Origin of the sequence: Variovorax sp. LG9.2 (assembly GCF_035018885.1) — a bacterium.
Taxonomy (GTDB): domain Bacteria; phylum Pseudomonadota; class Gammaproteobacteria; order Burkholderiales; family Burkholderiaceae_C; genus Variovorax.
Genome location: NZ_JASJXB010000001.1, coordinates 55884 through 171226 on the forward strand (window position 1 = coordinate 55884; position 115343 = coordinate 171226).

General features: G+C 63.5%; 97 protein-coding genes and 1 pseudogene (1 of these 98 only partly in view). 37 read left to right on the forward strand and 61 right to left on the reverse strand.

Annotation, left to right across the window (positions count from 1 at the left end; translation table 11 throughout):
• Window positions 1–10: 10 nt before the first annotated feature.
• Genes QN413_RS00310 through QN413_RS00335 form a run of 6 tightly spaced genes read right to left on the reverse strand, consistent with a single transcriptional unit; the run spans window position 11 to window position 5645 of the window.
• A complete protein-coding gene (locus tag QN413_RS00310; protein WP_323494694.1) occupies window positions 11–562 on the reverse strand; it encodes a shikimate kinase in 552 nt (183 codons plus the stop codon).
• Window positions 563–587: 25 nt separating this feature from the next.
• Window positions 588–2732 carry a type IV pilus secretin PilQ gene (gene pilQ, locus QN413_RS00315; protein ID WP_323494695.1) on the reverse strand — a complete coding sequence of 715 codons (2145 nt, stop codon included), beginning with the start codon at window positions 2730–2732 and terminating at the stop codon, window positions 588–590.
• Window positions 2729–3268, reverse strand: coding sequence for a pilus assembly protein PilP (locus tag QN413_RS00320; protein ID WP_323494696.1), 540 nt, complete (start codon window positions 3266–3268; stop codon window positions 2729–2731). Before QN413_RS00320 ends, pilQ begins: the two co-directional genes overlap by 4 nt.
• The gene (locus QN413_RS00325; RefSeq protein ID WP_323494697.1) at window positions 3265–3945 is read right to left on the reverse strand and encodes a type 4a pilus biogenesis protein PilO; all 681 of its coding nucleotides are present in this window, start codon (window positions 3943–3945) and stop codon (window positions 3265–3267) included. The genes QN413_RS00320 and QN413_RS00325 overlap by 4 nt, the downstream gene beginning before the upstream one ends.
• A 6-nt stretch (window positions 3946–3951) precedes the next feature.
• Entirely contained in the window at window positions 3952–4569 is a 618-nt protein-coding gene (locus QN413_RS00330) for a PilN domain-containing protein (RefSeq protein WP_323494698.1), read from the reverse strand.
• Window positions 4566–5645: a pilus assembly protein PilM gene (locus QN413_RS00335; protein ID WP_187054894.1), complete on the reverse strand. Its 1080-nt coding sequence runs from the start codon at window positions 5643–5645 to the stop codon at window positions 4566–4568. The genes QN413_RS00330 and QN413_RS00335 overlap by 4 nt, the downstream gene beginning before the upstream one ends.
• 231 nt (window positions 5646–5876) lie before the next feature.
• On the opposite strand from QN413_RS00335, the gene QN413_RS00340 reads away from it, so the two are divergent.
• Window positions 5877–8282, forward strand: a complete 2406-nt coding sequence (locus tag QN413_RS00340) for a penicillin-binding protein 1A (RefSeq protein ID WP_323494699.1) — start codon at window positions 5877–5879, stop codon at window positions 8280–8282.
• Between the two features lie 22 nt (window positions 8283–8304).
• On the opposite strand, the gene cyaY is transcribed toward QN413_RS00340, so the two are convergent.
• A complete protein-coding gene (gene cyaY / locus QN413_RS00345) occupies window positions 8305–8637 on the reverse strand; it encodes an iron donor protein CyaY (RefSeq protein ID WP_323494700.1) in 333 nt (110 codons plus the stop codon).
• A gap of 99 nt (window positions 8638–8736) precedes the next feature.
• Here cyaY and lptM point away from each other — a divergent pair, with 99 nt between their 5' ends.
• Both lptM and lysA read left to right on the forward strand, forming a co-directional pair.
• The gene (gene lptM, locus QN413_RS00350) at window positions 8737–9009 is read left to right on the forward strand and encodes an LPS translocon maturation chaperone LptM (RefSeq protein ID WP_323494701.1); all 273 of its coding nucleotides are present in this window, start codon (window positions 8737–8739) and stop codon (window positions 9007–9009) included.
• Window positions 9010–9089: 80 nt separating this feature from the next.
• Window positions 9090–10310: a diaminopimelate decarboxylase gene (lysA, locus tag QN413_RS00355; protein WP_323494702.1), complete on the forward strand. Its 1221-nt coding sequence runs from the start codon at window positions 9090–9092 to the stop codon at window positions 10308–10310.
• On the opposite strand, the gene QN413_RS00360 is transcribed toward lysA, so the two are convergent.
• The 5 genes from QN413_RS00360 to QN413_RS00380 all read right to left on the reverse strand — a co-directional run bounded on the left by QN413_RS00360 (window position 10277) and on the right by QN413_RS00380 (window position 16503).
• The gene (locus QN413_RS00360; RefSeq protein WP_323494703.1) at window positions 10277–10966 is read right to left on the reverse strand and encodes a protein-methionine-sulfoxide reductase heme-binding subunit MsrQ; all 690 of its coding nucleotides are present in this window, start codon (window positions 10964–10966) and stop codon (window positions 10277–10279) included. The genes lysA and QN413_RS00360 overlap by 34 nt on opposite strands.
• Window positions 10967–10968: 2 nt before the next feature.
• Window positions 10969–11967 (reverse strand): protein-methionine-sulfoxide reductase catalytic subunit MsrP, encoded by a 999-nt coding sequence (msrP, locus tag QN413_RS00365; protein ID WP_323494704.1) that lies wholly within the window; start codon window positions 11965–11967, stop codon window positions 10969–10971.
• Window positions 11968–12070: 103 nt separating this feature from the next.
• On the reverse strand, window positions 12071–13387 hold the full coding sequence (gene ccsB / locus QN413_RS00370; RefSeq protein WP_323494705.1) for a c-type cytochrome biogenesis protein CcsB: 1317 nt from the start codon (window positions 13385–13387) through the stop codon (window positions 12071–12073).
• Window positions 13388–13413: 26 nt separating this feature from the next.
• Window positions 13414–15660, reverse strand: a complete 2247-nt coding sequence (locus QN413_RS00375; RefSeq protein ID WP_323494706.1) for a cytochrome c biogenesis protein ResB — start codon at window positions 15658–15660, stop codon at window positions 13414–13416.
• A 198-nt stretch (window positions 15661–15858) separates the two neighbouring features.
• On the reverse strand, window positions 15859–16503 hold the full coding sequence (locus QN413_RS00380; protein WP_323494707.1) for a c-type cytochrome: 645 nt from the start codon (window positions 16501–16503) through the stop codon (window positions 15859–15861).
• A gap of 70 nt (window positions 16504–16573) precedes the next feature.
• Here QN413_RS00380 and yihA point away from each other — a divergent pair, with 70 nt between their 5' ends.
• On the forward strand, window positions 16574–17299 hold the full coding sequence (gene yihA, locus QN413_RS00385) for a ribosome biogenesis GTP-binding protein YihA/YsxC (protein ID WP_323494708.1): 726 nt from the start codon (window positions 16574–16576) through the stop codon (window positions 17297–17299).
• Between the two features lie 24 nt (window positions 17300–17323).
• Complete coding sequence (locus QN413_RS00390) at window positions 17324–18241, forward strand: alpha/beta hydrolase (RefSeq protein ID WP_323494709.1); 918 nt, start codon at window positions 17324–17326, stop codon at window positions 18239–18241.
• A gap of 15 nt (window positions 18242–18256) precedes the next feature.
• On the opposite strand, the gene QN413_RS00395 is transcribed toward QN413_RS00390, so the two are convergent.
• Entirely contained in the window at window positions 18257–19132 is an 876-nt protein-coding gene (locus QN413_RS00395; protein WP_323494710.1) for a lipid A biosynthesis acyltransferase, read from the reverse strand.
• A complete protein-coding gene (locus QN413_RS00400; protein ID WP_323494711.1) occupies window positions 19129–19983 on the reverse strand; it encodes a lysophospholipid acyltransferase family protein in 855 nt (284 codons plus the stop codon). Before QN413_RS00400 ends, QN413_RS00395 begins: the two co-directional genes overlap by 4 nt.
• On the opposite strand from QN413_RS00400, the gene QN413_RS00405 reads away from it, so the two are divergent.
• Both QN413_RS00405 and metK read left to right on the forward strand, forming a co-directional pair.
• Entirely contained in the window at window positions 19976–20215 is a 240-nt protein-coding gene (locus tag QN413_RS00405; protein WP_323494712.1) for a hypothetical protein, read from the forward strand. The genes QN413_RS00400 and QN413_RS00405 overlap by 8 nt on opposite strands.
• A 14-nt stretch (window positions 20216–20229) precedes the next feature.
• Window positions 20230–21411, forward strand: a complete 1182-nt coding sequence (gene metK, locus QN413_RS00410) for a methionine adenosyltransferase (RefSeq protein WP_323494713.1) — start codon at window positions 20230–20232, stop codon at window positions 21409–21411.
• Window positions 21412–21426: 15 nt separating this feature from the next.
• Here metK and QN413_RS00415 read toward each other — a convergent pair whose 3' ends face one another.
• The 3 genes from QN413_RS00415 to QN413_RS00425 form a co-directional block, all read right to left on the reverse strand.
• Entirely contained in the window at window positions 21427–21675 is a 249-nt protein-coding gene (locus QN413_RS00415) for a TIGR03643 family protein (protein WP_323494714.1), read from the reverse strand.
• 94 nt (window positions 21676–21769) lie between these two features.
• A complete protein-coding gene (locus QN413_RS00420) occupies window positions 21770–22222 on the reverse strand; it encodes a DUF3429 domain-containing protein (RefSeq protein WP_323494715.1) in 453 nt (150 codons plus the stop codon).
• 353 nt (window positions 22223–22575) lie between these two features.
• Window positions 22576–24729 carry a TonB-dependent receptor gene (locus QN413_RS00425; RefSeq protein ID WP_323494716.1) on the reverse strand — a complete coding sequence of 718 codons (2154 nt, stop codon included), beginning with the start codon at window positions 24727–24729 and terminating at the stop codon, window positions 22576–22578.
• A 107-nt stretch (window positions 24730–24836) separates the two neighbouring features.
• On the opposite strand from QN413_RS00425, the gene QN413_RS00430 reads away from it, so the two are divergent.
• Window positions 24837–26453, forward strand: coding sequence for a phospholipase D family protein (locus QN413_RS00430; RefSeq protein ID WP_323494717.1), 1617 nt, complete (start codon window positions 24837–24839; stop codon window positions 26451–26453).
• Between the two features lie 29 nt (window positions 26454–26482).
• Here the strand turns inward: QN413_RS00430 and QN413_RS00435 are convergent, their stop codons facing one another.
• The 7 genes from QN413_RS00435 to QN413_RS00465 form a co-directional block, all read right to left on the reverse strand.
• Entirely contained in the window at window positions 26483–31717 is a 5235-nt protein-coding gene (locus QN413_RS00435) for a malto-oligosyltrehalose synthase (RefSeq protein ID WP_323494718.1), read from the reverse strand.
• A complete protein-coding gene (gene treZ, locus QN413_RS00440; protein ID WP_323494719.1) occupies window positions 31710–33578 on the reverse strand; it encodes a malto-oligosyltrehalose trehalohydrolase in 1869 nt (622 codons plus the stop codon). Before treZ ends, QN413_RS00435 begins: the two co-directional genes overlap by 8 nt.
• A 22-nt stretch (window positions 33579–33600) precedes the next feature.
• Window positions 33601–34305 carry a mechanosensitive ion channel family protein gene (locus QN413_RS00445; RefSeq protein ID WP_323494720.1) on the reverse strand — a complete coding sequence of 235 codons (705 nt, stop codon included), beginning with the start codon at window positions 34303–34305 and terminating at the stop codon, window positions 33601–33603.
• A 31-nt stretch (window positions 34306–34336) separates the two neighbouring features.
• The gene (gene treS / locus QN413_RS00450; protein ID WP_323494721.1) at window positions 34337–37678 is read right to left on the reverse strand and encodes a maltose alpha-D-glucosyltransferase; all 3342 of its coding nucleotides are present in this window, start codon (window positions 37676–37678) and stop codon (window positions 34337–34339) included.
• A 21-nt stretch (window positions 37679–37699) separates the two neighbouring features.
• On the reverse strand, window positions 37700–39811 hold the full coding sequence (locus QN413_RS00455) for an alpha-1,4-glucan--maltose-1-phosphate maltosyltransferase (protein WP_323494722.1): 2112 nt from the start codon (window positions 39809–39811) through the stop codon (window positions 37700–37702).
• Window positions 39783–41732: a 1,4-alpha-glucan branching protein GlgB gene (gene glgB, locus QN413_RS00460; protein WP_323495007.1), complete on the reverse strand. Its 1950-nt coding sequence runs from the start codon at window positions 41730–41732 to the stop codon at window positions 39783–39785. The genes QN413_RS00455 and glgB overlap by 29 nt, the downstream gene beginning before the upstream one ends.
• Before the next feature lie 173 nt (window positions 41733–41905).
• Window positions 41906–42235 (reverse strand): hypothetical protein, encoded by a 330-nt coding sequence (locus tag QN413_RS00465; RefSeq protein WP_323494723.1) that lies wholly within the window; start codon window positions 42233–42235, stop codon window positions 41906–41908.
• 257 nt (window positions 42236–42492) lie between these two features.
• Here QN413_RS00465 and groES point away from each other — a divergent pair, with 257 nt between their 5' ends.
• Together groES and groL are read left to right on the forward strand one after the other, a co-directional pair.
• Complete coding sequence (gene groES, locus QN413_RS00470; protein ID WP_187054493.1) at window positions 42493–42783, forward strand: co-chaperone GroES; 291 nt, start codon at window positions 42493–42495, stop codon at window positions 42781–42783.
• A gap of 29 nt (window positions 42784–42812) precedes the next feature.
• Window positions 42813–44462: a chaperonin GroEL gene (groL, locus tag QN413_RS00475; RefSeq protein WP_187054492.1), complete on the forward strand. Its 1650-nt coding sequence runs from the start codon at window positions 42813–42815 to the stop codon at window positions 44460–44462.
• 90 nt (window positions 44463–44552) lie between these two features.
• Here groL and QN413_RS00480 read toward each other — a convergent pair whose 3' ends face one another.
• Together QN413_RS00480 and QN413_RS00485 are read right to left on the reverse strand one after the other, a co-directional pair.
• Entirely contained in the window at window positions 44553–46106 is a 1554-nt protein-coding gene (locus QN413_RS00480; RefSeq protein ID WP_323494724.1) for a sensor histidine kinase, read from the reverse strand.
• The gene (locus QN413_RS00485; protein WP_323494726.1) at window positions 46103–46825 is read right to left on the reverse strand and encodes a response regulator transcription factor; all 723 of its coding nucleotides are present in this window, start codon (window positions 46823–46825) and stop codon (window positions 46103–46105) included. The genes QN413_RS00480 and QN413_RS00485 overlap by 4 nt, the downstream gene beginning before the upstream one ends.
• Before the next feature lie 98 nt (window positions 46826–46923).
• On the opposite strand from QN413_RS00485, the gene QN413_RS00490 reads away from it, so the two are divergent.
• The 5 genes and pseudogenes from QN413_RS00490 (at window position 46924) to msrA (ending at window position 50980) form a co-directional block, all read left to right on the forward strand.
• Entirely contained in the window at window positions 46924–47610 is a 687-nt protein-coding gene (locus tag QN413_RS00490; RefSeq protein WP_416352111.1) for a cytochrome b/b6 domain-containing protein, read from the forward strand.
• Window positions 47607–48398: a molybdopterin-binding protein gene (locus QN413_RS00495; RefSeq protein WP_323494728.1), complete on the forward strand. Its 792-nt coding sequence runs from the start codon at window positions 47607–47609 to the stop codon at window positions 48396–48398. The genes QN413_RS00490 and QN413_RS00495 overlap by 4 nt, the downstream gene beginning before the upstream one ends.
• Before the next feature lie 108 nt (window positions 48399–48506).
• Window positions 48507–48791: a pentapeptide MXKDX repeat protein gene (locus QN413_RS00500; RefSeq protein WP_323494729.1), complete on the forward strand. Its 285-nt coding sequence runs from the start codon at window positions 48507–48509 to the stop codon at window positions 48789–48791.
• Between the two features lie 45 nt (window positions 48792–48836).
• Window positions 48837–50165: pseudogene (locus tag QN413_RS00505) on the forward strand (cytochrome c biogenesis protein DipZ); the annotation flags it as partial.
• The gene (msrA, locus tag QN413_RS00510; RefSeq protein WP_323494731.1) at window positions 50165–50980 is read left to right on the forward strand and encodes a peptide-methionine (S)-S-oxide reductase MsrA; all 816 of its coding nucleotides are present in this window, start codon (window positions 50165–50167) and stop codon (window positions 50978–50980) included. The pseudogene QN413_RS00505 and the gene msrA, both read left to right, overlap by 1 nt.
• Here msrA and QN413_RS00515 read toward each other — a convergent pair.
• From QN413_RS00515 to tal, 10 genes are all read right to left on the reverse strand, one after another.
• On the reverse strand, window positions 50941–51948 hold the full coding sequence (locus QN413_RS00515) for an AraC family transcriptional regulator (RefSeq protein WP_323494732.1): 1008 nt from the start codon (window positions 51946–51948) through the stop codon (window positions 50941–50943). The genes msrA and QN413_RS00515 overlap by 40 nt on opposite strands.
• Window positions 51949–52014: 66 nt before the next feature.
• A complete protein-coding gene (locus tag QN413_RS00520) occupies window positions 52015–52863 on the reverse strand; it encodes an L-iditol 2-dehydrogenase (RefSeq protein ID WP_323494733.1) in 849 nt (282 codons plus the stop codon).
• Entirely contained in the window at window positions 52860–54248 is a 1389-nt protein-coding gene (gene dalD / locus QN413_RS00525) for a D-arabinitol 4-dehydrogenase (RefSeq protein WP_323495008.1), read from the reverse strand. The genes QN413_RS00520 and dalD overlap by 4 nt, the downstream gene beginning before the upstream one ends.
• Window positions 54249–54297: 49 nt before the next feature.
• On the reverse strand, window positions 54298–55338 hold the full coding sequence (locus QN413_RS00530; RefSeq protein ID WP_323494734.1) for a sn-glycerol-3-phosphate ABC transporter ATP-binding protein UgpC: 1041 nt from the start codon (window positions 55336–55338) through the stop codon (window positions 54298–54300).
• Between the two features lie 16 nt (window positions 55339–55354).
• A complete protein-coding gene (locus QN413_RS00535) occupies window positions 55355–56191 on the reverse strand; it encodes a carbohydrate ABC transporter permease (RefSeq protein WP_323494735.1) in 837 nt (278 codons plus the stop codon).
• 9 nt (window positions 56192–56200) lie between these two features.
• Window positions 56201–57058 carry a sugar ABC transporter permease gene (locus QN413_RS00540; RefSeq protein ID WP_323494736.1) on the reverse strand — a complete coding sequence of 286 codons (858 nt, stop codon included), beginning with the start codon at window positions 57056–57058 and terminating at the stop codon, window positions 56201–56203.
• Window positions 57059–57206: 148 nt separating this feature from the next.
• The gene (locus QN413_RS00545; RefSeq protein WP_187054479.1) at window positions 57207–58514 is read right to left on the reverse strand and encodes an ABC transporter substrate-binding protein; all 1308 of its coding nucleotides are present in this window, start codon (window positions 58512–58514) and stop codon (window positions 57207–57209) included.
• A 219-nt stretch (window positions 58515–58733) separates the two neighbouring features.
• Window positions 58734–59078: a DUF805 domain-containing protein gene (locus QN413_RS00550; protein ID WP_323494737.1), complete on the reverse strand. Its 345-nt coding sequence runs from the start codon at window positions 59076–59078 to the stop codon at window positions 58734–58736.
• Between the two features lie 75 nt (window positions 59079–59153).
• Window positions 59154–60725: a glucose-6-phosphate isomerase gene (gene pgi / locus QN413_RS00555; RefSeq protein ID WP_323494738.1), complete on the reverse strand. Its 1572-nt coding sequence runs from the start codon at window positions 60723–60725 to the stop codon at window positions 59154–59156.
• Entirely contained in the window at window positions 60722–61672 is a 951-nt protein-coding gene (tal, locus tag QN413_RS00560; protein ID WP_323494739.1) for a transaldolase, read from the reverse strand. Before tal ends, pgi begins: the two co-directional genes overlap by 4 nt.
• 273 nt (window positions 61673–61945) lie before the next feature.
• Between tal and QN413_RS00565 the strand changes: the two genes are divergently transcribed.
• Complete coding sequence (locus tag QN413_RS00565; protein ID WP_323494740.1) at window positions 61946–62638, forward strand: lipocalin family protein; 693 nt, start codon at window positions 61946–61948, stop codon at window positions 62636–62638.
• A gap of 8 nt (window positions 62639–62646) precedes the next feature.
• Here the strand turns inward: QN413_RS00565 and QN413_RS00570 are convergent, their stop codons facing one another.
• Genes QN413_RS00570 through QN413_RS00585 form a run of 4 tightly spaced genes read right to left on the reverse strand, consistent with a single transcriptional unit; the run spans window position 62647 to window position 67700 of the window.
• Window positions 62647–63318: an HAD family phosphatase gene (locus QN413_RS00570; RefSeq protein ID WP_323494741.1), complete on the reverse strand. Its 672-nt coding sequence runs from the start codon at window positions 63316–63318 to the stop codon at window positions 62647–62649.
• A gap of 34 nt (window positions 63319–63352) precedes the next feature.
• Complete coding sequence (locus QN413_RS00575) at window positions 63353–64405, reverse strand: ABC transporter ATP-binding protein (protein WP_323494742.1); 1053 nt, start codon at window positions 64403–64405, stop codon at window positions 63353–63355.
• 25 nt (window positions 64406–64430) lie between these two features.
• A complete protein-coding gene (locus tag QN413_RS00580) occupies window positions 64431–66656 on the reverse strand; it encodes an iron ABC transporter permease (protein ID WP_323494743.1) in 2226 nt (741 codons plus the stop codon).
• 33 nt (window positions 66657–66689) lie between these two features.
• A complete protein-coding gene (locus tag QN413_RS00585; RefSeq protein ID WP_323494744.1) occupies window positions 66690–67700 on the reverse strand; it encodes an ABC transporter substrate-binding protein in 1011 nt (336 codons plus the stop codon).
• A gap of 166 nt (window positions 67701–67866) precedes the next feature.
• Here QN413_RS00585 and zwf point away from each other — a divergent pair, with 166 nt between their 5' ends.
• Entirely contained in the window at window positions 67867–69342 is a 1476-nt protein-coding gene (gene zwf, locus QN413_RS00590; protein ID WP_323494745.1) for a glucose-6-phosphate dehydrogenase, read from the forward strand.
• 20 nt (window positions 69343–69362) lie between these two features.
• Here the strand turns inward: zwf and QN413_RS00595 are convergent, their stop codons facing one another.
• The 4 genes from QN413_RS00595 to QN413_RS00610 are packed head-to-tail and all read right to left on the reverse strand — an operon-like array spanning window position 69363 to window position 72656.
• Entirely contained in the window at window positions 69363–70163 is an 801-nt protein-coding gene (locus QN413_RS00595; RefSeq protein WP_323494746.1) for an SDR family oxidoreductase, read from the reverse strand.
• Window positions 70160–70765: an isochorismatase family cysteine hydrolase gene (locus tag QN413_RS00600; protein WP_323494747.1), complete on the reverse strand. Its 606-nt coding sequence runs from the start codon at window positions 70763–70765 to the stop codon at window positions 70160–70162. Before QN413_RS00600 ends, QN413_RS00595 begins: the two co-directional genes overlap by 4 nt.
• Window positions 70762–71247: an aromatic-ring-hydroxylating dioxygenase subunit beta gene (locus QN413_RS00605; RefSeq protein ID WP_323494748.1), complete on the reverse strand. Its 486-nt coding sequence runs from the start codon at window positions 71245–71247 to the stop codon at window positions 70762–70764. Before QN413_RS00605 ends, QN413_RS00600 begins: the two co-directional genes overlap by 4 nt.
• Window positions 71244–72656 carry an aromatic ring-hydroxylating dioxygenase subunit alpha gene (locus QN413_RS00610; RefSeq protein ID WP_323494749.1) on the reverse strand — a complete coding sequence of 471 codons (1413 nt, stop codon included), beginning with the start codon at window positions 72654–72656 and terminating at the stop codon, window positions 71244–71246. Before QN413_RS00610 ends, QN413_RS00605 begins: the two co-directional genes overlap by 4 nt.
• A 160-nt stretch (window positions 72657–72816) precedes the next feature.
• On the opposite strand from QN413_RS00610, the gene QN413_RS00615 reads away from it, so the two are divergent.
• Together QN413_RS00615 and QN413_RS00620 are read left to right on the forward strand one after the other, a co-directional pair.
• Complete coding sequence (locus tag QN413_RS00615; RefSeq protein WP_323494750.1) at window positions 72817–74010, forward strand: ABC transporter substrate-binding protein; 1194 nt, start codon at window positions 72817–72819, stop codon at window positions 74008–74010.
• A 74-nt stretch (window positions 74011–74084) separates the two neighbouring features.
• Window positions 74085–75116, forward strand: a complete 1032-nt coding sequence (locus QN413_RS00620; RefSeq protein WP_323494751.1) for a helix-turn-helix domain-containing protein — start codon at window positions 74085–74087, stop codon at window positions 75114–75116.
• An 18-nt stretch (window positions 75117–75134) separates the two neighbouring features.
• On the opposite strand, the gene mctP is transcribed toward QN413_RS00620, so the two are convergent.
• The 9 genes from mctP to QN413_RS00665 all read right to left on the reverse strand — a co-directional run bounded on the left by mctP (window position 75135) and on the right by QN413_RS00665 (window position 85331).
• Entirely contained in the window at window positions 75135–76625 is a 1491-nt protein-coding gene (mctP, locus tag QN413_RS00625; RefSeq protein ID WP_323494752.1) for a monocarboxylate uptake permease MctP, read from the reverse strand.
• Window positions 76625–76804 carry a DUF3311 domain-containing protein gene (locus QN413_RS00630; protein WP_323494753.1) on the reverse strand — a complete coding sequence of 60 codons (180 nt, stop codon included), beginning with the start codon at window positions 76802–76804 and terminating at the stop codon, window positions 76625–76627. Before QN413_RS00630 ends, mctP begins: the two co-directional genes overlap by 1 nt.
• A gap of 79 nt (window positions 76805–76883) precedes the next feature.
• Entirely contained in the window at window positions 76884–77918 is a 1035-nt protein-coding gene (locus tag QN413_RS00635; protein WP_323494754.1) for an oligopeptide/dipeptide ABC transporter ATP-binding protein, read from the reverse strand.
• A complete protein-coding gene (locus tag QN413_RS00640) occupies window positions 77915–78913 on the reverse strand; it encodes an ABC transporter ATP-binding protein (protein WP_323494755.1) in 999 nt (332 codons plus the stop codon). The genes QN413_RS00635 and QN413_RS00640 overlap by 4 nt, the downstream gene beginning before the upstream one ends.
• Window positions 78910–79821: an ABC transporter permease gene (locus QN413_RS00645; RefSeq protein WP_323494756.1), complete on the reverse strand. Its 912-nt coding sequence runs from the start codon at window positions 79819–79821 to the stop codon at window positions 78910–78912. The genes QN413_RS00640 and QN413_RS00645 overlap by 4 nt, the downstream gene beginning before the upstream one ends.
• Window positions 79822–79950: 129 nt before the next feature.
• Window positions 79951–81537, reverse strand: coding sequence for an ABC transporter substrate-binding protein (locus QN413_RS00650; protein ID WP_323494757.1), 1587 nt, complete (start codon window positions 81535–81537; stop codon window positions 79951–79953).
• A gap of 55 nt (window positions 81538–81592) precedes the next feature.
• Complete coding sequence (locus QN413_RS00655) at window positions 81593–82876, reverse strand: M20 aminoacylase family protein (RefSeq protein ID WP_323494758.1); 1284 nt, start codon at window positions 82874–82876, stop codon at window positions 81593–81595.
• Window positions 82876–83856 carry an ABC transporter permease gene (locus tag QN413_RS00660; RefSeq protein ID WP_187054460.1) on the reverse strand — a complete coding sequence of 327 codons (981 nt, stop codon included), beginning with the start codon at window positions 83854–83856 and terminating at the stop codon, window positions 82876–82878. Before QN413_RS00660 ends, QN413_RS00655 begins: the two co-directional genes overlap by 1 nt.
• A gap of 164 nt (window positions 83857–84020) precedes the next feature.
• Window positions 84021–85331 (reverse strand): porin, encoded by a 1311-nt coding sequence (locus QN413_RS00665; protein ID WP_323494759.1) that lies wholly within the window; start codon window positions 85329–85331, stop codon window positions 84021–84023.
• Window positions 85332–85614: 283 nt separating this feature from the next.
• Between QN413_RS00665 and coq7 the strand changes: the two genes are divergently transcribed.
• The gene (coq7, locus tag QN413_RS00670; protein ID WP_323494760.1) at window positions 85615–86259 is read left to right on the forward strand and encodes a 2-polyprenyl-3-methyl-6-methoxy-1,4-benzoquinone monooxygenase; all 645 of its coding nucleotides are present in this window, start codon (window positions 85615–85617) and stop codon (window positions 86257–86259) included.
• A gap of 15 nt (window positions 86260–86274) precedes the next feature.
• Here coq7 and QN413_RS00675 read toward each other — a convergent pair whose 3' ends face one another.
• Window positions 86275–86724 (reverse strand): OsmC family protein, encoded by a 450-nt coding sequence (locus tag QN413_RS00675; protein WP_323494761.1) that lies wholly within the window; start codon window positions 86722–86724, stop codon window positions 86275–86277.
• Between the two features lie 233 nt (window positions 86725–86957).
• Here QN413_RS00675 and ilvA point away from each other — a divergent pair, with 233 nt between their 5' ends.
• Complete coding sequence (gene ilvA, locus QN413_RS00680) at window positions 86958–88502, forward strand: threonine ammonia-lyase, biosynthetic (protein WP_323494762.1); 1545 nt, start codon at window positions 86958–86960, stop codon at window positions 88500–88502.
• A gap of 18 nt (window positions 88503–88520) precedes the next feature.
• Here ilvA and QN413_RS00685 read toward each other — a convergent pair whose 3' ends face one another.
• Entirely contained in the window at window positions 88521–89030 is a 510-nt protein-coding gene (locus tag QN413_RS00685; RefSeq protein ID WP_323494763.1) for a hypothetical protein, read from the reverse strand.
• Between the two features lie 21 nt (window positions 89031–89051).
• Here QN413_RS00685 and gspG point away from each other — a divergent pair, with 21 nt between their 5' ends.
• From gspG to QN413_RS00755, 14 genes are all read left to right on the forward strand, one after another.
• Window positions 89052–89525 carry a type II secretion system major pseudopilin GspG gene (gene gspG / locus QN413_RS00690; RefSeq protein ID WP_323494764.1) on the forward strand — a complete coding sequence of 158 codons (474 nt, stop codon included), beginning with the start codon at window positions 89052–89054 and terminating at the stop codon, window positions 89523–89525.
• Window positions 89500–90051 (forward strand): pilus assembly FimT family protein, encoded by a 552-nt coding sequence (locus QN413_RS00695; RefSeq protein WP_323494765.1) that lies wholly within the window; start codon window positions 89500–89502, stop codon window positions 90049–90051. The genes gspG and QN413_RS00695 overlap by 26 nt, the downstream gene beginning before the upstream one ends.
• Window positions 90048–90425 carry a type II secretion system minor pseudopilin GspI gene (gene gspI, locus QN413_RS00700; RefSeq protein WP_187054453.1) on the forward strand — a complete coding sequence of 126 codons (378 nt, stop codon included), beginning with the start codon at window positions 90048–90050 and terminating at the stop codon, window positions 90423–90425. The genes QN413_RS00695 and gspI overlap by 4 nt, the downstream gene beginning before the upstream one ends.
• Window positions 90425–91078 carry a PulJ/GspJ family protein gene (locus tag QN413_RS00705; protein ID WP_323494767.1) on the forward strand — a complete coding sequence of 218 codons (654 nt, stop codon included), beginning with the start codon at window positions 90425–90427 and terminating at the stop codon, window positions 91076–91078. The genes gspI and QN413_RS00705 overlap by 1 nt, the downstream gene beginning before the upstream one ends.
• On the forward strand, window positions 91075–92220 hold the full coding sequence (gene gspK / locus QN413_RS00710) for a type II secretion system minor pseudopilin GspK (RefSeq protein ID WP_323494768.1): 1146 nt from the start codon (window positions 91075–91077) through the stop codon (window positions 92218–92220). Before QN413_RS00705 ends, gspK begins: the two co-directional genes overlap by 4 nt.
• 136 nt (window positions 92221–92356) lie before the next feature.
• A complete protein-coding gene (gene gspL / locus QN413_RS00715) occupies window positions 92357–93565 on the forward strand; it encodes a type II secretion system protein GspL (RefSeq protein ID WP_323494769.1) in 1209 nt (402 codons plus the stop codon).
• Window positions 93562–94161: a type II secretion system protein GspM gene (gene gspM, locus QN413_RS00720; RefSeq protein ID WP_323494770.1), complete on the forward strand. Its 600-nt coding sequence runs from the start codon at window positions 93562–93564 to the stop codon at window positions 94159–94161. The genes gspL and gspM overlap by 4 nt, the downstream gene beginning before the upstream one ends.
• A 29-nt stretch (window positions 94162–94190) precedes the next feature.
• A complete protein-coding gene (gene gspN, locus QN413_RS00725) occupies window positions 94191–94997 on the forward strand; it encodes a type II secretion system protein N (protein ID WP_323494771.1) in 807 nt (268 codons plus the stop codon).
• A gap of 2 nt (window positions 94998–94999) precedes the next feature.
• Complete coding sequence (gspD, locus tag QN413_RS00730) at window positions 95000–97246, forward strand: type II secretion system secretin GspD (RefSeq protein ID WP_323494772.1); 2247 nt, start codon at window positions 95000–95002, stop codon at window positions 97244–97246.
• A gap of 17 nt (window positions 97247–97263) precedes the next feature.
• Complete coding sequence (locus QN413_RS00735; protein WP_323494773.1) at window positions 97264–98655, forward strand: GspE/PulE family protein; 1392 nt, start codon at window positions 97264–97266, stop codon at window positions 98653–98655.
• Between the two features lie 80 nt (window positions 98656–98735).
• The gene (gene gspF / locus QN413_RS00740) at window positions 98736–99968 is read left to right on the forward strand and encodes a type II secretion system inner membrane protein GspF (protein WP_323494774.1); all 1233 of its coding nucleotides are present in this window, start codon (window positions 98736–98738) and stop codon (window positions 99966–99968) included.
• A gap of 13 nt (window positions 99969–99981) precedes the next feature.
• Complete coding sequence (locus tag QN413_RS00745) at window positions 99982–100881, forward strand: 5'-nucleotidase (RefSeq protein WP_323494775.1); 900 nt, start codon at window positions 99982–99984, stop codon at window positions 100879–100881.
• Window positions 100882–100947: 66 nt separating this feature from the next.
• On the forward strand, window positions 100948–102288 hold the full coding sequence (gene argG / locus QN413_RS00750; protein WP_323494776.1) for an argininosuccinate synthase: 1341 nt from the start codon (window positions 100948–100950) through the stop codon (window positions 102286–102288).
• A gap of 97 nt (window positions 102289–102385) precedes the next feature.
• Window positions 102386–104230 carry an ABC transporter ATP-binding protein/permease gene (locus tag QN413_RS00755; RefSeq protein WP_323494777.1) on the forward strand — a complete coding sequence of 615 codons (1845 nt, stop codon included), beginning with the start codon at window positions 102386–102388 and terminating at the stop codon, window positions 104228–104230.
• A 13-nt stretch (window positions 104231–104243) separates the two neighbouring features.
• Here QN413_RS00755 and queC read toward each other — a convergent pair whose 3' ends face one another.
• The 6 genes from queC to QN413_RS00785 all read right to left on the reverse strand — a co-directional run bounded on the left by queC (window position 104244) and on the right by QN413_RS00785 (window position 111575).
• Window positions 104244–104948 (reverse strand): 7-cyano-7-deazaguanine synthase QueC, encoded by a 705-nt coding sequence (queC, locus tag QN413_RS00760; RefSeq protein WP_323494778.1) that lies wholly within the window; start codon window positions 104946–104948, stop codon window positions 104244–104246.
• 150 nt (window positions 104949–105098) lie between these two features.
• Window positions 105099–106661, reverse strand: coding sequence for a hypothetical protein (locus tag QN413_RS00765; protein WP_323494779.1), 1563 nt, complete (start codon window positions 106659–106661; stop codon window positions 105099–105101).
• A 41-nt stretch (window positions 106662–106702) separates the two neighbouring features.
• Window positions 106703–108151: a UbiA family prenyltransferase gene (locus QN413_RS00770; RefSeq protein WP_187054439.1), complete on the reverse strand. Its 1449-nt coding sequence runs from the start codon at window positions 108149–108151 to the stop codon at window positions 106703–106705.
• A 1-nt stretch (window position 108152) separates the two neighbouring features.
• The gene (locus QN413_RS00775; RefSeq protein WP_187054438.1) at window positions 108153–108527 is read right to left on the reverse strand and encodes an EamA family transporter; all 375 of its coding nucleotides are present in this window, start codon (window positions 108525–108527) and stop codon (window positions 108153–108155) included.
• A gap of 268 nt (window positions 108528–108795) precedes the next feature.
• Window positions 108796–109278 carry a DUF1854 domain-containing protein gene (locus QN413_RS00780; protein ID WP_323494780.1) on the reverse strand — a complete coding sequence of 161 codons (483 nt, stop codon included), beginning with the start codon at window positions 109276–109278 and terminating at the stop codon, window positions 108796–108798.
• Entirely contained in the window at window positions 109275–111575 is a 2301-nt protein-coding gene (locus QN413_RS00785) for an ABC transporter ATP-binding protein (RefSeq protein WP_323494781.1), read from the reverse strand. The genes QN413_RS00780 and QN413_RS00785 overlap by 4 nt, the downstream gene beginning before the upstream one ends.
• A gap of 156 nt (window positions 111576–111731) precedes the next feature.
• On the opposite strand from QN413_RS00785, the gene cphA (QN413_RS00790) reads away from it, so the two are divergent.
• Together cphA (QN413_RS00790) and cphA (QN413_RS00795) are read left to right on the forward strand one after the other, a co-directional pair.
• On the forward strand, window positions 111732–113996 hold the full coding sequence (cphA, locus tag QN413_RS00790) for a cyanophycin synthetase (protein ID WP_323494782.1): 2265 nt from the start codon (window positions 111732–111734) through the stop codon (window positions 113994–113996).
• A 9-nt stretch (window positions 113997–114005) separates the two neighbouring features.
• On the forward strand, window positions 114006–115343 hold the 5' portion of the coding sequence (cphA, locus tag QN413_RS00795) for a cyanophycin synthetase (protein ID WP_323494783.1). Its footprint extends 1230 nt past the window's final position; 1338 of the gene's 2568 nt are visible here — the first part of the coding sequence; it begins with the start codon at window positions 114006–114008; its stop codon lies off the right edge, out of view.

The following is a 115343-nucleotide window of genomic DNA, read 5'->3' on the forward strand; positions in this document are numbered from 1 at the left end:
CTGCAACGCGTCAAAGCGGCGGCGCGATCTGAGGCTGGGGCTCCGGAATGACGATGCCGGCAAGTTCCAGCTGCATCACGATGATGTTGACCAGCATTGCAACCGATGGTCTGCCCGTGTCCACGACATCGTGCGCGGTGTCTCGATACAGGGGGTCGCGCGCGTCATGCAATTCACGGAGCCGTCCCAGCGGATCGGCAACCTGCAGCAAAGGCCGTTTGACGTCGTGTCTCAGTCTGCGAAACAAATCCTCGGGCGAAGAACGCAAATAGATGACGTGAAAATGATCGCGCAGCTGCGTTCGATTGGCTTCGCGGAGCACAGCACCACCGCCCGTGGCCAGCACGCCGTGTGCGTTCGAAGCCAGATCGGCAATCGCCTGTTGTTCGATGTCCCGAAAAGCGACTTCGCCTTCACGATCGAAAAATTCGCGAATCGAGCAGCCGATGCGGTGCTCGATAACCTGGTCTGTGTCGACGAAAGGGAGCTGCAAGCGCTGACCCAGGCGCCGTCCTACTGCGGATTTTCCGGCGCCGGGCAGACCGACGAATGCGACCGCCACGCGGGTCGGCTGACGCTGCGCGCGATCAGCGCGCGGCGTTGCGGTCGGTAATCATCTTCGGGGTGATAAAGACGAGCATTTCGGTCTTGTTTGCAACGCGATTGCGCGTACGGAACAGTGCGCCAAGGTAGGGCACTTCACCGAGCACCGGTACGCGCGATTCATCGTTGGATTCGGTGAGTTCGAAGATACCACCGATCACCACAGTGCCGCCGTTCTCAACCAGCACCGACGTCTGCACGTGCTTGGTGTTGATCGCGAAACCGGCGGTCGTCGCCTGTCCGACCGTGTCCTTGTTGACGTCGAGCGTCAGGATGATGTTGCCTTCCGGCGTGATCTGCGGCGTCACTTCGAGCTTCAAGTTCGCCTTTCGGAAAGCGATCGAGGTCGCACCGCTGGACGTCGCCACTTGGTATGGCAGTTCTGTGCCTTGCTCGATCAGCGCCTTGGTCTGATCGGCGGTCACGACGCGGGGAGCGGACACCACTTTGCCCTTGCCGTCGGCTTCGAGCGCGGAGATTTCCAGGTTCAGCATCCGGGAGAAGCTGGAGTTGAAGAGGGAGATGGCGAAGGTGCCGGGTGCATTGCCAGTACCGCTGGGGCTGGTCGCGGGCAAATTGATGAAGTTCGAATTGGTGAACGTAGTGAGCGCGCTGCCAGCAGTGGTCGCGGTCGCAGGCGTCACGGTCGGCCCCACGCCGAGGTTGCCGAAAACGCGATTGCCGTTGTTTGATCCGACAACGCCGCCACCGATGCCACCACCGAGCCGCACTCCAAGCGATTTGCCGAAGGTGTCGGATGCTTCGACGATCCGTGCTTCGATCAGAACTTGGCGAACCGGAATGTCCAGCTTGGTGATCATTTCAGCGACCTGAGCCAACCGCGCCGGAATATCGGTCACGAACAGCTGATTGGTACGCGGCTCGGCAATCACGCTGCCGCGCGCTGTCAACAGGCGCGCGCTGCTAGAACCAGAACCGCCGCTTGCCGACCCCGAACCGGTGATCTGTCCTTGCAAGTCCACCGCTTTGGTGTAGTTCAGCTGGAACGATTGCGTGCGCAACGGTTCGAGATTTTCGATCGCCGCCTTGGCTTCGAACTCCACCTTCTCCTTGGCGTTGATTTCGTCTTTCGGCGCGATCCAGAGCACGGTGCCGTTCTTGCGCATGCCCAGGTTCTTGGCCTGCATGATGATTTCGAGGGCTTGGTCCCAAGGCACGTCTTTCAGACGCAGCGTCAGGGCGCCGGTCACCGAATCCGACGTCACGATATTGAAGTTCGTGAAGTCCGCGATAACCTGGAGTAGCGAGCGAATTTCGATGTTCTGGAAGTTCAGCGACAGTTTTTCGCCGTTGTAGCCCACACCTTGCGTCAGCTTCGTCGGGTCGACCTTGCGGGGACGCACTTCGACGACAAATTGGTTCTCGCTCTGGTAGGCGCTGTGCTCCCACTCGCCGCGCGGCTCGATGACCATGCGAACACGATCGCCGGCTTGTTGGGTGGTGATGAGTTGTACCGGCGTACCGAAGTCGGACACGTCGAGGCGACGGCGAAGGCCTTCAGGCAACGTCGACTTGGTGAATTCGACCACCAGGTTCTTGCCTTGCTGCTTGATGTCGACGCCGACCTGGTTGTTCGCCAGATCGACGATCACACGCCCTGTGTTGTCGGCGCCGAGCCGGAAATCGACATCACGCAGCGGCACCATGTCGCGGTTGCGGTTCTCAGCGAAGGACGACTGGGTCGAAGCAACCAATGCGGTACCTGCCACCGGCTCGAGCGACACGATCAGGGACTTGCCCTGGATCTCGGTCTTGTATGCGGTCGCCTGCTTGAGGTTCATAACCAGACGCGTCCGATCGCCTGCCTGGACAACGTTCACAGAACGCAAGTTACCCTGGTTGACATCGACAGTGGAACGACCGATGGCATTGGTGATGCCCGGGAAATCAAGCGCAATGCGCGCAGGCGCCTGGATGACGAAGCCGGTTGGCACCGCCGACAACGGCTGGGTCAAATCGATGCGGATGACTTCCGTGCCCGACTGGACCGAACTTGTGATCGATTCAATGGCGTTTTGCGCTTGCGCGATGGCAGCCACTCCAAGCGCCACGAGGGTCACGCTGGTGGCGCGCAGCCACCGAGCAAGCACTGTTTTTTGTCGGTTCATTTTGCCTTCTCTTGCAACTGCAACTTCGCCACGCGTTCGATCCACTCACCGGCGGCGTCCTGCACGATTTCACGCAGGCCGAGTTCGGTTTCACTGATATTGGTAATGCGGCCGTAGTTAAGGCCAAGGTGATTGCCCACACGCACCTGGTAAAGCAGCTTGTCAACGCTCACGAGCGCAACCGGCTGCCCATTGCGGGTCAGGCTACCGACCATCGCCATCGAATCCAGCGGAAACGCTTCAAGCGATTCTTTCCGACGGGAGAGCTCCGGTGCGATCAAGCCCGAGCTGCTCGGCTGGCTCGAATCGCGACGCAAAGCCTGCGTCAGCTTCTGTATGTTGAAGGGCTCGAACGAAGCCGCCTCTGTGTAGGCCTGCGGGGTGAATTTCTTGGGCTCGGAAATCGGCGGCACGGTCGGCTTGACCTGCGCGCGCTGCTCCGCCATCCAGCGCTGGAGATCGTCCCGGTCGGAGTTGCCGCATGCCGTAAGCGCAAACGCCGCGGCACCTATGCATAGCAAGGCACGCGCGCTCATTTCTTGACCTTTGCTGCAGCTGCGGCGGCAGCGCGTTGGGAAGCCTGCTCGTCAGGATCCAGGTAGCGGAACGTACGCGCAGTGGCGTCCATGGTGAGCCCGCCATCTTTCTGCGGCGTTATCGCCAGATTGTTCAGCGTCACGATGCGAGACAGGTTGGCGACGTCGGCGGCAAAGGCGCCCATATCGTGATAGCGCCCGGTCACCTTCAGCGCGATAGGCAGTTCAGCGTAATAGTCCTTCACTACGATTTGCCCAGGGCGGAACAGCTCGAACTGAAGACTTCGACCTAATCCGGCTTGGTTGATGTCCGACAACAAAGCGTCCATTTCAGCTTTGCTGGGCAGCTGCTTCTCAAGCAACGTCACGTATTGCTGGACCTGCTCGCGCTGCTTTTTAAGAAGGTCGAGGTTTGCTGCCAGTGCGACCTTCTTTTGAAAGTCGACGCGCAGAGCCACTTCCTTCGCGCGCTCTGCCTCCAACTCGTCATTTGAGTTTGTCAGCCAGACGAACCAGAGCGCCGCAAGCACGGCGATGACCACCGCAATGAACAGCGCGAAGCGTGGCGCTAATGGCCACATCGAAGGATCGTTAGGGTTCAGTCCGCGAAACTGATCACCGAACCGCCGCATGGAAGCGGCGAAATCGATATTGCGTGTGGGGCGTCGTGTTGCCATGGCTTCCTACCCCTTTGCAGCGGCCGATGCCACTGGTGCGCCAGGTGCGCCCTTTTCCACATCGGTCGGTCGCTTGACGCCGATGCGCATGGTGAAGTTAGCCACCCGACGCTGGTCGCGCGGTGTGAGGTTCACGCTGGCGGACGTGATTTCGACCAGTTCCGGCTTGACAAGCCAGGGGCTGTTGTTGCCCAGGTTGCGCAGCAGTTCAGAGACGCGTTCGTTCGACTGCGCCATGCCTTGCAACGTCACCGTCTGGTTGTCCTGCTTCATGCTGGTGAGGTAAACCCCATCCGGTAACTGGCGGACCAATTCGTTGAGCAGATGCACCGGCAGATTGCGATCGCCCTGCAAATCTTCTACGGCGGTCTGCCGCGCGCGCAGTGCTGCGATTTCAGATTGGAGCGTCGAGATTTCCTTGATCTCGCTTTCGAGCTTGGTGATCTCGGAATGAAGATACGTGTTCTTGGACTGCTGACCCGAAATTTGCGTTTGGTACCAAACGTAGGCGCCGCCGGCAAGCAGCACGCCGAGCAAAGCAGCCGCGCCCAGCGAGGCGTAGAAGGTCTCTTTCCGGCGTTTGCGAGCCGCTTCGCGGTGCGGAAGCAGGTTGATCAAAATCACTGCAAGAACCTCCGCATCGCCAAACCGCAAGAAGTCAGGTAGGAGGGCGCTTCACGACGCACCTTCTTCTCCCTGATATTTGCGCCGATTTCCATGCCGTCGAAGGGATTGACCAACGAACATGCAAACGAAGTTTGACGGGTGACGGCACTGGTCAAGCCGGGCAAAGCAGCCGAACCGCCGGCCAAAAGTACGTAGTCGACACGGTTGTGCGGCGTACTGGTGAAAAAGAATTGAAGCGCCCGCGCAATTTCCTGCGCAATGCTGGCCACGAAAGGCCGGAGCACGCCGGAACCGTAGTCGTCAGGCAGATCGCCGCTGCGCTTTTTGGTTTCAGCCTCTTCTGCCGAAAAACCGTATTGCCGCACGATCAATTGAGTGAGTTGAGCGCCGCCGAAAGCCTGATCCCGGTCATACAGCACTTCCTGATTCCGAAGCACCTGCATGCTGGTAGTGAACGCGCCGACTTCGAACAGCGCGACGACGGCGTCGCGGCCTTGACCGGGCAACTGCTCGATCAACCTTGCAGTTGCAAGGCGAGAAGCATAAGACTCGACATCCAGGATCATTGCTTTCAGGCCGGCAGCTTCTGCCAGACCCTGACGATCCTGTACTTTCTCCTTGCGGGATGCCGCGATGAGCACCTCGACGTCTCCCGTGGAGTTGGCGCTCTGCCCCATCACGCAGAAGTCAAGACTAACTTCGTCTAGGGAAAAGGGAATGTATTGGTTGGCTTCGGACTCGACCTGCAGTTCGAGTTCCTGCTCGCTCATACCGCCCGGAAGTACGATCTTCTTGGTGATCACGGCAGAAGGCGGCAAAGCCAGTGCGACGTTTTTAGTGCGGGTGCCGCTTTTACGGACCACGCGGCGCACGGCTTCAGCAACTTCGTCGAACTTCTCGACGTTGCCGTCGGTGATCCATCCGCGTTCCAGCGGTTCGATGGCGCAACGTTCCAGCACCAGTTTCCCGGTGGCATCGCGACCGAGTTCTACCAGCTTGACGCTGGACGAACTGACGTCCAAGCCAAGCAGTGGCGCAGGCTGCCGGCGAAAAAGCGATCCCAAGTCGGTCAAGTTACGGTCCTGTCGGTTGTAACGATTGGAAATATTTGCGAGTGGTTGCATGCTATCAGCAACAATCACCGGCAACAAAGCTGAAGAAGGTGTAGAGCGCGCATCCGTTGTCAAAAGGTCACGAGACCTGCAACAAAGGTCACGAATTTTCGCGGCCGACTTTATGCGCCGCGGCGCTTTCAATACGGCGCATTTCACTTTTTATAATGCGCGGTGACTCCATCCCGCTCAATGCCCGACTCAACACGCCCCGACGGGCCCCGCAAGCCTGCTCCAACTCCTAAAAGGTCGGTATGGCTGACCTGGCTTTTGCGGATCATTTTCTGGACATTGGGGCTTGCTGTTGCCGCAGTGGTGTTGATTCTGTGTGTGATCGCCGTCGCGTTGGCGGTGGCATATCCCAACCTTCCAGACATTTCCGAGCTCTCTGACTATCGACCCAAGTTGCCGCTGAGAGTCTTCTCTTCGGAAGGCACGCTGATCGGCGAATTCGGCGAAGAACGCCGGAACCTTACCCCGATCGCCACCATCCCGAAGGTGATGAAAGACGCAGTCCTCGCGGCCGAAGATGCCCGCTTCTATGAACATGGCGGCGTCGACTACAAGGGCGTGGTTCGCGCCGGACTGGCCAACGTCAACCGCGTGAAAAGCCAGGGCGCCTCCACGATCACGATGCAGGTGGCGCGCAACGTGTACTTGAGCTCGGAAAAGACGCTCACCCGCAAGATCTATGAGATCTTGCTGACCTTCAAGCTCGAGCACATGCTGAGCAAGGACCAGATCTTCGAGATCTATCTGAACCAGATCTATCTGGGCAACCGCGCCTACGGCTTCGCGGCCGCCTCGGAGGCTTACTTCGGCAAGCCGCTGCAAGATATTTCTATCGCGCAGGCCGCCATGCTGGCAGGGTTACCCAAGGCGCCGGGCGCCAACAACCCCGTCAACAATCCGTCTCGCGCGCGCGGCCGACAGCTGTACGTGATCGACCGCATGCAGGAAGCAGGATTCATCACAGCCGACCAGGCGGCAGTGGCAAAGAAAGAAGACCTTCAGCTTCGCGACGGGCAGGACACGACCCGGCTGCACGCCGAATATGTGGCCGAGACCGTGCGTCAGCTGATGTACGCGCAATACGGAGACAGCACCTACACACGCGGCCTCAAGGTCTACACCTCGCTCGTGGCCGCTGACCAGGCAGCCGCTTACAAAGCGCTGCGCAAAGGCATCATGGATTTCGAGCGCCGCCAGATCTACCGCGGCCCCGAGAAATTCGTCGACTTGCCGGGCGACCCGAAGGAATTCGACGAAGCTATCGACGACGCGCTCAGCGACCATCCGGACAACGGCGACTTGCTTTCGGTGGTCGTGCTCAAAGCTTCGCCGAAAGAAGTCAATGCGGTGCGCGCCGATGGCGAGGCGGTTCAGATCACCGGCGAAGGCCTGAAGCTGCCGCAATCCGGACTGTCCGACAAGGCACCCCCCAACATCAAGATTCGCCGTGGTGCAGTGATCCGTGTTGCCAAGACCCCCAAGAACACTTGGGAAATCACCCAGCTGCCAGAGGTCGAAGGCGCGTTCGTCGCGCTCGATCCGCGCGATGGCGCGATCAAGGCGATGGTCGGGGGCTTCGACTTCAACAAGAACAAGTTCAACCACGTCACCCAGGCATGGCGACAGCCGGGCTCCAGCTTCAAGCCCTTCATCTACTCGGCGGCGCTCGAAAAAGGCTTCTCGCCGGCGACCGTCATCAACGACGCCCCGCTCTTCTTCGATGCCGGCACCACAGGCGGTCAGCCGTGGGAGCCCAAGAACTACGACGGCGGCTTCGAAGGGCCGATGTCGATGCGCCGGGCGCTGATGAAGTCGAAGAATCTGGTCTCGATCCGCATCCTGCAGTCGATTGGCACTCACTATGCGCAAGACTGGATCACCAACTTCGGCTTCGACCGCGAAAAGCATCCGGCTTATTTGCCGATGGCGCTCGGCGCCGGTTCGGTCACACCGATGCAGATGGCGACGGCGTATTCGGTGTTCGCCAATGGCGGCTATCGTGTCAACCCGTATCTCGTGACCCGAGTCACCGATCACAAGGACAAGGTGCTCGTCGAAAAGCAGCCGCCGCTGTTGAACGAAACCATCCGCGCAATTCCTCAGCGCAATGCCTGGATGATCGACAGCCTGCTGCAGTCAGTGGCCAGCGGCGGGACCGCGGCCAAGGCACAGGCGACGCTCAAGCGCACCGACATTTATGGCAAGACCGGTACCACCAACGATTCGCTCGATGCCTGGTTTGCCGGCTTCCAACCGACCATGGCAGCCATCGCCTGGATGGGTTACGACACGCCTCGCAAGCTCGGCGACCGCGAGACGGGCGGCGGGCTGAGTCTGCCGATCTGGATCTCGTATATGGAGACTGCCCTCAAGGGCGTCCCGGTGGCCGAGCTTCCCCCGCCATCGGGCGTGGTCAACGTCGGTGGCGAGTGGTACTTCGACGACTACGCGCCAGGCCGTGGTGTGGCGAGCCTGGGTCTGGACACGGCGCCGGTGGTGCCAGCCGAGGCGCTCACCGGCGCGCCCGTTGCGCCGACGCCGCCACCCGAAGAGCGCAATCGAATCCTGGATCTGTTCCGGAACTAGGCTGGGTTCGTTCGATCGGCAGTTAGTCGGCGGTGAACTCGAGCGGCAGCCCCGCTTGCGTGCTGGCTTCTTCTGAAAATTGCGAGAACAACTCTCTGCCGGTCTTGGTGTCGACCCAAGCCGCGCCATCGTGACGATAGTGATAGCCGCCCGACCGCGCCGCGAGCCAGATCTCTTTCAACGGCGCTTGCAGGTTCACGATCAACTGGCTTGCGTTGGGAAAAGTGATCGTGATCATTCCCCCGACACGCTGGTTGTCGATGTCCGCATCGGTCGCGTCGTTGATACGATCGCAAGCTTGCTCGATGGCGGCGAGCGCGGATTCAGCGCGGTCCAGATATTCGAGGTCGGTCATTACAATTTCGCCATGTTGAATGTTCTCCAAATTCTAGTGAGCGACCACGGCCGCGACCTGCACAGGGTGTGCAGAAGCCGCCATACGGCTCGCGCGTCGATGTTCGCTGCTGTATTGTGCGCGGCGTCACTGGTCGTACTGAGCGGCTGCGGTCAGCGCGGACCGCTCTATCTTTCCAAGGATGCGGCAGCCAAGAATCGCGCAACCCTGCCCGACCTTTTGACGCCACGCTTGCCTGGCTCGACGGATGCCCCGATTGCAACGCCGGCAACGCCAGAACCGCGCGGCACTGAGGCAACTCCGGGCGCAACCGGAACACGAGCCACGACGACCACGCCCGGATCGCCTGAAACAAGCGAGACCACCAAGTGACGTCAGAGCTCCAGGAAACCACGACGCTTCCAGGCCATCCCCACATCGCGCGACGAGACGACATACTGCAAATTGAGGCCATGTCGCTCGCTGCGCTGGCGCGCGAACACGGCACGCCTCTTTTCGTCTATTCGAAGCAGTGGATGCTCGATGCGCTCGGCGCTTATCAACGCGGCTTCGACGGCAGAGACGCGCTGATCTGTTATGCGATGAAGGCCAATTCGTCGCTCGGCGTGCTGCGCGTCTTTGCCGAAGCCGGTTGTGGCTTCGACATCGTGTCGGGCGGCGAGCTCTCGCGTGCACTGGCGGTCGGTGCCGATCCGGCCCGCATCATTTTTTCGGGTGTCGGCAAGACGCGCGCAGAGATGAAGCAGGCGCTCGACGCCGGCATCGGTTGCTTCAACGTTGAAAGCGAAGCCGAACTCGACGTGTTGAACGAGGTGGCATCGACCAGCAACCAACGAGCCCGCATCAGCATTCGCATCAACCCGAACGTCGACCCTAAGACGCATCCGTATATCTCTACGGGTCTCAAGGGGAACAAGTTCGGCATCGCGCACGACCGTGCACTGCACGCATACCGCCATGCGGCGAAGCTGCCAGGACTGGACGTCGTAGGAATCGATTGCCACATCGGGTCGCAGATCACCGAGATGTCTCCTTACCTGGATGCGTGCGAACGCATCCTTGATCTGGTCGAAGCCATCGAGGCCGCGGGCGTACCAATCCGTCATCTGGACTTTGGTGGTGGCTTGGGCATCGACTACAACGGCGAAGTGCCACCGGCTGCCGATGCGCTGTGGAAGCAGTTGCTGGCCCGGCTCGATGCGCGCGGTTTCGGCAATCGCAAGCTGATCATCGAACCCGGTCGTTCACTGGTGGGCAACGCCGGGGTGTGCGTGACAGAAGTGCTCTACGTCAAGCCGGGTGAAGACAAGAACTTCTGCATCATCGATGCGGCGATGAACGACCTGCCGCGTCCTGCGATGTACCAGGCGTTTCAGAATATCGTGCCGCTGCAGATGCGATCTGGTGGATCGGATGAGAGGACGATTTACGACGTGGTCGGTCCGATCTGCGAAAGCGGCGACTGGATCGGCCGGGACCGCTCGCTCAATGTGGAAGCCGGCGATCTGCTCGCAGTGCTCTCTTCAGGCGCGTATTGCATGAGTATGTCGAGCAACTACAACACGCGAGGCCGCGCCGCCGAAGTGATGGTCAGCGGCGCCCGCGCCACGTTGATCCGCCGTCGCGAAACGCTCGAAGATCAGCTCCGCAGCGAGCTTCCCCGCGAAGGCTGAGGACGCACCACCGGTGACGATTGCATCTTCTTTTTCTTGTTGAAAAAGTACCAGACGCGCCAGCCGAGGAGTGCTGCAACGATCGCGACGTAGACGAATACTTCGTTGAAGTTGTTCTTGCCCGCACGCATCCAGAAGAAGTGCAGCAGCCCGAGCCCGGCGATTACATAAACCAGCTTGTGCAGCATCTGCCAGCGCTTGGCGCCCATCGCCTTGATAGCCCGATTGAACGATGTTGCCGCGAGTGGCGTGAGCAGCACGAAGGCCGCAAAGCCCACCAGAATGAACGGCCGCTTGGCAATGTCTTTCGCGATGTCTGCGATGTCGAAACCCATGTCGAACCAGCTGTAACTCAGCAGGTGGAACACGACGTAGAAGTAGGCAAAGAGCCCGAGCATGCGGCGGAATCGTGCCAAGCCGCTTAGCTTGGTCATCACACGCAGTGGTGTGACCGCCAGCACGATGCAGACAAAGCGCAGCGTCCAGTCGCCCGCCGCACGGATCAGGAATTCCGCCGGATTGGCGCCAAGTCCGTCGGTGAAAGCACCGTAGCCCAGCCGAATGAATGGCAGCAGGCAGATCAAGAAGATGATCGGCTTCGCCGCCTTGTGCAGCAACAGCTTGTTGAACACCAGCACAGGCCCGGACGTTGCCATGGCTAGAAAAACTTCTTCAAGTCCATGCCGGCGTAGAGCTGGCCGACCTGGGCTTCGTAGCCATTGAACATTTCTGTCTTGCGGCGCTTGGCGAACAGGCCGCCGCCGTCACCGATGCGGCGTTCGGTCGCCTGGCTCCAGCGTGGATGGTCGACGTTCGGATTCACGTTCGAGTAGAAGCCATATTCATTCGCCGCCGACTTGTTCCAGGCAGTGCTCGGCTCCTTTTCGACGAAGCGGATCTTGACGATCGACTTGGCCGACTTGAAGCCGTACTTCCATGGCACCACGATGCGCACCGGCGCGCCGTTCTGGTTCGGTAGGACTTCGCCGTACATGCCAAAGGCGAGCAACGTCAGCGGGTGCATCGCTTCGTCCATGCGCAGGCCTTCGGCATACGGCCAATCGAGAATGCGCGAGCCGACGAAGGGCATGGTCTTCGGATCGTCGAGCGTCACGAACTCGACGTACTTCGCGTTGCTCTGCGGCTCGACCCTCTTGATGAGTTCAGCCAGCGAATAGCCGACCCAGGGGATGACCATCGACCAGCCCTCGACGCAACGCAGGCGATATATCCGCTCTTCCTGCGCGCTCATCTTGATGAGGTCTTCGATGCCGTACTTGCCCGGCTTTTTGACCAGGCCTTCGACCTCCACCGTCCACGGATGGGTCTTGAGCGTGACGGCGTTCTTTGCAGGATCGGCCTTGTCGGTACCGAACTCGTAGTAATTGTTGTACGTGGTGGCGTCTTTGTAGTCGCTCACCTTTTCGGTCGACATCGCCCCCGCCACGGCAGATTTTCCTCCGGGCAATTTGGCAAGCTTGCCGGGACCGGATGTTTCCGCCATCGCTTCGCGCGAAGCCCAACCGGCCAGTGCCGCACCAGCGGCGCCGCCAGCCATCAGCTTCAAGAGGTCGCGCCGGCCCTCGTAGATGCTGCGTGGGGTGATCTCGCTGGAAGACGAGTGAATGAAGCCATCTTGACGTGAACCGATCGACATGGAAACCTTTCGCGGAATCGTTGTTGCAAAGTTAGTTCGTGCGCGACCCTGCTTTGGTTACGCGCAAGTCGCTTGCCCGGATTCGATGGACGCTGAATCGACCCTACAAGGTCCCGTAGCTGTGCAACCCGCTCAGGAACATGTTGACGCCCAGGAACGCGAAGGTGGTCACCGCCAGGCCACCCAGCGCCCACCAGGCCGCCACCGTGCCGCGCAAACCCTTGACGAGCCGCATGTGCAGCCAGGCCGCGTAGTTGAGCCAGACGATCAGCGCCCAGGTTTCCTTCGGGTCCCAACTCCAGTAGCCGCCCCAGGCGTCCGCCGCCCACAGCGCGCCGAGCACCGTCGCGATCGTGAAAAAGGCGAAGCCCACGGTGATGGACTTGTACATGACATCGTCCAGCACCTCGTTCGACGGCAACCGTGCGGCGATGCGCTTGCGACCCAGCAAAATGCCGGCGGCGATCAGCGCCGAGATGCCCGCATACACCACCCAGTAACTGCCGCCGGCTTCCTGCACACGCTGGCGAAACGCCACCGGCACGAAGCAGAGCGCCACACCCAGCAGCCAGATGGGCGTGAGCTTGTACCAGCGTTTTTCTTGCGCCTGTTCCTTGATGAGGTAGGCAAAAGCGACCATCGCGGCCAGCGAGAAAGTGCCGTAGCCGATGAAGTTGGCGGGCACGTGCAACTTCATCCACCAGCTTTGCAGCGCCGGCACCAGCGGCTGGATCTCATGTGCGCCTTTGACCAGCGTGTACCAGAGTAAAAAGCCGACCGCCGCACTGACCACCAGCATCACGAAGGCGCCCATCGAGCGGGTCTTGTAGGTCGATTCGAAGTAGAGATAGAAGCTGGTCGTCAGCCAGCTGAACAGCACGAAGACTTCGTACAGGTTGCTGACAGGGATGTGGCCGATGTCGGGGCCGAGCAGGTGGCTCTCGTACCAGCGAACCATGGTGCCGATCAGCGCCATGGTGACGCCGGCCCAGGCAATGCGAGAACCGATGAGTTCGAGTGCGTTGCCTTGACGGCCACCGAACAAGCCGAGCCAGTAAAAGGTCGTGCTCATGAAGAACAGCACACTCATCCACAGGATGGCCGACTGGCTCGACAGGAAGTACTTGAGCCAGAACACCGAATCGGCACGCCCGAGGTCACCCTGGTACGAGCTGATCGCCAACAGCGACGCGAAGGCGACGACCAGGGCCAACACCCGCAGCGGCCGCCAGAACCAGCCGAGCGACACGCCGGCGACCATGGCGGCCAGCAGGATAGGCTTTTCGTAATAGTCCATCGAGGCGCCGTAGCGCGTGAACGCGAAGAGCCCGCCGGCCAGCACCAGCGCGGCAAACACCCAATCGAAGGTATCGCGGCGCGACCGCCAGCTGTCGTTGAGAGTGAGGGTCGTCGTGTTCATGCGCTTTGTCCTGGATACCCGCGTTGTCAGGGAGTCTGGGGGGAGTCTGGGGAAACTGGAGAAACTGGGGAAACTGGGGAAACTGGGGAAACTGGAGAAACCGGATTCTGCTTCGAGAAGGCCAGCAACTTGTGCTTCAGATGCTCGAACTCACGGTCGCTGTCGAGCGTTTTGCGGTTCACCGAAAAGGCCATCGATGCGTCGGTGCCCGACACCACGTCACCCTCGGCGCGTTTCGGCGAAAGCCAGATCCAGAGCCGACGCTCGCGCACGTACAGCATCGCAAAAATGCCGGTGATGAGCAACAGGCAGCCGAGATAGACCACGTTCTTGCCCGGCGCGCGCGCCACCTGGAACACGCTCGCCTGCACCTGCTTGAAGTCCGTCATCATCATCGCGACCGGCGCCGGATAGAAGTGCGCGTCGCTTATCGCCAGCACCGATTGCGTCAGGAAAGCCTGCGACTTGTCATCGGGCGGCAAGGCAGCGAGGCCCGCCGTTTCGCGGCTCAGGTTGAGCACCTCGAACAGCACGTCGTTCAGGATGCGTACCAGCACCGCGCCGGCCCGCTCGCGCTCGGCCTTCGGCACATTGACCTCCATGAACTCGGCGATGGCCTGCCAGCCGCCGGCGCTCACCGCGTCGGAGCGTGCTCGTTCAGCGCCGGAGAACAAGGCCAGCGCGCGCGTCGCCGAGGTACGCAGCTGCTCGCCGAGTTCTGGCCGCTTCGGATCGGCGGCGCGCGCGATGTAGCGATCGATGGCGCGGGCCCGCAGGGCCGGGTCGGCCAGCGCGCTTCGCATGCGCACGAAGCCATCCATCGAGCCTTGATCGTCGGCCGGCACGCGCAGGTAACGGAACTGATCTTCGGGCCGTTCGCGCATGCCGAGCAAGAACACCGGCTGGCCGTCGCCCGTGTCGACCGGGATCATGTAGTTCTGGTACTCGCGTGCCTGCCCCGCTGCGTCGCGCAGCTTGTAGCCGATGCTCGGGCCGATGTTGCGCAGCGTCTTGGGCTTGTCGGTTTTGTTCGCGGCACCCAGGCGCGACTCGAAATCGTGCCGAAGGTCGACCTTGCGCACGTCGACCGCGCCGTTGGCCTGCGGGTCGGCAAAGTTCTCGACGTTGATAACCCGCAGCGCGGCAAACTCGAGCGTGAGCTTGTCGGCCCCGTTGGTGATGTCGACGGACGGCCCGCCGATCACGCCTTCGACCTCGAAAGGCTTGGCGGCGGCCGCCATCGGCACCGCCTTGAGCTTCACGCTCGATCCGCCATCGTCGAAGCTCGACTGGTAGATCTCGACGCCCTTGTAGCTCGCCGGGTGGTTCACTTCGATGCGCGCCGGCGTCTCCTTGCCCGTTTCGCGGTCGTGCAGCACCACTTCGCTGGCAAAGAGCTTGGGCATGCCGGTCGAGTAGTAGTCGACGATGAACTTCTTGAGTTCGATCGAGAACGGCAGCTCCTGCAGCAATACACCGTCGGACTGGTTCAGGATCGCGACACTCGATCGGCCGCCCTCGGGCACCAGGATGTTGCCGCGAAAGGTCGGATTGCTGGCAGACAGGCGATGCTCTGGCGCGACGTCGGCGATCATGCCGCCGCCGGTGAACACGCTCTTGCCGTTGAACCAGGTCTGCGCACGCACCACGAGGTCGCCATCGAGCAGGCCGCCAAGGCATATCAAGACGATGGCGCTGTGGGCCGCGATGTAGCCGAGCTTGTGGGCGCCGCCGGCGCGCGCAGCGACCATCCAGCCTGAAGCATCCGGCGAGCCGTTGGCGGCGCTCGCCGACAAGTCCCGCCGCTGCAGCTTCACCTTCCAGCCGCCGCCCGCGAGCAACTGCCCTATGCGATTGGCCGCGGCCTCCGGCGTTTCAGCCAGCACCGTTTCGGCGCGCTGGCCGAAAGCCTTCAGGCTCTGCGCGCGGATGTCTTCCTTGAAAGTCTTGAGGTCGGCCGCGATACGCGGCGTGTTGCGCCCGATGCACAACGACGTGCTGATCACCAGAAAAAGCAGGATCAGTAAAAACCACCAAGCGCTGTAAATCGAATCGAGCTTGGCGGCATGAAAAAGCTCGGACCAAAACGGGCCGAACTGGTTGATGTAATTGCCGATCGGTTCGTGTTGCTTCAGCACCGTGCCGATGATCGATGCGATGCAGATGATGGTCAGCAAAGAGATCGCGAACCGCATCGACGAAAACAGTTCCACCGCCGCGCGAAGCGATTGCGGGCCGCGACGAACACGAAGACCGTGGGTGGAGATGGACATGAGAGCAAAAAAGCGGGCCATCCCCCTGGATAAGCCCGCCTGTTGGTCTGATTTATTGGCGGTTAGTTCAAAAACGACTACTGCGTGTCATGCGCTTCTGTTCGTGAAGCACCGCGGAACCGGCTTAGCCGGGCCGCTGGTGCTGCCCCCGGTCAGGGGGTGGGCGGCTACACGCAGTGAGCCAACCTATGGGCGAGTTCAGCGCAATCCGGCGATGTAATCGGACACAGCCTTGATCTCGCGGTCGTTGAGCTTGGCAGCGACACCCGTCATCTGGATACTGTTCGTGCGGACGTTATCGCGAAACATGGTGAGTTCGGTCGCGATGTAGTCGGCGTGCTGGCCTCCGAGCCGCGGGTACTGTGCGGGAATACCCGCGCCATCGGGACTGTGGCAACCGGCACAAGCTGGGATCTGGCGATCGGCGATGCCGCCGCGATAGATCTTTTCTCCAAGTGCGACCGTGGCCTTGTCTTTAGCGAAGCCTGGCTTCATTTTTATGGAGCCCATGAACCACGCGATGTCGCGCATTTCACCGTCGCTCAACGTGGCGGCCATTCCCTGCATGACCGCGTTCTTGCGCTTGCCGGCCTTGAACTCGACCAACTGCTTGTACAAATACTCCGGGTGTTGTTGCGCCAGCTTGGGGTTGGCCGGCACCGCCGAGTTACCGTCCGCGTTATGGCACGAAGCGCAGGCCTTGGCAGCGAACGCCGCCTCGCCTTTGACCAGATCCGGCTTGGCTGGCTTGGCCGGCGCGGCTGCGGGCTCATCTGCAGCGAAGCTCGGACTGACGGCGATGCCCATGAGGGCTGCAAGCAGAAAATGGGCAACAAACTTCATATCGGGGGCTCGAATTTATGGCGCAAAACCGCGCGATTCTACAATGGCGCCCCGTTCCGAAAGCCAACAGATGACCACCCCTTTGCCGAAGCCGGCCCACACCCGGCCCGGCCCGGACCCCGCTACAGCAGAACGCGAACGCATCGCGCTCGGCTGGCTGCACACCGCCCATTTCTTGACCAGTGCACCGCAACTGGAACACTTACCGCCGCTCGACCTCCCGGAATTCGCTTTCGTCGGGCGCTCCAACGCGGGCAAGTCCACTGCCATCAACACGCTGACGCAGCAAACGCGGCTGGCCTTCGCCTCGAAGACGCCGGGCCGCACCCAGCACATCAACCTCTTCGGCCTCGGCAAGCAAAAGGTCGACGATGCCGTGCTGGCCGACTTGCCCGGCTACGGCTACGCAGCCGTGCCCAAAGAAGCCAAGCTGCGATGGCAACGCGTGATGGGCAACTACCTCATGACGCGCGAAACGCTGCGCGGCGTCGTGCTGATGTGCGACCCGCGACATGGCCTGACCGAGCTCGACGAGATCCTGCTCGACGTGATCCGGCCCCGCGTGGCGGAAGGGCTGAAGTTTCTCGTGCTGCTCACCAAGTCCGACAAGCTGACCCGCTCCGAAGGCGCCAAGGCGCTGTCGATTGCGCGACTGCAGAGCGGCGGCGGCGAGGTCAAACTGTTCTCCGCCCTGAAAAAACAGGGCGTCGGCGAGGCGGCCGAGTTGATCTGGCGTTGGGCCCATCCTGAAGTGCCCGAGCCGGCGGCGAAAGAGGCGCCCGCCGATCCAGACTGAGTCAAAACAACAGGAGACGAACTGATGATCGAGACCTTTCAACGCACCTTGCCCAACGGCACCACGCTGAGCTGCCGGGCCGCCGGCAAGCCGGGACGGCCCTTGATGGTATTTCTGCACGGCTTCCCGGAGGCAGCGTTCATCTGGGACGAGTTGCTCGCGTATTTTTCGAGCGATGCGCACGGTGGTTATCGCTGTGTCGCGCCCAATCTGCGTGGCTTCGAAAAGTCCAGCGCACCGACCGACGTGGCCAGCTACAAGGCGCATCTGTTGATCCAGGACATCCAGCAACTTGTCGCCACCGAAAGCGCAGACGGCAGCATGGCCGCGCTGGTCGCTCACGACTGGGGCGGCGCGTTCGCATGGGGTTACGGCAACGCCTTTCCGGCGCAGGTCGGCAAGCTGGTCATCATCAATTCGCCGCATCCCGGAACCTTCATGCGGGAGTTGCGTGACAACCCGGCGCAGCAGAAGGCCAGTGCCTACATGCACTTCCTGTCGCGTCCCGATGCCGAGGTTTTGCTGGCAGCCGACGACTTCAAGCGCATGTGGCCGTTCTTCACTTTGATGAAGGCAGGCCCGGACGGCTTCGGCTGGCTCACAGAAGCGGTCAAGGACCAGTACCGCGAGGTGTGGAGCGCCGGACTGACCGGTGCTTGCAACCTGTACCGCGTGACACCGATGAAGCCGCCTTTGCCTGATGCGGCAGGGGGTTGGATCGACAGCATTCCCGTGCTCCCGCGCGAGCGCTTCACCGTGGATGTGCCGACCTTCGTCTTCTGGGCGCTCGACGATGCCGCGCTGCTGCCGGGCCTGCTCGATGGGCTTAAAGACTACGTGCCGAATCTGACGGTCAAGAAGGTGCCGAACGCGACCCACTGGATCGTCCACGAGCAGCCCGCGCTGGTGGCACGGGAGATCGAGACTTTCCTGAATCGATAGCCGGCCACCCAGCGGTCAATAGACCGCGGGCTCGCCGTCAGGCCGCGTCTTGAAACGTCGGTGTACCCAGTAATACTGCGACGGCATGGTGTCTATGTAGCCTTCGAGACGCTTGTTCATCAAGGCGGTATCGGCCTCCACATCGTCGGTCGGAAAGTTCTGCCACGATGGGAGCACTTCGATGTCGTAGCCGGTCTTCGTCATCCGCGAGAGCACCGGCACGATCTTCGCGCGACCCAGCCGGGCGAAGCGCGACAGCGACGGCACAGTGGCCGCCGGCACCCCGTAAAACGGCACGAAGATCGACTCCTGCGGCCCAAAATTCATGTCGGGCAGCAGGTACAACAAACCGCCCTTGCGCAAGCCGCTCACGATCGGCTTCACGCCCGAGGTGCGATCGAACACCCGCACCTCGCGATGAAAGCGCGTGCGGCCCACTTCCAGCCAGTCGTTGATAAGCGGATTGCGCTGCGGCGTGAAGATCGAGGTCCATGGGCGCGGAACGCCGATCGACAGCGCCGTGCCGCCCGCATCGAGCCCACAGAAGTGCGGCGCGAACACGATGGTCGGCGCCTCGCCTTCGAGCTCGCTCAAGGCGCCGTGCAGATTCAACCGCGCCTGGACCACTGCGAGCGGCGCATGCCACAGCCAGCTGCGATCGAGCCAGGCCTGTGCCACATGCACGAAGGTTTCGCGCGCCACGCGGCGGCGGCGTTGCGGCGTCCAGTCCGGAAAGCAGAGCTTCAGGTTGACGTCGACCACGTGCCGCCGCGGTCGCGCGACGGTGTGCAGCAAGACGCCCATGGCGGCACCGAAACCGCGAATCAATGGCAGCGGCAAGTGCGCCAGCATGCGCATGAAGCCGATGCCGAGCTTGGCACCCAGGCTCACGCTTCGTCCCTCGGTCGCTTGTAGCGGCCATAGCCCCAAAGGTACTGTCCGGGCAGTCGTTCGATCAGTCGCATCAAGGTCTCATTCATTGCAGTGGCGGCGGCCTCGGGTGTCGCGCCGGCGTCGTGCAGCGCGGGCGCATCGACTGCCTCGAAGTGGATCACAAAACGCGCATCGGGCAGCCGTTCGCACCAGGTCATGAGGACCTGCGCGCCGGTCTGCTGCGCAAGGCGGGCCAGCAAGGTCATGGTGTAGGCCGGCCGGCCAAAGAACGGCGCCCACACGCCCTGCCCTTGCGGTGGGACCTGGTCGGGCAACAAGCCGGTGTAGCCGCCGCTGCGCATCACGCGCATCAGGCCGCGCACGCCGGCCAGCGTGGTGGGCAGCGCCTTCAGGCCGGGCCGGTCGCGCGACCCTGCGGTGAGGTCCGCAAGCCAGGCCTTGCGCGCCGGGCGGTACAGCACGGTGAGCGGCCCGTGCTCCGGTGCGAAGCGCTCCGCGATGGCCTGACCGATCATCTCCCAGCTGCCGACATGGGGCGTCGCGAGAATGACGCCGCGCCCCGTGGCGAGTGCCTGCTCGAACACGTCTTCATTGAACCAGCGCACACGCGTCAGCACACTGACGCCGGGTGGTCGCAGCCAGAGCCACGGTAGCTCCGCGACCATCTTGCCGGCCGCGCCGATGGCCGGCCGGTATTGCGCACGCGTGAATCCCGCCGCCTCGGCGTTGGCCTTGATGCGACGGCGGTACGTCGGAGAGCACGCATACACCAGCCAGCCCAGCCCCGCGCCGATCCGATGCATCCATGGCAGCGGCACGCGGGCGAGCAGGCGGAACAGAGTGATCATCGAAAACGAGGGGGGTTTTGAAACACGAAGCATGCGCATCGGCACATGGAATTCACAGGCGATGCGCACCCGGCGCAGCTCGAATAGAATGCAAATTGTCGCTGAGTTAATGGAACTACTTGCAGGGCGACACGCACAAGCGCCGGGCGATTGTGCATTGCCATATCGGCATTCTGCTAAAGCGTTCGCCAGAGATCCCAAAGGAATCGGCAACGCGCCTTTTCAACTTTGATGGAGTTTCAAAAAATGGCGAATGACTTTCTCTTCACTTCCGAATCCGTCTCCGAAGGCCATCCCGACAAGGTTGCCGACCAGATTTCTGACGCGATCCTCGATGCGATTTTCGAGCAGGACCCGCGCAGCCGGGTCGCCGCTGAAACGCTGACCAACACCGGCCTGGTGGTGCTCGCCGGCGAGATCACCACCAACGCGCACGTCGACTACATCCAGGTGGCGCGCGACACCATCAAGCGCATCGGCTACGACAACACCGAGTACGGCATCGACTACAAGGGTTGCGCCGTGATGGTCTGCTACGACAAGCAGTCCAACGACATCGCGCAAGGCGTCGACCACGCATCGGACGACCACCTGAACACCGGCGCCGGCGACCAGGGCCTGATGTTCGGCTACGCCTGCGACGAGACGCCCGAGCTGATGCCCGCGCCCATCTACTACGCACACCGCCTCGTGGAACGCCAGGCGCAATTGCGCAAGGACGGCCGTCTGCCTTTCCTGCGCCCCGATGCCAAGAGCCAGGTGACCATGCGCTACCTCGATGGCAAGCCGCACAGTATCGACACCGTGGTGCTTTCCACCCAGCACCATCCTGACCAGAGCGAGACGCAAACCAAGATGAAGGCCTCGTTCACCGAAGCCATCATCGAAGAGATCATCAAGCCGGTGCTACCGAAGGAATGGCTGAAGAACACCCGCTACCTGATCAACCCGACCGGCCGCTTTGTCATCGGCGGTCCGCAAGGCGATTGCGGCCTTACAGGGCGAAAGATCATCGTCGACACCTACGGCGGCGCCTGCCCGCACGGCGGCGGCGCGTTCTCGGGCAAGGACCCGTCGAAGGTCGACCGCTCGGCCGCCTACGCCGCGCGTTACGTGGCCAAGAACATCGTGGCCGCCGGCATCGCGCGGCAGTGCCAGATCCAGGTGGCCTATGCGATCGGCGTGGCCGAGCCGATGAACATCACGGTCTACACCGAAGGCACTGGCCTGATCTCCGACGAGAAGATCGCCGCCCTGGTGCGCGAGCATTTCGACCTGCGTCCCAAGGGGATCATCCAGATGCTCGACCTGCTCCGCCCGGTTTACCAGAAGACTGCCGCCTACGGCCACTTCGGCCGTGAAGAGCCCGAGTTCACCTGGGAAAACACCAGCATCGCGCCCAAGCTGCGGGCAGCCGCTGGCCTGTAAGGCGGGCGACGCTCGCTACTGCCGCGTGTGGGTCGCGCGGTGGCGCTGCACTTCGGCGCTGCGCAGCGCCGCATGTTTGGTCACCCGGCCGGCCATTCGTTTGCGCCAGGTCCTGAACGAGCCGGGCTTCAACTGACGCCTCATGAGGGCGACGACCGCCGAGTCGTTCAGACCGAACTGCAGCGCGATCGCCTCGAATGCGGTGCGATCTTCCCAGGCCATTTCAACGATGCGCGAGATATCTGCATCGTTGAGGCCTGTCATGGCGGCATCAGGGCTCGGGATCACGTAGACCCTGTCGCGGAAGGTCGGCGCCAGGTCCTGGTGTTCGGTCGCAGCGCAATTTGTTGCAGCGCATTCATTGCATCACCCTTATCGCACCTGCAGCGCAGCAAAGACTCGCGACCACAGTCAGCACCAGACGCATCGGCAGCCAGCCGCGAACTCCGAAATCGGGGTACGTCACTCGGTCCACCGCAAAACATGCCCAAAGTCCGGCGACGACCACCCAGAGACCCGTTGCCGGGTCAATCAGCAACGCGATCCAGGCGACCAGAGCGGGTGTCACGCCCCACACGAGCGAACCGGTCGACCGACCACCCGACGCATCGCGCATGACAAGGCCCCAGTGGACGGCACCCAAAAAACCGAGGATGGAAGCGCCGTAGGCCACCAGAGCTGAAAGGCTGCGGGCACGGTCGGTCGGCTCCAGCAGCCAGACCGCAAACGCGAGCCCGGCGAACGGCATCAAGCCGCCGTAGCCAAGCACCTGGGCCCAACGGGTCGGGCCCCGAGGGACAGTTGCGGTCAAGGGGATTCTGCTTGGGTGCCCAGCTGCTTTTGCGGCGCTTCGGGCGTGCCAGAGGGTGCTCCGAGCTGGCTGGGACGGCACATTTTTTCTCCGTCCCATTGTTGGCCGCACCAGCAGTGGCCCCGCGCATCGATGATGCAGGTACCGGTTCCGCAACAGCGTTCGTCGTCTGGCATAGAAGGTCTTTAAAAAGTTGGAACGTCAGGCTCGGTAAGTCACGGCGGTCATTGACGGCTCTGGAATGCGAGCTCGCGTTGCAGCCTAGCCTGTGGCGCTGGTGTGCGGGACTCTCAGCCGCCTTGTCCCTGCAACTCGCAGCCCATTGCCGACTTTGCAAGCCGGCGCGCATCGCCTCAGAAGTGATAGGAAGCGCCCGCGCCCACCGTCCAGTTACGCCCGGGCGCCGGTTCGTAGTACCGCGCATTGCCTTCGTTCACGATGACCGAGCCGACATAGCGTCGGTTGAACAGGTTGTCGACGCGCGCGAAGGCGTTCAACTCCCAATGCTCGAGCCGCTTCGCATAGCCCGCTTCGAGTGCGGCCAGCATGTAGCCTGGCGCGCGCGCGTTGTTGACATCGTTGGCCTGGATGCGGCTCAGTGCCCGCAGCTCCGCACCGGCATGCCAGCCCTCCGGAGGCGCCCAGCCGAACGACGCGAAGACCGACTGCCTCGCGATGCCAGGTATTCGATTGCCGGCCGCCACGGTGTTGTTCGCGGCACAAGGTGACGGCGAGCAGAACTGATCCCGGTAACGCGCGTCGAGCAAGGTGTAGGCGAGCTGCGTGCGCCAATAGTTCGCGGTCTCGTGTTGCCACCCCAACTCGAACCCATCGCGGCGGGTACGCCCCGCATTCTGAAAGGTGGCCCGACCGCCGATGTTGGTGTTGGTGACGATTTCGTCGCGCGTGCCGGTGCGGAACAACGCGGCGGTCAGCAACCCACCGCCGACCTTGGCCTTGGCCCCTACTTCCAAGCTGTCGTTGACGGCCGGCTGCAACGCGAAGTTGAGTCCGCTGGCGCCGCCAGCGCGGTACGACAGCTCGTTGAGCGTCGGCGTCTCGAAACCGCGACCGGCCGAGGTGTACACCGCCACATCCGGTGTCACCTCGTAGCGCAGTGACACGACAGGCAAGGTCTTTTCGTACCGGGCGCTGCCGCTGTCATTGCCGTTGGCGCCGATGATGTAGCGGTCTTGCGAATCGAAGTGCACCGCACTGCGTCGCACGCCGGCTTCGAGCGTCCAGCGCTCGGCGAACTGCCACGTCGCCTGCGCGTAGGGGTCCAGGTTCCACACCGTGTTGCGCTCGTTTCGACGCAGCCGGCCCTGCACGCCGAGGATGGGCGCCGTGATGCGACCGATGTAGTTTTCATAGCCCGTACGCCATTCGCGCAGGCTGTCGTACGCCAGGCCCGCGACGATGTCGAAGGGACGGTCAGCCAGTTGCAGCTTGGCAGACCAGCGCAAGTCGATGCCGCCGTAGTCGCGTGCCAGATTGATCACGCCGCCCGACTGCAGCGGATTCAATTGAGCCGATGGCGGGATCGCCTGAAACTGCGTTGTCTTTCGCTCGCCCGTGTAGACCATCAGACGCAACGTTTGCGACGCGTCGATACGCCGCTCGTAGGTCAGGCCGGCCTGGGTCTGATCGACCGTCTTGCGCGTGTCGTATTGCACCGCGAGTGGCGCGCTGCGGGGAGCCATCGCGTACTGGTCCGCCGTGAGGCCGAGTGCGTCTTGCGCCTTCAAGTGGACGCTGTTGACCACCAGCGTGAGCTTGTCGCCGTTGTCCAGCGCGATGCCCAGCTTGCCGTTGACGATGTCGCGTTGCGCGGCGCTGTGCGCGCGGTAACCATCGATGCTGAAGTGGCTGCCGCTCAGCAAGTAATCGACGGCGCCGGACGAGCCGCTGACCATCGTGCTTTGGCGCAACGCACCGTAGGCGCCAGCGGCAAACGAATAGCTGAGCTTGGGTGGTCCCGCTCCGTTTTCGGTGAACACCTGCATCACGCCGCCCGACGAGTTGCCGTAGAGCGCCGAGAAAGGTCCGCGCAGCACCTCGACGCGATCGACCGAGCCGATGTCGATGTTCGACGTCTGGCCTTGCCCGTCCGGCAACGTGGCCGGAACGCCGTCGACGTAGATGCGCACCCCACGCACGCCGAAGGTCGATCGGGCACCGAAGCCGCGTATGGACAACTGCAGGTCTTGCGCATAGTTCTGGCGGTTCTGCACCAGCAGGCCGGGCACCGCGCCCAGACTTTCAGAGAGGTTGACCTGCAGCTTGTCGTTGCGCAGATCGCTGCCTTCGACCCGGTCGACGGAGCCGGCGACATCGAAAGGCGAGGCAGCGCCACGGGGCGTCGACACGGTGATTGCGGGCAACGTGGACAGCGTGGGCGCCGTATCCGTCGCGGTCTGGGCACCGGCAGGCACACTCACGAGCCCTTGCGCCAACAGCGCAGCGATCGACTGGAAAGCGGCGACCTTCAGGATGTGTCGTTTCATCGGATCGATTTTGCTGCAGGTGTCTACACCCGCATATGCTCCGGTTCCCGGGCCACTGCGATCCCGACCCCCTCATCGTCTTGATTGTCTTCAACCGCCGGAACTGCATGCGCATCGTCTTTCACTGCGGCTCGTCCCTCTGGCGCTGGTCATTCGCCCTGGCCGTGCTGCTGCTCAACGCCTGTGCCGGTTTGCCCGCACCTTCGACCGCGCCACCGGTGCATGCAATCGCGGCATCGACCACGACCGAACTGGGGCGCCTCACCGCGCCCTACCGTGCCGAGCCTCCCGACGGGAGCACCGCGCTGTCGGGCATTCGTGCCCTGCCGCAACCCGAGTTCGCCCTCGATGCGCGGCTGCAGCTCATCCGCCGCGCACAGTCGTCGCTCGACCTGCAGTACTACCTGCTCGGCAACGACAAGACCGGCAAATTGATCTTGCGAGAACTGCGCAACGCCGCCTTGCGCGGTGTGCGGGTGCGCTTGCTGCTGGACGATTTCTACACGGGCGGCCTCGATCCGATGCTCCTCGGCCTGGCGTCTTACCCGAATGTCGAAGTGCGCCTGTTCAACCCGTTCGCCTCCGGCCGCGAGAGCATGGCGACGCGCTGGATCAGCTTTGCCAGCGAGTTCCGACGACTCAACCACCGCATGCACAACAAGCTCTTCGTGGCCGACGGCGCGATGGCGATCGCGGGCGGTCGCAATCTCGCCGACGAATACTTCCTGCGCGGTGCCGGCGACAACTTCATCGACCTCGACCTGATGATGGCCGGGTCGGTCGTGACCGAACTGTCGGCGCTCTTCGACACCTACTGGAACAGCGAGGTGGTCTATTCGTTGGCGCGCATCGTCGTGCCACACGCCTCGCGAGAACAGCTGCGCGCCAACTTCGACGTGCTGACTGCGCCGACTTCGGCACCAGAACCGGCGCCCGTGCCCGACGCCGACATGTTCGGCGATGCGCCCATCGGCGCCGCCTTGGCGCAAGGCCGCATCGAACTCATCCGTGCCAGCGCGACCGCGGCCGCCGACAGTCCATTGAAGGCGCTCGACGAAGGCAGCGGCAGTTCCATCACCGGCCGCTTCAGCTCGCCGCAGACGCTGGCCGACCGCACGCACACGCTCTTCGACACCGCCAAATCCGACATCGTGGTGATCTCGCCGTACTTCATTCCTGGCGATGCCGGCCTCGATCAGATGCGGCGGCTGCGCGGGCGCGGCGTCAACATGACAGTGGGGACCAATTCGCTTGCCGACACCGACGAGCCACTGGTCAACATCAACTACAACAACTACCGGGTCGCGATGCTCAAGCTCGGCGTCGAGCTGTACGAAGTCAGCTCGGTGCAGATCAAGCGCAGCCTCAACTTGCGCAAGACGTTCGCACAATCGCGAGGCCGCTTGCACGCCAAACTTGCGTTGATCGATCGCGAATCGGTGCTGGTCGGCTCGATGAATTTCGATCCGCGCTCAGCCCGCCTCAACACCGAGTTAGGCGTTCGGGTGCAAAGCTTCGAGCTGGCGCACCAGCTCATCGAAGCGTTTCAGATCGATGAAGCCCAGGGCGTGTACAGACTCAAGTTGAAGCCCGGCACCGACCAGGTTCAGTGGTTCAGCACGGACGGCACCGACGATGTCTTCGACGACGAGCCCGAGGCCAGCATGATCGTGCGGCTCAAGCTGCTGTTCTTCTCCTGGTTCGTGCCGAGCGACTTGCTGTGACGCCCGGCATCTCCTGAAGCATCGACGCTTCAGGCCGAACGATTCGACCACGGCACGAGCGCCGCGCCGGGGAACTTGCCGAACAACGATGAGAGCTGCAGCGCACCTTGCTCGACGACCATGCGTTCGCCGGTCAACAAGTTTTCCCATGCGCTGCCTTCGGGCGCATTCGGCAGACGAAGCACCGTGCCCTGCCAGACCTCGCCACCCGGCAATGCAGGTACGCCGCTGTCCGGCCCAGTCGTCGCAGTGAGCCCTGCGAATCGGCGCACCGCCGCGACGATGAGCACATCGTCGTCGAGCCGCCGCTCGAATGCCAATGCATGCTCGGACTTCGGGCCGTCGATGCCGAGCGCGGCATACCCGCCGTCGCGGAACAAAGCAGACTTGTCGCGACGCAATGCCAGGAGGCGCCGCACCACCCACAGCTTGGCCCGGCCATCGTGCGGTGCGCGTGCCAGCGAGCCCACTTCATCGGCCATGCCCCGCCCTTGCGGCAAGTCATCGAGCTGTTGCAGCCAGCGTTGCCGGCAGTCGTAGTCGACCGGTCGGCGGTTGTCCGGATCGACCAGGCTCAGGTCCATCAACTCGTTGCCCTGGTACAGATCGGGAACGCCCGGCGAGCCGTACTTGAGCAACATCAGCGTGATGCTGTTCCACGCGCCGAGCCAGGCCACGGTATCGCCAAAACCCTGCAAATCGCGCAGGAACACGTTGCCCTGCACGCCGGCCAGCAGTCCGCGTATGAAGCCTTCGAGCGCCGCTTCGTAGGCCTCGTCGGGCGCGGTCCATCGCGTGTGCGATTTCGACTCTCGCGCCGCCTTTAACAGGTATTGCACGATGCGCTCGACATACGGCGCGAGCGTTTCATCGTCGAGTCCACCAGGTGGCAGCGTGCCGAGCAGGGTTTGGTAGAGCAGGTATTCGTCGGCACGCGAAGGTGAATCGCTCGGCGCGCCTTTGGCTTCAAGCCGGTCGCGCACGCGCTGGTTCATCTCCGACCATCGCGTCAACGCGGCTTGCCACGCAGCCGGCATTTCCGAAAGAACGTCGATGCGGTTGCGCACGTCTTCGGAGCGCTTGTTGTCGTGCGTGGACGTCGCCAGCATGGTGTGCGGCCAGCGCAGCGCGCGGTCGGCACTGGCGCTGTGAAACTCGGTCACCGTCATGCCGAAGGTGCCCGGCTCGCCGCCCACTTCGTTCAGCGAACTCAGCGGAAAGTAACGGTAGAAGGCCGTGTCTTCGACCCCCTTGGCCGACACCGGCGCGCTGAACTGCTGGAAGCGCCGCGCGAAGTGGCGCACGCGCCCTTGCAAATCATCCGATGCCAGTGGCACGGCTTCGCCCAGCAGACTCTGGTGCACGAAGTCGAACACCGACAAGTCCGAATCCTGGCTCTGCCGCCGCGCCTCTTCCACCGCGCGCGCGATGAAGTGCTGGTCTTGCTCCGAAGCGCTGTGCACGAAGTACGTGCGGTACACCGGCAGGCACACCGCGACCTCGGCGAGTGCGCGGCGTAGCGCGTTGAGCGTGTAGTCGCGCGTGCTGCGATCGGCGCGCGCGAGGCGCACCAACTCTGTCGCGAGCACGTTGAGTTCGGACGCCAGCGCGGTGCGAATCACGTCGCGCTTGCCGACATGCGAGAGCGCCTCGAAGCACGCATCGACACCGCTGAAGTCGCGCCAGATGCGTTCGACCTCAGGCCCCGCCGCGGCATCGACCAGCACGCCGTTGGCGACGTTGGCAAAGCGGTAGCCCGTGGTCCCGTGCACATGCCAGCTCTCCGGCACCTCTTCGTTGGCCGCCGCGATCTTCTCTGCGACGACATAGAGCGGGCGCGCCGGTCGACCCTGCACATCGACATCGGGCAACGTCAGGCGCGCCCTCCGCGCATAGCCTTGCTGCAATTGCAGGAAGTAGCGGGCCGGGTCGTACAGACCATCGGGATGGTCGATACGCAGCCCGTCCACCACGCCGTCTGCGGCCAGGTCGAGAGCGAATGATTGCGTGTCCTCGAACACCTCGTCGCGCTCCATGCGCAACGCGGCCAGATCGTTGATGTCGAAGAAGCGACGGTAGTTGATCTCGTCCGCCGCAACGCGCCAGTAAGCCAGGCGATAGGCCTGCGCTTCGATCAACGCGTGCAACCGATCGCGAGTGTCATCGCTGTTCACCGTGTCGACCGACGCTGCGATGGCTTCGGTCAGCGCTGGCGACCTGGTGCACAGACGCGCCAGACGCGCCTTCAGCAGCTCCTTGTCGCGCGCACGCTCGGCGCGCGCCTGCGGCTCGGTTTCATTGCGACCCGGCAGATGGCCAAAGGCCGACGCGATGCTCGCGGCACCCGCTGCGACATCGGCGTCTTCGACGTGTCGCGATGCAGCCAGCAACACGTCGGTATAGCTCTCGGGCGCCAGCGGAAATCGATGCTCGAAATAGTTGAGCGCCAGGCTGCCCTCGGCAGCGTCGAAGCGCAGCGCGATCTCGCCGTTCTGCAGCACCTCGCCGTAGTGGCCGCCCAGCACAGGCAGCAGCACCTTGCCGGTGAGCTCGATGTTGAGCGGTTGCCAGTCGATGTCGAAGTGTTGCGCGAAGTGCGACGCCTGGCCGTTCTCGAGCACGTCGAGCCACCATGCGTTGTCGGCGCCCAGCACGCCCATGTGGTTGGGCACCATGTCGAGCAATTGCCCGAGACCGTGCTGCCGCAAGGCGCCGATGAATCGCGCGAAGCCTTCGGCACCGCCGATCTCCGGGTTGACTTCGTCGTGCGCCACCACGTCGTAGCCGTGCATGCTGCCGGCGCGTGCCCGCTGGATCGGCGAGCAGTACACATGGCTCACGCCGAGCTGCGCGAGATACGGAAGGATGCGGACCGCATCGTCGAAGCCGAAATCCTTGTGGAACTGGAGCCGGTAAGTGGCGCGCGGCACGCGTGTCTGCACGCCCGCGGCCATCGCGGAACCCGCCACTGCTGCACGCGGTCGCACCTGGGCCATCGCGTCGAACAGCTTGCGCGCATCGCCATCGGCACCGACGGCATCGAGATCGATCGGCAGCTTGCGACGCCAGTTCGGCTGCTGGTCGGTCGTGCCGGGCAGGTTGGCCTGCTCGACCGAACCCAGAGCGTCTTCGAGCTGGACCAGCATCAGCGCCGAGGGCGCCATCGCCAGGTACAGGTGCACGGCCTGCACCGCGAGCGAAGGCAAGGTCTGGCTGCCGGTCGCCTCGGCCACCTGCTCGCCCGTCAGCAGCCCGGCATGCTGCACCGCCAGCAGCAGGCGCACGCGCTCCTGCGCACGATCGAGCAATTGCTTTTCGAAGGTTTGCTCATCGGGGAACAAGCCGAGTTGCCAGCGCAGGCGCAGGTCGTGGCTCGACCACCAGCCGGCCAGCGTGGCCAGGTCGTGCGTGCTGACGGCGACCAGCGCATGACGCGGGTACTCGGCAGGCGCTTTGAAGTCGCCGTTGGGCCAGCGCTCGAAGTACAAGAGGCGATACGAATGCACTTCGGACCGGGACAGCGCTGCGCGCATCTCGTCGGCCACGGTGCCGAGGTCTTCGCCCACCACCATGCAATGGTTGCGTTGGCTCTCGAGCGCGACGATCGCCATCATCTCGTGCAGCGCGTAGTGCACATAAGCGCCATCGCGTGCGGTGCGTCCTTGGGGCACCCAAAACAGGCGCATCAGCCCCATCACGTGGTCGATACGCAAGGCGCCCGCACCGCGCATGTTGGCGCGCAAGGTCTCGATGAAGATGCGGTAGCCGCTGGCGCGCAGATGGTCTGGCCGCAAGGGCGGCAAGCCCCAGCTCTGGCCGTTCGGATTGAACTCGTCCGGCGGCGCGCCGACGCTGGCGCCAGCACCGAAAGCCGACGGCTCGCCCCACACATCGGAGCCACCGCGATCGACAGACACAGCAAGATCCAGGAAGAGGCCGATGCCGAGTCCGAGCGCCTTGCAACGCGAGTTCACCCGCACCAGTTGCTCGACGGCGACCCATTGCAGGTAGAGATGGAACAGCACGCGATCGGCATGCTCCGAGGCGAATGCGGCGACCTCGGGCGAAGCCGGGTCGCGGTAGGCATCGGGCCACACCGGCCAGCCCCAGATCGAGTCGTCGATCAGATGAAAGTGCGCTTGCAACGCCTCGAACAGCGCATGCCGACGCAAGGCCTCGCCTCGCTCTTCGACAAAGGCAAAGAAGGCTTCGCCACGCGTGCTGCGCGAATCGGTCGAAGCGCTCTTACCGTCGGCCGATACATGCTGCGCGCGAAAGTGCGCGAACAGGAGTTCGAGCACTTCGAACTTGGCGGCAGCCACGCCGGGATAGTCGACCAGAGATGTCGCTCGCAGGTCGGCGAGGCGTGACTGGAAACTGGCCGAGCGCAGCAGGCGCCGCGCCGGATCGCACGCGTTGAACTCATCGACCGCCTGTACGTCGATGTACAGCACATTGATCTGCTGCCGCGACGACGGGCTGTACGGGCTGGTATGCGCGGGGTTGTGCGAGAACAGCGCATGCAGCGGGCTCAGGCCGATGATGTCGGCGCCGCGCTCGGCCATGATGCCGACCAGTTGCGCCAGATCGCCGAAGTCACCGATGCCCCAGTTGTGCTGGGAGCGCAGCGAATAGAGCTGCACCGCTGGCCCCCAGATGCGGCCGTCGCCTTGCAGTGCGACCGGCCGATGACAGTGCTCGGGCGCGCTGATGACGAGTGTCGTGGCGTGAACATAGGGCCCGCTTGGCTTGCCAGTCGAAGTGCCTGCGACGGCTCCGCCATGCGGCGCGGTGGCGCCCTCGATGCTGAAACGGTGGTAGCCCGCGGGCAGACGCAGCGTCATCGTCAGCCGACGTTCGTACCAGCCGATGCCATCGAGCTCCGCATAGGCGGTATCGGGCAACGCGCGCGCATCGATCTCGCCGCCGTGCACTGCGCCGCCCTCTTCTTCGAGCCGCCAGCGCACGTGGTGCGCGGTCGCCGGCAGGCGCAGCGCGATGGACCATTCGGCGGCGCCCGCCTGCATGGCCAGCACCGGCGGAAGCGTCTCGGACCAGTCCCCACGTTGAGCTGCATCGAGTGCCGCTGTCGCATCGAGCGTGTCGTCGAGCACCACATCGAACTCCGCGAGCAAGCCCACGAGATGCTCTCGCGCGACGCGATGGTGATTGCCCCAGACGTCGTGATAGTCGGTCGAGATACCGAAGTGCGCGCAGAGGCGTTGCACGGCCTCGATATCACTGTGCGCGCGGGGACTAGACATTCGAAGGCTCCTCGAGGGTGACTAGAACGCCACCGCGCGCAAGGCGCAAGGTGGCGTCGCCGGTCGGCTCTGCGTCCGACCTGTAGATCATGTGGCCGCGCGGCATGACGATGCCGTCAGCGCTGTCGCGGCCGAAGTTGGCCAGCACATAAAGCGTGGTGGCCGCTGCAAGCCCGCCGTCGAGCTGCCAGACGACTCGAAGAATCCCGCCATCTCCATCGCACGAAAAGGTGCCGGCACCGCGCAGGCCCGTCAGATGCGGCACGACCGCACTCTGTCGCACGGCCAGCAAATCACCGATGAAGCGCAGCCACCGCGCATGCGGTTCGATCTCGCGCTCGTCCCATCGAAGCTTCGACGCGAGGAACGTCGACTCGGCGTTCGGATCGGGAATGCGCGCGCGGGCTTCATCGGTCGAGAAGGTCGCGAAGCGGCCGAACTCCTCGCGCCGACCGTTCGACACGGCTTCGGCCAGCTCAGGCCCGAAGTCGCAGAAGTATTGGAACGGCGTCGACGCTGCGTACTCCTCGCCCATGAAAAGCATCGGTGCATGCGGCGACAACAGCACGCAGGCATAAGCAGCGTGCAGCAAGACCTCGTCGCCGAGTGCATGAATGCGCTCGCCGAAAGCGCGGTTGCCGACTTGGTCGTGCGTCTGCAAGAACGACACGAAGGCGGCCGACGGCAAATGCATCGACGACTCGCCCCGCGTCTCGCCTTCGCGGTAAGGCGAAGGCTGGCCTTGGTAGACGAAGCCTTCCGCCAGCGCGCGGCCGAATTGTGCGACCGGCACATCGGCGTAGTCGCCGTAGTAGCCATCGGTTTCACCGGTGGTCAGCACGTGGGCCGCGTGGTGCAGATCGTCGTTCCACTGGGCCGTGCCGTCGCGCGGGCGGCCACCGTCGTCACGCTCTAGAAACGACGCTTCGTTGAGTTCGTTTTCGAGCACCACGTGAATATGCCGCGTGCGCCCCGGACCGACGCGCAAGGTCTCTGTCACTTCGCGAATGATGTGCTGTGGCGAGTCGTCGCGGATGGCGTGGATGGCGTCCATGCGCAGACCGTCGAAGTGATATTCCTCGACCCAGTAAAGCGCGTTGTGGACGAAGAAGTCGCGTACCGTGCGCGATGCTTCGCCGTCGTAGTTGATGGCGGCGCCCCATGGCGTCTGGTGTGCCGGATTGAAGAACTGCGGGCAGTACGCATGCAGGTAATTGCCTTCAGGCCCGAAGTGGTTGTAGACCACGTCGATGAGCACCATCAGGCCGAACCCGTGAGCTGCGTCGACGAACGCCTTGAGCTCGTCAGGTTTGCCGTAGGTCGCATCGGGTGCGTACTGCAGCACGCCGTCGTAGCCCCAGTTGCGCAGGCCGGGGAAGTCGGCGAGCGGCATCACCTCGATCGTCGTCACGCCCAGTTCGGCGAGTGCCGCAAGTCGCGCAGTGGCCGCCGTGAAAGTGCCTTCGGGCGTGAACGTGCCGATATGCAGTTCGTAGATCACCGCTTCCGACCAGGGGCGGCCGCGCCAAGCTTCGTCGCGCCATTCATAGGCCCCCGTGTCGATGACCTGGCTGGCGCCGTGCACATCGTTCGGGTTGTAGCGCGATGCCGGATCGGGCGCGCGCAATCCATCGGGCATGCGAAAGCGGTAGAGGTCGCCGGCACTCGCCTCGGGCACGGTGACACAGTGGAACCCATCGGTTTCCAGCAGCATCGGATGCTCGACCGGCGCCTCTGTATGACCGGCCTGCGGCTCACGCACCAGCACCACAGGTGTCATCGACGGCGCCCACAGGCGAAACGAAACTCCGCCCTCGGCCAACACCGTCGCGCCGAAAGGCATGGCGTGTCTGCGCTTCATGCTCTGGTCGTTTCAGTGCTTTTCATCGGAGCTTGTCGTCCACGGAGTCCTTGATGTTTTTCTTGTCACGCGGCCACCACTGCTCGATGCGTTCGGCCGCCCAGTCCTTGCCGCCGAGGCCAAAGGCCAGTGCCAGTGCAAAAACGATGCCGCCCAGAATCACCAGGAAACTCTGCCGCACGATGTCGCCGCCGACCCTGACCTGGTCAAGCGCGATAAGCACCACGAAAACCATGATGGCGTACTGCGCCAGCTTGGCGACGAAGGCCGCGTCCTGCAGCTTGATGTTGCGGCAATAGGCGAGCACCGTGTCGCCGACGAACTTGGCGAAGTACGAGCCGAAGGCCAGCACCAGCAGCGCGACGAACACGTTGGGCACGAACCAGACCACGCGCCCCAACAAGTCGGTGATGTAGGTCAGGCCGAGGCCGTTGAAGGCGATCAGCAGCGCCGCGAGGATGACGAGCCAGTACGCCAGGATGCCGAAGATGGCAGTGGTGTCGCTCGCCACGCCGCCCTGCCGCAAGAAGTTGTCGAGCCCCGCGCGCTCCGTGAGCACGTTGAAGTTGATGGCGCGCAACGCCTTGGTGACGACCAGCCGCACCACCTTGGCGATGAGCCAGCCACCGATGATCACCACGATGGCGATCAACAGTCGCGGGATGAAGGCACCGACCTGAAACAGTACGGCGCGCAAGGGTTCGAGTTGGATGCCGAAGCTTTCCATGATGTGTCTCCAGTGAAGGAACGAACGCGCCTCAGCGCGCGGCGTTCGAGTCGATCAGTGCCAGCACGCCTTGCAGCGGAACCTGAGCCCAGTCGATGCGATTGTTGAGTTCGTAGCGCAGCTCGTACAGCGCCTTTTCGATTTCGAACAGGCGCAGCAATTCGATATCGATCGATGCCGCGCCCTTGCCGGACAGGGTCGCCGTATACGATTGCAAAAAGGCATCGCGCGTTGCGGATTCCCAGGCCTTGGCGTCGGGCTCGAGCCGCTCCAGCTCTTCAGCGGTCTGCGCGATGCGGCGCAGTGCCGACCAGCGTGCGTAGTTGAACGACCGCAGCATGCCGGCCACGTCGCGCAGTGGCGAGCCCTTGGCGCGCCGCTCCTGGAAGGTGCGGGCCGGCTCGCCCTCGAAATCGATGATGACGAAGTCGTTGGCCGTGACCAGCACCTGCCCCAGGTGGTAGTCGCCGTGGTAGCGCGTCTTGATACCGCCGACCTGCGAGGCACCGTGCGCTGCAGCGAGCCGTGTGTGCAGGGCCGCACCGCTCGACAGGAATGCCTGCGCATACACCTGAACCGATGCCGGCAGCTGCCCGATGCGTTCGCGCAGCAAGGCCTGGGTGCCGTTCGATTCGGCGACGGCGCGGTCGCGATAGCCGGCCACGTCCGCCGCCGCCAGCGGCTCGGGATCGAAGGCTGCATCGCCGGTGCGCGTGGCCAATGCCAGGTGCAGCTCAGCCGTGCGCTTGCCCAGCATCGCAGCCAGTGCCAGGAAACCACCATGCGCCTTGACCGTCGATAGCTCCTCGCCGGCTGCAGCGCCCGCGGTACGCAACTCTTCCAGATAGCGTTCGAGATAGCCGAGCGTGTAGTCCCAGCCGTCGCCCTGGTTCTGCACATGCGACTGCACCAGCGCCAGCGTCATCACGCGGCCATCGGTGCCGAAATATTCAAGTGCGCCGAGCACGGGAACGCAGTTCGGGTAGTGCACGACATCGGTCAGGAAACGACCCATCTCAAGCTCGGGGTTCACACCCTCGCGCAGCCGGCGATAGCCCTTCAGGAACAGGGTGTCGTCCAGCGTGACGACGGTATTGCTGCTCATCGCACTCGGGCGCGACACCGGCATCTCGCGCACGTCGATGTTGGCAGCCTTGAAGGCGGCGGTAGCGCTGAACTTCATCTTGCCGCCGACGGTGGTCAGTTCCTTGCCGACCTCGATCGCCTGCACCAAAGCGCGACAGAAAGGCTCGTCGTAGAACGCATCGGCCATGACGCCGACATTGGCCTGTTGCCGGATCTTGGCGAGTGCGGCCGGCGTCAGGCGCATGACGCGTTCTTCTTCAGTGTCTTCCCATGCCAGCGCGAGCGGCATGAAATAAGTGTCGTCGTCCGGCGGTCCGTCGAGCTTCAGGATGGGCAGCATCCAGCTGGACCCCGGCATCTCCCAGACAGCGTAGTCGGCCAGCCTGGCGCGCGACACGGCGGTACCTTTGGTCGCATACCAGCGCTGGATTTCGATGTGACGCGGCAGCGTGTCGGTCTCGAACTGCACGCGCATGCGGTCGGCCATGCCCATGCGCCACGGCATCACGCGCTCCCGGAAAAAGCTGGTCCAGCCGTCGAACAGCACGAGCGTCGGCCGGTCTTGCAGCGCCACCTCTTCCTGGTGCCAGCTCGGCATCGCGGCATCGCTCGCCAGACGGAACCAGTAGAAGCCGAACGACGGCAGCGTGAGCATGTAAGGCAGCTCGCCGATGGGCGGGAACGAGGTGCGGCCGAGCATCTCGACCGGCACGCGCGTTTTATAGGCCGACAGATCGAGCTCGACCGGCTGCGCAGCGCGCGACAGGTTGAACACGTGCAACAGCGTTTCGTCTTCGTGGACGCTCAGGTACGCGAGGATCTTGCGGTTGCCCGGCTTCAAAAAAATGCGCTTGCCGCGGCCGAAGGCGAAGCTGGTCTTGCGCACCGCCAGCATGCGCTTGGTCCAGTTGAGCAGCGAGCTGCTATCGCGCGCCTGCGCCTCGACGTTGAGCGCTTCGTATCCGTACATCGCGTCCATGATCGGCTGCAGATACAGCCGCTGCGGGTCGGCACGCGAGAAACCGGCATTGCGGTCGGGGCTCCATTGCATCGGGGTGCGCACGCCGTTGCGGTCGCCGACGAACACGTTGTCGCCCATGCCGATTTCATCGCCGTAATAAATGATCGGCGAGCCCGGCATCGACAGCAACATGCCGTTCATGAGCTTGACGCGATCGATGTCGTTTTCCATCAGTGGCGCGAGGCGGCGCCGAATGCCCAGGTTGATGCGCGCGCGCATGTCGGCGGCGTACATCGTGTACATGTAGTCGCGCTCTTTGCTGGTCACCATTTCGAGCGTGAGCTCGTCGTGGTTGCGCAGAAAGATGGCCCACTGGCAGCCTTCCGGAATCTCCGGCGTCTGCTGCATGATTTCGACGATCGGATGCCGGTCTTCCTGCGCGATCGCCATGTACATGCGCGGCATCAACGGGAAGTGGTACGCCATGTGGCATTCGTCGCCGTCGCCGAAATATTCGCGCACGTCTTCGGGCCACATGTTCGCTTCGGCCAGCAAGAAGCGATTCTTGTATTCGGCGTCGATTGCCGCGCGCAGCTGCTTGATGACCGCGTGCGTCTCGGGCAGGTTTTCGTTGCTGGTGCCGTCACGCTCCACCAAGTAGGGAATGGCGTCGAGCCGGAACCCGTCGACCCCCATGTCGAGCCAGAAGCGCATGGTCTTCAGCACCGCCTCCATCACCGCCGGGTTGTCGAAGTTGAGGTCGGGCTGGTGGCTGAAGAAACGGTGCCAGAAGAACTGCTTGGCGACCGGGTCCCAGGTCCAGTTCGACTTCTCCGTGTCGGTGAAGATGATCCGGGTACCTTGATAGATCTGGTCGGTGTCGCTCCACACGTAGAAGTTGCGCTCGGGCGAGCCGGGCGGCGCATTGCGCGCGGCTTGAAACCAGGGGTGCTGGTCGGACGTGTGGTTGATGACCAGTTCGGTGATGACGCGCAGGCCGCGCTTGTGCGCCTCGGCCATCATTTCGCGGAAGTCGGCCAGCGTGCCGTACTGCGGATGCACATCGTCGTATCCGGCAATGTCGTAGCCGTCGTCCCGCAGCGGCGACGGATAGAACGGCATCAGCCAGATCGTGTTGACGCCCAGATCCTTGACGTAGTCGAGCTTGGCCGTCACGCCCTTGAAGTCGCCGACGCCGTCGTCGTTGGTATCGAAAAACGCCTTGACGTTGAGCTGGTAGATCACGGCATCGCGATACCACTGCGGATCGTCGCTGATGTCGATCTCCGGTGTCTCGAGGGCAAGGGCGGGCACGGGTGCGTTCATGGGCGTCGAGGCTTTTGGAGTCTAGAGAAAATAGTCGAAATCACGCTCGGTGCGACTGCGCCGACGGACCACGAAAATATGTGCGGGAACTGCGTGCGGGTCGAGCTGGACGAAGTGAAATTCACCCTGCCAGATGAAGCGCTGGTTGCTCAGCAGGTCGTGCATCTGGAACGACTCGCCGGGCTCCACGCCAATCGACGCCGCGTCCAGACCGATCCAGCCCGACTGCACGTTGTAACGGTCGAGGTTGACCACGGTCACGATCACATTGCTCCCGTCTTCGGACTCTTTGGCATAGGCGATGAGCTGATCGTTTTCGACCGGCAAGAAGCGCAGACTGCGGTCGGCTTGAAGGGCTGGGTTGTCATGCCGGATGCGGTTCACCCGCGCGATGAAGGGCGCGAGGCTCTGCGCATCGTCGTGGTTCCAGGTACGCAACTGGTACTTCTCGGAGTCGAGGTATTCCTCGCTTCCAGAATTGCGGGGCAAGTGGTCGCGCAGTTCGTAGGCCGGTCCGTAGATGCCGTAGTTGGCAGACAAGGTGGCCGCCAGCACCAGCCGCATCATGTAGAGCGACGCCTCGCCGCCCTGCAATTGCTCGTGCAGGATGTCGGGCGTGTTGGGCCACACGTTGGGGCGGAAATAATCGCTGCCCGGGCCCGTCGACAGTTCGATGAAGTACTCGGTCAGCTCCTGCTTGCTGTTGCGCCAGGTGAAGTAGGTGTATGACTGCGAGAAGCCCAGCTTGGCCAGTCGATGCATGACCTTGGGCCGCGTGAAAGCCTCGGCAAGGAACAGTACTTCAGGATGTTCCTTCTTGACCTCGCCGATGGCCCACTCCCAAAACGGAAACGCCTTGGTGTGCGGGTTGTCGACGCGAAAGATCTTCACGCCCTCGCCGATCCAGTGATCGAATACGCTCTTCAACTCGACCCACATCGCGCGCCAGTCGTCGCTCTCGAAGTTGAACGGGTAGATGTCCTGGTACTTCTTGGGTGGGTTCTCGGCGTACTGCACCGTGCCGTCCGGACGCCAGCGAAACCAGGCCGGATGCGACTTCACGTACGGATGGTCGGGGGCGCATTGAAAGGCGATGTCGAGCGCGATGTCCAGGCCGAGGCCTGCCGCCTTATGCACCAGTTGCCTGAATTCGTCCGGCGTGCCCAGTTCCGCCAGGATCGACTTGTGACCGCCTTCCGCGGCACCGATGGCCCACGGGCTGCCGACATCGTCTTTACCCGCGACGAGAGCGTTGTTCTTGCCCTTGCGTTGCGTGCGCCCGATCGGATGGATCGGCGGAAAGTACAAGACGTCGAAACCCATCTCGGCGATGGCTGGCAACCGCGCCTCGACATCCTTGAAGGTACCGTGGCGACCGGGCTCCGGCGAGGCAGAGCGCGGAAACAGCTCGTACCAGCTGCTGAAGCGGGCGCGTTTGCGATCCGCGAAGAGCGGCAGCTCGGTGGCGTAGCGCGTCTCGAAGCGACGGTCCGGATAGCGGCCGGCCAACTCGCCCAGCGTTTCGTCGAGCGCCAGGGCCTTGAGTGCGTTGGCGTCGTGGTCAGCGTCGAGCGCCGCGGTCTGCAGCGCCTTGGCCCAGCGCAAGAGCGTGTCGCGGTCCGCAACCTGCGCCCGCGCCGCTGCGGCGATGATGTCCATGGCGCCGACCTGCGACGCGATGCGGATGTCTTCGGGCTCGATGCGACGCGTCATCTCGTGATGCCACGATTCGAACGGGTCGACCCATGCCGCCACCGTGTAGACGAAGCGCCCTATCGACGGCGGCGCGAAGCTGGCCTCCCACACATCGTTCACCAGCGCCTTCATCGGTACCTCGTGCCAATCACGCGCACCATCACCGGCATCCGCGCTCCAGCGCAGCATCGCGCGCACCACGTCGTGCCCGTCGGTGAAGCAATGCGCGGTGATCTTCACCAGGTCGCCCGCAACGCACTTGATGGCGAAGCGGCCGGCATCGACGGCGGGCAACACAGCATCGATGACCGCACGGACGCGGCCCTCGCCGCCGCTGTCTGAAGGCAAGGAAAGATGGGCTGCGGGTGTCGACTGCGCCGCTTTGGCGGTCTCGGAAACTGCGGCGACCTCAGTGGGCGGTGCTGGCTTTTTTTGCATGGGGCACGTATTGGAAAATAAGGGTCGAAAGGGGTGGCAAGGTCAGGCAAACAGAATGCGGCCGGCCATGAGAGCGCACCGGCGACGACTCCACACCACCCAGGTTGCCCCATCCTGCGCCGCCGAATTCGCCGGCATCGCTGTTGATCACTTCGCGCCACTCCCCACCCAACGGCACGCCGAGCAGATAGTTGGTCCGGGGCAGTGGCGTCATGTTGCTCACCACCAGCACCGGAGCGGTGCCATCGTGCGCCTTGCGCAAGAAGGCGAACACGCTGGCATCCGCATCGTCGGCCGCGATCCACTCGAAACCGTTGGCGCTGAAGTCGAGTTGGTACAGCGCAGGCGTGCCACGGTACACCCGGTTGAGCTCGGCCACGAAATGTTGCAGGCCTGAGTGGCCCTCTAGCGACGTCGACCACCATTCGAGCTCACCGTCGTGCGTCCATTCGCGGCGCTGGCCGAATTCACCGCCCATGAAAAGCAGCTTCTTGCCAGGGTGTCCCCACATGAACCCGAACAGCGCGCGCAGATTGGCGAACTGCTGCCAAGGGTCGCCCGGCATCTTGTTGATGAGCGAGCCCTTGCCATAGACCACCTCGTCGTGCGAGAGCGGCAGCACGAAGTTTTCATTGAAGGCATACACCAGCGAAAACGTCATCTGGCCGTGGTGGTACTTGCGGTAGACCGGGTCTTCCTTCATGTAGGCCAGGTCGTCGTGCATCCAGCCCATGTTCCACTTCATGCCGAAGCCGAGGCCGTCCATGTCGGTGGGGCGCGAGACGTTGGGCCAGGCAGTCGACTCCTCCGCGATGGTCACCGTATCGGGGAATTCGCGGTACACCGCGCGGTTCAGGGTTTGCAAGAACTCGATGGCCTCGAGGTTCTCGCGACCACCAAACTTGTTGGGAATCCACTCCCCGTCTTTCCGCGCATAGTCGAGGTAGAGCATCGACGCGACCGCGTCCACGCGCAATCCATCAAGGTGGTACTTGTCGAGCCAAAACAGGCCGGACGACGTCAGAAAGCTGCGGACCTCGTTGCGCCCGTAGTTGAAGATGCTCGAACTCCACTCCGGGTGAAAGCCCTGGCGCGGATCCGCATGTTCGAACAGATGCGTGCCGTCGAAATACTGCAGCCCGTGCTCGTCGGTCGGAAAGTGCGAAGGCACCCAGTCGAGCAGCACACCGATGTTGTTCTGGTGCAGATGGTCGACCAGGTACATGAAGTCTTGCGGCGTACCGAAGCGCGAGGTCGGCGCGAAGTAGCCGGTGGTCTGGTAGCCCCATGAACCATAGAACGGGTGCTCGGTGACCGGCATCAATTCCACATGGGTGAAGCCCATCTTCAACATGTATTCAGCGAGCTGACGCGCGATTTCGCGGTAGCCGAGGAACTCGCCATCGTGGCGGCGCCATGAGCCCAGGTGCAACTCATACGTCGACATCGGCGCGTCAAGCGCATTGCGAGCGCCGCGCGATGTCATCCACGCGTCGTCGTTCCATTCGTAGTCCATCGACCAGATGCGTGATGCGGTAGCGGGCGCGTGCTCTGCATAGAACGCGACCGGATCGGCCTTGTCGACGACATAGCCGTTGACACGCGAGCGAATGCGGTACTTGTATGTCTGGCCCGGCTGCGCGTCTGCTACCGAGCCTTGCCAGATGCCGGTGCCGTCGTCGCGCAGTTGCAGCGGATCGGCATCGCCGGACCAGTAGTTCCAGTCGCCGATAAGCGAGACGGACTCAGCGTTGGGCGCCCAGACCGCGAACGACGCGCCGCCTTGAGGATTCACATGGCAGCCCAACAGATCGTAGAGCCGAGCATGGGTGCCCTCGCGAAAAAGATAGGCGTCCTGAGCCTGGCGAGACTGGGTACCAGAGGATTGGGAATCGACGGGTTGGGTATGGAGAGATCGGATTTCTGGAATCACGAGGGACACTTTCGCTGCGTTCAATCGATGATCGATGGCCGAGAATCGACGACAACGACCGCAAGTTCAAGGCCATTGTTGGGTCAAAGGCGAGCGCCGCGAAGGGCACCGGGCGCCTTCGCGTGTCAGAGAGAAGCGCGTATGCGGCGCGCGCTGTTTGTTCAGGCCCCGGCTGCAGCGCCGGCTGCTTGTGATGAAACCATCGACGCCTGCATTGCCGGGATTGCCGGGAGAGCGAAGTCGCCCGTCGTCAGCACCACTGCACGTGAGGGATCGGCGAAATACAGTTCGATCGCCTTGTCCCGGATCAGGCTGAAGTGACTGCGGCAAGTTGCGAGCAAGCTTTCGCTGCTGCCATCACGAGCACCGCAAACGTCCCGTAAAGTCTGTTCTGAAACCAGCCCGAGGATACGGGCGCCGTCGTCGCCGTCCGGATAGAACGCAAAGCGCACCGAGGCCGTGTCGAAGCAATAAATGCCTTCGAAGTCCATTTGTCGTCTCCTGTCTATTGTTCGATGACGCACGACTTTCGTGCAGGCGACGCACAAATATGGCGTGGTCAACAGCGCGAGCCCACGCCAGAAGCCGCCTACATCGGCTTACATCCGCCCTTGAAACCTGAACGAATGCCCTTATCATTAGCACTCGCTGAGGACGAGTGCTAACAGCGCTCACCTCCAGTCGATTGGGCAGCCAGCCGTTCGGTCCGGCACCCTCAAACCAAACCCGTTTCTATTCAGGAGATGCTATGAAACTTCGTCCTTTGGCCGATCGTGTGATCGTCAAGCGCATTGAAAGCGAAACCAAGACTGCCTCGGGCATCGTGATCCCCGACAACGCTGCCGAAAAGCCCGATCAGGGTGAAGTGCTGGCCGTTGGCCCGGGCAAGAAGACCGACAAGGGCGAACTGCTCGCCATGAGCGTCAAGGTCGGCGACCGCGTTCTGTTCGGCAAGTACAGCGGCCAGACCGTCAAGGTCGATGGCGACGAGCTGCTTGTCATGAAGGAAGACGACCTGTTCGCAGTCGTCGAGAAGTAATCAACCCCATCTCATCGGAGTAAATAAACATGGCAGCAAAAGACGTAGTCTTCGGCGGTGAAGCCCGCGCGCGCATGGTCGAGGGTGTCAACATCCTGGCCAACGCAGTCAAAGTGACCCTGGGCCCCAAGGGCCGCAATGTCGTGCTCGAGCGTTCGTTCGGCGCCCCCACGGTGACCAAGGACGGCGTGTCCGTCGCCAAGGAAATCGAACTCAAGGACAAGCTCCAGAACATGGGCGCCCAGCTCGTGAAGGAAGTGGCTTCCAAGACTTCGGACAACGCGGGTGACGGCACCACGACCGCTACGGTTCTGGCTCAAGCCATCGTTCGCGAAGGCTTCAAGCTGGTCGCGGCCGGCATGAACCCGATGGACCTGAAGCGCGGCATCGACAAGGCTGTCACGGCCCTGGTCGCCGAGCTGAAGAAGGCATCGAAGCCCACCACCACGTCGAAAGAAATCGCACAAGTCGGCTCGATCTCGGCCAACAGCGACGAAACCATCGGCAAGCTCATCGCTGACGCGATGGACAAGGTCGGCAAAGAAGGCGTCATCACCGTCGAAGACGGCAAGAGCCTGGACAGCGAACTCGACGTCGTCGAGGGCATGCAGTTCGACCGCGGCTACCTGTCGCCTTACTTCATCAACAACCCTGAAAAGCAATCCGCGATTCTGGAAAACCCGTTCGTTCTGCTCTACGACAAGAAGATCAGCAACATCCGTGACCTGCTCCCTACGCTGGAACAAGTCGCGAAGTCGGGCCGTCCGCTGTTGATCATTGCCGAAGAAGTCGAAGGCGAAGCCCTGGCTACTCTGGTCGTGAACACGATCCGCGGCATCCTGAAAGTCGTGGCTGTCAAGGCACCTGGCTTCGGCGATCGCCGCAAGGCCATGCTCGAAGACATCGCCATCCTGACGGGCGGCAAGGTCATCGCTGAAGAAGTCGGCCTGACGCTCGAAAAGGTGACCCTGGCCGACCTCGGCTCGGCTGCCCGCATCGAAGTCGGCAAGGAAAACACCATCCTGATCGACGGTGCCGGCGCTGCTGCAGACATCGAAGCTCGCGTGAAGCAAGTTCGCGTTCAGATCGAAGAAGCGACCAGCGACTACGACCGTGAAAAGTTGCAAGAGCGCGTGGCCAAGCTGGCCGGCGGTGTTGCAGTGATCAAGGTCGGCGCTGCCACCGAAGTCGAAATGAAGGAAAAGAAGGCTCGCGTCGAAGACGCACTGCACGCCACCCGCGCTGCAGTCGAAGAAGGCATCGTGGCTGGCGGCGGCGTGGCTCTGCTGCGCGCCAAGCAAGCTGTCGGCGACAAGATCAAGGGCGACAACGCCGACCAGGACGCCGGCATCAAGCTGGTGTTGAAGGCCGTCGAAGCGCCCCTGCGCGAAATCGTCAACAACGCCGGCGGCGAAGCCAGCGTGGTCGTGAATGCTGTGTTGGCCGGCAAGGGCAACTTCGGCTTCAACGCACAAAACGACACGTACGGCGACATGCTCGAGCTGGGCATCCTGGACCCGACGAAGGTCACCCGCACTGCACTGCAAAACGCAGCGTCGGTTTCTTCGCTGCTGTTGACGACCGAAGCCATGGTCGCCGATGCACCGAAGGACGAAGCCGGCGCCGGCGGCATGCCTGACATGGGCGGCATGGGCGGCATGGGCGGCATGGGCATGTGATCCCCCCGGAGGCTGGCGGCACTTCGTGTCCGCTGCGGCACCTCACCAACTAAAAGGCCCGCTTCGTGCGGGCCTTTTTTCGTTCGTTTTTTAGCTGAGCTGAAAGGCGAAGACTGCGCCTTTGCCGGGTTGGGGGAGCAGGCGGATTTCGCTGCCGTGCAGTTGCAGGATGCGGCGGACGATCATCAGGCCGAGGCCGCCACTGCGGCCGCCGGACGACGAGAAGGCAGGGCGGGTGAAAAGGACGGGCTGCAGCTCTTTGGGGATACCGGGGCCGGTGTCGCTGATCTCGACCTGTACGCCGGCCACACCATCCTCCCCCGCTTCGGCGGGCCGCAATTGCACGACGATCTCGCCGCCCTCTGGCGTGTGGCGGATCGCGTTGTCGAGCAGGTTGGTCAGCACGCGTTCGATCATTCCCAGATCGGCCGTGACCACCGGCAGGCCGGACGCAATCTGCGGCACCAGGCGCTGACGGCGTGCTTCCGCGGCGAGCTCGAACTTCTGGAACACGTCCTGCACCAGATCGGCCAGCGCGAAGCTCTCCTTGTCGGGCTTGACCACGCCGGACTCGAGCCGCGCCAGTTCGAACAATTCCTGCGCCAGGCGGCCGACCTTGCGGCTTTGGCCGAGCGCGATCTCGAGATAGCGGCGCCGGTCGGCCAGCGCCAGCGTGTCGGCCTTCATCAGCAGGGTTTCGAGATAGCCGTGCAGCGAGGTCAGGGGCGTGCGGAGGTCGTGCGAGACGTTGGCGAAGAGTTCGCGGCGCTGCTGGTCCAGCGCGGTGAGTTCGCGCCATTGCTCGGCGATGCGCAGCGTCATCTTCTGAAAGGCTTTGCCGAGCGTGGCGATCTCGTCGTCGCCGCGTGCGACCTGTGCGAAGGCCGGCGTTGCAGGATCGATGGCTGCGACGCCATCGCGCTCGAAGCGTTGCACGGCGTCGGTCAGCTGGCGCAACGGCCGCGTGATGAGCCGGAAGGCGACCAGCCCCGCGATGAGGCCGAGCAAAGCGACCCATGCCATCGACCACAGCGTCGTTCGCAGCACGTTGCCGGCGCCCAGGTTCGCGACCAGGGCTTCGCGGTCTTCGCCGGACAGCACGACGTACACATAGCCTGCATCGCGGCCATCGACCTTCAACGGTGCAGCGCTGAAGACTTTGCGGCCGCCCCGCGAGGGTTGCACGCCTTGTGCCCCAGACACATCCTGTCCTTCCAGTCCGCCGCGTGGGTCGTCGCCCAGAATCGGCAATGCGGCGCCCGCCAGCAAGCGCTTTACCGGGCCGAGGTCGACGCGGTCGTGCTTTAGATGCCCCGGCGGCGCGGCTTGTCCGACGATGCGCCCCTCGGCGTCCAGCAAATAGACCTCGACGCTCGGGTTGACCGCCATCAGCTGGTCGAACAGCTCGTGCACGGCCGACGGGTTGAGGCCGTCGCGCTTCATCAGCTCGGCATTGCCGGCGATGTGCGCGGCCAGGCCGATCGACAGGCGCTGCGTCACTTCCTGCTCGTGTCGTTCGCTGCCCGCCATCTGCAGCCAGGCCGACACGCCGAAGCACGCCAGCAGCAGCACCGCAAAGACGATCGACAGACGCGTCGACAGGCTCGACGGCATCGACCACCCGGAGGGCGTCGAGCGCGTCATGCGGCGGCCTCCTCGACATCCGCCGCCAGCTTGTAGCCGCGGCCCCACACGGTCAGGATGCGCCGCGGAGCCGCGGGGTCGGCCTCGACCTTCATGCGCAGCCGGTTGATGTGCGTGTTGACGGTGTGCTCGTAGCCATCGTGCTGGTAGCCCCACACCTGGTTCAGCAGATCGAGCCGCGAGAACACGCGACCGGGGTGGCGCGCGAAGAAATAGAGCAGATCGAACTCGCGTGGCGTGAGCTCGATCGGCTTGCCGTCGACCTGCACCTCGCGCGCCACCGGGTCGATGCCGAGGTTGCCGAGATCGAGCCGGCCCGACTCCATGCGTGCATTGCGCGCCAGCGCCTCGGTGCGCCGCAACAGCGCCCGCACCCGCGCCACCAGCTCCAGCACCGAGAAAGGCTTGGCGAGGTAGTCGTCGGCGCCCAGCTCCAAGCCGAGGATGCGATGCACTTCGCTGGACCGCGCACTGGTGATGATGATCGGCGTGTAGCGCGTCATGGCGCGGGCGCGGCGGCAGATCTCGAGGCCGTCGACGCCGGGCAGCATCAGATCGAGGATCAATGCGTCCCAGCTGCCGCGCTCCAGTTCGCGGATGCCGGCATGGCCGTCGGCGGCGTGCGTCACGGCATAGCCCTCGTCGTGCAGATGCATGCGCAGCAGCTCGGCGATATGGGCATCGTCCTCGACGATCAGCACGCGTTTGGCAGTTTCCATGTCGTCGGATTGTCCCGCGATATGGCCGCGGGAGTTATCACGATTAATTGAACTCTTCGTGATGAATCGGCCAACGGGTACGGCCAAGAATGCCAGCCATGCAAAGCGATTCAGTCACCCCGAAGTTCAAGCCGATTCACCCGGTCTGGATGCGCATCACGCATTGGCTCAATGCGCTGGCCGTGCTGATGCTGGTGACCAGCGGCTGGCGCATCTACAACGCGGCGCCGTTCTTTCCGTTCGAGATTCCCGGCGCGATCACGCTCGGCGGTTGGCTCGGCGGCGCTTTGCAGTGGCACTTCGCGGCGATGTGGTTGCTGGCCGCCAACGGCCTCGTCTACCTCTCGCTCAACATCGTGAGCCGTCGGCTGTTCCGCAAGTTCTTTCCACTCTCAGTCGGAGGCATCGTGCGCGATGGGCTTGCCGCGCTGCACGGCAAGCTGTCGCACGCCGACCCGCGCCACTACAACAGCGTGCAGCGTTTCGCCTACCTCTTCGTGATGCTCGACATCACCGTGCTGCTGCTGTCGGGCCTGGTGCTCTGGAAGTCGGTGCAATTCGCGGTGTTGCGCGATCTGCTGGGCGGCTATGACTTGGCCCGCCGCATTCACTTCGTCGCGATGGCGTTGCTGGTGGGCTTTGTCGCGGTGCATCTGGTGATGGTCGCGCTGGTGCCGAAGACCTTGCTCACGATGCTGAGCGGCCGTGCCGGGGCCGGCGGAGATGCCGGTAACTCGGCAGGCAAGACAACAAGCGAAGCCGCCAACAACGGAGAAGCCGCATGAACATTCTCAAACGCCCAGCCCTGCACAACGTCGATGCCGACGCTGCCCTCGCCGAAGCCCGCAAGCTCATTGGCCGCCGCATCGAGCAGCCTGCGCGCCGCGCCTTTTTGCAACGCACGCTCACGCTCGGCGGCCTGTCGCTGCTCACAGGCTGCAGCATCACCGACAACGCCGGCGTCGACGCTGCGCTCACCACCATCTCGCGCTTTAACGACAGGGTGCAAGGACTCATCTTCGACCCGACGCAACTGGCGCCGACCTATCCGGACTCGATGATCACGCGGCCGTTTCCGTTCAACGCCTACTACGGCGAAGACGAGATCCGCGAAGTCGACGAGGCCAGCTACAAGCTCGAAGTCACCGGCATGGTCGCCGACAAGCGCCAGTGGACGCTGCCCGAGTTGCGCGCCATGCAGCAGCAAGACCAAATCACGCGGCACATCTGCGTCGAAGGCTGGAGCGCGATCGGCAAGTGGGGCGGCGTGCACTTCGCCGATTTCCTCAAGCGCATCGGCGCCGACACGAGCGCCAAGTACGTCGGCTTCAAGTGCGCCGACGACTACTACACCAGCATCGACATGCCGACCGCGCTGCATCCGCAGACGCTGCTCACGTTGACCTACGACGGCCAACCACTGCCCCCCAAATACGGCTTCCCGATGAAGCTGCGGATGCCCACCAAGCTGGGCTACAAAAACCCAAAACACATCAAGGCGATTTTCGTTACCAACACCTACCCTGGCGGCTATTGGGAAGACCAGGGCTACAACTGGTTCGGCGGCAGTTGAGCCCCCGGAAGGGCTCAGCGCTACTGAAGCGCAAGGCCGAGTTCATTTCGAACCGCGCCATTTTTATCTTCTCTATTTTTCAAACGACTCACTCGAAGGACAACTTAAATGAACAAATTCTCCGCAGCACTCATCGCCACCTGCATGGCCATCGGTTCCGTCTCGGCCTTTGCCGCCGACGAAATGAAAAAGGACGACGGCATGGCCAAGGGCTCGATGAGCAAAGACTCCATGGCCAAGGACGGCATGACGAAGGACTCGATGTCAAAGGACGGCATGACGAAGGACTCGATGTCAAAGGACGGCATGAAGAAGGATTCGATGGCGAAGGACGGCATGGCCAAAGACGGCATGAAGAAAGACTCGATGGGCAAGGATGAGATGAAGAAGTAAGCGTTCCAGCCTTTCCCGACAGCGCTTCGCCAACCTGAGGATCCCATGATCTATTTCATCCTGTCCTATCTGGGCGGAGCGCTGACCATCCTGGCGCCCTGCATCCTGCCCGTGGTGCCCTTCGTCTTCGCGCGGGTCGACCAGCCTTTCGTCAAGAGCGGGTTGCCGCTGCTCGTCGGCATGGCGCTGACTTTCGCAGGCGTCGCGTCGCTCGGTGCGGTAGCCGGCGCTTGGGCCGTCGAGGCCAATGAATACGGACGCATGGCGGCCATCGTGCTGCTCGGGGTCATGGGTGTGATGCTGATCGCGCCTCGCCTTGCGGAGCGCGTCACGCGGCCGCTGGTCGCGCTCGGCTCCGGACTATTGAATTCGGCGACGCGCAGCCAAAACCAGCGCGTCGCATCTGACGGCGGCGTACGCAGCCCCGTCGTGCCCTCGCTGCTGCTCGGCGTGGCAACCGGCCTCCTGTGGGCGCCCTGCGCCGGACCGGTGCTCGGGCTCATCCTCACCGGTGCAGCGCTGCAAGGGCCCACCGTTCACACCTCGCTTTTGTTGCTGGCTTACGCAGCCGGCGCCATGACGTCGCTTGCCGCCGCATTGCTGCTCGGTGGCCGCGTGTTCGCCTTCCTCAAGCGGACGATCGGCGCTGGCGAATGGTTGCGCAAAGGCCTGGGCGTCGCGGTGCTGGCCGGCGTTGCAGCGGTGTCGCTCGGCCTCGACACCGGCGTGCTCGCGCAGCTCTCGTCGGGCAGCGGCGGTGCGTCGATCGAGCGTGGCTTGCTGGAGCGCCTGCGGCCGCACGCGGCGCTCGACCAGACATCGGATGCTGCCCGTCCCCCCACTGCAAACGACCGCGCTGCCTTCATCAAGGTGCAGGCGCCCGCCGTGCCGCGGTTCGCCCCGCTCTCGCTGCCTGACGAAGGCGCGTTACCGAGCTTCTCAGGCGCCGTCGAATGGCTCAACTCGCCACCGCTCACGGCCGAGCAATTGCGCGGCAAGGTGGTGCTGGTCGACTTCTGGACTTTCGGCTGCATCAACTGCCGCAACGCCCTGCCCTATGTGCGCGAATGGAATCGCAAGTACAAAGACCAAGGGCTCGTTGTGGTCGGCGTGCATGCACCCGAGTTCGCATTCGAGAAAAACATCAACAATGTGAAGCGTGCGGTGAGCGAGCTCGACGTGACTTTCCCGGTTGCGATCGACAACAGCTTTGCCATCTGGCGCGCCTTCAACAACAATTATTGGCCGGCGCATTACTTCGTCGATGCCAAAGGCCGCATTCGCTTTCACCACTTCGGCGAAGGCGAATACGAAAAGTCGGAACAGGTTATTCAGCAATTGCTGGAAGAAGCACGAAAGGACGCGAAACCCGTATGAACAACAAACAATCGAACCATCAGGCCAGAGCAACCGTCTCCGCCGTCTCCGCCGCCACATCCGCATCGGCAACACGCTCGGTGCTGGCACGCCGCACGCTGCTTTCCGCGGTGGCATTGCTCGGTGGCGCAGCACTCTGGAAGGCAGTGCCTTCGTTCGCTGCCGAGAATGCGGTCGTCATTCCAGCACCGACCGACGATGCGGCGAGTACTGCGAGTGCTGCGAGTGCCGCCGCAGCGTCTGCTACCGGCACCGAAACGGCCGTTGTCGCCGGTGGCTGCTTCTGGGGTGTGCAGGGCGTGTTTCAGCACGTCAAGGGCGTGACGAGCGCAGTGTCGGGCTATGCCGGCGGGGACGAGAAGACGGCCAGGTACGAGTCGGTCGGCTCGGGCAGCACCGGCCATGCCGAAGCCGTTCGCATCACCTACGACCCCAAGCAAATCAGCTACGGCCGCATCCTGCAGATCTACTTTTCGGTCGCGCACAACCCGACCGAACTCAATCGCCAGGGGCCGGACCGGGGCACGCAATACCGCTCGACCGTGTTCGCGCAATCGCCCGAGCAGGCGCGCGTCGCCAAGGCCTATATCGCCCAACTCGACGCGGCCAAGACCTTCGGCGGTCCGATCGCCACGACCATCGAAACGCAAAAAGCCTTCTTTCCGGCGGAGGGCTATCACCAGGACTACCTGACGCGCAATCCGAATCAGCCGTACATCGTCTTCAACGACCTACCGAAAATCGAGAACCTGAGGAAGGTGTTTCCGGACCGCTACCGCGCGACGCCGGTGCTGGTCGGCGTGGGCGCCTGAAGACTCGGTGGTGCCAGAGCATTCAACGGCACCGTCGATCCGCCGAAGCGGTGATCGGCCTGCCGCCGGAATTCGCTGGGCGTCATGCCCTTGATTTCCAGAAAGCGCCGGTTGAAGTTGGCCACATTGTTGAAGCCGACCTGGTAGCAGATGTCGGTCACGTAGTGGTCGGTCTGCATCAGCAGGTGGCACGCGCTGTTGATGCGCACGCGGTTCACGAAATCGGTGAAGCTGTTGCCGGTCGAGCGCCGGAAAAACCGGCTGAACTTGCTCTCGCTCATGCCCAGTTCAGCCGCCACATCCGACATCGCAATCGGCTCGGCCAGGTTGGCGGTGATCCGGTTGACGATGCCGTTGATCTGGTCGACCTCGGCATCGCCCTCGACGCCCTGCATCTGAACGCTCGACAGCAAGCGGTAGTCGGTGCACTGCGACAGGTCGGCCATGAAGTCGCAAAACACGCCGAAGCGCCGCACACCGCGCGACGCCTTGATGTGATCCCAATGCAACCGCGCACGCTCCGACATGCCGAAAAATTCGATGCCGTTGCGCGCGCGGTCAAGCAGGTGCATGACCTCGCGCAATTCAGGAATTTCAACCGCCGCACGTTCGATCGGCTCGTGCCGAAACTGGATGACGCGATCGCGCCCGGCCGCACCACCTTCCGGCGCATCGAGCGAGATCCAGTTGTGCGGCAGCTTGGGCCCGCACAGCACCAGATGGCCGGGCTGGAATGGTCCGATCCAGTCGCCCACGAAGGCCTTGCCCGACGTCTCGGTGATCAGATGCAGCTCGTACTCTTCATGAAAATGCCATCGCACCAGCGGGCTCGGAAAGCCGTGCGCAAGGCAGCGCACCAACCCGCTTTCGTCAGGCGCCTCGTAGCCGAGCGCCGGTGAGCGCGCGAAGTCGCGCTCCATCTCCGGCTCGCGGTGGCGAGGCAAGTGGCGTTGGCGTGCGGCGGTCATCGAGCAGTCGGGAAAGCGGGCATGAAGCAGTGACGAGCGAAGGCTGGAGCAGAACGGAAAAACCGTTCAGCTCATGACGTTACCACCGTCGACATTCAAGGTTTGCGCCGTGATGTAGCTCGCCGCCTCGCCCGCCAGGAACAGCGCAGCGCCGGCGATATCGCCCGGCTTGCCCATGCGGCCGAGCGGCACTTCGAGCCCGACGCGTCGCTTCTTTTCACCGAGCGGCAAGCCTTCGGCCTTGGCGAACAGGCTGTCGACATGCGCCCACATCGGCGTGTCGACCACACCCGGCGAAATCGCGTTGACGCGAATGCCGTGCGGCGCCATCGCCAGTGCGGCGCTCTGCGTGTAGCTGATGACGGCCGCCTTGGTGGCGCAGTAGTGCGACACCAGCGCCTCGCCACGGCGGCCGGCCTGCGACGCCAGGTTGATGATCGACGCGCCCGGCGTAGCGCCTTCGACCATCTGCCGCAGCACGGCCTGCATGACGAAGAACATGCCTTTGACGTTGACTGCGAACAGGCGGTCGAACGAGGCCTCGTCGCTGTCGAGCAGCGGTGCCAGGTCGAACAGCGCCGCGTTGTTGAAGAGCGTGTGCACCGGGCCGAAGCACTGCGTGGCGGAGGCCAGCATGTCGGCGATGGCGCGCGAATCGGTCACGTCGGCGCCGACATAGTGAATCTGTGCGGGATGCGACTGTTGCAACGCGGCGGCCTCGTCGGAGGCGGTCGGCGATCGGTCGACCACGCTGCAGAGAGCGCCTTCGGCCGCGAATGCTTGTGCCACGGCGAGGCCGATGCCGCCGCCTGCGCCCGTTAAAACGATATGCCGACCCACGAAGCTGCCGCTCCTCGCGGCGGTCGTAGCAGCCGTCGAAGCGATGGCGTCGATGGCGCCTGTGACTGCGGTCATGCCGGTGCGCCTTCGACGAAGCGCGTCACTTTTTCGCTGGCACCGCGCACCGCATCCACCAGCCGCGCGTCGCTCGCCGCCGAGCCCCACAGCGCTACATCGGCACACATCGTCTCGACCGGGTCGACCGCGTCGCACAAAGCATGCGCCGCCGCCACATCCATGCTCTGGTCGTGGTACTCGTACGGCAGCACGCCGCGATGCCAACGCTGCAAGAAAGCGAGGAACAGCGCCGGCAACATGGCCACGCTGTCGATTGATTCGCTCGCCGCCAGCCGCTCACGCACCGTCGGCGCGATGAAGCCGGGTATCTTTGAGAAGCCGTCCATCGCGACGCGCTGGTTGGTGTCGCGGATGGCAGGGTTGCCGAAGCGGTCGAGCACCACATCGCGGTACGCCGGCAGATCGATCGGCCCCGGTGACGTCGGCGAACTTAGGCACGGAATCACGTCGTCGGTCACGTAGTCGAATGCCATCTTGCGGATCGCCGCGTCGTGCGTGCCTTCGTGGATGAAGTCGAGCCCGATGAGCGTGCCGGCCCAGGCGATGCAACTGTGCGTCGCGTTGAGGATGCGGATCTTGGCCTCTTCATAAGGCGCCACCGAATCGACCAGTTGCACGCCGACGCGACCCCAGTCGGGCCGCTCCGCAATGAAGTCGTCTTCGACCACCCACTGGATAAAGCTCTCTCCGGTGACAGGCACGGCGTCGTCCCAGCCGGTCGCCGCTTTCACCCGGTCGCGCAACTCTGGCGGCGGGCGCGGCGTGATGCGGTCGACCATCGCGTTGGGCGAAGTCGTGTTCGTTCGCACCCATTGCAGCAACGCGTCGTCGCCGGTCATGCCGATGAATTCCAGCAGGCCAGCCCGAAAGCGCTCGCCGTTGTGGCGAAGGTTGTCGCAGTTGAGCAGCGTGACAGGCCCTGCATTGGCGGCCTTGCGCGCCCGCAGGATGGCGCAGAGCGCGCCGTAGATGGTTTGCCCCGCTTCGCCCTTGCGTGCCCGCTCGACATCGCCCGACAAGTCGGTGAACGACAGGTCGAGCTTGTCCTTCGGGTCCAGGTAGTAGCCCGCCTCGGTCACCGTGAAAGAGACGATGCGCGTGGCCGGTGCAGCGCCGCAGGCGATCACCGCAGCGAGCGTCGGCTCCCACGGCAACACCTTGCGAATCGATTCGATGCGCTCGTAGCGATACTCGCCCGCGGGCGACACCGTCTCCAGCGTGTAGCTGCCGCCCTGCGCCTGCAGTGCATCGAGCACCGGGGCCAAGTCGCCGCGCAGGTTGGCGCCGGTGATCGACCATTGCGTGTCGCCGACCTCTATGAGGCGTTGCAGGTACACAGCCTGATGCGCCCGATGAAACGAGCCGAGCCCAAGATGAAGAATTACCCGATCGGGTTCACTGGTGGTCACGATGTCCTTTGCGTTTGGTGCCTCATGCGGCAACCGTTCGGCCTTCTTTGTTGAACAGATGCAGCACCGACGGATCGAGCTCGACGCCGACCTCGTCGCCCACGCGCAGCGGCGTGCGTTCGTTCTGGCGAGCGATCAGCGGTACGCCACCCACGTCGACGTGAATCAACGTGTCGGCACCGAGCGCTTCGATCAGGTCGACGCGGCCGGACACGCCGCCCGGTGCCGCGCCACGGCCCGGATGCACACGCAAGCCTTCGGGGCGCACGCCGAGGAAACCGTCCTGCGGCAAACGTCCACCGGTCTGCGACGAGAAGCTCGGGATCGCGGCGGCCGCCACCATGTTCATCGACGGCATGCCGATGAACTGCGCGACGAACTGGTTGGCCGGCCGGTCGTACAGGTCGAGCGGCGAGCCGACCTGTTCGATCAGCCCGTCGCGCAGCACCACCACGCGGTCGGCCAGCGTCATCGCCTCGACCTGGTCGTGCGTGACGTAGATCGTGGTCGCGCCGAGCGCCACGTGCAGCTTGTGGATCTCGACACGCGTGTTGCCGCGCAGCGCTGCATCGAGATTGGACAGCGGCTCGTCGAACAAAAAGACCTTGGGTGCCCGCACGATCGCGCGCCCGATGGCGACACGCTGACGCTGCCCGCCCGACAGGTCCTTGGGCGTACGTTGCAGGTACTGGGTAAGGTTGAGCGTGTTCGCCGCGTGCTCGACCTTGCTCTTGATCACGTCTTTCGACACACCCGCCAGCTTGAGCGCGAACGACATGTTGTCGTACACGCTCATGTGCGGATAGAGCGCGTAGCTCTGGAACACCATCGCCAGATCGCGCTTGCCCGACGCGGTGTAGGTGATGTCCTTGCCATCGAGCATCAGGCTGCCGCTGGTGATGGGTTCGAGCCCTGCGATGAGCCGCAGCAGCGTCGACTTGCCGCAGCCCGAGGGCCCGACGAAAACGATGAATTCGCCCTTGGCGATTTCGAGATCGACGCCCTTGATGATGTGCGCATCGTCGAAGCTTTTCTTGATGTTCTTGAGTTCGAGGTAGGCCATTGATTTGTCTCCTTGATTACTTCACCGCGCCAAAGGTCAGGCCTTGGACGAGTTGTTTCTGGCTGAACCAGCCAAACACCACGATCGGCGCGATGGCCATCAACGAGGCGGCAGACAGCTTGGCCCAGAACAGGCCTTCGGGGCTGGAGTACTGCGAGATCAGCGTGGCCAGCGTGCCGGCCTTGGCCGACACCAGGTTGAGGGCCCAGAAGGCCTCGTTCCAGCTCAGCACCAGGCACAGCAGGCCCGTTGATGCAAGCCCACCGACCGACAGCGGCAGCACCACGTAGCGGAATTCTTTCCAGATGCCGGCGCCGTCCATGCGGGCGGCTTCGAGGATCTCGGGCGGGATGTCCTTATAGTTCGTGTAGAGCATCCAGACCATGATCGGCAGGTTGGACAGCGTGAACACGACGGTCAGCGCGGTCAGCGAATCCAGCAAACCGGAGGCTTGCGCCAGCACATAGATCGGCATCAGCGCGCCAACCGCCGGCATCATCTTGGTCGACAGCATCCACATGAGGATGTCGCGCGTGCGCTTGGTGCGGAAGAACGCCATCGAATACGCGGCCGGCGCCGCGATCAACAGGCCGAACAGGGTCGAACCGAGGCTGGTGATGAGCGAATTGCGCGCATACAGCAGGTAGTCGCTGCGACGCTGCACTTCGGAGAAGTTGTCCATCGTCGGCTCGAAGACGAACAGCGGCGGCACATGGATCGCCTGCAATTCCGTCTTGAAGGCCGTGAGAAACAGCCAACCGAGCGGAAAGAACAGGATCAGCGTGACGGCCCACGCACCGACGGTACGCAACGTCAATGGCAGAAAATTGCTGGGGGGTTTGGTGGCTTGCATGCTTGCCTCTCAGTCCAGGTTCTTGCCGATGATGCGAATCAAAAACACGGCCACGATGTTGGCGAACACCACCGCGAACAGCGCACCGGCGGAGGCCACACCCACGTCGAAATTCATCAGCGACTGCTTGAAGATCATGTAAGTCATGTTCGTGCTCGCATTGCCCGGGCCGCCATTGGTGGTGATGGCGATTTCGGCAAAGATGCCGAGCAAAAAGATCATCTCGATCATGATCACCACCGCCATCGGGCGGCCGAGATGCGGGATGGTCAGATAGAAGAATCGCTGCGGCCCGGTCGCGCCGTCCATGCGCGCGGCTTCCATCTGTTCACGGTCGAGCGACTGCAGCGATGTGATGAAAATCAGGCAGGCAAAAGGCAGCCATTGCCATGCCACCATGATGATGATCGAGAACAGCGGCACGTCCGTCAGCCAGTCGACCGGCGTCGCACCGAAGAAGCGCCACAGATCGGCCAGGACCCCGTAGATCGGGTTCATCATCATGTGCTTCCACAGCAGCGCGTTGACCGCGGGCATGACGAAGAACGGCGAGATGAGCAGCACGCGCACGATGCCGCGGCCGGGAAACGGCTCGTTGACCAGCATGGCCAGCAGCACCCCGCCCACCACCGTGATGATGATCACGCTGCCGATCAGCATCAGCGTGTTCCACACCGCCGGCCAGAAGTCGGGGTCGGTCACGAAGTAGTGAAAGTTCTCGATGCCGGCGAAGGTGCGCTCGCCCGGCTGCATGAGGTTGTAGTTGACGAACGAGAAGTACAACGTCATCAACAGCGGCACGATCATCCAGAGGAAGAGCGTGAGCACGGCGGGCGCCATGAGGGCGCGCGGCAGTATTCTTTTCATTTTTGTATTCCTCGCTGGTGATTGCCCCCTCTCCCGTTGCGGGAGAGGGTTGGGGTGAGGGAGAGCGACATAGACCACTGTTAATGTGGATGCGCCGATGCCCCCTCACCCTGGCCCTCTCCCCGCGAGGAGAGGGGATGAAAACGGACTACTTGTAGTAGCCGCCCTTTTTCATCTCACGCTCGGCCGCGGTCTGCGATGTCTTCAACGCCTGGTCGACAGTGACCTTGCCCGACAGTGCCGCGCTCATCTGCTGGCCCACAGCCACGCCGATCGCCTGGAACTCCGGAATCGCCGCGTACTGCACACCGACGTACGGTGACTTCGGCAGCGTGCTGTCGGTCAGGTTGGCGGTGTCGATGGCCTTCTTCTCGGCTTCTGCGAACTTGGCCACCTTCTGGAATTCAGGGTTGGCATAGGTCGACTTGCGCGTGCCGGTCGGCACCGAAGCCCAGCCCGTTTCCTTGGCGACCAGGTTGATGTAGTCCTTCGACGTTGCCCACTTGATGAACTTCTGCGCAGCTTCATCCTTGCTCGAGCTGGCGGGGATGGCGAGGTTCCACGACCAGAGCCAGTTGGCGCCCTTGGGCGTCGTGGCGGTCGGTGCCTGCGCGAAGGCGACCTTGTCGGCCACCTTCGACTGCTTCGGGTCGCTGATGAACGATGCCGCGATGGTCGCGTCGACCCAGGCAGCGCACTTGCCTTCGTTGAACAGCGCCAGGTTCTCGTTGAAGCTGTTGGCCGACGCGCCAGGAGGGCCGTCTTTCTTCATCATGTCGACGTAGAAAGTGACGGCGTCATGCCAGGGCTTGGTGTCGATCTGCGGCTTCCACTTCATGTCGAACCACTGGCCACCGTTGGTGTTCACCAGCGTGGTCAGGAAGGCCATGTTGTCGCCCCAACCCGGCTTGCCGCGCAGGCACATGCCGTACACACCCGCCTTCGGGTCGTTGGCCTTGTCGGCGAACGCCCTGACTTCGGTCCACGTTGGGTTGTCGGAGATCTTGATGCCGAGCTTGTCTGCCAGGTCCTTGCGGTACATCAGCATCGAGCTCTCGCCGTAGAACGGTGCGGCGTACAGCTTGCCGTCGGTCGAGAGGCCGCTGCGAATCGCGGGCAGCAGGTCGTCGACGTCGTATGCCGCGTCGGTGGCGATGGGCTTGAGCCAGCCCTTCTTCGACCAGATCGGTGTTTCATAGAGGCCGATGGTCATCACGTCGAACTGGCCGCCCTTGGTGGCGATGTCGGTGGTCACGCGCTGGCGCAGGGTGCCTTCTTCGAGCGTCACCCACTTGAGCTTGATGTCGGGGTTTGCCTTCTCGAAGAACGGCGTGAGCTTCTGCATTTCGATCATGTGGCCGTTGTTCACGGTGGCAATGACCAATTCCGTGGCGGCATGGGCGAACCCGGCAGCGGTGAGTGCGAGGACGAGGCCCGCTTTGGCAAAACGCTTCATGAATAGTCTCCTGTTGTGATCAGCGACCACCGATCGCTGTGGGAAGGATTCTGTAGATTGCGGATTGCGGCTTTGGTACTTCGATTGCCACATCCGGTACTTTCATGCATTGATTGGCTAGTGGATTCCCTGATTCGAGCAATACAGGATGTAGTTTGACCCTGGCGACGTGAAAAAGGCCGCGCAAGGCGGCCTTTGGAGGATGCAAGTTTCGAGCGCCTAAACGACCGGTACCGTGGTGGGCGGAGCGCCCCACTGGTTGGTCTCAGGCTGCGACGGCTGCACCGTGAAATACAGGAGGACGAAATTGACGAGCGGAATCAGCCCGAGCAGCATCAGCCAGCCGGTCTTGCCGATGTCGTGGAGGCGGCGCGCGCCGACTGCAATGATCGGGACGATGAACACCAGCACCACCAAGCCCTGCACGAAGCGGTGAATCAGCGCGCCGACAAACAAGGCGATCAGATACACGAGGACGAACCACCAATACTCGGATCGCGAAGCACGACCCGTGAAATCGGCGAACTTGGTGAAGCACGTGCGAACAGATTCCTGGATATTCATTCGGCTAACTCCTCTTTGTAGTCCCATGGGAAAACCCCAAAAGGATCATAAAGGCGGAGTGGCCGTGCAAGCCACTTAAGCTGGCGGACGCAGGCGCTCCAGCAAACCGGCCGTCGAAGCGTCGAGCCCGGAAGTGTCCCCCGAAGCCAGCCGCGGCTCGATGTCCCGCGCCAGCACCTTGCCGAGTTCCACGCCCCACTGGTCGAAGCTGTTGATGCCCCACAGCGCGCCGCTGGTGAACACGCGATGCTCGTACATCGCCAGGAACGCGCCAAGCGTTTCCGGCGTGAGCTTCTCGAACACGAAGAAAGTGCTGGGCCGATTGCCCGGAAAGTTCTTGTGGCCGCCAGCGTCCTGCTTGCCGACCATCAGCGCCTGCGCCTGCGCGATGCAGTTGGCCAACAGCTTCGGGTGATGCCCATCGAGATCGTGCGATGCATCGCGCACGCCGATGAACTCGAGCGGCGTCACGTCGGTGCCCTGGTGCAACATTTGAAAGTACGCGTGCTGCCCGTTGGTGCCCGGCTCGCCCCACAACACCGGCGACGTACCGAAAGGCAGCAGCTTGCCGTCGAGGTCGACCTGCTTGCCGTTGCTCTCCATCTCGAGCTGCTGCAAGTACGCCGGCAAGCGCTTCAACGCGCTGTGATACGGCGCGATGCTGCGCGTCGTGAAGCGATGGAAGTTGCGATACCAGACATCGAGCAGCCCGAGCCGCACCGGCAAGTTCTGCGCCAGCGGCGCGGTGCGAAAGTGCTCGTCCATCGCGTGTGCGCCAGCCAGCAGCGCACGAAAGCCGTCGGCACCGATGGCCAGCGCGATCGGCAACCCGATGGCGGACCACAACGAGTAGCGCCCGCCGACCCAATCCCAAAAGCCGAAAGTGGTGTCGATGCCGAACGCTTTGGCCGCTTCGACATTGGTCGTGAGCGCCGCGAAATGCTGCGCGATGTCGACGCCGCCGGCCTGCTCGAACCAGCGCTTGGCCGACTGTGCGTTGGTCATCGTCTCGGCGGTGGTGAAGGTCTTCGACGCGATCAGGAACAGCGTGTGTTCCGGGGCCAGACCCTTGAGCACGCCGGCCAGTTCGTGGCCGTCGACGTTCGAGACGAAGTGAAAACGCTTGCCAGGCGCGACGTACTCGGCCATGGCCAGCACCGCCATCTGCGGGCCGAGGTCGGAGCCGCCGATGCCGATGTTGACCACGTCGGTGATCGTGTGATCGGCGCGTACCTTTTCGGCGTATGCCAGCATCGCATCGAGCGTAGCGTGCACCTCGGCCAGCTTGCCGGTCATGCCTTTGGTGGCCGGCGCGCGCAGCAGCGTGTGCAGCACGGCGCGGTCTTCGGTGGTGTTGATGTGGTCACCGGCGAACATCGCGTCTCGGTGCGCTTCGAGGCCGCATTCGCGTGCCAGCGCCAGCAACAACTTTTCAGTTGCCACGTCGGTCAGGTTCTTCGACATGTCGGCGAAGACATGAGGCGCCGACTGGCTCAGCGAGGCGACGCGCTGCGGGTCCGATGCAAAAGCTTCGCGCAAATCGAGCGACTTGCCGGACGCTTCGAAGTGCGCCTGCAACGCGGCCCAGGTCGGCGCGTTGTCGGCCCGCAAGTAGCCAGATGCCAGGGGCACGCCTGCGGCGCTCAATTGGCCTCCATCAACTTTTCAAGCTTGATCGCATCGGCGGCGAAGGCACGAATACCCTCGGCCAGTTTCTCGGTGGCCATCGCATCCTCGTTCATGGCAAAGCGGAACCCTGGCTCGTCGTAGGAAGCCGGCTGGATATCGAGCTTGGCCGCAGCCGACGCATCGAGTGCATGCGGCAACGGCGCTTCGCTCGCCGCCAGTTCGCCCAGCAGTTCGGGGCTGATGGTCAACAGGTCGCAGCCCGCCAGCGCGGCGATCTGGCCAACGTTGCGAAAGCTCGCGCCCATGACTTCGGTCTTGATGCCCTGGCTCTTGTAGTAATCGAAAATCTGCTGGACCGACTTCACGCCCGGGTCGTTGGCGCCCGCGTTGGCGGCCTCCTCCCACTTGGCGCCACCTGTCTTTTTGTACCAGTCGTAGATGCGCCCGACGAAGGGCGAGATCAGCTTGACCTTGGCCGCGCCGCACGCCACCGCTTGCGCGTACGAGAACAACAGCGTGAGGTTGCAGTTGATGCCCTTCAGCTGGAGCTGCCGGGCGGCCTCGATGCCTTCCCACGTCGACGCAACCTTGATGAGCACGCGCTTTTCGACGTCGATGCCTTCTGCGCGATACAGCGCCACGATGCGGTCGGCCCGTGCCACCGTCGCAGCGGTATCGAAACTGAGTCGTGCATCGACTTCGGTCGAAACGCGGCCCGGAATGATCGACAGGATCTCGGCGCCGAAGCGCACCAGCAGCCGATCGATCACCTCGTCGATCGGCTTGCCCTTGAATTTGGAAACCGCTTCGTCGAGCAGCGGTCGGTAGTCCGGCTTTTGCACGGCCTTCAGGATGAGCGACGGATTGGTCGTCGCGTCCTGCGGTTTGTACTGCACGAATTGCCGAAAGTCACCGGTGTCGGCGACAACGGTGGTCCATTGGCGAAGGGCGTCGAGTTGGTTCATCGAAACATTATCCTGCGCGATGTCGGCGAATGCTTGTACCGGGATGAGCGGCCTGCATGTTTTGATGCAGCCTCCGGGATGCAAGGTCACCGGCAAATAGCGCCGATGCCGACAGTCCCCGTGGTCCGTCACCGACACCGCCTCGAGCGTGTGCGGTCCAGTATTTGGAAACCGTTACATCAGGAGGATTCAATGTCCTTTCGTCGCAGCCGCGAGCCGCTCCCGTCGTCAGCTTCTCGAACCCGTTTCGGATCCGAAGACCATTCCCGCAACGTGTCCATCGGAACCCTTGCGGCCGCCTTCTGCGTGGGCGGGTTCCTCACGCTGATCGCGTTGACCAGCGCACGAACTGCACGCGCTCAAGCCATGGGCGGCCCGGCAGACGGCGCGCCTTTGATGCGGGCACCGCTGCAAGTCGTGGCACCGGTCGACCTCAAGCGCTACTCGGGCGTCTGGCACGAACAGGCCCGGTTGCCCAACCGGTTCGAAAAGAAGTGCACCGGCCCGGTGTCGGCCGACTACACGCAGCTGGCCGACGGCACGTTCGAGGTGCGCAACCGCTGCATGCTGGCCGACGGTAGTTTCGACGAAGCGGTGGGCTCTGCACACGTCGTTCCAGTGATCGGCCAGCCCGGCGCAGGCAGGTTGAAAGTGCGCTTTGCACCCGCTTGGCTAAGTTGGCTGCCGGCAGTTTGGGGCGACTACTGGATCCTGAAGCTCGACCGCGACTACCAGGTCGCGCTGGTCGGCACGCCGGATCGCGACTACCTCTGGGTGCTGTCGCGCGCGCCGCGGGTCGACGAGGCAACGCTTGCCGCCGAACTCGAATACGCACGGACTCTGGGGTTCGATGTCGACAAGGTGGTGCGGACTGGCGAGCCGGTGGGGTCCGCGGCTTTCACGCCGACGTCGGGCAGCCGGACGACATTGCCACACAAGCGCGCAGTCACCACCACAACTCCCTGACGGTCGCCTCAGATCCGACGATTGCCGTCGTGGCAGCGGTCCCCCGTGGTCCCCGACAACGCAGTCATCTGACGGGCCAGCTGTTCAGGCAGCGCAGTCGGCGACTCGCAATGCACGGCGTGCCAGCCGAAGACACGTGCTGCGTCCACATTCGCCCTGGAATCGTCGATGAACACGGTCATCTGGGGCTTCAGCACAAAACGATCTGCCAGCAACGCGTAGATCTCGCGCTGCGGCTTGAGCAGCTTTACATCACCTGAAAAAATGCCGCCGTCGAACCACTGCAGGAACGACATCCGCCGCTCCAGCGCGCGCGCATACGGCACCGGCATGTTCGACAGGTAATACAGCTTCAGGGCTTCGCCGGCATCACGGCGCTGGCGCAGCCCGTTGAGCAGTTCGACCGTGACCGCGATCGGCGCCAGTCGCTCGCCCATCGGGGCCAGCAACGCGTCGAGCTTGTCGGCCGGCAGGCCCAGGCGCGTCGCCATCAGACCGATCGCAACATCTAGCGGATGGGTGCCGCGGTCGAAGCCGAGCCAGTCTTCATGGTGAAACATGTCGCGCGCCAGCGCGTGTGCAGCCTTGGCGGTCGGTGCATGGGCGCCAAGGTGCGCCTGCACCAGAACCGCGGGCTCCCAGGTCAACAGCACGGCGCCCAGATCGAAAACGATATTCATGCCGCCATTGGACCGCAGGAGCCACCCGGCGCTCTCAAGCCGCCGCGGGCACCACCGAAACGCCATGGTTGCCAAGCGACAACGTCGTCTTTACGCCGGCAGCCAACGGACGCGCGAGGTCGTAAGACACCACGAACACCGCACCGAGCGCCGTGTCGAAGACGTACTCGTAGAAGCTGCCGAGGTAGGTCGCCTTGCGCAGCGTGGCGTCGATGCCGACGGCAGAGCCGATCAGCCAGGCCTCCGGCCGCACGGCCACCTTGACCACGCCCGGCGCAACATTGCCATAACGCGACCCCAACGTGAGCGGGCCGAGCGTGACCACGCCATCGGGCTGCGCCATGGCCGGGAACACCATCGCCTCGCCCATGAAGCCGGCGACGAATTCGCTTTCAGGCTTGCCGTAGAGCTGCTCGGGCGTGCCGCGTTGCGCGATGACGCCTTGGTCCATCACGATGATCTGGTCGCTCACCGCCAGCGCCTCGCTCTGATCGTGCGTGACATAGGCGACCGTCAGCTTCAACCGTTGCTGCAGCGTGCGGATCTCTTCGCGCATCTCGCGGCGCAGGCGAGCGTCGAGGTTCGACAGCGGCTCGTCGAACAGCAGCACCGCGGGCTCCAGCACCAGCGCGCGCGCCAGCGCCACGCGCTGCTGCTGGCCGCCGGACAACTCGCTCGGCAAACGCGTGTCGAAACCGACCAGCCCGACACCGCGCAACGCTTCGCGGGCACGCGACGTCGCCTCGTCCTTCTTGATGCCGCTCATGCGAAGGCCATAGGCCACGTTCTGGATCACGTCCATGTGCGGAAAGAGCGCGTAGCTCTGGAACATCATGCTGACGTTGCGCTCGCCGGGCCCGAGCGTGGTGACGTCGCGGCCGCCCATGAAAATCGAACCCGAGGTCGGCGATTCGAGCCCCGCGATCATGCGCAGCGTGGTCGTCTTGCCGCAGCCCGAAGGGCCGAGGATGGTGGTCAGCGTGCCTTGCGGCACCTCGAAGCTGATGCCTTTGACAGCGAGCGGTGCACTGCTGTCGGTGCCGTAGCGCTTGGTGACGTTGCGAAATTCGATGCCGTGGGTCGTCATGACTGCCTTGTGTTCAGTGCGCGGGTTACGCGGGCGTCGCCACCGTGGTCGAGCTTGCGGCAATGGCGCCGCGGCGCCCCAGCCTGCGCTCACCGACCGCCCACTGGATCAGCGCGATCACCGCCGACATCAGCACGATCAGCACCGTGCAATACGCCAGCGCGACACCGTAGTCGCCATTGCCGACGCGCCCGATGATGTAGGTCGTCGCCAGTTCGTTCTCGGCCGTGACCAGAAAGATCACCGCGCTCACGGTCGTCATCGCACGCACGAAGCTGTAGACCAGCGCGGCCACCAGCGCAGGCTTCAACAGCGGCAGCACGACCTTGAAGAGCGTTTGCGAAGTCGATGCGCGCAGCATCAGCGAAGCCTCGTCGAGCGAGCGGTCGAGCTGCTTGAAAGCGGCCGTGCCGGCACGCACGCCCACCGGCAAATTGCGGAACATGAAGCACAGCACGATGATGAGTCCGGTGCCGGTGAGCTCCAGCGGCGGCACGTTGAAAGCCAGGATGTAGCTCACGCCGAGCACCGTGCCCGGTATCGCAAACGCCAGCAGCGCCGCGAACTCGAAGAGCCCCTGCCCCTTGAACTCATTGCGCGCCAGCAGCCAGGCGATGAGCATGCCGAGCGTGGCGGTGATCGGCGCCGAGATGCCGGCCAGCTTGAGCGTGGTGAAGAGCGAGTTCCATGCGGTGCCGGCCCACACCAAGCCGAACTGTCCCCATTCGAGCGAGAACGCCGTCTTGAAGTGGGCGAGCGTCAGGGTGTAGTCGCGACCCCAGGTCTGCACGAAGCCGCCGGCGAAGGCGAAGAGATAGACCACCAGCGTGAACACGATCCAAGGAAAGGCGATGGCGTAGATCGTGCGCCGTACGCCATCGGGCAACGGCATCGCGATACCGGCATCGCCCTTGCCGCTGACCGTGGTGAAGTTTTGTTTGCCGAGCAGGCCGCGCTGCAGCGCGAAGACGCCGAGCGCGAAGAAGGTGAGGATCCAGGCCAGCGAAGCCGCCCGCCCCGGATCGTTCTGCGCGCCGACGATGGCGAAGAACACATCGGTCGCAAGCACCGAGAAATCGCCACCCACCACCACCGGATTGCCGAAATCGGCCATGCTCTCGATGAAGCCGACCAAAAACGCATTGGCCAGCCCCGGCTTCAGCAACGGCAGCGTGATGGTGAAGAAGGTGCGACGCCGGTCGGCGCGCAACATTTGCGCGGCTTCTTCGAGGCTCGGCGCGATGCCCTGCACCACGCCGCGCATGATCATGAAAGCAATGGGCGTGAAGGCAAAGAGCTGCGCGATGATCAGGCCCTTGAGCCCGTAGAACCAGCGTGACGGCTCGATGCCGAACCAGCTTTCCAGCAACTGGTTGACGACCCCGGCGCGGCCGAACAACAGGATGAGCCCGAGCCCGACGACGAACGGCGGCGTGATGATCGGCAACACCGCGAGCACGCGCAACGGGCTTTGCCAGCGCCTGTGCCCGCGCTCGGCCATCAACGCCATCAACGTGCCTAGAAAGGTGGTGCCAATGGCGGTGACCAGCGCCAGCGCCAGTGTGTTCCATGCGACGCCGCAGCGCAGCCCGCCGGCCAGACAACTCAGGCCCCAGATACGCTCCATGAAGACACGGCCGACGAAGGCCGACAGCGACGCATGGCCGTCTTCGTCGAAGAAGGCGCCGGCCAGCGCCTTGCTCACCGGATAGGCGATGAAGAGCGCCATCAGCACGTCGCAGCCGATGACCGCTCCCGAGACGAACAGATCGCCCTTGAAGAAGCCGAGCCGCGCCAGCCCGAAGGCGCACAGCAGGATGAGCGCGAGCAACGCCACGAAGCCGCCGGCACCGATGCCGAACTGATTGACCGCGAGCTCGCCGAAAGCGCTGTTGAGCCAGCCCGCGCTCCAGCCCCGGGCACCGATCAGGAAGCCGGCGAGCGAAAGGCCGACCGCGCCGACGAGTCCGCCGACGAGCAGCCAGCGGCCCTGCGCACGGCCGGCTGGCAGCAGCGCACCGATGGTGCACAGCGCGAGCCCAGCGACGCCCGCGAACAGCCAGACCCGCCCGTGCGTTGCCGCCTGCAACACGCCATTGGCAGCCTCGTCGCCGCTGAAGATTCGGGGCAATGCTTCGTACCAGCTGGTGTCCTGAATGGCGTACCACGGCAGGACCACGTAGCCGAAAAATCCCGCCGCGAGACAGAGCCAGATCGCGGCGTTGCGCTTGCCCTTCACATCACGCTTCATCACGCTTGACTGGGTGCGCACTCGAGCCGTCACTCAATGCGGAAGCGAGTTGACGTCTTTTTCCCAACGCGCGATCAGCCGGCGACGCTCCGCGCTCTCACCGTACTTCTTGTAGTCGTAATTGATGAGCTTGATCTTCTTGAAGTCGGGCACGTTGACATCGACCGGCGTCGCCCTGTTCGATGGCAACTGGTACTGCTTGGCGGCCGCGCCGAAGGTCTGCGCCTGCGGGGTCAGCGCCCACTCGTAGAACTTCTTGGCCTGCTCCAGATTGCGTGCACCCTTGACGATGCTCATCGAGCCGATCTCGGCACCGGTGCCTTCGCTCGGCGTGGCGGTCTCGACCGGAAAGCCCTGCATCTTTTCTTGCGGCGCGTCGTGCACGAAGCTGATCGACACCGCCGTTTCACCGCGTGCCACCGCCTTGATCGGGCCGGTGCCCGAACGGGTGTACTGGCTGACGTTCTTGTGCAGCGCCTTGAGATAGTCGAAGGCCTTGTCTTCGCCCATGAGTTGCACCAGCGTGGCGATCATCGTGTAGGCCGTGCCGCTCGATGCCGGGTTGGCGACCTGGATGTCGCCCTTGTATTCGGGCTTGAGCAAGTCGGCCCAGCTGGTCGGTGCAGCCAGCTTTTTCTTCTTCAGCAGCTCGGTGTTGTAGCCGAAGCCGAGCGGTCCGGAGTAGATGCCGACGGTCTTGTAGCCCGACTGTTGCGCCTGCTGCTGCGCCCACGGATAGAGCTGCGGCAACGACGGGGATTTGTATTCGAGCGTGAGGCCCGATTCGGCCGCCTGCAGGTGCGGGTCGCCGGTGCCGCCGAACCAGACATCCGTCTTCGGGTTGTCCTTTTCCGCGACGAGTTGGGCCAGTGCCTCGCCCGAGCCCTTGAGCGCCAGGTTGATCCTGACGCCGGTGGTCTTTGCGTAGACCGTGGCGATCATGTTGCACCAATCGGCCTGCACCGAGCAGATCACGTTGACTTGCTGGGCCGACACCGCACCAGACGCAACGAGCAACACCACCGTACCAAGAAGTTTTTTCATGTGACCTTACGCCTGACGTTGATCCGGCACTGCAAACAAAATGGCCCACTCGGGCCACGGGTCAGCCTATCAAAGTCAGGGCGTTTTCAGCATCGGTACAACTACCATTAAAGTGATGCATGGCCACCCGTGGCACCCTTCTCCATCACCCACACAAGTCATCCCCATGAGTTTCGATCTCGTTTTGTTCGGCGGCACCGGCGACCTGGCATGGCGCAAGCTGATGCCGGCGCTGTTCCAGGCATTCCGACATGGCAGCCTTCCGGCCGAGGGCCGCATCATCGGCGTCTCGCGCGAAGACCTCACAGAGGACGCCTATCGCGAACTGATCCGCTCGCGCTTCAAAGCCGTCGAAGGCGCCAAGCGGCCGAGCGAGGACGAGTTCAAGAAGTTCTCCGAGATGCTGACGTTCCAGCGCATGGACCTGTCCAAGCCGTCCGACTACGCGCGGCTCGCGGACCTGCTCAAAACGCGCAACGCCGAGACCGTGGTGATGTACGTCGCCACCGCGCCTTCGCTCTTCACGCAGGTGGTCGAGCAGATCGCCGCGGCCGGCCTCAACGGTCCGCAAACCCGCGTGGTGCTCGAGAAGCCGCTGGGCCACGACCTCGCATCGAACCAGGCGATCAACGCGGCAGTGCGCAAGGTGCTGCACGAGAACCAGGTGTTCCGCATCGATCACTACCTCGGCAAGCCGTCGGTACAAAACCTGTTCGCGCTGCGCTTCGGCAACTCGCTGTTCGAGCCGATCTGGCGCCGCGAGCACATCGCCAACATCCAGATCACCATCGCGGAGGACCTGGGCGTCGAGAAGCGCGGAGCCTTCTATGACCAGACCGGCGCCTTGCGCGACATGGTGCAGAACCACGCGCTGCAGCTGGTGTGCGCCATTGGCATGGAGCCGCCGATCAACGCGCACGCCGATGCCATTCGCGATGAAAAACTGAAAGTCCTCCGCTCGCTGAAGCGCTGGACGCCCGAGACGTTGGGCCTGCATGCGATTCGCGGGCAGTACACCGCGGGCACGGCCTACGGTGAACGCGTGCCGGGCTACAAGGAAGAAGCCGGCGTGCCGCCCGACAGCCGCACCGAGACCTTCGTGGCGCTGCGCACCGAGATCGAGAACTGGCGCTGGGCCGGCGTTCCGATCTACATCCGCACCGGCAAGCGGCTGGGCTCGCGCGAAGCTCGCATCGAGATGAATTTTCGGCCAGCTCCGCACGCGATCTTTCGCACGCCGGTGGGTGTCGCAAACAAGCTGGTGATCAACCTGCAGCCGAAGGACGGACTCGAACTGCATCTGCTCGCGCAGGCGCAAGACCAGCGCGTCACCATCAAGGGCGGCGTGCGCAGCGACATGGTGCCGCTGGCGCCGGTGCAACTCGATCTCGATTTCGACAAACGATTCGGCGCAGAACGCGTGGGTGCGTATGAGCGCCTGCTGCTCGACGTGATCGCCGGTCGGCTGAATCTTTTCGTGCGCAGCGACGAGCAGGAAGAAGCGTGGCGCTGGGTCGAACCGCTGATCGACAGTTGGGCCGCCGATGGCGCACCGCGCCCTTACGCCGCGGGCACTTGGGGGCCGAGCGCATCGAGCGCGATGATCGCCCGCGACGGGTTTGCCTGGGGCGAAGAGCAGTAAGCGTTTTCGGGCTTGTCGACTCAGGTACCGCGCTCGAACCAGTCGCGTGCCGAACGGCCCTGGTCCGGGCCGAGCATCGAAAAACCGCCGTCTACCGGAATGTCGGCACCGGTGACGAAGCGCGCTGCATCCGAGCACAGGAATAGCACCACCTGCGCCACATCGTCGGCGTCGCCAGCACGGCCGAGCGGGTGCAGCGGCGCGGCCATGGCGTCGGCCCGCGCCCTGTCGCCACCGGCCATGCGCGACAGCGCGTCCGACCAGGTCCATCCCGGCGACACCGAGTTGACGCGCACGCGCTGTGGCGCCAGCGTCGCGGCCTGGTTGCGGGTGAGCTGCAGGATGGCCGCCTTGGCTGCCGGATAGAGGGCACGACCGGCCGTGCCGAACTTGCCGCCGACGCTGCCCATGTTGATGACCGCACCGCCTTGCTTCGCCAGCTCGGCGCTGGCCTTGTGGACCAGCAACGCGCCAGATACGAGATTGATGTCGAGCGCATGGAGCCATTCGGCGCGGCTCGCCTCGGCGCCACGGTCGCCGTAGAACACGGCGTTGTTGACGACGAAGTCGATGCGGCCGGCGAACTCGAGCGCCGATTGAATCAACGCATCGAGCACCGCGTCGGAGCCGATGTCGCCATGCACGAAGCGGCAGCGCGGGCCCAGCGCCGCATGCAATGCACGGCCGCGGGCTTCGTCGATATCCACCGCCAGCACATAGGCGCCGGCATCGACGAAGGCGCGTGCGATGGCGGCGCCGATACCAGTCGACGCGCCGGTGACAATCGCCAATTTGCCTTCGAGCTGGCCGTCGTGCGTCATCGTTCAGCCCTCGTGTTTGCTGCCATCTGCGCCACGGCTTCGTCCACCGTCACGATGTCCGCCAACAACGACAGCGTCTCAAGGCTCGCAGCATGCAGATGCGGCTTGGCGGTGCTGCACGCATCGCCGATCACGGCCACGTCGTAACCCAGATCGCTCGCATGGCGTGCGCCGTGCTCGACCACGTAGTTGGTCGCGATGCCCGCCATGTAGAGCCGCGTGGCGCCAGTGCGCTGCACCAGGGCTTCCAGATCCGTCGCCCAGAACGGGTTGTCGCGCTGGTGCGTGACGATGGCTTCGCCGGACAGCGGCGCCAGCGTCGCGAAGAAGTCGGCGCCCCATTGACCCTCTTGCACCGCGCCGCTTTTGACGACGTTGCGGAACAGCGTGCAGTTGGTCAGACAGTCGGCATAGCCAGGCGCGAACGCGATGCGGACAGAAATTACGGGGACGCCGTTTGCCCGTGCGCCGGCGATCAGTCGCGTCGCCGCATCGATCAGCAGCGTGCGTTTGCGGTCGTCCGCGGCGACGCCGACGCGCACCAACCCATCGGGGTGCAGCACATCGTTCTGGTAGTGCATCGCAAGCAAGGCGGCCTTCACATGAACACCTCGAGCGCTTCGTGCGGCGCCTCGCAATTGAGCAGGTCGACACGCTTCATCCGGATGCGAAAGCTGTCGCCCTCGCGTTGCAGCGTGTGCAGCACGCTGCCACCGAAAGCGCGTTGCGCGTCCTTACGCCATTCGAGCAAATGAAAGGTCGAGTAGACGATGCAGCCATCCGCCTCGCGCGACTCGAGCGCGATGTTGCCGATGACGTGCGAGGTGCGCGTGGCTGGCTGCTGGGAATAGGCGCGCACCTGCGACAACCGGCGCACGCGCATCGAGCGCAGCAGGGCGTCGTCGCGAAAGAGCGAGGCGTGGTTGAGGTGGTCGGTCTGTCCGCGCACCAGCGGCATCCAGTACAAGCCGTCAGGCGTGAAGAGGTCCATCCATTCGGCCCAGCGGTGCTCGTCGAGCAGCCGCGCCTCATGGTTCAGGAACTGCGTGATGTGCTGCTGCTCTTGCCAGTCTGTGAAGTTCATGCGGCATCTTTCAGCAGACCGTGCTTTGTCGGCTCGGTTGCCATGTAGCCGGCCCATGCGCGGAACATGTTGCGCATCGGCATCTCGCTGTTGCCGTTGGATGCACGGCCACCGGGCAACGCCTCTTCGCGTCCTGCCGCGCGGTGCAGGCTGACCCAGTCGCCACCGTCGGAGCCGAGGCCTTCCTGCACGCGGTTGTAGGCCTCCAGGTCATCGGGCATCACGGTCGACGACGGCGAGTTGATGACGTTGGTGTACTTGAGCGCGCGTTGGAAAGTGGCATCCGGCGCGCCCTTCAACCTGAAGGTGAAGATCTCGACCAGCGTGCGGTCGACCGACAGCGGCCGGATCACGCGAATCTGCTGGAACGAGGTGTGCGGCGAACAGCTCGGGTAGACGATGGTGTTGTGCCGGTTCACCCGCAGGATCTCGTCGGCACGCGCCGCGCCCTGGCGGGCTTCGAGCGAGGCGACATAGGCCAGGCTCACCGGATCTTTGGGCGGCGTGAAGATGCCTTCCATGTAGCCGTGGCCGCCGTCGTAGCCCTTGAGCTCCAGCTTCTCCCAGAACTCCAGCGGCTCGCCGTTGCCGTCGACGATGACGATCTCGAAAGGTTTTTGCGTGCCCTCGGGCATCGACTCGAACTCTTCCTTGGCGGCGCGCCACGACGATTCGTGCGTGGCGACCGCATGGATGGTGTCGTGCAGGTTCTCGAAAAAGATCTTCCAGTTGTTGCGCTGTATGACGCGCTGCACGCCGCCGGCCACCTCGACTTCGCCATCGGGTGCCCGGTCGCAGAAGTTGTCGAGAGAGGTCGCCACGCCGCCAAGAAATTCGGGCAGATCGGGCCCGTCGGCCGTCAGGCTGGCAAAGACGAAGCCGCGATACGTCGCCACGCGCGCCACCTTGCGCACGCCGTTGTCGCGGTCTTTCAAGTCCATCGCAGTGTCTTCGTAGCCACTGCGCAGAGGCACCGACAACAAGCTTCCGTCGCACTTGAAAGTCCAGCCGTGGTACAGGCAACGCAGGAACTTGCCTGCGCTGCCGCTGCCGTCCGGCACGATCTTCGCGCCCTTGTGCGGGCAGCGGTTGTAGAGCACGTGCACCGCGCCATCGGAGTGCCGCAGCATGACGACCGGCTCGCGCCCAAGCCGCGTGGTGAAGTAGTCGCCAGTGTTCGGTACCTGGCTCTCGTGACCAACGTAGAGCCAGGCCTGGCCGAAAACGCGGTCCATCTCGAGCTCGAAAATTTCGGGGTCGGTGTAAACGCTTTTGTGGACGCGGTCGGCCTGCACGAGCGTGTGGGGGGCCGCGATTCTCTGCGCACGCGCCGTGGGATAGAAGCGCACTTGTCGTTCGACGGGTTGTTCGACTTCTCTTTCAACCGCAATGTCGGTTTGGTTCTGCATCGGGGGCTCGCTTTCAAAATACGAACATGGCTGCATTCTGGGAAGGGTTCTGTGCCGCGTCTGTCCGCTTCGAGAATGCCGCGCATTGCCCGAAATGGATAGCCCGCGCGGCCGGTCGCCACCAGACTCTCGAGCACATCAAGTTACTTCGAGGATCTTCATGCCTGCTCTGTCACAGTTTCCCCGCAGCCTTGCCTGCCTGACTTTCGCCTTGGCTGCGACGCTGTCTACAGCGGCTGGCGCACAGGGCGTCAAGGTCGGCCTCGCGCTCGACCTGTCCGGTCCTTTCGCGGCGCTCGGCGCCGATTCCAAGACCGGCTTCGCGGTCGCGATGAAGCAACTCGGCGGCAAGCTGGGGGGCGTGCCGGTCACTTACGTCGAAGCCGACACCGGCGGCAACCCCGACTCGGCGCGGCAGGCGGTCGACCGCATGGTGCAACGCGACAAGATCGACCTCTTCACCGGCCCGATCGGTTCGCAAGTCGCGCTGGCCGTAGGCCCGGTGCTGTTCGCGGCCAAGGTGCCGTACCTGTCGAACAACACGGGCCCGAGCGCGTACTCCGGTGCGCAGTGCAATGCGTACTTCTTCGGCACCTCGTACCAGAACGACGCGTACCACGAGTCGGCCGGCAAGTTCGCCTCCGACAAGGGCTTCAAGAAGACCATCGTGATCGCGCCCAACTATCCGGGCGGCAAGGATGCGGCCAACGGTTTCAAGCGCGCCTACAAGGGGACGGTGGCCGACGAGATCTTCACCAAGCTCGGCCAGATCGACTACGCGCCGGAGCTCGCGCAGATTCGCGCCGCCAAGGCCGACTCGCTCTACTACTTTCTGCCCGGTGCGATGGGCATCGCCTTCGTCAAGCAGTTTGTCGCCGCCGGCTTGTCAAAAGACGTGACGCTGGTGTCGACCGCCTTCGCCGCCGACGAAGACATGATCGGCGGCGTCGGGGAACCGATGCTGGGCATCTTCAACACTTCGCATTGGGCGCACGACCTCGACAACGATGCCAACCGCCGCTTCGTCGCCGACTACCGCACGCAAAACGGTGGCCGCAATCCTTCGCTCTACGCTGCGCAAGCCTACGACGTGCTGATGGCAATGGACGCTGCGGTGCGCGATGTTGGCGGCAAGGTGGGCGACAAGCCCGCGTTGCTCAAAGCGATCAAGGCCGCCAAGTACAAGTCGATTCGCGGTGACTACAAGTACGGCGCCAACAACTTCCCGATCCAGAACTACTACCTTCGCGTCATCAGCAAAGACGCCACCGGCCGCATCACCAACAAGCTGATCGGCACCGTCATGACCAATTACGTGGACACGGGCGCACCGCTCTGCACCGCCAAGCTGTAAGCCCCAGGAACACGCCAAGGGCACGCTTGTTGCTATGAACGTTGAGGTCTACGCTTACGGGCCAGGGAGTGCCCATGAACGCTTTGTCCAGCCAGCAGCTGTCGCCGTTGTATCGGCATGAGGTTTTTCGATCGCGTCATGCCGACGAAACGCAGGCGCTCGTCAGCGCCGAGCTGAAGTCGCATCGCAGCCACTGGGGCCGCGGCGCGGTCGACTCGGCTTTCTACCGCGCCGGTTTGGGGCCGATGTCGTTGTGCATCCTGCGTTACGGCTGCGAAGTCGACATCGAACCCGACTCGCTCGACGACTTCGTGCTCGTGCAGATGCCTTTGCGCGGACGCGCCGAGGTCCGCATGGGCAGCGAGCTGGTGCAGATCCATGCCGGCCAGGGCGCGGTGATTTCGGCGCATCGGCCTGTCAAGGTGAAGTGGCACGCCGGCTGCGAACAGCTCATGCTGAAGATCGAGCGCAAGCATCTGAACGAGGTCGCGCGCCAGACCTTTGCAGCAGATGACGTTCGAGATCGGATCGACGACAGCAACATCGAATTCGAGACACCGTTCCGACTCGACAATGCCATCGGCATGCAGTGGCGGCGCCTCGTGGCGGGACTGGTCGCCTTGCTGCCCGCAGCCGCACCGGTCACGGGCGGCGGGACCTACGACCCACAGTGGTTGCTGCACTACGAAGACAACCTCATTCGCTATCTCTTGTGCCATCACCCGAACTCGGCGCGGCGACAACACGACGGTGCACGGCGCTCGACACAGCGAATCGACTTGCCGCCGCTGCGTCGCGCCGAAGAGTTCATGCAAAGCCGGCTCGCGGAAAGCCAGTCGCTCGACGACATCGCCCATGCCGCCGGTGTGAGCCGGCGCACGCTGAGCCTGATGTTTCGTCGGCACCGCGAGGCTTCGCCGATGGAAGCCTTGCGCAATCTGCGACTCGATGCGGCGCACGCGCAGCTCGTGAGGCGCAGCGCAGACAGCGTGACCGACGTCGCGCTCGGCTGCGGCTTCTCGCACCTGAGTCGCTTTTCGGCTTCGTACCGCGAGCGCTTCGGCAAGCTGCCGAACGAAACCTGGCGCAGCGCCCGGCTCTGCTGAGCCGAGGCGCCGGCTGTTCTAGACCCGCGCCTCGCGCAGTGCCTTGCCCGGGATCACCATCTGCACGATCGTCGCCACGACGATGTTGACGATCAGCGCAGTCAGGCCGGTGTAGAGCGTGAAGCTCGTGTCGCCGAAGTGGAAGGCATGGACCGGCTTGATGCCGTCCGAGAACGCCAGCCAGCTGCCGCCGACCAAACCGACCAGCCATCCTGCCAGCAACGCCGGTGCACGGAACCAGTTGAAGAACAGGCCGAACACCACCGACGGAAACGTCTGCAGGATCCACAGCCCACCGAGCAGCTGCAGGTCGAGCGCGAACTGCGTCGGCAGGAACAGGATGAACACCAGCGCGCCGAGCTTGACGACGAGCGAGACGATCTTCGCAACCTTGGCTTCACCCGCAGGCGACACGCTTGGGTTGACATACGGTTTCCAGAAGTTGCGCGTGAACAGGTTGGCAGCGCCGATCGACATCACCGCCGCCGGCACCAGCGCGCCGATCGCGATGGCGGCAAAAGCGAAGCCTGCGAACCACGAGGGAAAGAGCGCATTGAAAAGCGTGGGCACCACGTCGTTGTTGCTCTTGACCGTGAGCTTGGCTGCGTAAGCCATGTAGCCCAGCAAGGCGATCAGGCCCAACAGCACGGTGTACGCGGGCAAGAAGACCGCGTTCTTGCGGATGGTGTCTGCGCTCTTGGCCGCGAAGATGCCGGTGAGCGTGTGCGGGTACATGAAAGCCGCCAGCGCCGAGCCCAGGGCGAGGCTGGCATACGGCAGCATTTGCGACGGCTTGAGGATGAGCCCGGTCGCGCCGCCCTTGGCCGCGAACGCCGCGCCTGCCTCGTGAAACACGCTGGCGTAGCCGCCGAGCTTCATCGGCACCAGCACCACCGCGACCAGCACCACGATGTAGATCATCAGGTCCTTGACGAAGGCGATGAGCGCCGGCGCGCGCAGTCCGGCCGAGTAGGTATAGAGCGCGAGGATCACGAAGGCCGCTGCCAGCGGCAGTTCACCGGTGAGGCCGAGCGCCTTGATGACGACTTCCATGCCGACCAGTTGCAGCGCGATGTACGGCATGGTCGCGACCACGCCGGTGATAGCCACAGCAAGTTCGAGCGAGCGCGAACCGTAGCGCCCGTACACCACGTCGGCAGCGGTCACGTGGCCGGCGCGATGCGCCGCATGCCAGAGCTTGGGCATCACGACGAAGACGATCGGATAGACGAGGATGGTGTACGGCAACGCGAAGAAGCCATACGCTCCGACCGCGTAGACCAGCGCCGGCACCGCGATCACCGTGTACGCCGTGTAGAAGTCGCCGCCCACCAGGAACCACGTGATCCACGTGCCGAAGTTGCGGCCACCCAGCCCCCATTCGTCGAGGTGTGCACCTTTTTTCTTGTCGGGTGCCTGCCAGCGCGAAGCCGCAAAGCCCATCACCGTGACCAGCACGAAGAAGAAAACGAAGACCCAAAGGGCCGTCCAGTTGATCTGGCCTGCCATCATTCTTCTCCCTTGGCCAGACCGTGCCGGTAGACGATCCAGATCAGCAGCGCGGTGACGGGCACCCACAAAAGCTGATACCAATAGAAGAAGGGAAAGCCGAACAACGCAGGCAATTCAGCGTTGTAGAACGGGATCCACAAAAGCCCGATGAAGGGCAGCAATAGCAGTAGCCACATGCTCTGTTCTCCTTGATGTTGTTGCGTTGTTCTTCAGTTCGCAGGCACCAAGTCTTATAGAGCAAAGGCAATGGGCTCGCTATAGGCGGCCTTCTTCGACCGCGTGGCAGGCGACCTGCACGCTGTCGATGGTCAGGAGCTTCGGGCGCTCGACGCGGCATCGTTCGTTGGCGAACGGGCAGCGTGGATTGAATGCACAGCCCGAGGGGGGCGCCAGCGGATTGGGCACCTCGCCCTGCACCGGCGTGCGGTCGCGCCCGGTCGCGTGCATCTGCGGAATCGCGTCCAGCAGCATGCGCGTGTAGGGGTGGCGCGGCGTCGCGAACAGCGTGCGCTTGGGCGACACCTCCACCAGCCGACCGAGGTACATCACGCCCACCTGATCGCTCACATGCTGCACCACCGCGAGGTTGTGCGAGATGAAGAGATAGGTCAGACCGCGCTCGCGCTGCAGGTCTTTCATGATGTTGAGCACTTGCGCCTGAACGCTCACGTCGAGTGCCGACGTCGGCTCGTCGCACACCAGGAACTCGGGCGCGGTCGCGAGCGCACGCGCGATCGAGATGCGCTGTCGCTGCCCGCCTGAAAATTGATGCGGGTACTTGACGCCATCGAGCGGGTTCAGTCCGACCGATCGCAGCAACTCACCGACGCGTTCTTTCAGCACTGCTTTTTCGGTCACGAGGCCGTGTTCGCGCAGCGGCTCGCCGACGATCGCCTCGACCGTCCATCGCGGGTTCAGGCTCGCGTACGGGTCCTGAAAAATCATCTGGATGCGTTGCCGCAGCGCACGCCCTTTCGGCGACGCAAAGGTGGCGTGCACGTCTTGCCCATCGAAGCGCACGCTGCCGCGGCTCGGGTTGTAGAGCCCGACCATCAGCCGCGCGACGGTGCTCTTGCCGCAACCCGATTCGCCGACCAACGCCATCGTCTGACCGCGCGGGATGGTGAAGCTGACGCCATCGACGGCGTGCAGCAGCAGGCGCGGTTGCCGCTCGATGACGCGGTTGAGCCACGGCGCGGAAACGTCGAAGGTGCGCGCGAGATCGTCGACTTGCACCAGCGGTGCAGGTGCCAGGGCGGGCGTGGTGGTGAAGGGCAATACGGCGCTCATACGACTGCCTCCTTGCCATGGTGCGCGTCATGCAGCCAGCATGCCGCGCTGGTGGCCCCCGCAGGAATCAATTCAGGCCGCTCCTGCGTGCAACGGTCGAAGGCGCGCGGGCACCGCGGGTGGTACGCACAGCCCTTCGGGATCGCGTTGAGCCGCGGCATTGCGCCGTCGATCTGGTTCAGGCGCTCGCGCTCGATCGTCATGTCGGGAATCGACGCCATCAGCCCTGCGGTGTACGGGTGCGCCGGCGAATGGATCACCTCGTGCACGGGGCCGATCTCGACGATGCGCCCCGCATACATCACTGCCACGCGATCGCATGTTTCGGCGATCACGCCCATGTCGTGCGTGATGAGCATCACCGCCGCACCGCGCTCGCGGCACAGGCGCTTCAGGAGCTGGATGATCTGTGCCTGGATCGACACGTCGAGTGCGGTGGTCGGCTCGTCGGCGACGATCAGCGTCGGCTCGGCTGCCAGCGCCAAGGCGATGACGACGCGTTGCCGCATGCCGCCGGAGAATTGATGCGGATAGTGATCGATGCGCTGCGCCGCGGCCGGAATGCCGGTGTCTTCGAGCAGCGCAATAGCACGGCGCCGCGCTTCGCTTTCGTTCACGGGCAAGTGCGCGCGAATGGTCTCCGTGATCTGTCGGCCGACCGTGTACAGCGGGTTGAGCGAGGTCAGCGGATCCTGAAAAATCGCGCCGATGCGCTTGCCGCGGATATGCCGCATCTGCTGGTGGTTGAGATGATCGATGCGTTCGCCTTCCAGCATGATCTGGCCGCTGGCAACACGGCCCGGCGGTTCGAGCAGGCCGATGATGGATGCGCCGGTGAGCGACTTGCCCGCACCCGATTCACCGACCACGCCGAGGATTTCGCCGGGTGCGATGTCGAACGAGATGTCGTCCAGCGCGCGCAGCGTGCCGCGCCGACCGGGGAATTCGACGACCAAATGCTGCACGTCGAGCAGCTTTACCGTGTCGCTTCTCATTGCAGCCTCGGATTCAGTGCATCGCGCAGCCAGTCGCCCAGCAGGTTGACGCTCAGCACGATGAGCACCAGCGCAGCGCCTGGAAACACCGACAGCCACCACTCGCCCGAGAACAGGAACTGGTTGCCGATGCTGATGAGCGTGCCGAGCGACGGTGAAGTCGGCGGCACGCCGACCCCGAGAAACGATAGCGTGGCCTCGGTGATGATGGCCGTCGCGACCTGGATGGTCGCCAGCACGAAGACCGGACCCATCACGTTGGGCAGCACGTGCTTGCGCATGATGCGCAGCGGGGTGACGCCGGTCACGCGCGCGGCCTGCACGTATTCCTTGTTGCGCTCCACCATGGTGGAGCCGCGCACGGTGCGCGCGTAGTCGACCCATTTAGTCAGCGAGATCGCCAGGATCAGCACGCCGAAGGCGACCGTGTTGTGCGCGTTGGGGAACAGTGCGCGGCCGACGCCGGCGATGAGCAGCGCGACGAGGATGGTCGGGAACGACAGCATCACGTCGCACAGTCGCATGAGAAACGTGTCGACCCAGCCGCCGCGGAACCCTGCGAGCAGACCGAGCGCGACACCCACCACCATCGACAGCATCACCGACGCGATGCCGACCACCAGCGAGATGCGGGCTCCGTACATGAGCGTTGACAAAATGTCGCGGCCCTGGTCGTCGGTACCGAGAATGAAACGTCGAGATCCGGCCTCGATCCAGGCCGGCGGCAAGAAGGCGTCCTCGCTCCGAAGTGTCGCGAGGTCGTACGGATTGTGCGGCGCGATCCATCCTGCGAAGGTCGCGCAAAAGATGCAGACAAAGGCGACGAACGCCGCTGCCATGGCAATGGGCGAATGCCGGAAGCTGTAGCCGACATCGCTGTCGTACCAGCGTGCGAAGGTTTTTTTCATTGTGGGGAGAGTGGCAACATTCAATGCAAGTATTCGATGCATGGTGCTGCAAAGATCGCGCCCGCCACTGCGGCCGGCGCGACCTATGTCTGCTTTTGTCTTCTGTCTAAGCGATGCGGAAATCGACGTTTACGGCTTGATGCTCATCCACTTGAAAGGCATGTAGTTGTCGGCCATTTGCGTGAGTTCGACCTTCTTGCTGACACCCCATGCCAGCGCTTGCTGGTGCAGCGGCAGGTGGCCGATGTCGTCGATGTGCAGCGCGAAGGCTTCTTTGATCATGGCGTCGCGCTTGGGCTTGTCGGTCTCCGACTGGATCTTCTTGGTCAGCTCGTCGACCTTCGGATTGCAGTACGCACCCAGGTTGAACTGGCCGGCACCGGTCTTGTCGTCGGGGCAAGCCATCAGCGCAGTCAGCGCGTTGTGCGAGTCGTACGTGGTCGGGGTCCAGCCCAGCAGATAGAAGCTGGTGTCGCGGCGCAGGATCTTGGGGAAGTATGTGCCCTTGGTCTCGGTCGCCAAGTTGATCTTGACGCCAATGCGCGCCAGGTTGGCGGCCACGCTCTGGCAGATCTGTCCATCGTTCACATAGCGGTCGTTCGGACAGTTCATCGTCACTTCGAAACCGTTGGGATAACCGGCGTCCACCAACAGCTTCTTGGCAGCTTCGATGTCGTATGGCAGGCGCTTGTCTTGCTCGGCGGTCCAGCCGTTGATGCCGGGACCGACCATCAACGCGGTGGGGCGCGAAGCGCCGCGCATCACCGTGCGCTGGATGCCGTTGATGTCTATGGCTTGATAGAAAGCCTGGCGAACGCGCTTGTCCTTGAACGGGTTCTTGCCCTTGACGCTCGAGTAGAGCAACTCGTCGCGCTTCTGGTCCATGCCGAGAAAAATCGTGCGCAGCTCGGGGCCGGCAATGACGCGGGCGTTGGGGCTGGCGTTGATGCGCGCCACGTCTTGCACCGGCACGGGTTCCATCACGTCGATTTCGCCGGAGACCAATGCGGCCACGCGCGTCGCGGGGTTGGCGATGGGCGTGAAGATGACCTCTTGCACGTTGCCTTCGATCTTGCCCCAGTAGGTCGGGTTCCGGGTGAACACCGTGCGCACGTTGGGTTGACGCTCACGCACGCGGTACGGGCCGGTGCCGTTGGCCTTGAACGATGCCGTGTTCTCGATGCCTTTGCGGCGGTCCACAGGCGTCGTCGCCTTGTTGTCCTCGCACCATTTCTTGCTCAGGATCATCAACTGCGTGATGACGTCCGGCAGGATCGGGAACGGTCCCTTGGTTTCGATCTCGATCACGTAGTCGCCGTCCTTGCGCACTTCCTTGATGTCGGTCGTGTTCGACTTCATGTCCGAACCTTCGCCTGACGCGCGGGCAAAGCTGAAGACGACGTCGTCGGCGGTGAAAGGGGTGCCGTCATGAAACTTCACGCCCTTGCGCAGTTCGAAGCGCCAGACCGTCGGCGATGTCTGCTTCCAGCTTGTCGCCAGCAGCGGCGCCACCGTTAGGTCCTTGTTGCGGCCGACCAGTGTTTCGTACACGTTGGCGTCGGTGCTCAGTTGCAGCGATTCGTTCAGCGAGTGTGGGTCGAGCGACAACGCGTCGCCCTGGTTCGCGATGCGGATGGTCTGCGCGCTAGCCAGCAAACTGGTAGCGGTCAGCGTGAACAGCACGGCCGCTGCGAGCATATTTCGCTTGAAAATCATTAGGGAGAACTCCTTGGGTTTTGGAAAACGGATGAACGAGATGAAAGGGATCAAGTCAGTGAGCTGGCGATGATGCAACGTTTTGGTGCATATCGGGCTTCACGCTTTCCTTGATAGACCCCTTGGCCGGGGACACCTGTGCAAGGGGCATGCCCTGCTCGACCAGGCCGGCATGAAGCGCGGCGCCGAGCGGCAATATCTCGTCGTTGAAGTCGTAGCGGCTGTTGTGCAGAAATGCGCCACCCTTGGCGTCCTGGCCGATGCGCAGATACGCGCCGGGCTTTTTCTGCAACATGAAAGAGAAGTCTTCGGCGCCCATGCTGGGCTCCATGTGGCGCTCGACATTGGGCGCGCCGACGAGGCCCTGCGCCACGTCACCGGCAAACAAGGCTTCTGCCACCGTGTTGACGGTGGCGGGGTAAATGCGCTCGAAGGTGACGGTCGCCGTGGCGCCGAAGCCCGCTGCCACCGCACGACACAGCTCGCCAAGCCGTTGCTCGATGATGGCCTGAACCTGCGCGCTGAAGGTGCGCACAGTGCCCACCATCACAGCCTTGCCAGGCACCACACTCATCGCACCCATGTCGCCTGCCTGCATCGCGCAAATGCTGATGACCGCAGAGTCGATCGGCCGTACGTTGCGCGAGACGATGCTCTGCACCGCCGTGATGATGTGGGCCGATACCAATACCGGATCGACCGTGAGGTAGGCATGCGCACCATGACCGCCCTTGCCCGTCACCTCGATGGTGATGCGGTCGGCGGCCGCCATCATCGCGCCGCTGTTGATGCCGATGGTGCCGACCGGCATGGCCGGCCAGTTGTGCATGGCGTACACCGACTGCACCGGGAAGCGGTCGAACAAGCCGTCCTCGATCATCACGCGCGCACCGGCATAGCCTTCTTCTCCGGGCTGGAAGATGAGCACGGCCGTGCCGTCGAAGTTGCGCGTCTCGGCAAGGTAGCGGGCGGCACCGACGAGCATTGCGGTGTGGCCATCGTGGCCGCAACCATGCATCAGGCCCGACTTGGCGGAACGCCACGCGAAATCGTTGTCTTCCTTCATGGGCAGCGCGTCCATGTCGGCACGCAGACCGATCATGCGTTTGCTGGCGGTCGAGCGACCGCGGATTACCGCGACCAGTCCGGTCTTGCCGATGCCGGTGTGCACCTCGTCGACACCGCAAGCCTTGAGCGCCTCATGGACGCGGGCGCCGGTGTACACCTCTTCGAAGCCGAGTTCCGGATGCACGTGGAGGTCGCGTCGGAAGGCGGCGATCTCCGGATAGAAGGCCGATATGTGGGCAAAGGCACGCCCGGAAACTTGCAGGCGTGACATCAATGTCCCCCGAGCGTCGAGATGCGCAGCCGCGGATCGACTGCGAAGTACATCAGGTCGACGATCAGGTTGATCGTGACGAAGATGAGTGCGATGAGGCAAAGGTACGCCGCCATCACCGGAATGTCGGCATAGGTCACGGCCTGGATGAACAGCAGACCCATGCCGGGCCACTGGAATACCGTCTCGGTAATGATCGCGAAGGCAATCAGCGAGCCCAGTTGCAGACCCGTGATGGTGATGACAGGCACCATCGTGTTGCGCAGCGCATGACCGAAGTGAATTGCGCGGTCGGACAGGCCTCTTGCCCGCGCGAACTTGATGTAGTCGGTGCGCAGCACTTCGAGCATCTCGGCACGCACCAGCCGCATGATGAGCGTGAGCTGGAACACCGCCAGCGTGATCGCCGGCAATATCAGATGACTCCAGCCATCGCGCGAGAAAAGACCGGTCGACCACCAGCCGAGCTGCGTGACCTCACCGCGGCCGAAGCTCGGCAACCAGCCGAGCCAGACCGAGAAAACGAGGATCAACAAAATACCGATCAGGAACGTCGGCAACGAGACGCCCAAGAGCGACAGCGCCATCAGCGTCTGGCTACCCCACGAGCCGCGACGCAGTGCCGCATAGACGCCCATCGGCAGCCCGATGGCGAGCGCCATCACCGCAGCGACCAGTGAGAGTTCCAGCGTGGCGGGCAAGCGCTCAGCGATCAGCCTAGACACCTTGGCGCCCTGCCGCAGGCTGAGGCCGAACTCACCTTGCGCCGCGTTGATCAGGAAGTGCCAGAACTGCACCGCGAAAGGTTTGTCGAAACCGAGATCGACTCTGAGTTGCTGGATCTGCTCGGGCTTGGCGTCTTGCCCGAGCAAGAACACCACCGGGTCACCCACGTACTGGAACAGCAGGAAAGCCACGAAAGCCACCACCACCATGACGATGACCGCCTGGAACAAACGGCGCAGAATAAAAACGAGCATCAGTAAGGCATCAACTAGGGTGACGGAGAGAAAGGCAAAGCGCTGTGCGGATGGACGTGCAAGGGCTGTGCCGGCCTACGACTAGAGACATAAAAAAAGCCACTCGACTTGCGTCGAGTGGCTTTTATCGTTTTTCAATTTGAACTGGCTAGGCCAGCGTCAAATTAGAACGAATGGCGAACGCCGAAGTCGTAGCCCAACGAGCTGCGCTGGGTGTAGCCAGCTGGCGAATTGCCCACGCCACCGGCTGGGTTCGTCCCATTGCTTTGAATAATGGACTGGCCGCCGAGGACTGCGCTGTTTTGGCCGTCGGTGATCTTCAGCTTTGCGATCGTAGCGTACAGAGCCGTGCGCTTCGACAGGTTGTGCACGTAGCCGAGCGCCAGCTGGTTAGCCGTAGAGTCGAAGTTCGACGTGCTGAAGAAGTTTTGCACGTTGACGACAGGCGTTGCACCGTTGCTGAACTTGACACGCGAGTACGAAGCGCGAATCAGGCCTGCGCCGACGGGAACAGTCACACCCACCAAGGCACCGTTGTACTTGTCGGTCTGGCTCGTGGTCACGAAGTAAGGAAGACCTGCGAGCGCAGCGGAGGTGCCCAGCTTGTTCTTGTCCTTGGCTTGCGACAGTTCAGCGAACAACTTTGCAGGACCGAAGTCATACGAAGCGCCAAGGTTCAGGGTGTCGATCTTGCGCTGCTGGCTGTTACCGACCACGAGGCCAGTCACGACCGAAGGAGTGTCGGCAGCCGTGCTTTGGCCGTAGGCAACTGCCACGTCCAGAGGTCCATTGGCGTAGCCGAAACGACCGCCGACGTAGCGACCCTTCTGCGACTGATCGAGACCGCTGTTCTTGACGGTTTCCGGCAGTGCATATTGCAACTGGCCGTAGAAACCACCAAGGTTTGGCGGCAGGAAGTAGCCGATAGAGTTGCTGGTACGAACGTAGTTGTCGCTGCCGGAGCCGCCTGCGGCAGCACCTGGACCACGCAGGCTGGACAAACGGAGGTTCGTGCCAAAGATTGCGCTGCTGCCGACACCGTTGGTGCCGAACGGATCAAATACGGTGTCGTTCCAGAACGTGGCGGTGTAGTCACGACCCAGACGAACTTCACCGAAACCACCGGACAAGCTCACCGTCGAACGACGGTTGAAGTTGCTCAGAGCCTTGGCACCGTCATCATTGGACATGCTCGATTCGAGCCAGAAGCTGGCAGCCAAGCCGCCGCCGAGGTCTTCCGTACCACGGAAGCCGATCCGGCTGGAGTTGTAGCCGGAATTGCCCAGAACGGTCTGGCTTTGCTTGATGCCGGTAGGAATGACGAAAGGCGCCACTGCGAACGGGTTGGCCAACTCGGCTTTGGACGAGTAGTGGCTGACCGAAGCGTCGACCACACCGAACAGCGTGACGGACGACTGAGCCGAGGCAATACCGGCAACAGCCAGGGCAGCCAAAGCAACTAGAGATTTTTTCATTGCAAGTTTCTCCAAGGTTAAACATAGGGCTCCGGTGCGGAGGGTTCACTGTGCTTGTGCACTTTTGTGCTCCCACCGGACCCCGGGCCAACCTCCTTTTGGGAAGTTGTTGCTATTGCACCAGAGCAGCCGCGACAGGGCAAAACAATTCGCCCGAAAAGTCAGCTGGCCCGCGCGTTTCGTTGCACGGGTGCAACAAAGGACTGAAAGCCTCCTCGATGCCGTGATGTGAAATAGAAAGTGCACAACGGCGAGGTGATTGCTCTTCGGTTCAAATAAGGTGATGAGTTCGACCCTTGACCCTCTTTTAATTGCAGCCGACGCAGCACTTCGGACCCTTTTTTCCGCGCCGTACGCGACGCGACCCATCCCGTCGGCTACAGCGACAGCGACAGATGCTGCTCCACTTGCACTGACCGACATCGAGCGGCGCGAAGCCGGCGCGCTGATGCGAGTGAACCATGTCGGCGAGGTCTGCGCTCAGGCGCTGTATACGGCACAGGCCGCCGTCACCAAGGACAAAAGCCTGCGCGAGCACTTCCTGCACGCCGCTCGCGAGGAGACCGACCACCTGGCCTGGACGCACGAACGGCTGGAGGCATTGGGCGCGCGCCCGTCGCTGCTCAATCCGCTCTGGTATGCGGGCGCTTTCGGGCTGGGCCTGTTGGCGGGCCGCCTGGGCGATCGCTGGAGTCTGGGCTTCGTCGCAGAGACGGAAAAGCAGGTCGAGGCGCATCTCGATGGCCACCTGGACCGTTTACCGGCAGCTGATCGCGAATCGCGCGCAGTGATCGTGCAAATGAAGATGGACGAAGCGCGCCACGCAGCAGAGGCATGGAGCGCCGGCGCCAAGGAACTGCCCGCGCCCGCCAAGGGAATGATGAAGCTCGTATCACGGGTGATGACGACAGTCGCGCATCGCATATGAGAAGGTCTGGGCCGATCAAGTCTCGATCAGGTCGAAACTGGTCGTGATCTCAGCCGTCTTGCCAAGCATGATGGTCGCAGAGCAATAAGTGTCGTGGCTTAGCGCGATGGCACGCTCGACCGCAGAGGCCGGGATGCCTTTGCCGGCGACGGTGAAGTGCATGTGGATCGTTGTGAACACTTTGGGATCCTTTTCAGCCCGCGTGCTGGCCAGCTTGACGCTGCAACGCTCGACCTTATGGCGCCCGCGCTTCAAGATCAGTACCACGTCATACGCAGTACAACCACCGGTGCCAGCCAGAAGCGTTTCCATCGGACGCGGCGCCTGATTGCGCCCACCGTTTTCAGGTTTCGTCTCGTCCACTGCGCCGTCCATTGTCAAAACGTGGCCGCTGCCGGTTTCTGCGACAAAGCCCATTGCCGATTGCGTGCCGGCATTTCCAGTCCAGCTCACTGTGCATTCCATCGTCGTAGCTCCATAAGGTCGGGGTCGCAGGCAAAAAAATCACACTGCAAGTTGGTTTGTGTATGCGAAAAGCGTCGGGCGCTTGTTGCAATGCAACAAACTGTCGATATACTTTATTTCATCGCCTCCGCAAGGACGCATCGGTTGTCTCCTCCACCCTTCCAATTGGTGGATTTAGCCCCGAGTCGCAAGACCCGGGGCTTTTTTCTTGGGCGCACTATGATCGCGGCCCCATGCCCACCTCGCTCACTCCCGCCGACTACCTGAAGAAGATCCTGACGGCGCGCGTGTACGACGTGGCGGTCGAATCCGCGCTGGAACCTGCCAAGGCGTTGAGCGCTCGTCTCGGCAACACGGTTCTGCTCAAGCGCGAAGACCAGCAACCCGTATTCAGCTTCAAGCTGCGCGGCGCGTACAACAAGATGGCGCACCTGAGCGCCCAACAGTTGGCGAACGGCGTGATCTGCGCTTCGGCCGGTAACCATGCGCAAGGCGTAGCGCTGGGGGCGCAAAAACTCGGCGCACGCGCGGTGGTGGTGATGCCGGTTACCACGCCCGAACTCAAGGTGAACGCAGTGCGCGCGCTGGGCGGTGAAGTGCATCTGCACGGCGACAGCTACTCCGACGCCTATGCGCATGCGCTCGAACTGCAAACGGCACAGGGCCTGACTTTCGTCCATCCGTTCGATGACCCCGATGTCATTGCCGGCCAGGGCACCATCGCCATGGAAATCCTGCGCCAACATCAGGGTCGACTCGATGCGGTGTTCGTCGCCATCGGCGGCGGCGGCTTGATCTCCGGCGTGGCCAACTACATCAAGGCCGTTCGGCCCGAGATCAAGGTCATCGGCGTGCAAATGAGCGACTCCGACGCGATGATGCAATCGGTCGCAGCCAAACGACGCGTGACGCTCGTCGATGTGGGTTTGTTCTCCGATGGCACGGCCGTCAAGCTGGTCGGTGAAGAGACTTTTCGCATCGCTGCTGACTTGGTCGACGAGTTCATGACGGTCGACACCGACGCCGTGTGCGCCGGCATCAAGGACGTGTTCATCGACACGCGCAGCATCGTCGAGCCAGCTGGCGCATTGGCCGTGGCTGCCGTCAAGCAGTATGTGAAAACGCACGGCACGCGCGGCGAAACCTACGCAGTGATCCTGTGCGGCGCCAACATGAACTTCGACCGGTTGCGCTTCGTCGCGGAACGGGCCGAAGTCGGCGAAGAACGCGAAGCACTTTTCGCCGTCACCATTCCTGAAGAGCGCGGCAGCTTTCGCCGTTTCTGCGAACTGGTGGGCGAGGTGCCGGGAGCATCACGCAACGTCACCGAGTTCAACTACCGCATCAGCGACGCCAGTGAGGCGCATGTGTTCGTCGGCCTCACGACCTCGACGCGTGGCGAATCGAAGACGATTGCCGACACCTTCGTCGCGCATGGGTTCGGCACGATCGACCTCACGCACGACGAGTTGGCCAAGGAGCACATTCGCCACATGGTCGGCGGCCGGACAGGGCTCGCGCATGAAGAACGATTGCTGCGCTTCGTGTTCCCGGAGCGGCCAGGCGCGCTGTTGAAGTTCTTGAGCCTGATGCGGCCGAACTGGAACATCAGCCTGTTTCATTACCGCAACCAGGGCGCCGACTATGGCCGAATTCTGGTCGGGCTGCAGGTGCCGGCGGCCGACCATGGCGCCTTTAGCGAATTTCTCGAAACACTCGGCTATCCGTATGTCGACGAAACCGCCAACCCGGTCTATCGGCTGTTCCTGAAGGCTTGAAAGCAGACGCGGAAGCGCTCAGTTCGCGTCTGGCAACGAGAGCACTTGCGGCGGCAACAGCACGGCCAGCGGACGCGTAGGCATCTGCAGCGTGAAGGCCGGCCCAGAGGTACCGGCTGCACCTAACGTTGCCGCGCGCGGGCCGACTGACTGCAGCACATAACCTCCGGCTGAGCGCCCACCCACGCTGCCACCGACGCGGAACGGGCGAGGCGGCTTGCCATCGACCGCAATCAGCGCCACGCCCTGACCATCGGTGTCGGCCACCACGCCGAGCAGCGCAAAACGGCTCGCCGCATCGGGTGTTGCGGTAACCACCGGGTCGGTCGACACGCCGCCCAGAAAGCGCGACAAGGTCGTCGAATCGACCGCGACAATGGCCAGCCCACCGACCGCTGGCGGCGGCGCTGCATCGGCCGGTGCCGTGAGTCGCAGGCCCCAGAAAACGATGCTTGCGGCAGCGACCCCCCACAACACCACGGTAGCGGTCGCGGAGGGCCAACGGGCGGGAGCGTAGGGAAGTGCCATGGGGCCGCATTATCATTGCTCATGACCTTTTTGACCCGCTCACCCCGTTCCCTCGTGCGACATCTGCAGCGCCGTCGGCAGCAGTTCTTGCAGCGTGCATTCACGCTGATCGAGTTGATGGTGGTGCTGGTCATCATCGGCGTGCTGGCGGCGCTGATCGTGCCGAACGTGATCGAGCGGGCCGACGATGCGCGCGTCACGGCGGCCAAGACCGATGTCAACAACCTGATGCAGGCGCTCAAGCTGTATCGCCTGGACAACCAGCGCTACCCGACGGCCGAACAAGGGCTGCAGGCGCTGCTGGTGAGGCCCACGGCGGGGCCTGCCGCGCCCAACTGGAAGCCGTATGTCGAGAAGCTGCCCAACGACCCGTGGGGCCGCTCCTACCAGTACATGAATCCGGGCATCAAGGGCGAAATCGATGTGCTCTCGCTCGGCGCCGACGGCCAGCCAGGTGGCGAAGGCAAGAATGCCGACATCGGCAGTTGGCAATAGTCGCTGCGGCCGCTACAGCCGCAACCTGCACAGCGGCTACGGCGGCGCTGGCGGCCAAGTCGGCTGCCAGCGATCCGGTCTGCGCGCGACCGGCTTCACCTTGCTCGAACTCATCGTCGTCATCGCGATCATCGCGCTGGCGACAGCCGGTGTCGGTCTGGCGCTGCGGGATTCGGGCCAGGCCACGCTTGACCGCGAGGCCGAACGGCTTGCGGCCTTGCTCGAATCGGCGCGCGCGCAGTCACGTTCCAGTGGCACCGCAGTGCGCTTCCGACCGACGCCCAATGGCCCGGAAGCATTCGTGTTCGACGGGTTGCCGCCGGGCGCCTTGCCGACCAGCTGGATGAGCACCGGCATGCACGCGCAACCGGTCGCGACCGATGGCACCGCCGCGGTCGCCTTGCTGCTGGGGCCTGATCCGATCATTGCGGCGCAACAGCTTTTGTTGACGGCCGATGGTCCACCGGCGCGCACGCTGCGCATCGCGACCGACGGGCTACGCCCTTTCTCGGTGAGCGCGCCATGAGGTCATGTCGATCGAACGGAAGCTCTCGCGGCTTCACCCTGATCGAAGTGCTGGTCGCACTCGCCATCGTCGCCATCGCACTGGCCGCGGGCACCCAAGCCACCATGGCCTTGACTCGCAATGCGCAACGGCAATCCGACGTGTTGCTGGCTCAGCTTTGCGTAGAGAACGAACTCGTCAAGGCACGGCTCGCCCGCGTGATGCCGCCCGTCGGCGAGGCCGGCTCCGTGTGCACCCAGGCCAACACCAGCTTCGGCATGACGGTTTCGACCACGCAAACGCTCAACCCCAACTTCAGGCGCGTCGACGTGCAGGTGCGCGACGCGACCGAAGCCACGGTGCTTCGGGTGTCCACCGTGGTCGGGAGGTACTGATGCGCAAACCTTCCGCCGCAGGCTTCACGCTCATCGAGCTGATGGTCGCCATCGCGGTGATGGCGTTGCTCGCAATCATGAGCTGGCGCGGCCTCGACGGCATGAGCCGCGCGCACGAACAAAACCGCGCGCGCGGCGACGCCGTGCTCACACTGCAGACCACGCTGTCGCAATGGAGCGCCGATCTCGATGCAACGATCGCGCTGTCGCAAACGCATCCGATCGACTGGGACGGCCGCACCCTGCGGCTGACGCGGCGCGGCCCCGATCAGGCACAGCCCGTGGTGTACGTGGTCGCATGGACGGTGCGCGGCGACACCGATGGCGTCCAGCGCTGGCGTCGTTGGCAATCCGCCCCCTTCGTGACGCGCACGGAGTGGCAGTTGGCGTGGGATCGCGCGGCCAGTTGGGCACAAGGCGGCGGCAGCGATGCCCGTGGTGCCGATGTGGCGCTGATGCCATTGCAGAACTGGCAGATCGCTTACTTTCGCGACAACCTGTGGACCGCAGCGGTGACCAGCGAAGCGCTGGGCACCGAGAACCCGGTGCCCGACGGCGTCCGGCTGGTGCTCGACTTGCCCCCCGGCCCGGCACTGGCGGGCCAGCTGGTGCGCGACTGGGTTCGTCCGACCGCGAACGTGCCCAAGTCATGAGAACCCGTTCGACTTCGGCCTCGCGCCACGCATCGTTCTCACTGGTTCGCCAACGCGGGGCCGCGCTGCTCGCGGCGATGCTCACCGTGACGCTGGTCGCAACTTTCGCCGCCGCCGCACTTTGGCAGCAATGGCGCGCCACCGAAGTCGAAGCTGCCGAACGCAGCCGGGTGCAGGCGGCGTGGGTGCTGATCGGCGCGCTCGACTGGTCGCGCCTCATCCTGCGAGAAGACGCGCGTGCCGGTGGCCCCGACTCGCTCGCCGAACCATGGGCGGTGCCGCTGGAGGAAGCGCGGCTTTCGAGCTTTCTGGCAGACGACAAGAACATTGCAAGCGATGCGCTCGAAGGGCTGCCCGACGCCTTTTTGTCGGGCCGAATCATCGATGCGCAATCGAAGCTCAACGTGATGAACCTGGTGTCGGGCGGCAAGCCGGTCCCGGCATCGGTCGCGGCATTTTCAAAGCTGTTCGAGCTGCTCGGACTGCCGGCACAAGAGGTAGGGGTGCTCACCGCCAACCTGCAACGTGCAGCGCCCGCCACGGTTTCGGCGACGGCTGCCGGTGCCAATACGACGCAAGGCGCGGCGGCCGCGACGGCAGCCATTGCGACGGCCAACGTCGCAGGCAGCACGGGGAGCGCCGGAACGACCGCAGCGAGCGGTGGCATCGCGAGCACCACAGGAGCAACCGGCACCAGCGATCCCAACGGCCCGCTGTTACCGCAACGCACAGGCCAGCTCGTATGGCTTGGCCTGTCGCCCTCGACCGTGACTGCGATTTCGCCCTATGTGACGATCCTGCCGGTCGGTACGCCGCTCAACCTCAATACCGCCACCGCCGAGGCGCTGTTCGCCAGCGTGCCCACACTCGACTTGGCCGGCGCCAAGCGGCTGGTCGCGCAGCGTACGCGGAACCCTTTCAAAAGCGTGAGCGATGCGGCTGCCCTGGTGCAGCAGGGCTCCTCGGAATTCAACGACATCCAGCACAGCGTCGGCACCCGGTTTTTCGAAGTCGAAGGCCGTCTGCGAATCGACCGCACCTATGTCGAAGAGCATTCCTTGCTCCAGCGAGATGGCGTCGAAGTGAAGCTGGTATGGCGCGAACGTGGCGCCGGCGCCACGGCTGTGGCCGGCAAACCATGAACACTGCGGTCACTGTCACCTTTCTCAGTTAAAAAAAGCTGGACCGCCCGTCATGGTTGCCGGAGGCGCTATCAAATTCGTAGCGATATCCATCAGTCGACTCCTACAATAGATGCCCTGATTCAAACGCCGATTCATGCCTCAGTTACTGGTTGTTGCTCCCCTGTCACCCGCCGCGGCCAGCGCTGAACTGGCGTGGGCGGCGTGGTCGAACGACGGGCGGCGGCTGCGTGCGCAGGGCAGTGCACTCCCCGCGCTGCTGCCGTCCAGCGATGAAGTGACGCTGTGCGTACCGGCCTCGATGTTGTCGTGGCACCAGCTCACCCTGCCACCGGGCAGCCTGAGTGGCGCTGTACGGCTGCGTTCGGTGCTCAACGGCCTGCTCGAAGACCGGCTGCTCGACGAGCCCGAGCTTCTCCACTTCGCGCTGGAGCCCGGCGCGCGCGCGGGCGGCTCGGTATGGGTCGCCGCCTGCAACCGCATCTGGCTGCGCAGCTGGGTGCAGGCGCTCGAAGCCGCCAACCGGCGCATCGCCCGCATCATTCCTGAATTCACCCCGCAGCCGGTCGGCGCAGCAGCCATGCTGGTTGCGACCGGCGAACCCGGCGCGGCGCAACTCACCGTCTGCGATACGGCGGGGGTGTCGGTGCTGCCGCTCGACAGCGCCAGCCTCGCGTTGATCGGGCCGTTGCCGGAGGGCGCCGCGTTGCTGGCCGAACCCGGCGTCGCGGAGTTGGCCGATGGCCTTTTCAATCGCCGCGTTCCGATCGTCAAGCCCGCCGAGCGCTGGATGCAGGCCAGCAACTCGCCGTGGGACTTGGCCCAGTTCGACCTCGCCTCGACCGGCCGTGCGCGCGCCAGCAAAAAGCTCGCATCGATCACGCAGGCGCTTCTGCGTGCGCCGCGCTGGCGAGCCGCCCGATGGGGCGCCGTAGTGCTTGTGATGGCGCAGCTCTTCGGCCTCAACGCCTGGGCCTGGAAAGAACGCAGCGCGCTGGATGCCAAGCGCAGCGCGGTACGCACGGTGCTGACTCAAACCTTTCCCTCGGTGCAACTGGTGGTCGATGCGCCGCTGCAAATGGCGCGCGAAGTCTCCGCATTGCAGCAGGCAACCGGCGGTGTGGCCGGCGCCGACCTCGAACCAATGCTCGGAGCACTGGCAGCCAGCCTGCCGCCGGGTCGCGTGCCCACGGCGATCGACTACAGCGCCGGACAACTCCGGCTGCGCGGCCTGGGCTTGCAGCCGAGCGACGAAAACGGCTTGGCGACCACGCTCTCGGCACGAGGCTACAGCGCCCGGCTCGAAGGCGACTTGCTGCTGGTGCAAGCGGAGGCGGCCCGATGACGTGGTTTGATTCCCTCAACGAACGCTGGCAAGCCTGGTGGCCAGACCTTCCGCCGCGCGAGCAACGGCTGGTGATCATCGCGGCGACGGTCGTCGCGCTGGCGCTGCTTTGGTGGGTGGCGCTGGCGCCGGCACTGCGAACGCTAGCCTCTGCGCCCGCGGAACACGCACAGCTCGACGCTCAACTGCAGCAAATGACGACCTTGCAAACGCAAGCGCGAGCGCTCCAGTCGCAGCCCCGTTCCAACCGGGACGACGCGTTGCGTGCGCTCGAAACTTCGGTCCGCCAAAGCCTCGGCGCCAACGCACAACTGCAGACTGCCGGTGCCAACGAAGGCGTTACCGTGCAGGTGCGCGCTGCGCCCGCTGAAGGTCTGGCGCAATGGTTTGGCCAGGCTCGCAGCAACGCACGCGCGGTGCCACGCGAGGCGCACCTGACACGCGCTCCCGGTGGCAGTGGGAGCGGCGGTGGCGCCACGCCGGGCGCTTTCGGCCAGACCGGATCGTCCAACGCTGCTGCTTCTGCAGCCGCGGCTGCAGAAGCAGCCAGAGTCCGCTGGGACGGCACCCTGGTCATGAGCCTTCCGGCACGCTGATGGCGTCCTTGATCGCATCGTCCAACACCATGGCCACCCGCCCTCGCTCCACCCTCGCGCCAGAGACCGCCGTCATCGGCTGGCGCTGGGCGCTCCTGGGTACGGTGCTGGGCATTGCGATGGCTCTCGCGCTGTTCGCACCGGCCCGCTGGCTGGCCGCCAGCCTCGCGCAGTGGAGCAACGGGCACCTCGAACTGGTCAACCCACGCGGCACGGTGTGGAACGGCACGGCCGGCGTGGTGTTCTCCAGCGGTGGCGGCGGGGCGGAGTCGATCTCGCTGCCAGGCACGCTGGCGTGGACACTGCGGCCGCGCTGGAACGCCATCGCCGGTGCGCTCGACATTCCTTGTTGCGCCGCGCAGTCGTTGCGCTTCATTGCCGCGCCGCATGCCAACGGCGTACAGGTCGACTGGCAAGACGGCCAGTCGCGCTGGCCCGCGGCGCTTCTGAGCGGCTTCGGCGCGCCCTGGAACACGCTCAAGCCCGAAGGCGTGCTCGACCTGTCGACCCGCGCCTGGTCGATGCGCTGGGACGGCCCTCGACTCGCGATGGCGGGCCGTGCCACGCTGGCGGCCACCGACATTTCATCCAGCCTCTCGACACTGCGGCCGATGGGCAGCTACCAGTTGCTGCTCGACGGCGGTCCGGCACCGACGTTGCTGCTCACCACGCGTGAAGGCAGTCTGCAACTGAGCGGCAGCGGCCGCTGGAACGGCAAGGCGTTTCGCTTCGACGGCGAGGCCAGTGCCGCCGCCGGCCGCGAAGACGCGCTTTCGAATCTTTTGAACATCATCGGACGGCGCAGCGGCGCGCGTTCGCTCATCACTTTGGGTTGACCATGAAGCACTTGTCTTCGCATGGCGTTCGTATCGGTCTGGTCGCACTCGCGGCACAGATTTTGATAGCGGCATGCATTCCATCCGCGTTCGCTCAAGACGTCGCAGGCCCGCGCCGCGGCGAGCCGATCACGCTCAACTTCAACAACGCCGAAATCGAATCGGTAGCGCGCACACTGGCCGTCGTCACCGGCCGCGACGTGGTGGTCGACCCGCGCGTCAAGGGCACCATCAATCTGCAAACCGATCGGCCGATCTCGCCGGCCGCCGCCTTCAACCAGTTCGCTGCCGCACTGCGACTGCAGGGCTTTGCGATCGTGCAGGCCGACGGCCTCTACAAGATCGTTCCCGAAGCCGACGCCAAACTGCAAAGCAGCGCGGTGACAACGTCGACCAGCGCCACCTCGACGCTCTCTGGCAACCAGATCGTCACGCAGGTCTTCAAGCTCAACTACGAGTCGGCGGCCAACCTGCTGCCGGTGCTGCGCCCGCTCATCGCGCCCAACAACACGATCAATGTGAACCCAGGCAACAACTCGCTGGTCATCACCGACTATGCCGAGAACATGCGCCGCCTGGCGCGCATCGTGGCCGCACTCGACGTGCCGAACGCCGGAGATGTCGACATCATTCCGCTCAAGCATTCGGTCGCCACCGACCTGGTGCCCCTGGTCACGCGACTGCTTGAAGGCACCGGCTCGCAAGGTACGGCGCCCGGCACGGTCGACGCGTCGTTTCGCACCACGCTGCTGGCCGAACCGCGCAGCAATGCCATCATCGTGCGGGCCGCGAATCCGGCGCGCGCGCAGCTTGTTCGCACGCTGGTCGACAAGCTCGACCGCGCGCCCATCGACAGCGGCAACGGTGCAGCTGGCAACATCTACGTCATCTACCTCAAGAACTCAGACGCAGTGAAGTTAGCCGCCACGCTGCGGGCTGCGCTGTCGACTGAAGCGCGCGGCGGCAGTGCTGCGGGTGCGTCGTTTCCCAACGCGACGGGCATTCAACCGGTGTCGCAGGTGCAGCCTACCCAGGCCGGCACGTCGGCCGCCAACACGCCGCTCAACAACACCAACCAGCCGTCGACCGGCGGCCAGATCCAGGCCGATCCGTCGACCAATTCGTTGATCATCACAGCGGCCGAGCCGCAATACCGACAGATTCGTGCGGTCGTCGACAAGCTCGACAGTCGCCGCGCACAGGTCATGATTGAAAGCCTGATCATCGAAGTGAGCGCCACCAAGGCGGCGGAGTTTGGCGTGCAATGGCAGAGCGCGTTGGGCGGCAGCGGAGAAAACGTCGGGGTGCTCGGCACCAACTCGAGCCTGGGCGGCCAAAACATCATCGACCTGGCCGTAGGCATCGCCACCAAGAACGCGGCAACGCGGCCTTCTACCGGCATCAACTTCGGCATCGGCCACAAGATCAATGGAAAGTACGTGCTTGGTTTCCTGGCGCGCTTTCTCGAAAGCAATGGCGAGGGCAACACGCTGTCGACACCCAATTTGCTGACGCTCGATAACGAAGAAGCCAAGATCGTGATCGGCCAGAACGTGCCCTTTGTGACCGGTCAATACGCCAGCACCAACGGCAATACGTCGACCATTAATCCGTTCACCACGGTCGAGCGCAAGGACGTCGGCCTGACCTTGCGCGTGCGGCCGCAGATCAACGAGAACGGCACCGTCAAGCTGGCGATCTTTCAGGAAGTGTCGAACGTCGATCCGGCCACGCGCACCGACATCAATGGCCCGACCACCAACAAGCGTTCGATCGAATCCAACGTGCTGGTCGAAGACGGCAGCATCGTCATGTTGGGCGGCCTGCTGCAGGACGACTACTCGCGCTCGAACGAAAAAGTGCCGCTGGCCGGCGACATTCCGATCATCGGCAACCTGTTCAAGAGCGAAACCCGCTCGCGCAACAAGACCAACCTGATGATTTTTTTGCGCCCGGTCGTGATTCGCGACGGCGCTGCCAGCGAAGCCTTTGCCTACGACCGCTACGATGCGATCCGTGCGCAGCAAATCGCCGTTCAGCCCGAAAGCAACTTGGCACTGCGCGGCGTAAGCGAGGCGCCTTTGCTTCCCGAACTGCCACCGTCGAAGCTGGGCAACACCCGCATAGAAGGCACCCGCCTGATACCTCAACCGCTGGTGAACGAGAGCTTCAAGCCGGTCGCGCCCAGCCCCTTGCGCGGTGCCCTGCCGCCGACCGCGGATCCGACGAGCACACGCGAATTGCCCTGAGATAAATTGGCCTCCTGATGCGCTACCCCCTGCCCTACGCGTTCGCTCGCGGCCAGCAACTGCTGCTCGAAGAGGCCGACGACGGCGCTTACACCTTGTGGATGCCGCAGGCGCCGCCGCGCAGTGCTGTCGGCGAGGTGATGCGCAAGTACGCCATCAAGACCTTCGAAGCGTTGCCGCCCGGACAGTTGGCCCAACGCATCAGCGCCGCCTACGCGCAAGGCGAATCGAACGCTGCCGCGGTGGTGAGCGAAGTGCAAGGCGATGCCGACTTGTCGCGAATGATGCAGGAGCTGCCTGCCGTCGAAGACTTGCTGGAAAGCGCCGGCGACGCGCCCATCATTCGCATGCTGAACGCGCTGTTGACGCAGGCCGCGCGCGACGGCGCCAGCGACATCCACATCGAGCCGTACGAGCGCACCTCGTCGGTCCGCTTTCGCATCGACGGCACGCTGCGCGAAGTGGTGCAGCCCAATCGCGCGCTGCATGCGGCGCTGATCTCGCGCCTGAAGATCATGGCCGACCTCGACATCGCCGAAAAGCGCCTGCCTCAAGATGGCCGCATCAGCCTGCGCATCGGCACCCGTGCAGTCGACGTGCGCGTGTCGACGCTGCCCTCGGCGCACGGCGAACGCGCTGTGCTGCGGCTGCTAGACAAGACCGAAAGCAAGCTCACGCTAGAGGCTGTCGGCATGCAGGGCGGCACGCTGGCGCGCTTCGAGCAGCTCATCGGCCAGCCGCACGGGATCATCCTGGTGACGGGACCGACCGGCTCAGGCAAGACCACGACGCTGTACGCCGCACTCGGCCGACTCGACGCCGGCCGCAGCAACATCATGACGGTCGAAGACCCCATCGAGTACGAGCTGACTGGCATCGGGCAAACGCAGGTCAACGCCAAGATTGAACTGACTTTTGCCAAGGCCTTGCGCGCGATCCTCCGGCAAGACCCCGACGTGATCATGATCGGCGAGATTCGCGATTTCGAGACTGCGCAGATCGCGATCCAGGCGTCGCTGACAGGACACCTGGTGCTGGCGACTTTGCACACCAACGATTCGGTGAGTGCGGTGACGCGGCTGACCGACATGGGCGTCGAACCGTTCCTGCTCAGCTCGTCGTTGCTCGGCGTGCTGGCGCAACGACTGGTGCGAAAGGTCTGCACCGTGTGCACCGGCGCCGGCTGCGAAGCTTGCGGCCAAACCGGCTACCAGGGCCGCACCGGTATCTTCGAACTGCTGGTCGCCGACGAAACAGTGCAGTCGCTGATTCACAGCCGCGCGCCCGAGAGCCAGCTCTTCGTCGCTGCCGAGCGCGGCGGCTTGCGGTCGATGCGCGAGGACGGGGAGCGACTGGTGCAGGCCGGGGTGACGTCGCGGGCAGAACTGTTGCGGGTGACGCGAGACTGAGGACGTCTCGCCGGGCACGACCTGTACCGCCTGCAAACACTGACAATGCGAACTAGCGAACCCTCGCCACCTATCCGCTCATGCCTGCCTATTCCTTCGAAGCCATAGACCAGCAAGGCCTGACCCGCAAAGGCGTGCTCGAGGCCGATACCGCCCGCAGCGCCCGCGGCCTGCTCCGCGCGCAATCGCTCATCCCGCTGACCGTCACATCCGTCGGCAGTGGCGGGGCCGATGCACCATCGTCCAGCGGCTGGCGTCGCGCACTGGCAGGCGGTCGCATCTTCAATTCCACCGCCCTGGCCATCTGGACGCGGCAACTTGCAGGATTGGTCTCTTCCGGACTGCCGCTGGAACGCGCCCTCACCGCGCTGACTGACGAAGCCGAAAGCGAGCGCCAGCGCAACCTGCTGGCGTCGCTCCGTGCCGAAGTCAACGGCGGCTCGCCCTTCGGACGCGCCTTGTCGCAGCACCCGCACGAGTTCTCGCCGATCTACACCGCGGTGATCAGCGCCGGCGAGCAAAGCGGCAACCTGGGCATGGTGCTGGAGCGACTTGCCGACGACCTCGAACAAAGCATGGCGTTGCGGCAAAAGCTGGTCGGCGCGGCGCTGTACCCGGCCATCGTCACGCTGGTCGCGATTGCGATCGTGATCTTTCTGGTCAGCTACGTGGTGCCGCAAGTCGCCAATGTGTTCGCCGGAACCAAACGCGCGTTGCCGTTTTTGACAGTCGCGATGCTGGGCCTGAGCGCGTTCGTTCGGAACTACGGCTGGGCCATGCTGGTGGCGATCGCCTTCATCGTGTTCAGCGCACGGCTCGCTTTGGCCCGCGCGGCCTTCCGCGAAAAGTTCGACGCCGCGTGGCTCAACCTTCCATTGGTCGGCAAGCTCGCGCGTCAGTACAACGCGGCGCGCTTTTCCAGCACGCTGGCCATGCTCACGACGGCCGGCGTGCCGATCCTGAAAGCGCTGCAGGCCGCGTCCGAAACGCTGAGCAACACCGCCATGCGCGCCGATGCGCTCGATGCCCTGGTGCTGGTGCGCGAAGGCGCACCGCTGGCTTCGGCGCTGGCGCAAAAGAAACGCTTTCCCGGCATCGTCTCGATGTTCGCGCGGCTCGGCGAGCAAACCGGCACGCTGCCGCTGATGCTGCAGCGCGCTGCCAACCAGCTCGGCGCCGAGGTCCAACGGCGCGCGATGCATCTGGCGACCATCCTGGAGCCGCTGCTGATCGTGGCGATGGGCGGCGTCGTCATGCTCATCGTGCTGGCGGTGCTGATGCCGATCATTCAGCTCAACCAGTTCGTCAAGTAGCAAGCGACAACCCATGGCCGTCACCCTGGACGACAAGCTCGTCGTCGCCATTTCTTCCCGCGCACTCTTCAATCTCGAAGAAGAAAACCGGCTGTTCGATTCGGGCGATCCCGAGGGCTACATGAAGCTGCAGTTCGAGCGGCTCGACGTGCCGGCCCAACCCGGCATCGCGTACTCGCTGGTGCGCAAGCTGCTGCGCTTCAACGACGACGGCGTGCAGCGCGTCGAAGTCGTGATCCTGTCGCGCAACGATCCGGTGTCGGGCATGCGGATCTTCAAGTCGAGCGTGGCGGCCGACATCAAGCTGCAGCGCGGCGTGTTCACTCAGGGCCGGCCGCCGTTCGGCTATCTGCGGCCGCTGCGTGCCCACCTGTTCTTGTCGGTCAACGCAGAAGACGTGCGTGAAGCGCTCAACGCCGGCTTTCCTGCGGCGCGCGTGCTGGTCGAATCGGTCAAGGCGAGCGACGCCTACCCGGACGAAGTGCGCATCGCTTTCGACGGCGACGCGGTGCTGTTCAGCGACGAGGCCGAGCGCGTGTTCCAGAGCCAGGGGCTCGATGCGTTCCAGGCGCACGAATCCAGCAAGGCCGAGCTGCCGCTGCCCGAAGGCCCGTTCAAACCATTGCTGGCCGCGCTCCACCGGTTGCAACACGCCGGAAATGTCGATATGCGCATTCGCACTGCGCTGGTGACGGCGCGCAGCGCGCCGGCGCACGAGCGCGCCATTCGCACGCTCATGAAATGGAACATCCGCGTCGACGAAGCGATGTTCCTCGGTGGCCTGCCCAAGGGCGAGTTCCTGCGCGAGTTCGAACCTGATTTCTTTTTCGACGACCAGACCGGCCACGTCGACGCGGCGGCACGCCATGTGCCGTCTGGCCATGTCTCGAGCGGCATCAGCAATCCGCACTGAAAAACCCACCGAAAATACGGTCGTTTCGTCATTCCATTTTTCTGCGTGCTACGGCACCTCCTGCCCATGTCCACCATCCTCCAAGACATCCCCGCCGGCCAAAAAGTCGGCATCGCCTTTTCCGGCGGCCTCGACACCAGTGCCGCCTTGCTCTGGATGAAGCAAAAGGGTGCCCTCCCCTATGCGTACACGGCCAACCTGGGCCAACCCGACGAGCCGGACTACGAAGAGATCCCGCGCAAGGCGATGGAGTACGGCGCGATCCAGGCGCGGCTCATCGATTGCCGCACGCAGCTGGTCAACGAAGGCATCGCCGCGCTGCAGGCCGGTGCCTTCCACATTTCGACCGCCGGCGTCACCTACTTCAACACGACGCCGATCGGCCGTGCGGTCACCGGCACGATGCTGGTCGCGGCCATGAAGGAAGACGACGTCAACATCTGGGGCGACGGCAGCACCTACAAGGGCAACGACATCGAGCGTTTCTACCGCTATGGACTGCTCACCAATCCGTCGCTCAAGATCTACAAGCCGTGGCTCGACCAGTTGTTCATCGACGAGCTGGGGGGCCGTGCCGAGATGTCGGCCTTCATGACCCAGCACGGTTTCGGCTACAAGATGTCGGCTGAAAAAGCCTACTCGACCGACTCCAACATGCTGGGTGCGACGCACGAGGCCAAAGACCTGGAGCACCTGTCGAGCGGCATGAAGATCGTGAATCCGATCATGGGCGTGGCCTTCTGGAAAGAGACGGTCGAGGTCAAGACCGAGGAGGTCACGGTGCGCTTCGAAGAAGGCATGCCGGTGGCGCTCAACGGCGTGAGCTACGCCGACCCGGTGTCGCTGCTGCTCGAAGCCAATCGCATCGGCGGCCGCCACGGTTTGGGCATGAGCGACCAGATCGAAAACCGCATCATCGAAGCCAAGAGCCGCGGCATCTACGAGGCACCCGGCCTGGCCTTGCTCTTCATCGCCTACGAGCGACTGGTGACGGGCATTCACAACGAAGACACCATCGAGCAGTACCGCATGAACGGCCTGAAACTCGGCCGCCTGCTCTACCAGGGCCGCTGGTTCGACCCGCAGGCGATCATGCTGCGCGAGACAGCGCAGCGCTGGATTGCCAGCGCGATCACCGGTGAAGTGACACTGGAACTGCGCCGCGGCAACGACTACTCGCTGCTGAACACCGATTCGCCGAACCTCACCTACAAGCCCGAGCGCCTGAGCATGGAAAAGGTAGAGGGCGCTTTCTCGCCGCGCGACCGCATCGGTCAGTTGACCATGCGCAACCTCGACATCATCGACACGCGCGACAAGCTGATGACTTACACGCGCACCGGCCTGCTGGCACCGGGCTCGACACCCGTTCTGCCAAAGCCGAAGGCCGAAGACAAGCCCGACTGAAGCACTGCGCTTCAGCGCCGCTTAACTTTGGCGCGAGGCACGGCGCTAGGATGCCCGCACCGCGCGTACCGACGCGCTTCACGATGATGGCGGTTCGATGTCTTCTGCTTCTTCCACTCTTCCCGCAACGTCGCTCGCGGAGCCTTCTCGGTCTTTCCTGCAGACGCTGCGGCGCATAGGGCGGCTGTCGGCGCCTTACTTTCGTTCCGAAGAAAAGTGGAAGGCCTGGGGCCTGTTGATCGGCGTCGTCGCGCTGAACCTGGGCACGGTCTACGTGACGGTGCTCATCAACGACTGGAGCCGCGTGTTCTACGACGCGCTGCAGGCCAAGAATCAGCCGGTGTTCTGGACGCAGCTGCTGCGATTCACCTACATCGCGATGGCCGGCATCCTGGTCGCTGTCCTCAAGTTCTATTTGACGCAGCTGCTGCAAGTGCGATGGCGCGCCTGGATGACGCGCAGCTACATGACGCGCTGGCTCGCCAACCACACCTTCTACCGGATCGAGCTCGCGCGATATTCGGCTCGGACCACGGTCGATGGCGCGCAAACTGCCAACCCGGACAACCCGGACCAGCGTATCCAGGAAGACATGCAGCTCTTCACCGACTACACGGTGACGCTGTCGATGGGCATCCTGAACTCGGTCGTGACGCTGGTCACCTTCATCGGCATTCTGTGGGGCCTGTCGGGTCCGCTGGCGTTCACGCTGGGCGGGCAGAGCTTCTCGGTGCCGGGTTACATGGTGTGGGTCGCGGTGATCTACTGCGCCGTCGGCACGACCATCACGCATTACATCGGGCGGCCGCTCATCGGCCTCAACTTCCGTCAGCAGCGCTTCGAAGCAGACTTCCGGCATCACCTGATCCGGGTGCGCGAGAACAGCGAAGCGATCGCGCTCGATCGCGGTGAAAAGGTCGAGCACGGCCAGCTCGACACGCGCTTCTCCAGTGTGCTGCGCAACTACCTCTCGCTCATCAAGCAACAGAAGAACCTCGTGGCGTTCACCGCATCGTTCGGCCAGTTGTCCGTGGTGTTTCCGTTCTTTCTGGCGGCGCCCCGCTTCTTCAGCGGCGCGATCCAGTTCGGCGAGTTGATGCAGATTTCACGGACCTTCAGCACGGTGCAGGACTCGCTCTCGTGGTTCGTCGACAACTACGATCGGGTCGCAGTTTGGCGCGCCACCGCCGACCGGCTCTCCACCTTCGACGACGCCATGCGCGCGCACGCAGAAACGCAGGCAGCGGTCGCGCGCCAGCCCGGCTCGCGCCTGCACACCGACAACCTCGACGTGGCATTGCCCGACGGCACCAAGCTGTTGCATCACACCGCGTTGACCGTGCAGCCCGGCGAGAGCGTGCTGCTGCAGGGCCCGTCGGGCAGCGGAAAGTCGACGCTGTTCCGTGCCTTCGCCGGCATCTGGCCTTTTGCCGTCGGCACCGTGGACGTGCCAAGCAACACGATGTTCATTCCGCAGCGGCCGTATGTGCCGGATGGCACCTTGCGCGATGCGCTGACCTACCCGAACCCCGCATCCGACTACGACGACGACGCATTGCGCCAGGCGTTGAATGACGCGCTGCTGCCCGAGCTCGCAAAGCGGCTGGACGACAGCGACGCCTGGAGCCAGAAGCTCTCCGGCGGCGAGCAACAACGCCTCGCCATCGCGCGCGTGCTGCTCAAGAAGCCGGCCTGGCTGTTCGCCGATGAGGCCACGAGCGCGCTCGATGCCGAGGCAGAGGCCGTGTTGTACAAGCGGCTAGCGGCCACGGTGCAGGCAGCGGGTGGCGCCATGGTCTCGATCGCTCATCGACCTTCCGTAGGCGATCACCACAAGCAGCGCTGGACGCTGGTGCCGGAAGCTGAGGGCACTGGATCGGAAGGCAAAGCGCGCTACCGATTGAGCACCGATGCTGGAAGCCCAGCCGGCGCTGCCGCGTGAGCTCGTCGACTGCTCAGTCGCGGACGACGTAGCGCTCCCACCCGTTCTTTCGAAGCACGCACGCTGGGCAGGTGCCGCAGCCGTAACCCCAGGCGTGCCGATGCGTGCGGTCGCCGAGGTAGCAGGTGTGCGTCTCTTCGACGATGAGTTCGACCAGCGGCAAGCCGCCGAGGCGCTCGGCCATTTGCCAAGTCTCGGCCTTGTTGATCCACATCAACGGCGTCTCGATGACCAGGCGTCGCTCCAGCCCGAGCGACAGGGCCAGTTGCATCGCCTTCATGGTGTCGTCGCGGCAATCGGGGTAGCCGGAAAAGTCGGTTTCGCAAACTCCGGTGACGATCACTTGGAGTCCGCGCCGGTAGGCCAGTGCACCGGCGAGCGTGAGGAACAGCAGGTTGCGGCCGGGCACGAACGTGTTCGGCAAGCCGTCGGCCTGCATCGCGAAAGCGACCTCTTCGGTGAGCGACGAGCCGCCGAGTTGCGCCAGCGCGTCGATCGTCAGCAAATGGTCTTCGCCGAGCCGCGATGCCCAGCGCGGAAAGCACTCGCGCAGTTTCGCCCGAATGCTGCCGCGCATGTCGAGCTCGACGCGGTGGCGCTGGCCGTAATCGAAACCGAGTGTCTCGACCCGCTGGTACTTCGAAAGCGCGTCGGCGAGGCAAGTCGTCGAGTCCTGGCCGCCGGAAAAGAGGACGAGTGCGGTGGTGTGGAGCGGCATGTTCGTGAAAGGTATGGTGGGCGATCGGCGCCGTGCATGGCACGTCGACTGCGCGCCACGCCTCGTCGCCGGCTGGCCTGATTTTCGCAGTCCCGCAGGTTGTGCCGTTTCGACATACCCGGCTCAGTGCAGACTTTCGACTAGTCTGCTTCAGGGAGTTGTTTTGACAGTGGCGCCACTTCGGAGTCGATACCATGTGCCAAAACGGTTGTCGTATGCCGGCTCGTACATCTCCTTGATCGTTATCGGTAATATGCCGCCCCCGTGATAGGTCATACGGTCTCTCTCTTTGCTCAGATAAATGAGCTTCGGCTTTTTCTCGCGAATCTCGCTGACTACCTGTTCCAACTGGCGAGCAAGATAAAACGTTGAGCCATTGATTTCAATCACCGGCCGACGTTGCAGCATGAAATGCATCCTCGCATCACCCCATACAACGATACGGTCCTGCTCGCCGGCAATGCCTCTCACAGCCTCCACGGACTCTTTGTACTCTGACAACCGAGCATCGAGCGAATTGTCCAACGCGCTCTGACTGGCCGCAGTAAAGGGCATCGCAGCAAACACCTTCACAACTTTTCGGCCCAATGGCCATCCGAAATTAATCAGTACGCTGATGATCATTAGCGCAATGGCGGCTTGTCGATAGCGCAGATTCTTCATGGAACCAAGCCGGTACAGTGCATCGACGAAGCCCAGTGCTGCGAGTACGCCGAGTGGCAGGAAAAGCAGGTCGAAGTGATAGTCCCAGAATGAAAGCACCTGCATGGGAATGACAATCATCGCCCCTGCACACCACGCGGTACAGAGCAACTCCAGGCGAGACCGATGCCGCAACCCGTTGAAGGCAGCCCATGCGGCCCAGGGAACCAACGCAACTGTGCCGATAAGGAACCAGCGCGTCGAACCCAGGAGCCTGAGTATGGTGTTGTGCTCGTACTCTCGCACTGCGATCCCGGGATACACGAAGGCCGTCCAGAGCGCCTCGGTCAAGGTGCCATTGAGTTGCATCCAGATCACCACCGGCAACAACGTGAACAGGCAACCCGCGAACATCGGTGCCACTCGCCACCTGATCAAACTACTTCCATCTATCCTGTCTTTCCACCTGGCGTGGGCGATTGCCGTCACGATCACAGCCATGGGCAGAATAACCAGCATGGTTTTGAACAACGCAACGATTGCAAGCATCGCGCCGGCAATCGCGTAGCGCCCTGCCGTCGCGCGTTCTTTGCCTGGCTTCGACTCGACACCGACGCACCACAGCACGACCGCGATGGGGCCGCCCACAATCCATTCGACCTGTGAAAACTGGTTGATGGAAGCCCGACCGTAGAAACTCGCGAAACCGAAGCACGGCGCAAGGACGGCTGCGAGTGCGCCTCGCTGTCGCACAGCCGCCCACAGAACGCCGGCAACACAGAGAGACCAGACAACATCCATCCAGCGCAGGCCGACTGCATCGAAGCTGAAGATCGATCCGACCGCCAGGTACCACCAATAGATCCCAGGCTGCTTCATATCCCAGAACTCGCGGTACATCTGTGCGCCATCGGTCATCTCGCGCGCCGCGTACATGAACAGCGCCTGGTCTTCGTTGAACGGGTAGTGCAGATGAAGCATCGTCAACAAAAGTACGACTGCCAGCACGATCAGGATGCTTTCCCTGCCCGTTGCAGAACTGCGCCTGTGCGCCGTATTGATGTTGTTCATTGCTTATTCAAATCTTTGCTAAAGGAAATTGTGTTCGGAGCTCAACCGGCCAGGTATAGGACAACTGCAGCCATGCCGACCGCAAGTCGGCTGACCCAGTCACGCGCGGCAAAAACCACCGGGTCGTCGTGCAACGCGCCACGAATCGCCTTAAGCCAGATGCGCATGACCCAAAACAAGAAAACCGGAATCAATGCCCATAGGTAAACAGGGTTGACGTATCTCTCCGACATCTGCGAGTCCTGCAAATACAAGCTGAGCAACAGCGCCGACATTTGCCCTGCGGCGACGCCTGCGCTAAGCACGAAAGTAACGTCGCCAGGTTGATAGCCGCGATCGCGCGTCATTCGCTCCAGGGCGTCCGGCGATCCGGTCGTCAGTTCGACGTAGCGCTTGGCCAATGCAAGACTCAGGAATATGAAGAGCGAGAACGACAAAATCCAGAATGACAGTGGCTGGCCGGTTGCCGCAGTTCCCGCCGCGACCCGGACTGTGTAGAGGCCGGCCAGCGAAAAGACATCGACCACCGCACGACGCTTCAAAAACAGGGAATAAGCGGTGGTCAGTGCGACATAGAAGAGCAGCACCCACAGAAAAACTTTCGGGAGAAAGAGCAACGAAAACGCAAGCGACGCCAAGGCAAGTCCCGTCGCCAGCGCAAGGCCGCGGAGCACCGAGATCTCGCCGGCCGCAAACGGTCGTGACCGTTTGCGATGGTGCAGTCGATCAGACTGTAGATCGAGCAAATCATTGACGATATAGACCGCAGATGCAGCCAGCCCAAAAGCAAAAAAGGCAAAGACGCCGTTAAGCAGCAGCGCGCTGCTGAGGGCGTGCAGCACTGGCATCAGCGGCAGAAACACCAGCACGTTTTTAAGCCATTGATGCAGCCGCATTCCATAGAGGTAGCGCCGCAAGGAGGTAGCCGGAGGTTCGATGACTGCATCGACCTTTGTCAACCGGGCGGCATGCTGTACCAAAGAACGCGAGCGACTCACGACAACCGCGGCGGCGGCACCACTCCACACGTCCAGATCCGCGGTGCTGTCACCTGCGTAGCAAAACGGCTCACCTTCGGCGTCATCTTGGATGGCCTTCAACTTGGCCGCGCCGCGCATGTTGATAAGGCCGTCCGAAGCCAGAACGGCATCGAACAGACCCAAATGGTCTGCGACCTTGCGCGCGAATTCGGCGTCGCTGGCAGTGGCGAGGACCACCCGGCGTCCGGCCACACGTGCGTTACGAATCAATTCCAGAACAGCGGGGCGATATGGCAGCGTGACGACATCGATGTCAACGTGCAGTGCGACTTTTCGCTTGAAAGCGGATTTCCCGTGCACGAGCCACCATGGGAGGCTGAGCAACGAACCCGGTGCTGAGCGCACCAACTGCAGCAATGATTCGTGCAGCAGATCGGTGGCGATCAATGTACCGTCGAGATCGACGTAGAGCGGCTGGGGCGAGACCGCGAGAGTGATGCTCGATGCCATCTCAACCCCTGCCGAGAACAACGACGCCGACCAGGATGATTGCGATCCCGAGCAAGCGTTGCGTAGTTAATGCCTCACCGAAAAAATGCCATGCAAGGACCGCTGCGATGACGTATCCCATCGAGAGCATGGGGTATGCGACTGTGACATCGACTCGCGTCAATGCAACGACCCACAGTCCGGCACTGATGAAATAGCAGGTCAGACCTACTAGTATCCAAGGCTGCAAGGCAGCGCTCCACGCGGCATCGACTATCGATCCGATACTTGCCATGGACACTGAACCGATCGCGCGGGCGCCTGCCTTGAGCATCAGCTGGGCTGCCGAATTCAGCAGCACACCCGCAAAAATAATGGCGAAAGTGCTGAGATTCACGCCTATGACCCTTTGTACGATCCGCGCGAACGAGGCGTGGCGGAGAAGCTGAACATCGAAACCTCCGGGTTGAAAGCAAGGCAGCGCGAAACGATGTTTCGCTAACGAACTGCCTACTGCGCCCCGCTCTATCCGGATTGCATTTGAGTGCTTTGTGTTGGCTTGATGTTACAACAAAAGACTTACATTACAACTAGTATCCATTTGGGCCGGTGTCGATCGGCGCGGTTTTACTCCGCAGATTGATCTGGTCTTTGACTACAGCGAACTAAAGAAAGCGCTCAAGCAACTTGCGCGAAGCACGGTCCAGCGCCTTCGCATCGGGAATGCGGAACTGCACGCCATGCGCGCTGGCGATCAGCAATGCGCCGCCGTCGAGCCGGCGAATGTCTTCTTCGGCTTTCAGCACGAAACTGGTCTTGCCGCGGTCGGTGCTGACGGTCCATGTGCTCGGCACACCGAAGCTCGACACCGCATGCAGTTGCTGCAGCGTCGGCGCGAAGTCGCGCACCGCCAAGTCTTGCGCCAGCAAAGCGAGCGCCTCTGGAGGCACATCATCCAGCCGGTCTAGCCACAGCACTTCCTTGCCGTCGCTGCCGACCAGGGACACGCCGGCGTCCGGCGCACTGAGCGGAAAGGCGCGTACCGGCACGATGCCGATGTGGCGCACGCCGTCGGCGTCGATCAGCACGAGTCGCCCAAAGGTGTCGCGTTCGATGTCCATCTTTATTCGCGTTGTCGTCGTGTTCATTGCAGCCCCGCCGGATGTGCCGCGTGCGTGCCGAGCGCCACTTGCACCGCAGCGCGCTCGCTCACCGCGCCATCGCTCGCCTCTTCGTCCGCCTGCCGCAATTGCGCCTGGTAGAGCCGCCAATAGGCGCCCTGCCTTTCCATCAACGCGTCGTGCGGCCCGACCTCGACGACCTCGCCGCGGTCCATCACGACCAGCCGGTCGGCCTTGCGCAACGTAGACAACCGATGCGCGATGGCGATGGTCGTACGTCCTTTCACCAAGTTGTCCAGTGCCCGCTGAATCTCTTTCTCCGTCTCGGTGTCGACCGCCGATGTGGCCTCGTCGAGGATCAGGATGCGCGGGTCGATCAACAGCGCGCGGGCGATGCTGATGCGCTGACGCTCACCGCCCGACAGGCCTTGTCCGCGCTCGCCGACCAGCGAGTCGTAGCCGTGCGCGAGCCGCAGGATGAAGTCGTGCGCGTGGGCCGCGCGTGCAGCAGCCACGACCTCTTCGCGCGTGGCGTCGGGCTTGCCGTAGGCGATGTTCTGCGCGATGGTGCCGAAAAACAGAAACGGCTCCTGCAGCACCAGCCCGACATGTCTCCGGTAGTCGGTGACTGCGAAGCGCCGGATGTCGGTGCCGTCGACAAGGATGGCGCCATCGGTCACGTCGTAGAAGCGGCAGATCAGGTTGACCAGCGTGCTCTTGCCCGAGCCGCTGTGGCCGACAAGGCCGATCATTTCGCCGGGCTCGATCACCAGGTCGAGGTTGCGAATCACCGCACGCGAGCCGTATCGAAAGCCCACGTCCTTCATCTCGATGCGTCCGGTAATGCGCTGCACCTTGACCGGGTTCGCCGGTTCCGGCACGTTGCTCACATGGTCGAGGATGTCGAAGATACGCTTGGCACCGGCGGCTGCTTTTTGCGTGACCGAGACGATGCGACTCATCGAATCGAGCCGCGTGTAGAAGCGGCCGATATAAGCGATGAAGGCGGTCAGCACACCGACCGTGATGCGCCCGCGCGCCACCTGCCAGATGCCGAAGCCCCAGACCACGAGCAGGCCCATCTCGGTGAGCAGCGAGACGCTGGGCGTGAACAGCGACCACGTCTTGTTCAGCTTGTCGTTCACTTGCAGGTTGTACGCATTGGCGGCATGGAAGCGATCGGCCTCGCGCTTTTCCTGCGCGAAGGCCTTGACCACGCGAATGCCTGGAATGGTGTCGGCCAGCACGTTGGTAACTTCGCTCCATACGCGGTCGATTTTCTCGAAGCCGGTGCGCAGACGATCGCGCACCACATGGATCATCCAGGCGATGAAGGGCAGCGGTACCAGCGTGACGAGCGCCAGCAACGGATTGATCGAAAACAGGATCACCGCGGTCATCGCGATCATCAGCACGTCGGTCACGAAGTCGAGCGCGTGCAACGAAAGGAAAACATTGATGCGGTCGGTCTCGGAGCCGATGCGCGACATCAGGTCGCCAGTGCGTTTGCCGCCGAAGTAGTCGAGCGGCAATGTCAGCAGATGCTCGTACGTCGTCGTGCGCAAGTCGGCGCCGATGCGCTCCGACACGAGCGCCAGCAGGTAGGTGCGCGCCCAGCCCAACGCCCAGCCAGCCAATGCCGAAAGCAAGAGCGCCCCAAGAAAAAGCACAACCTTTGCGATGGCTATCTGCTGCCCGTTCTGGAACGGAATCAGGATGTCGTCCATTAACGGGATGGTCAGATAGGGCGGCACCAGCGTGGCAGCGGTCGACGCCAGCGTGAGCAGGAAGCCGGTGATCAATTGTTTGCGATAGGGCTTGGCAAAGCGGCCCAGCCGCAGCAGCACCCATGTCGACGGCGGCGCCTGCGCCTCGACTGCCTCGGGAAGTTCATCGGCGTCGGCCAGCTCGGCGATTGCAGCAGCGCCTGCATTTGGCTCAACAGCGACAGCAACAGCCATCCGCTGCCCGAAAAGCTTCAACAGCCTGAGCGCCGAAGCCTGCTGCTCGAGCGTGTAATGCCAGCGTGCCAGCTGGCCCTGCGCACCCTGCAACTCGAGCGTGCCGATGCCCGCATGGTCGATCAGATGCAGCGCGATTCCGGGTTCCGAAAGTGGCCACTCGCGCCACGCCCCTGCGGCGTCTCGCGCCAGCAGGCGATGATCTGTCAGCGCGACGAGCCCGGACGAGAACCGAAGTTCGTTGTCGAGGTCAACCGCGAGCGTCGCCAGAACGTTTTCGGCGGTGGTGAGCCGGCTTTTCAGCGCGTCTGAGACCGCCTCTATTTCTCCCTGCCGGGTACCCACTGGATCGTGATGTTGCATTGTGTTTATTTGACTCTCGCCTGTTGCAGGCCCGCCGAGCGCCGTGGGACCCGCCGTGGCGCGCGATGGGCGCCGATTTTGACCGATCGCCATGCGCGCGCCTGAGCGCGCCGCGGTGCCCTGCCAAATCATTTCGAAAAGACATCGAACGTTCCCATGACCCGTTTCGACGACATCCGACTCCTGCGCATCAACTATTTGCGCGGCCCCAACATCTGGACTTATCGGCCGGTGCTGGAAGTTTGGCTCGATCTCGGCCGGCTGGAAGATTTTCCGTCGAACACCATCGACGGCTTCACCGGGCGTCTGACGACCCTGCTGCCGGCACTCATCGAGCACCACTGCGGCGTCGGTGAACGCGGCGGATTTATTTCGCGGCTGAACGAAGGCACCTGGTCGGGCCATGTGCTCGAACACGTCGTCATCGAATTGCTCAACCTCGCCGGCATGCCGACCGGGTTCGGCCAGACCCGCAGCACTTCCGAGCACGGCGTGTACCGCATGGTGTTCCGGGCACGCGACGAGCAAGTTGCGCGCGCCGCTCTGGCAGAAGGCCATCGCCTGCTGATGAGCGCGATCAACGACGATCCTTTCGGTGCGGCCGACGTGCAGCGCGCGGTCGACGTGGTCAAGGGCCAGGTCGAAGACTGCTACCTCGGCCCGAGCACCGCGTGCATCGTCGGCGCCGCCACCGACCGCGGCATTCCGCACATGCGCCTGAACAGCGGCAACCTCGTACAGCTCGGCTACGGCGCCAGCCAGCGCCGCATCTGGACTGCCGAGACCGACTACACCAGCGCCATCGGCGAATCGATTGCCAGCGACAAGGAACTCACCAAGTCGCTTCTCGCGAGCTGCGGCGTGCCGGTGCCTGAAGGCGAAGTGGTCGACAGTGCCGAAGAAGCCTGGGACGTTGCCGAGAGCATGGGCCTGCCGGTGGTCGTCAAGCCGTCCGACGCCAACCACGGCCGCGGCGTCTCGCTCGAACTCAACACGCGCGAAGAAGTCATGGGCGCTTACGCCGTCGCCGAGCCCGAGGGCAGCGACGTGATGGTCGAGCGCTTCATCCGTGGCAGCGAACACCGCCTGCTGGTGGTCGGTGGCCAGGTCGTGGCAGCGGCCCGTGGCGAGATCATCACCGTGACGGGCGACGGCAACACCGCTGTCGCCGACCTCATTGAAAAGCAACTCAACAGCGACCCTCGCCGCGGCGCCGAAGAAGAATTTCCACTCGACCTGATCGACCTGCCGACCGACGCCAAGCTGCAGCTCGAGCTGCAACGCCAGAAGCTCGACGGCACCTCGGTGCCCGAGGCCGGCCGCGTGGTCACCATCCAGCGCAACGGCAACCTCGGTGTCGACTGCACCGATCAGGTCCACCCTGAAGTCGCTCACGCAGCCGTGCTCGCGGCCCGCGTCGTCGGGCTCGACATCGCCGGCATCGACCTGGTGGCGCAAGACATCGGCCGGCCGCTGGCAGCGCAAGGCGGCGCCATTGTCGAAGTGAATGCCGGCCCGGGCTTGCTGATGCACCTGAAGCCTGCGGTCGGTTCGCCACGGCCGGTCGGCCGTGCGATTTGCGATCACCTCTTCCCGGATGAAGCCTCAGGCCGGATTCCAATCGTGGGCATCGCCGGCTCGCAGGACACCGCTGTGCTGGCGCGCTTGGTGGCATGGCTCATCGGCCTCGGCGGCCGGTACACCGGGCTCGCTTGCCGCGACGGCCTCTTTCTGGAACGCCGCCGCGTCGATGCGCGCAACAGCGCCAATTGGGGCGCAGGCCATCGCCTGCTGGTCAACCGTGCGGTGCAGGCCGTCGTCATCGAGAACGGTGCCGAGACCATCCTGCGCGACGGCTTGGCCTACGACCGCTGCGAAGTCGGCATCGTGACCGATCTGGAAGGCGCTGCCGCGCTCGCCGAGTTCGACATCACGGAGAGCGACCAGCTGGTGAAGGTGCTGCGCACCCAAGTCGACGTGGTGCTGCCCGAAGGCACCGCCGTGCTGAACGCCGCCGATGACCGCGTTGCCGGGCTAGCGCCGTTGTGCGATGGCGTGGTCATTCTGTATTCGACCGACGCGCACGCAGCGACACTGACGACGCACCAGGCCAGCGGCGGCAAAGCCGTTCTGGTACGGCAAGACCGCGTGGTGCTGGCCAACGGCAGCAGTGAATCGTTCTTGCCGGGCCTCGGGCGCCTCACGATCTGGAGCGCGACCCATGCGGGTGTGAGCATCGACAGCTTGCTGGCGGCGGTCGCGGCCGGCTGGGCGCTCGGCATACCACTGAACCTGATCGGTGCCGGTGTCGAGGCCTTCGAAGCCGACCTGCAGGCGGCGCTCGCATCGCTGCAACTTTCTCAGACGGCGCCGTCTCCTTCGGCACTGCACGCCTCGTCGTCCTTTCAACAATTTTCCTGAAGAGCCGGCATGGAAGTCACACGCATTCGCGCCCTGCGCGGCCCCAACCTCTGGAGCCGACACACCGCCATCGAGGCGATCGTTTCGTGCACCGGCGACGAGAACGCCGTGGAACGGCTCTCCGGTTTCGACGCGCGCCTGCGCTCGCTGTTTCCGACCATCGGCGAGCTGCATCCGATCGTGCTCGGCCAGCCGCTGGCCCTGGCACACGTGCTTGAGAACGCCGCGTTGGCACTTCAGGCGCAAGCCGGCTGTGCGGTCAACTTCGGCCACACCCAGCCGACGGCGGAACCGGGCATTTACCAAGTGACGGTGCAGTACGGCGAAGAGTCGGTCGGCCGACGCGCCATTGAACTGGCCGAGCAACTCATCAACGCGGCGTTGCACGACACCGCCTTCGACGCAGATGCGGCCATCGCTGAATTGCGCGAAGAAGACGAATCCGAACGCCTCGGCCCGAGCACCGGCTCGATCGTCGATGCGGCCGTCGCGCGCGGCATTCCGTATCGACGCCTCACGCGCGGCAGCCTGGTGCAGTTCGGCTGGGGCGCCAAGCAGCGACGCATCCAGGCGGCAGAGATCGACAGCACGAGCGGCGTGGCCGAGTCGATTGCGCAAGACAAGGAACTTACCAAGCAATTGCTCAACGCCGCTGGCGTGCCCGTGCCACTGGGTCGGCCGGTGACGAGCGCCGACGACGGCTGGGCCGCATCGATGGACATCGGCCTGCCGGTGGTGGTGAAGCCGCAAGACGGCAACCAGGGCAAGGGCGTGACGGTCAACATCACCACGCGCGAGCAACTCACAGCCGCCTACGACTCGGCCGCTGTCTACGGCGAGGTCATGGTCGAGAAGTTCTTACCCGGCTTCGACTTCCGCCTGCTGGTCGTCGGCGACAAGCTCATCGCCGCGGCGCGACGCGATCCGCCGCAGGTGATCGGCGACGGCACCTGCACCGTGCGGCAGCTGGTCGACACCGTCAACCTCGACCCGCGCCGTGGCGAAGGCCATTCGACCTCGCTCACCAAGATCCAGCTCGACGGCATCGCCATCGGGCGTCTCGAATCGCAGGGCCTGACGCCCGAAAGCGTGCCGAAACGAGGTCAGCGGGTCGTGCTCCGTAACAACGCGAATCTCTCCACGGGCGGCACCGCCACCGACGTGACCGACACCGTGCACCCCGAAATCGCAGCGCGCGCGGTCGATGCGGCGCAAATGGTCGGCCTCGACATCTGCGGCGTCGACATGGTCTGCGAGAGCGTGCTGCGGCCGCTCGAAGAACAACACGGCGGCGTCGTCGAAGTCAACGCCGCGCCCGGCCTGCGCATGCACATCTCCCCCTCGTTT

Excerpts from the sequence above, each read along its gene's own strand:
- pilQ (WP_323494695.1), bottom strand. The coding sequence starts at position 2,732 with ATGAACCGACAAAAAACAGTGCTTGCTCGGTGGCTGCGCGCCACCAGC.
- QN413_RS00320 (WP_323494696.1), bottom strand. The coding sequence starts at position 3,268 with ATGAGCGCGCGTGCCTTGCTATGCATAGGTGCCGCGGCGTTTGCGCTT.
- QN413_RS00325 (WP_323494697.1), bottom strand. The coding sequence starts at position 3,945 with ATGGCAACACGACGCCCCACACGCAATATCGATTTCGCCGCTTCCATG.
- QN413_RS00340 (WP_323494699.1), top strand. The coding sequence starts at position 5,877 with ATGCCCGACTCAACACGCCCCGACGGGCCCCGCAAGCCTGCTCCAACT.
- cyaY (WP_323494700.1), bottom strand. The coding sequence starts at position 8,637 with ATGACCGACCTCGAATATCTGGACCGCGCTGAATCCGCGCTCGCCGCC.
- lptM (WP_323494701.1), top strand. The coding sequence starts at position 8,737 with ATGTTCGCTGCTGTATTGTGCGCGGCGTCACTGGTCGTACTGAGCGGC.
- lysA (WP_323494702.1), top strand. The coding sequence starts at position 9,090 with ATGTCGCTCGCTGCGCTGGCGCGCGAACACGGCACGCCTCTTTTCGTC.
- QN413_RS00360 (WP_323494703.1), bottom strand. The coding sequence starts at position 10,966 with ATGGCAACGTCCGGGCCTGTGCTGGTGTTCAACAAGCTGTTGCTGCAC.
- msrP (WP_323494704.1), bottom strand. The coding sequence starts at position 11,967 with ATGTCGATCGGTTCACGTCAAGATGGCTTCATTCACTCGTCTTCCAGC.
- ccsB (WP_323494705.1), bottom strand. The coding sequence starts at position 13,387 with ATGAACACGACGACCCTCACTCTCAACGACAGCTGGCGGTCGCGCCGC.
- QN413_RS00375 (WP_323494706.1), bottom strand. The coding sequence starts at position 15,660 with ATGTCCATCTCCACCCACGGTCTTCGTGTTCGTCGCGGCCCGCAATCG.
- QN413_RS00380 (WP_323494707.1), bottom strand. The coding sequence starts at position 16,503 with ATGAAGTTTGTTGCCCATTTTCTGCTTGCAGCCCTCATGGGCATCGCC.
- yihA (WP_323494708.1), top strand. The coding sequence starts at position 16,574 with ATGACCACCCCTTTGCCGAAGCCGGCCCACACCCGGCCCGGCCCGGAC.
- QN413_RS00390 (WP_323494709.1), top strand. The coding sequence starts at position 17,324 with ATGATCGAGACCTTTCAACGCACCTTGCCCAACGGCACCACGCTGAGC.
- QN413_RS00400 (WP_323494711.1), bottom strand. The coding sequence starts at position 19,983 with ATGATCACTCTGTTCCGCCTGCTCGCCCGCGTGCCGCTGCCATGGATG.
- metK (WP_323494713.1), top strand. The coding sequence starts at position 20,230 with ATGGCGAATGACTTTCTCTTCACTTCCGAATCCGTCTCCGAAGGCCAT.
- QN413_RS00415 (WP_323494714.1), bottom strand. The coding sequence starts at position 21,675 with ATGACAGGCCTCAACGATGCAGATATCTCGCGCATCGTTGAAATGGCC.
- QN413_RS00425 (WP_323494716.1), bottom strand. The coding sequence starts at position 24,729 with ATGAAACGACACATCCTGAAGGTCGCCGCTTTCCAGTCGATCGCTGCG.
- QN413_RS00430 (WP_323494717.1), top strand. The coding sequence starts at position 24,837 with ATGCGCATCGTCTTTCACTGCGGCTCGTCCCTCTGGCGCTGGTCATTC.
- QN413_RS00435 (WP_323494718.1), bottom strand. The coding sequence starts at position 31,717 with ATGTCTAGTCCCCGCGCGCACAGTGATATCGAGGCCGTGCAACGCCTC.
- treZ (WP_323494719.1), bottom strand. The coding sequence starts at position 33,578 with ATGAAGCGCAGACACGCCATGCCTTTCGGCGCGACGGTGTTGGCCGAG.
- QN413_RS00445 (WP_323494720.1), bottom strand. The coding sequence starts at position 34,305 with ATGGAAAGCTTCGGCATCCAACTCGAACCCTTGCGCGCCGTACTGTTT.
- treS (WP_323494721.1), bottom strand. The coding sequence starts at position 37,678 with ATGAACGCACCCGTGCCCGCCCTTGCCCTCGAGACACCGGAGATCGAC.
- QN413_RS00455 (WP_323494722.1), bottom strand. The coding sequence starts at position 39,811 with ATGCAAAAAAAGCCAGCACCGCCCACTGAGGTCGCCGCAGTTTCCGAG.
- QN413_RS00465 (WP_323494723.1), bottom strand. The coding sequence starts at position 42,235 with ATGGACTTCGAAGGCATTTATTGCTTCGACACGGCCTCGGTGCGCTTT.
- groES (WP_187054493.1), top strand. The coding sequence starts at position 42,493 with ATGAAACTTCGTCCTTTGGCCGATCGTGTGATCGTCAAGCGCATTGAA.
- groL (WP_187054492.1), top strand. The coding sequence starts at position 42,813 with ATGGCAGCAAAAGACGTAGTCTTCGGCGGTGAAGCCCGCGCGCGCATG.
- QN413_RS00480 (WP_323494724.1), bottom strand. The coding sequence starts at position 46,106 with ATGACGCGCTCGACGCCCTCCGGGTGGTCGATGCCGTCGAGCCTGTCG.
- QN413_RS00485 (WP_323494726.1), bottom strand. The coding sequence starts at position 46,825 with ATGGAAACTGCCAAACGCGTGCTGATCGTCGAGGACGATGCCCATATC.
- QN413_RS00490 (WP_416352111.1), top strand. The coding sequence starts at position 46,924 with ATGCAAAGCGATTCAGTCACCCCGAAGTTCAAGCCGATTCACCCGGTC.
- QN413_RS00495 (WP_323494728.1), top strand. The coding sequence starts at position 47,607 with ATGAACATTCTCAAACGCCCAGCCCTGCACAACGTCGATGCCGACGCT.
- QN413_RS00500 (WP_323494729.1), top strand. The coding sequence starts at position 48,507 with ATGAACAAATTCTCCGCAGCACTCATCGCCACCTGCATGGCCATCGGT.
- msrA (WP_323494731.1), top strand. The coding sequence starts at position 50,165 with ATGAACAACAAACAATCGAACCATCAGGCCAGAGCAACCGTCTCCGCC.
- QN413_RS00515 (WP_323494732.1), bottom strand. The coding sequence starts at position 51,948 with ATGACCGCCGCACGCCAACGCCACTTGCCTCGCCACCGCGAGCCGGAG.
- QN413_RS00520 (WP_323494733.1), bottom strand. The coding sequence starts at position 52,863 with ATGACCGCAGTCACAGGCGCCATCGACGCCATCGCTTCGACGGCTGCT.
- QN413_RS00530 (WP_323494734.1), bottom strand. The coding sequence starts at position 55,338 with ATGGCCTACCTCGAACTCAAGAACATCAAGAAAAGCTTCGACGATGCG.
- QN413_RS00535 (WP_323494735.1), bottom strand. The coding sequence starts at position 56,191 with ATGCAAGCCACCAAACCCCCCAGCAATTTTCTGCCATTGACGTTGCGT.
- QN413_RS00540 (WP_323494736.1), bottom strand. The coding sequence starts at position 57,058 with ATGAAAAGAATACTGCCGCGCGCCCTCATGGCGCCCGCCGTGCTCACG.
- QN413_RS00545 (WP_187054479.1), bottom strand. The coding sequence starts at position 58,514 with ATGAAGCGTTTTGCCAAAGCGGGCCTCGTCCTCGCACTCACCGCTGCC.
- QN413_RS00550 (WP_323494737.1), bottom strand. The coding sequence starts at position 59,078 with ATGAATATCCAGGAATCTGTTCGCACGTGCTTCACCAAGTTCGCCGAT.
- tal (WP_323494739.1), bottom strand. The coding sequence starts at position 61,672 with ATGAACCAACTCGACGCCCTTCGCCAATGGACCACCGTTGTCGCCGAC.
- QN413_RS00570 (WP_323494741.1), bottom strand. The coding sequence starts at position 63,318 with ATGAATATCGTTTTCGATCTGGGCGCCGTGCTGTTGACCTGGGAGCCC.
- QN413_RS00575 (WP_323494742.1), bottom strand. The coding sequence starts at position 64,405 with ATGACGACCCACGGCATCGAATTTCGCAACGTCACCAAGCGCTACGGC.
- QN413_RS00580 (WP_323494743.1), bottom strand. The coding sequence starts at position 66,656 with ATGAAGCGTGATGTGAAGGGCAAGCGCAACGCCGCGATCTGGCTCTGT.
- QN413_RS00585 (WP_323494744.1), bottom strand. The coding sequence starts at position 67,700 with ATGAAAAAACTTCTTGGTACGGTGGTGTTGCTCGTTGCGTCTGGTGCG.
- zwf (WP_323494745.1), top strand. The coding sequence starts at position 67,867 with ATGAGTTTCGATCTCGTTTTGTTCGGCGGCACCGGCGACCTGGCATGG.
- QN413_RS00595 (WP_323494746.1), bottom strand. The coding sequence starts at position 70,163 with ATGACGCACGACGGCCAGCTCGAAGGCAAATTGGCGATTGTCACCGGC.
- QN413_RS00605 (WP_323494748.1), bottom strand. The coding sequence starts at position 71,247 with ATGAACTTCACAGACTGGCAAGAGCAGCAGCACATCACGCAGTTCCTG.
- QN413_RS00610 (WP_323494749.1), bottom strand. The coding sequence starts at position 72,656 with ATGCAGAACCAAACCGACATTGCGGTTGAAAGAGAAGTCGAACAACCC.
- QN413_RS00615 (WP_323494750.1), top strand. The coding sequence starts at position 72,817 with ATGCCTGCTCTGTCACAGTTTCCCCGCAGCCTTGCCTGCCTGACTTTC.
- QN413_RS00620 (WP_323494751.1), top strand. The coding sequence starts at position 74,085 with ATGAACGCTTTGTCCAGCCAGCAGCTGTCGCCGTTGTATCGGCATGAG.
- mctP (WP_323494752.1), bottom strand. The coding sequence starts at position 76,625 with ATGGCAGGCCAGATCAACTGGACGGCCCTTTGGGTCTTCGTTTTCTTC.
- QN413_RS00630 (WP_323494753.1), bottom strand. The coding sequence starts at position 76,804 with ATGTGGCTACTGCTATTGCTGCCCTTCATCGGGCTTTTGTGGATCCCG.
- QN413_RS00635 (WP_323494754.1), bottom strand. The coding sequence starts at position 77,918 with ATGAGCGCCGTATTGCCCTTCACCACCACGCCCGCCCTGGCACCTGCA.
- QN413_RS00640 (WP_323494755.1), bottom strand. The coding sequence starts at position 78,913 with ATGAGAAGCGACACGGTAAAGCTGCTCGACGTGCAGCATTTGGTCGTC.
- QN413_RS00645 (WP_323494756.1), bottom strand. The coding sequence starts at position 79,821 with ATGAAAAAAACCTTCGCACGCTGGTACGACAGCGATGTCGGCTACAGC.
- QN413_RS00650 (WP_323494757.1), bottom strand. The coding sequence starts at position 81,537 with ATGATTTTCAAGCGAAATATGCTCGCAGCGGCCGTGCTGTTCACGCTG.
- QN413_RS00655 (WP_323494758.1), bottom strand. The coding sequence starts at position 82,876 with ATGTCACGCCTGCAAGTTTCCGGGCGTGCCTTTGCCCACATATCGGCC.
- QN413_RS00660 (WP_187054460.1), bottom strand. The coding sequence starts at position 83,856 with ATGCTCGTTTTTATTCTGCGCCGTTTGTTCCAGGCGGTCATCGTCATG.
- QN413_RS00665 (WP_323494759.1), bottom strand. The coding sequence starts at position 85,331 with ATGAAAAAATCTCTAGTTGCTTTGGCTGCCCTGGCTGTTGCCGGTATT.
- coq7 (WP_323494760.1), top strand. The coding sequence starts at position 85,615 with ATGAGTTCGACCCTTGACCCTCTTTTAATTGCAGCCGACGCAGCACTT.
- QN413_RS00675 (WP_323494761.1), bottom strand. The coding sequence starts at position 86,724 with ATGGAATGCACAGTGAGCTGGACTGGAAATGCCGGCACGCAATCGGCA.
- ilvA (WP_323494762.1), top strand. The coding sequence starts at position 86,958 with ATGCCCACCTCGCTCACTCCCGCCGACTACCTGAAGAAGATCCTGACG.
- QN413_RS00685 (WP_323494763.1), bottom strand. The coding sequence starts at position 89,030 with ATGGCACTTCCCTACGCTCCCGCCCGTTGGCCCTCCGCGACCGCTACC.
- gspG (WP_323494764.1), top strand. The coding sequence starts at position 89,052 with ATGACCTTTTTGACCCGCTCACCCCGTTCCCTCGTGCGACATCTGCAG.
- QN413_RS00695 (WP_323494765.1), top strand. The coding sequence starts at position 89,500 with ATGCCGACATCGGCAGTTGGCAATAGTCGCTGCGGCCGCTACAGCCGC.
- gspI (WP_187054453.1), top strand. The coding sequence starts at position 90,048 with ATGAGGTCATGTCGATCGAACGGAAGCTCTCGCGGCTTCACCCTGATC.
- QN413_RS00705 (WP_323494767.1), top strand. The coding sequence starts at position 90,425 with ATGCGCAAACCTTCCGCCGCAGGCTTCACGCTCATCGAGCTGATGGTC.
- gspK (WP_323494768.1), top strand. The coding sequence starts at position 91,075 with ATGAGAACCCGTTCGACTTCGGCCTCGCGCCACGCATCGTTCTCACTG.
- gspL (WP_323494769.1), top strand. The coding sequence starts at position 92,357 with ATGCCTCAGTTACTGGTTGTTGCTCCCCTGTCACCCGCCGCGGCCAGC.
- gspM (WP_323494770.1), top strand. The coding sequence starts at position 93,562 with ATGACGTGGTTTGATTCCCTCAACGAACGCTGGCAAGCCTGGTGGCCA.
- gspN (WP_323494771.1), top strand. The coding sequence starts at position 94,191 with ATGGCCACCCGCCCTCGCTCCACCCTCGCGCCAGAGACCGCCGTCATC.
- gspD (WP_323494772.1), top strand. The coding sequence starts at position 95,000 with ATGAAGCACTTGTCTTCGCATGGCGTTCGTATCGGTCTGGTCGCACTC.
- QN413_RS00735 (WP_323494773.1), top strand. The coding sequence starts at position 97,264 with ATGCGCTACCCCCTGCCCTACGCGTTCGCTCGCGGCCAGCAACTGCTG.
- gspF (WP_323494774.1), top strand. The coding sequence starts at position 98,736 with ATGCCTGCCTATTCCTTCGAAGCCATAGACCAGCAAGGCCTGACCCGC.
- QN413_RS00745 (WP_323494775.1), top strand. The coding sequence starts at position 99,982 with ATGGCCGTCACCCTGGACGACAAGCTCGTCGTCGCCATTTCTTCCCGC.
- argG (WP_323494776.1), top strand. The coding sequence starts at position 100,948 with ATGTCCACCATCCTCCAAGACATCCCCGCCGGCCAAAAAGTCGGCATC.
- QN413_RS00755 (WP_323494777.1), top strand. The coding sequence starts at position 102,386 with ATGTCTTCTGCTTCTTCCACTCTTCCCGCAACGTCGCTCGCGGAGCCT.
- queC (WP_323494778.1), bottom strand. The coding sequence starts at position 104,948 with ATGCCGCTCCACACCACCGCACTCGTCCTCTTTTCCGGCGGCCAGGAC.
- QN413_RS00765 (WP_323494779.1), bottom strand. The coding sequence starts at position 106,661 with ATGAACAACATCAATACGGCGCACAGGCGCAGTTCTGCAACGGGCAGG.
- QN413_RS00770 (WP_187054439.1), bottom strand. The coding sequence starts at position 108,151 with ATGGCATCGAGCATCACTCTCGCGGTCTCGCCCCAGCCGCTCTACGTC.
- QN413_RS00780 (WP_323494780.1), bottom strand. The coding sequence starts at position 109,278 with ATGAACACGACGACAACGCGAATAAAGATGGACATCGAACGCGACACC.
- QN413_RS00785 (WP_323494781.1), bottom strand. The coding sequence starts at position 111,575 with ATGCAACATCACGATCCAGTGGGTACCCGGCAGGGAGAAATAGAGGCG.
- cphA (WP_323494782.1), top strand. The coding sequence starts at position 111,732 with ATGACCCGTTTCGACGACATCCGACTCCTGCGCATCAACTATTTGCGC.